This window comes from Pelomonas sp. Root1217, from assembly GCF_001425705.1.
In the GTDB taxonomy this organism is placed as follows: Bacteria; Pseudomonadota; Gammaproteobacteria; order Burkholderiales; family Burkholderiaceae_C; genus Pelomonas.
Map to the genome: position 1 here is coordinate 1,049,379 of NZ_LMDC01000001.1, position 112,967 is coordinate 1,162,345.

The following is a 112,967-nucleotide window of genomic DNA, read 5'->3' on the forward strand; positions in this document are numbered from 1 at the left end:
TGCAACTGGCCAAGAACGACCCCGCGCCCAAGCCCAGCACGCGCGGCACGGCGATCTTCAGCACGACCTTCGGCGACACCTTCGGCGTGCTGGCCGGCGTGTCCTTCGCCCGCAACAAGATCACCACGCGCGGCTTCGAGGACGGTACCGACTGGGTCACGCCCCGTCTGACCAACCCTTTGCAGACCGGCACGGGTACCTCAACCACCAACGGTGCCTGGGGCATCCCGACGACTGTGCCCGCTGCGGCCGCCGGTACCTATGGTTCGACGACATTGGCAGCCGGCCAGGCCGTCGATATGGCGCTGCTGAAACAGCTGAACCCCAATGCCACCATCCAGCAACTGGACAACGGCTACATGCCGCGCCTGCCGCGCCCGGTGAACTTCACGGGTGAGCGCAACCGTGCCAATGGTCTGCTGAGCTTCGAGTTCCGCCCGACCGCAGATTTCGACGCCTACCTTGATTTGCTGACCGGCAGCAAGACCAGCAAGCAGGAGCGTGTCGACTTCGACATCAACGTCCGCAACAGCGCCGTCATCCCTTCGGCAATGAGCTATGACCGCAGCGACTGCTCGGTCTACTGCTTCGTGACAGGCGGCACCCTCCTCAACGGCACCGGCTTCCTTGAATACCGCCGCATGGACGAGAGGAGCAGTTTCACGTCCGTGAACCCGGGCTTCGAATGGCGCATCTCCGACAAGTGGACGCTGGACGCGCAGGCCAATCAGGCCAGCAGCAAATTCAGCCGCACCGCGCCCACGCTCCTGGTCCCGACCGACGCGGCCAAGCCGTTCACGGTGAAGATCGGCGCCAACGCCAATTTCCCGGTCTACACGCCCAACGGCTTCGACCCCAACAGCCCGGCCGGCTACACCTGGGATCACCACGGCAACGCGACGGGCGCCCAGATCAGCGTCAATCGTGAAGACCGTGAGATCAAGACGAGGGGTGCACGCTGGAATCTGGCCTGGGGTGACGAGAGCCTGACCGTCAAGGGCGGCATGGCCTATGACACCTACCACCGCCTGATCACGCCGTTCAACGACGATGGCCGTCTGCAGAATGTCGTCTGCGGCGGCAACCTCAACGTCCGCATGTACGCGCCCAACACCACCAACCCGAATGGCTGCGCGATCATTCCGATCACGGCCAACCCGGCGACGCAATACCCTGGCTACGGCAAGGGTTCGACGGCGGGCGGGCCCGCGCTGGCCTATCAGGGCTCGGCCGTGCCGGACATTTCCAAGTACCTGGTGCCCGGCCCCAACGGCTTTGTCACGATTGATTGGAACCGCTTCGCTGGGGCCACCGGCTACGACAACATCGCCGCCGGCATGGTCCAGCAAGCGGGCAGCAACGCCCTCAGCGGCGCGTCGCCGCAGGACTTCGGTGAAAACGTCTTCGGCAACTACATCGAGGTGACCGGCCAGACGCGCGTCTTCGACCGCCTGCTGCGCTATGACGCGGGCCTGCGCCGCACGCGCACCTCGCAGAGCGTCGGCGCGTACACGGGCAATGTGGCCGATCCGCGCAATGCAGGCCAGACCAATGGCGGCCTGTACCCGAACCTCGTCACGGAGACGATGGGCCAGACGTCCTACAGCAACACCCTGCCCAGCGGCACGCTGGCCTACAACCTGGCTGACGACATGATCGTCCGCGCGGCGGCTTCGAAGGCCATCACCCGTGCTGACCCCAAGGCGCTGCAGCCGCTGAGGGCGACGTCCAATGACGTGGCCCTGTCGAACGCCTCCGCCACCAACCCGGGGCTGAAGCCCTTCGAGTCCAAGAACCTGGACTTCGGATGGGAGTGGTACACGGACAAGAAGGGCAGCTATGTCGCGGCGGCCTATTTCGAAAAGAAGATCAAGAACTTCCCGCGCACTGTCGTGCGCCAGATGACGCTATCGCAGATCCGCCAGGAGTTCGGTGCCGACTCGCTGCAGTACGCGGCGGGCAGCGCGATCGACCTGGCGGTGATTGCGGCCGGCGGCCCCGACAAGTTCAACATTCCGCTGTCGCAGCCGCTCAACACCGAAGACATCATGAAGCTCAAGGGCTGGGAGTTGAGCTGGGCGCAGTCGCTGGACCGCTTCCTGCCGATCAACGGCTTCGGCTTCTACGCCAACTACACCCGCACCAAGCAGGATGCAGGCACCAGTGGCCAGGTGCCGATTGGCGCGGCGCCCTATACGGCCAACCTGACCGTGTACTTCGAAAACAGCCGCGGCTCCATCCGCCTGAGCAACAGTTACCAGGCCCGGACTCCGTTTGAGTCGAAGAACACGGATTCCATCCCGGCAGGCACCATGTTCAAGTACAACAAGGCCTACTACCAGGCGGACCTCTCGACCCGTCTGGAAATCGGCGACTGGGTGGGCTGGAAGCAGGGCGTGTCGCTCAACTTTGACGTTGCCAACCTGAACAAGGCCACGCAGAAGTCCTACATCCAGGAAGAGCTCGCCGTGCGTGGCTACTGGGATCCGGGCCGTACTTATCAGCTGACCGCTCAGATGAAGTTCTGACCAGAGGCTGGCCATGTTCGGCTCCGTCCACCTGCCCCGCGCCTCGCAGCGCACCAGCTTCCAGTTGGCCAACGCGCCGTACGCGATCTACGCGCCGGGTCGCACCTGCCAGGTGGGTCTGCGCGCCAGCTTCTGATTCATCGTCTGTGTCTCCGCCAGCGGTCCGGGTGTGGCCCGCTGGTGTTTCGATGAGGGTCCTCGCCGGCCGATGGCGAGCGCCCTCATCTTTTTATTTGGGGTTGGGTTCCTCAGGGAATCATTCGTCGGCCTGGAAATGGCGCAGGGCCACCAGGGCCAGGTGAACGACGTTGCGGGTCTCGGTGACGCTGGCGCCGGCCTTGGCACTCAGGCGCAGGCCGCGCATGATGGTCAACACGAAGTCGGCGGCTGCGGTCTCATCCAACGTGGGCGGCAGCTCGTCCTGCGTCTTGGCCTGGGCCAGCGCGGCAGCGACGTCGGTCTTGGACCGCTTGGCGCCTTCACGCAGGATGGCGGCGACCTCTTCGTCGTTGGTACCGATCTCGGCGGCCGTGTTGACCGACATGCAACCTCTTGTGCGCGCCACGCCACTCGAGGACGCGATGGATGTCAGCAGCGTTTCGATGCCAGCCAGAGGTGAGGGTGCGGACGCCAGCACCTTCTGCAGCGACTGGGCGCGTTCAGCCTGATAAAGGCGCAGGGCCTCCAGGAAGAGGCCGCGCTTGCTCTCGAAGGCGTTGTAGAGGCTTTGACGACCGATGCCCATGGCCTCAACGAGGTCGGGCATGCCCGTCGCCTCGAAGCCCTGGCACCAGAACACCTCCATCGCGCGGTGGAGGACTTCGTTCCTGTCGAATTCGGAAGGTCTTGCCATGAATGAATTGGACTTGTTTTTGAACGATCGGTCAATAATAATGAACGCCATCGATTTCGCAACCCGCAGTTCCAAGCCATGAACTTCGCGAGAAAGCTCTCCATCGCCGCCGGGCTCGCCGTGTTCATGACCGCTCACGCTTGCGCCGAACCGCGGCTGGACGGTGGCGGTGAATGGATCAACTCGCCGCCGCTGACCCTTGCCGGGCTGCGTGGCAAGGTCGTGCTGGTCGACTTCTGGACCTACTCCTGCATCAACTGCCAGCGCACCTTGCCCTACCTTCGTGCCTGGGCGCAGAAGTACGGCCCCCAGGGCCTGGTCGTCGTCGGCGTGCATGCACCGGAATTCGGCTTCGAGCGCGATGTGAAGCGTGTGCGCAAGGCGGCGAAAGAAGGCCAGCTCGACTACCCCATCGTGCTCGACAACGACTTCACGATCTGGCGCGCCTTTCGCAACCAGGCCTGGCCGGCGCTGTATTTCGTCGATGCTCAGGGTCGCGTGCGCCACCAGCAGTTCGGCGAGGGCGACTACGAGCGCGCCGAGCAGGTCATCCGTGAGCTGCTGCGCGAGGCCGGCAAGGCGCCGGGGGCAGACATGGCCCAGGTGGCGGCAACCGGCATCGGCCTGGCGCCCGACACCGCCCATGTGCGCTCACCCGAGACCTATCTCGGTCATGGGCACGGCGCGCCCCGCGGCATCCTGCACGACCGGCTCAAGCGCTACGCCGGCGGCAACCCCCGGCTCAATGAGTGGTCGCTGGCCGGTGACTGGACCGTGCGTGCCGAATATGCCGAGCTGTCGGGCGACAGTGGCAGCGTGGCGCTGCGCTTTCAAGCGCGCGACCTGCACCTCGTGCTCGGCCCCGCAGCCGACGGCAGGCCGCTGCCATTCCGCATCACCCTCGACGGCCAGCCACCCGGCGCCGACGCGGGCCTGGACGTGGGTGCCGACGGCCGCGGCTTGGCCAGTGGCGAGCGCCTGTATCAGCTGGTGCGCCAGCGCGGCCCGGTGCTTGAACGCACTTTCGAGATCCGCTTCGATGCACCCGGCGCTCGCGCCTATGCCTTCACCTTCGGTTGACTTCACTGAGGACTTCGGATGAACACCTTGCCCCTGCCCACGATGCCGCAGCCGCTGCCGCGCCCCGCGGTCTCCTTCGCCCGCATGCTGGTGCTGGCTCAGCGCCGCTTTCGCGATCAGCAGCAGAGACCCGCGGCGGCGGCCTAGCGTCGCGCCCGCGCCGTGGCCAGCGCGCTGTCCAGCGCCTCCAGCAGCCGCCGCGGTTCCAGCGGCTTGGTCAGGTAGCGGAAGAAGCCCGCGGCCAGGCCGGCCACCGCAGCATCGGGCATGGCGTTGGCAGTCAGCGCGATGATGGGGATATGGGCCGTGCGCGGGTCCATGTGCAGAATGGACTGGGCCTCGCGCCCGGTCATGCGGGGCATGTTGTTGTCCATCAGGATGACGTCGGGCACGTATTGCCGGGCCATCTCGACGCCGCGCTGGCCGTCATGCGCCGTCAGCAGCCGGACGTCGCCGCGGGCGGCCAGCAGTTCCTCGACGAGCTGGCGGCTGGCGGGGTTGTCTTCCACGTAGAGCACGGTGGCCGGCGCCTCGCCCTCGCGAGGTGCTGTCGTCAGGCTGGCCAGGTCGCCCCAGTCGGTCTCGGCATGCGCGATGGCGGGGAGTTCGCTGGCCCGCAGGTCGACCCAGAACACGCTGCCTTCACCGGGCACGCTGTGCACGCCGATCTGGCCGCCCATCAGCTCGACCAGGCGTTGGGTGACGACCAGGCCGATGCCCGTGCCCTGCTCGGGGCCGCCCTCCTGGCCGAGGCGGTTGAAGGGCTGGAACAGCGCCTGGACCTGTTCGGGCTTGAGCCCGGCGCCGGTGTCCTTCACCGAGATGCGCACGCGCTGGGCATCGAGCGGGTCGCAGTCCACGCGCACCGAACCGCCGGGGCGGTTGTACTTGATGGCGTTGCTGACGAGGTTGAGCACCACCTGCTTGAGCCGCATGCGGTCGGCCAGCGCGACGCTGCCGCTGCTGCTGGTGAACTGTGTCGCGATGCCACGCTGGCTGGCCATGGGGTCGATCATCTTGCGGCACTCGGCCAGCACATCGTCCAGCGGTACCGGCTCGACCGACAGCTCCACATGGCCGCTCTCGATGCGGGCGAGGTTGAGGATCTCGTTGATCAGCGTCAGCAGATGCTTGCCGGCGCCGACGATGTGGTCGACGAACTCCTGGCGCCGCTCGGGCTTGGCATCGGCGATGCTTGTGCCGAGCAGCTGGCCGAAGCCGATGATGGCATTCAGCGGCGTGCGCAGCTCGTGGCTCATGCTCGACAGGAACTCCGATTTCGCGCGGTTGGCCTTCTCGGCCACGGCGGTCGCGAGCCGCAGGTCCTCGTTGGAGGTCTCGAGCTGTGCCGTGCGTTCGCGCACCCGGGCTTCCAGTTGTTCGTTGAGCCGCATGACCTCCTGGGCGTGCCTCTCGATCTCGCCCAGCATGCCGTTGAAGGAATCGGCCAGCACGCCGACCTCGTCGTCGGTCATCTTGGCGGCCCGGCGCGAATAGTCCTGGCGCTGCATGACGTCGCGGGCCACCTCGCTGATGGCGAGGATGGGCCGCACGACGGCGCGCTGCAGTCGCATGGACAGCAGGAAGGCGATGCCCAGGGCAGCCAGCGCGACGATGGCGGCGATGCCGAGATAGGTGAGCACGCGGTCAACCAGCGCGTACTCGGCGCGCAGATAGACGCTGCCGATGGTGCGCCCGTCCTGGACGATGGGCAGGGCGACGGCGATGTCACGGTCGGCACGGTGCGCGCCCTGCTTCTCGGCTCGCGAGGGCAGGGGGGCATCAGTGCCCGCCGCCGTGTAGGAGGCGAAGCGCTCTCCGTGGGGGCCGTAGATGGCGGCCGCACGCACGCGCGGCTGCAGGCGCAGCAGGGCGAGGTTCTCGCTGGCCACCTTGACGTCGTCGAACTCCAGGGCCGGCGCCGTCGAATGGCCCAGCAGTTCGGCCTGGGCCCTCAGTTCGGCCACCCAGCCCTCGTGATAGGACTTCAGGTCATAGGCCACCATCGCCCCCAGCGCGACGAGCAGCGCCACCAGCGCCGTCAACATCGTGACGCCGAGCAGCCTGCGTTGGAGCGAGAGTCTGAACATCTAGGACCTGCCTTCAACCCGGCGTGCAACGCCAAGCAGGCGCACGCTGATCTTGAGGCCACTTTGCGTAGCAGGTGGCAACAGGATGTCAAAACGCACCTTGTCGTCGATGACCACAAAATTGATCATGCCCGTCGCGACGCCCGGTTCGAGCTCGGTGACGGTCAGCACCGGCCGGCCATGCAGCGCCGCGAGCAGGCCGGGCGCATGTGAGGCCATGCCCCGCGACATGAAGACGACTTGCACACCCTCAGGCACCTCGCCGCGCACAAGCCGGCGCACCTCGACCGGCCGCCCGGCCACCAAGGCCGCCGTGGCGGTGCGGCGGAACTCCTCGACGACCGCTTCACTGGCCAGCACGCCAACGCGAAACGGCTCGCCCGTCGCGCCCAGTGACTGCGGCGGCCAGTCGACGTAGTTGCCGAACTTGCAGACGAAGGCGGCCTTGACCTGGTACTCGACCAGGCCATCGTCCTCGCCTGCATGCGCCGCACTCGCCGCGCCCGCGGCAGCCAATGCCGCGAGCAGCAGCGTTCGGCGAGCGAGGCGGGCGGCTGTCATCAGAGAAAGCGCTTGCGCAACTGGAGCATGAGGTTGCGCCCGAACTCGGTGCGGGTCTGGACGGCGGTGAACTCCCCATGGCTGCCGAGCAGGTTCTGGGCCACCAGCGCGACGTCGATGTCGCGACCGACGCGCCCGCCCAGGCGCAGGTCCACGGCCGTGTAGGCCGGCACATCGGGCGCACGCAGGGCGCTGACATGGCGCAGCATGAGGTCCAGCTCGGTGTCGCGCGGCAGATTGAAAGCGGCGCGCAGCCGCCACATCTGACGCGGCATCGCGCCCTCGGCCGCGGCCACGGAGCCGGCAGTGTCGATGCTGCCCGGCTTGAGCTGCAGATGTGGCCTCAGCAGCGTGACGCCGCCATGCAGGCGCAGCCGGGGCGCGGCCTGCAGGCTGCCCCAGGCCTCCAGGCCGCTGACGCGGCCCTGCATGCCGTTGCCGAAATAGACCGAGGTGCCGCTGGGCGCCAGTTCCTGGGTGTGCAGATGGTCGTAGTCGCCATGGAAGGCGGTCGCGGACAGCGTCACCGCCGGCAGCGGCTGGCCGCGGTAGCCCAGTTCCAGCACATTGGCTGTCTCGGCGCGAAAGGCCGGGCCGCCGTTGAGGATGAAGGGCGGCTGGGCAGGAATGTAGATGTCGCGGTCCAGCCGCGATGGCGCGCGCACCGTGTGCGCGGCCGAAGCCCACCACAGCTGGCCGGGCGAGGGCTTCCAGGCCAGGCGCAGATTGGGCAGGAACTCGTTGCCCGTGTAGTCGTTGCGTTCGACACGGGCGCCCAGCGTCAGGCGCAGCGCCGGGTTCAGCGCCACCTCGTCCTGGGCATACAGGCTGGTCCAGGCCTGATTGAGGCGTTCCGGCAGGAAGGCGAATTGCGGCGCGCCGTGGCCGACGCGGCCCTGCGAGCGCCGGTGGTTGAGGCCCAACACGACGGTGTGTTCCGGCGCCGGGCGCAGCGCATACTGGACTTCGAAATCGGCCATCTCCAAGGTTTCATCGAAGGTGGGCGGCGTGACGCGCACGGTGCGGTCCAGGTAGCCCTGCACGCTGAGCTCGCCCCCGCCCACCGGCCGCTCCCACCGCGCCAGCAGGTTCGCGCCGGACAGCGAGATGGTGTCCAGCGCGAACTTCACCCCCGTGATGTTGATGCTGCCCGGCAGGGGCTGGCCGTGGTTGCCGCGGTAGACATTGCCTTGCAGCGTGACGCGGTCGTCGTTGCGCCCCCAGTCGGCGCGAAAGCCGCCCCTGAGCATGTGGCCCGCGTCCTCCACGCGCGCGCCGGCCGCCGTTTCGGTGTGGTCGTTGGCGGTGTGCTTGACGTACAGCCGCATGCTGCCGCCGTCGCCCAGGGCCCAGCCATGGCGCAGCACGGCGGCACGCTGTCGGCTGCCGGCGACCGCCGACGCCAGCGTGCCGCGGGTGGCCGCGGCGCTGCGCGTGATGATGTTGATGACGCCATTGACTGCGTTGACGCCCCACAGCGTGCTGCCCGGGCCGCTGCTGACCTCGATGCGGTCGATGTCCTCCAGGGCCACGTCCTGCACATCCCAGAACACGCCCGCGAACAACGGCGTGTAGACCGAGCGTCCATCGATGAGGACGAGCAGCTTGTTGGCCGAGTTGGCGTTGAAGCCCCGTGCGCTGATCGCATAGGCACCGCTGTAGACCTCGGCGACGTGCAGATTGGGTGCCAGGCGCAGCGCCTCGGGCAGACGGGTGACGCCGGCGCGGTGGACGTCGTCGGCCGTGATGACGTAGAGGGAGGCCGCCGCATCGCCCAGGCGCTGCTCGCGCTTGGCCGTGGACGTGATGGTGACGTTGCCCAGCTCTTCCAGGCTGAGGTCCACGAGCGGGGCCTGGGAGACCGCAGGCCCCGCCCACAGCGCGGCTGCTGCAATGCAATATGCCCGGCTTGGTGACAGTCCCATGCACCCTCCCAACGGTGACGTGGCCGCACGACGATAACGCAGCGACCTGACGGCGGCAACGCGGCATCGGCTCCGAGGTGGCGCCAGACGGCAACCCGTGAGGTACGGCTCATTTCAGGGGCGCTGTCTGGCCGGCGCCGCGAATTTGGCGACGTCGGGCAGCGTCAGCCGTGAACAGGCGGCACGGGCCTGGCCATCGCCGAGCGGGCGGCGGCGCGCAACGGCGCCAGCATCCGCCTGGACGCCGGGCCCGACGGTCGCGGCCCGCTCGTCAGCGTGGATTTTTCCTGGGCACGCTCTTCTGCAGCTGCCACAGCAACACGCAGACGATCAGCGTCGTGCCGATCAGCACGTTGCCGACCCACGGAAAGTGCTCCAGCTTGCCGTCGCTGCCAATGCTCACGATATGGCCGGACACCAGCGCCGCCAGACCGCCAGCCAGCTGCTGCAACGCGGCATTGATGGCCGTGAAGGCGCCGCGCTGCTCCGGCGCGGGAATGCCGGTGACGACGACCTGCCAGGGCACCATGCGCGAGAAGATGCCGGCGAAGAGGATGACGTTGACGACGACCAGCGTCGTCAGCGATGAAGGACCCAGCCGTGTGTAGATCGCCACCATCACGATGGTGATGGCACTGCCCGTGAAGAACACCGGCAACGGGCCGAAACGGTCGACGAGGCGGCCCACCAGCGGTGCGACGAACATCGTGCTGATGCCGGTGACGAGGTAGACCATGGGCAGGTGCTGCAGATCGATGCCGACGTTGTTCACCGAGAAGGCGCTGGCGAACGGCATGATCATGAAGCCGCCGGTCGTCAGCAGCGCCGTGATCAGGAAGGCATGCAGGTGGCGGCGCACGGCGACCGTGTGCCACAGGTGGCCAAAGGCGCTGCGGTCGTTCTGCAGTTTCAAGTGGGCATCCACCGGCTTCATGCGCCAGGCGATCAGCAGGCCGCCGACCGCCCCGAAAGCCACCAGTGCCATGAAGGGCGCGTGCCAGTCCCAGTGCGTGGCGAGGTAGAGGCCGAAAGGCAGGCCCAGCACCTGGCTGGCCGCGAAGCCGCCCTGCAGCAGGCCCATGACGCGGCCGCGCAGCGCCGGCTCGAACAGGTCGGCCGCGATGGCCATGACGATGGAGCCGATGACGCCGCCGAACAGGCCGGTAACGATGCGCGCCATCAGCAGCGATTCGAAGCTGGTGGCCAGGCCACACCACAGCGTGCCGAGCAGAAACCCGCCATAGAAGAACAGCAGCAGCTTCTTGCGGTCAAAGCGGTCGGCGAAGCCTGCCGTCAGCAGGCCGGAGATGCCGGCGCTGAAGGCATAGGCCGACACGACGAGGCCGAACTGCTGGGCCGTCATCGACATCGCCGGCATGATCATGGCGCCGAGCGGCGACATGATCATGAAGTCCAGGATGACGGCGAACTGCAGCAGTGTCAGCAGGCCGGTGGCAAAGCGCTGGTAGGGCGTGAAAGCAGGTGGCGGAGCAGTGGCTGGAGCGGCGGCTTCGGGCATGGGCGGCGGTGGTGGCAGGCGCGGGGCCTGATGGCGGGATCTTGGGCGCTGGCGTACCGCACGATAGCGGCGTTGGCGTTGTCAAGCAGTGTGCGCGAGGGCGGGCCCGGACCTGGCAGCAGACTTGAATTTAACGGTACGTCAAGCAAACCGCGCTCCCAGGCGGAACTGGCGCGGCTGGCCATGCGACGGCATGCCGCGAGCGCATGCGGCAAGGCGCGCGGCGTCATGCAGGCTTTGAGCGCGGAGGGAGCGACGCCTGCGGGGCTCAAGCAGGTCTGGCGCGCCGTCCTACACGGCGTCGCGCCGCAGGCTCACGCGGGTGCAGAGATGGCCGCGCGAGAGTGAAGCATCCCGATTCGCGGAGATGCAATCATGGACACGATGATGGACAGCCCGCCCCGGCTGGAAACAGCACCTTCGCAGGCGGCGGACGTGCTGATCTGCGTTGTCGGCACGGCCGATGTGATGCAAGCCTGCGAAGCCGACTTGGCGGTGCTGGTGGCAAACAGCAGCGTGCATCGCGTGGACTGGCGCCTGGACGACGAGTTCGGCGAGCCGCCCGTCGAGGCCGATTGGGCCGACGGCCTCATCGTGCTGAACTCCGACGCGTGGGCCGCACCCACGGGCTGCGCCAAGCTGCAAGCATTGCTGAAAATGGCCTGGCGCTGCGGCCGGACCGTGGCGCTGTGCGGCGATGCGCTGAATTCGCTGGGCACGCTGGGCTTTGCGGCCGATGTGCCTGCCGAGGCCGAAGGCCTCTTCCTCTGCCCCAACGGGCCTTGTAGCGAGACCTTGCGCGAGTTCCTCGACGCCATCCAGGAGCAGCCGCATCGCGGCCGGTGAACTGAGCCCCCTCGTCCGAGGAGTACCTTGGCCGGCCTTGCAGGCCGCGCTGCAGCTACGCAAAAAACAGCCCTGAACTATCAGGGCTGTTTTGCTTGAAGGGCGCTCCCTCGCTATCTGCGCATCAGTCCCACCACCAAGCTGATGATGGCCAGGATGATGAAACCGTAGAACAGCAGTTGGGCAATGCCTGCGGCGCTGGCGGCAATGCCACCAAAGCCGAACAGGGCCGCCACGAGGGCGACGACAAAGAAGATGATCGCGTAACGCAGCATGAAGTTTCTCCTTGGGGACTGTTGGCACCGCTAATCTAGGGCTGGCGCTGGCGCTGGGGTGCCGGCCCCCGCCGCGCTGCCGGGTAGGAAGCCGCCGACGCGGCGACAGCCGGCTTGGCGCTCGTATCGGCACGTGGCGCCGCAGCCGGCCCATCACAGCTTACGGGGGGCAAGTCCTCGCCGGGGTCGATGAAGGCCAGCAGCGCGGCCGGCGGCGCCAGTGCGCCCAGGGCGATGGCAGCGATGGCCTTTCCACCGAGGGCCTTGCCCTCGAGGGCGATGCGCGGGTCGCCCAGCGTGCCCTGCACGCGCACCGGTGAGCGCAGTGTCAGCAATGAAAAGTCCTTGGGCTTGGCGACCACCCGCAGATCCAGCGTCTCGTCGGCCAGGCTGATCCGGCCGTCGATGTCGATGCGGCTGTCGCGGTTGTCCACCACGGCCGAGCGCGGCCTCAGTACGCCCGCCTTGAAGTTGCCGTCCAGGCGCGCGCAGTTCAGCGCCAGGTTCTTGTCGCCACGCAGCAGGATGCCCAGGCCCTGGGCCAGGTCCAGCCCCGTGGCTTCGGTCAGCAGATGGGAGATGCTGCCCTTGTCGAGCTGCAGGCGTACAGGCCCGTTCAGGCTGCCCAGCAATGCGGCCGTGCTGCCGCCGTGGCCCTGCACGTCGATGTCGGCGCGCATGCGGCCGGTCACGGGGTGTTCGCTCAGGCTCTTGGCCTGGAACTTGAACCATTGCTCGATGGCCATGCCGCGCACATCGGCATGCACCTGCCACAGCGGCGGCGTGGGGCGGGTATCCAGTCGCACCTGCCCAGCCAGCTCGCCGCCGGCCACGCCGGCATTGAAGTTTTCCAGCGTCAGCACGCCGCTTTCCAGCACAACGCTGGTGTTCACCGGCGCCAGCGGCGCGAGCTTGGCGCTGCCGAGGTCGAGCTGGCTCAGCGCGACGGCGACGCGCGCGTCCATCGTGCTCAGCGACGGCAGGTCCAGCGGCCGGTCGGGTAGCACGCGGCCCGGGCGGCTCGGCGGCGCGTCCGCGCCGACGGCCGGGCCCAGGTCGGCCAGGCGCAGCGGGCCGCCGCGCAGCACGCCGCTGAGCATGGGGCGCTTGCCGCGAGTGTCGAAACTGAAATCACCGGCCAGGTTGCTGCGGCCGACGCGGGCTCGTGCACCGCCCAGTTGCCAGACGCCCGAGGCATGCTGCAGCCGCCCGCTGAGTTCCAGCGGCGGCGTGCTGGGCAGTGTGATGCCGAAGGGCCTGGCGATGTCGGCCAGCGAGTTGCCGCGCACCTGCAGCTGGCCGTCCAGCGCGCGGGCGTCCAGCAGTGATGCGGCCGTGCCAGCGAAGGCGATGCGGCCGTCACGCTGGGTCAGCTCGGCGCGCAGCTGCACCGGCGCCAGGCCGGCGTCGGCGGGCGCGAGCAGGGCCAGCCCGGCGCCGGCTTCGGCCTTCAGCGCGAGTTGCTGGCCGCGCAGCTTGCCCTTCAGATCGGCCGTCCAGTGGCCATCGGCCTGGGTCGCGAAGCGCGCGTCGCCAACCAGCAGCAGTGGCGCATCGTCCAGTTGCGCGCTGCCATGGCGGATGACGAGATGGTCGATCTGCGGCAGCTCGGCCGGTTCATCGCGGGCGCCCGAAGGTTGCACAGGCCAAGCCGTGCGGCCGGCGGCGTCGCGCTGCCAGTTCAGGGAAAGGGACTCGGCCTGAACCAGGCGCAGCCGCAATGGAGCGCCGCGCCGCCAGGCCCAGATGTCCCCCCATTGCCAGTTCAGCTGCACGTCCTTGGCGTCGGCCAGTGGCTCCCCGCGGCTGCCGCTGACGCGCAGGCGGGGGGCTTCGAGCCGGGGTTTCCACAGGAGATGGAGCCGGGCGCCGGCGTCCATGTCCAGGCCGCGCTCGGCCTGGGCGGCCAGCCGGGGCGCGAGTCCAGGCCAGCCGGCCACGTCCATGCCCACGATGGCAACAACGACCAGCACGACGGCGCCGGCGACGGTGACGGCGACTTTCATGGCGCCATGCTCGCGGCCGGATACCACAGGCAATGTGGGACGAGGTGCCCCGCACCTGTAGGACATCGGCTGGCGCAGGGCCTGTCGGTCCGGTCCGACAGGCGATCGGCGCGTGGGCTGGGATGCGGCGCACAGGCTGGCGTCCAAAGTATGACGACCGGCCTGATGGCCTTGCACCGGAAAGGACACCTCATGAAACAGCCGCACACCCTTGCCCGCCTGCCCGTGCTGGGCGCCCTCGCACTTGCTGCCGCTCTAGGCGCCTGCAGCCGCCAGCAGCCCGACGATGAACTAAGCGCCGGCCAGCGCGTGGACAGCACCGCGGCCAACGCCAAGCGCGAGGGTAGCGAAGTGCTGGCCGACGCCCGCATGTCGGCTCGCGACGCCGCAGATACGACAGCCCGTGTCTCTTCGGACATGAACATCACGGCCAAGGTCAATGCCGCGCTGGCCGTGGATGACCAGTTGAAGGCCACGCAGATCAACGTCGACACCCGTGACGGGCAGGTGACCCTGTCTGGCCAGGCGCCCGACCCGCAATCGCGCGAGCGCGCGACCACGCTGGTAGCGGCCATCGACGGAGTGAAGCAGGTCAACAACCAGCTGGTGGTCACCCGCAACGGCTGACCCTGCAGCTCGCCAAAGCAAAGGCGCCCCGCGAGGGCGCCTTTGCTTTGGCCGCGTCGGCATGCCGTCCGACAATTCGCCAGCGGCCGCAACGATAGTCTTGTCTAGACAACCACATTTGTTCACTCATGGCCGCTCCTGTTTCTGCGCTGAAACGCTTTCTGACCGTGGCCAAGCCCTATTGGGTGGGCGACCGGCGCGTCTGGGCCTGGACCTTTCTCGTTGGTCTCATCGTGCTGATGCTGGCGGAGACGCAGTTCGCGGTACTACTGAACAACCAGACCGGCGAGCTGACCTCGGCGTTGGCAGCACGCGATGAGGACCGCTTCTGGGCGGCGATGCGCGCCATGCTGTGGATCATGGCCTTCGCGGTGCCTATCTTCGCCATCTACTACTACGCCCGCGACGCCTATGCCAACGACTGGCGACGCTGGCTGACCAACCGCTTCCTGGACGGCTATCTGCGCGAGCGCCGCTACTTCCATATTGCCGGCGACGAGATCGACAACCCCGACCAGCGCATTGCCGACGACATCAACACCTTCACCGGCCGGTCGCTGCACTTCCTGCTGATCCTTCTGGGTTCGCTGATGCAATTGGTGGCTTTCAGCGCTGTGCTGTGGTCGCTGTCACATTCGCTGGTAGGCTTTCTCGTCATCTACGCGGTGGCCGGCACCCTGCTGTCTCTCGGCCTGTTCGGACGGCCGCTGATCCGGCTCAACTACTGGCAGCTCAAGCGCGAGGCGGACTTCCGCTTCCGGCTGATGCGCGTGCGTGAGAACGCTGAATCCATCGCCTTCTATGGCGGCGAGGACCAGGAGCGCCACCAACTGCAGCAGCGCCTGCGCGCCACGCTGCTGAATACGCGCAAGTTGATCCGTGCGCAGTTCGGGCTCAACCTGTTCCAGCGTGCCTTCAGCCAGCTGAGCCTGCTGGTGCCCAGTGTCGTGCTGGCCGCCGACGTGCTGGGCGGCCGGTTGGAGGTGGGCCAGGCCGTGCAGGCCGGCGGCGCCTTTGCGGCCGTGCTGGGGGCGGTGTCCCTCATCATCGACAACTTCGAAAGCCTCTCGCGCTTCGTTGCCGGCATCGACCGCCTGCACGTGATGACCGAGGTGCTGGATGCCGCATTGCCCGAGGCCGGCATCGATCGCCAGGAAGGCCGCGAGCTGAACATCAAGGACCTCACCGTGCAGGCGCCGGGCAGCGACCGCGTGCTGGTCGAAAAGCTCTCCCTGCGCGTGCCTGAAGGCGGCTCACTGTTGATCACCGGCGCCAGCGGCTGTGGCAAGAGCTCGCTGCTGCGTGCCATCGCCGGCCTGTGGACCCAGGGCAGCGGCCAGGTGCTGCACCCGCCGCGCGAGGATGTCTTCTTCCTGCCGCAGCGGCCCTATCTGCAGGTCGGCACGCTGCGCAGCCAGCTGATCTACCCCAGCACGCAAAGCAAGCTCGACGATGAAGCGCTGCTGAAGGTGCTGGACGAGGTGCAGCTGCGCCACCTCGCCGAAGGCGACAGCGGCCTGGATCGCAGCGAGGATTGGGAAAAGCTGCTCAGCGGCGGCGAGCAGCAGCGCCTGGCATTCGCGCGCCTGCTGGTGCATGCGCCGCGCCTGGCCATCCTGGACGAGGCCACCAGCGCGCTGGACGACGCCAACCAGAAGCGGCTGTACCAGCGGTTGGCCGAACGCGGCATCACGATGATCAGCATCGCCCACCGCGCCGCCGTGGCCGGCTTTCACCGCCATGTGCTGAAGCTGACCGGTGGGGGGCGCTGGACCCTGGCGAAGACGCCGCGCCGGCCGGCGGACAAGCCCGGCAAGTGAGGGTTCGCGCGCAAGGGTCGGGTAGGAAATCGTCGCTACGATCCGCGCACTTCCTGCTGCTGGCGTGCGCGCTTACCGATGGACCTGACGATTGCCGCGATCCTGGGCCTGGATGGCCTGACCAACGGCGCGATCTACGCGCTGGTCGCCCTTGCCCTGGTGCTGGTGTTCTCGGTCACGCGCGTCATCTTCATTCCACAGGGCGAATTCGTCGCTTTCGGCGCGCTGACGCTGGCCGCACTGCAGATGGGCAAAGTGCCCGGCACGGTGTGGCTGCTGCTGATGATGGCGGTGGCGGGTACGGTGCTGGATGTCGCGCAGGGCCTGCGTGAGGGCTGGCCTGCCGCACGGTTCAAGTCGCAGCTGATCCACATGCTCGCGCTGCCCGTGGCGTTGGCGCTGTATGTGCCGTGGCTTGTCCCGCGTCAGCCCGCGCTGTGGATCCAGGTGCTGCTGACGCTGGCCATCGTCACCGCCATGGGCCCGCTGCTGTATCGCCTGGCCTTCCGCGCGCTGTCAGGGGCCAGCGTGCTGACCCTGCTGATCGTCTCCGTCGGCGTGCACTTCGCGCTGACCGGTGTGGGCCTGGTCTTCTTTGGCGCCGAGGGCTATCGCACGCCGGCCTTCTGGGAGGCACGCTTTGACATCGGCCCGCTGACCCTGACGGGGCAGACGCTGATCATCTTCGGCGCCTCCATCGCGCTGATCGTCGCGCTGTTCGTCTTCTTCGAGCGCACGCTGACGGGCAAGGCCTTGCGCGCCACGTCGGTCAACCGCACCGGCGCGCGGCTGATGGGCATCTCGGGCGACGCCGCCGGCAGCCAGACCTTCACGATGGCCGCCTTCATCGGCGCGCTGTCGGGCCTGTTGATCTCGCCGTCGACGACCATCTATTACGACACCGGCTTCCTGATCGGCCTCAAAGGCTTCGTCGCTGCGGTGTTCGGTGGCCTGGCCAGCTTCCCGATGGCGCTGGCCGGTGCGATCGGCGTCGGCCTCATCGAAAGCTTCGGTTCCTTCTGGGCCAGCGCGTTCAAGGAAGTCATCGTGTTCACGGTGATCCTGCCGGTGCTGCTGTGGCGGTCCTTCGTGGACCCTCACCATGAGGAGCATTGACGCGATGAACCGCACCCATCTCGCGGTCGTCGCCGCCGTCGCCGTCCTGGTCCTGCCCTTTGTGCCGGTGCCGGACTTCTGGATCACCCAGCTCAACTACATCGGCCTGTTTTCGCTGGTCGTGCTGGGCCTGGTGCTGCTGACCGGCGTCGGCGGCCTCACCTCCTTCGGCCAGGCCGCGTTTGCCGGCGTGGGTGCCTATGCCACGGGTTATCTGACCACGGTGCTGGGCCTGTCGCCGTGGCTGGGCCTCATTGCCGGCCTGGCCATCACGCTGGTGCTGGCCCTGGTGATCGGCGCGCTGACGCTGCGCATGTCGGGCCACTACCTGCCGCTGGCCACCATCTGCTGGTGCCTCGCGCTGTACTACCTGGTTGGCAACCTGGAGGCACTGGGCAAGTACGACGGCTTGCTCGGCCTGCCGGCCATCACCCTCGGCGACTTCAGCTTCCAGAGCGAGCGCCGCATCTATCTGCTGATCTGGCTGGCGGCCCTGCTTGCCGCTTTAGGCGTCACGCGACTGCTGGATTCGCGGCCGGGCCGCATCATGCGGGCGCTGAACACCAACCGCGGCGGCGGCTCGACCATGCCTGAGGCCATGGGCGCATCGACCTTCCGCTACAAGCTGATCATGTTCGTCGTCGCGGCGCTGCTGGCCTCGGTGTCGGGCTGGCTGTACGCCCACATGCAGCGCAGCGTGAACCCCTCGCCCTTCGGCATCAAGTTCGGCATCGAATACCTCTTCATGGCCGTGCTGGGCGGCATTGGCACGGTCGGTGGCGCCTTCACCGGCGCGGCGCTCGTCAAGCTGGCCGAAGACCAGCTCAAGGTATGGCTGCCGCTGGTCTTCGGCGGTTCGGGTAACTACGAAATCATCGTCTTCGGCGTCGTGCTGGTGCTCGTGCTGCGCTTCGCGCCGGATGGCCTGTGGCCGCTGATCGCGCGCTGGCTGCCGGCCGGCCGCGCGAAGGCGGTGAACGAATCGGTGCCGGCCTTGAGTGCGCGCAGCCACCCGGAGCGCGGTGCGGCCCTGCTTGACGTACGCAAGATCCGCAAGCAGTTCGGCGGCCTGGTCGCCGTCAATGACATCAGCTTTGCCATCCGCGCCGGCGACATCGTCGGCCTGATCGGGCCGAACGGTGCCGGCAAGAGCACGACCTTCAACCTTGTCTCCGGCGTGCTGCCTTTGACTGCGGGCGAGGTCGAATTGCTGGGCCAGCGCGTCGATGGCCGCGAGAGCCGCGACATTGCCCGCGCGGGCTTGAGCCGCACCTTCCAGCACGTGAAGCTGGTGCCCGACATGACGGTGCTGGAGAACGTGGCCCTGGGCACCTATCTGCGCACCAGGAGCGGCACCGTCCGCGCGATGCTGGGCCTGAACGGAGCCGAGGAAGCCCAGGCACGCGCCGAGGCCATGCGCCAGCTGCGCCGCATCGGCCTGGTCGATCAAGCCCACGAGCTGGCCGGCAACCTGGCGCTGGGCCCGCAGCGCCTCGTCGAGATCGCCCGGGCACTCGCCAGCGATCCCTCGCTGCTGCTTCTGGACGAGCCCGCCGCCGGCCTGCGCCACAAGGAAAAGCAAGCGCTGGCCGAGGTGCTGCGGCAGCTGAAGGCCGAGGGCCTGTCGCTGCTGCTCGTCGAGCACGACATGGACTTCGTCATGAAGCTCACCGACCGCATCGTCGTCATGGAGTTCGGCCGCTGGCTGATGGAGGGCACGCCGGCCGAGGTGCAGGCCAGCCCGGCCGTGCGGGCGGCTTATCTGGGAGCAGACGAATGAGCGCGCTTCTAGAAGTGGTTGACCTGCACGCCGGCTACGGCCGCGCCGAAGTGCTGCATGGCCTGAGCTTCACGGCCGCCGAGAAGAGCGTTGTCACCGTCATCGGCCCCAACGGCGCGGGCAAGTCGACGCTGCTCGGCGCGCTGATGGGCCTGATCCCGTCGCGCAGCAGCGCGCTGCGCTTCGCCGGCGAGGACATCGCCAGGCTGACGCTGGAAGAGCGCGTGCTCGCCGGCCTGGCCTTGGTGCCCGAGAAGCGCGAGCTGTTCGGCACGATGACGGTCGAGGACAACCTGCTGCTCGGCGGCTGGCGGCCCAAGAAGCTGGGCGACAAGGGTTGGCGCGACGGCATGGAAAGCGTCTATGCACGCTTCCCGCGACTGAAGGAGCGCAGCAAGCAGGCGGCCGGCACCTTGTCCGGCGGAGAACGCCAGATGCTGGCCCTGGGCCGCGCGCTGATGGGCCAACCCAAGCTATTGATGCTGGACGAGCCCAGTCTGGGCCTGGCGCCGCTGATCGTGCGCGAGATCTTCAGCATCGTGGAGGACCTGCGCACGAGCGGCGTCAGCATCCTTCTCGTCGAGCAGAACGCCCGCGCCGCGCTGCGTGTGGCTGATCACGGGCATGTGCTGGAGACGGGGGAGTTCGGGTTGAGCGGACCGGCGGATCAGTTGGCGGCGGATCCGCGGGTGATCGAGACGTATCTCGGCACGGCGGGGCTTAAGGGCTAGTGGGCTCACGCTAGGCGATGAGCTCTTCTGCTTGATACCGCTATGCGTCTTCGCGTCCTTCTGACAAATGGAAAGCGCACCGTCGATCTAATTTGGCTAGATCACAACGGCACCGATATTTATTACGGGGGCGTTGGCTGGAGCGACAAGACGTCGTATCACGCAAGCGGTATCCGCCACAGAAAAGCACGGGATGGAACGCTGTCGCCCATTCAGAGGCATCACCGCCTCGATAGCTTCTCCGGCCAACTTCAGCTTTGCGTGTTCGGATTTCACACGAAGTTTGTTGAGTCTGACGCGGCTACTCCCTACAAGGGAAAAAAGGGCGATTCAGTCATCTTTCTGGATAGCCGCAGCCTCCCCGATCAAGTAGGCGTGTCGTTAGGTTTGCTGGAGGCCGGCGCCTACGCGGCAATGCTGCCGATCCATCAGCATTTAGACCTGCGTTTGATTCATCTCGCGACGAACACGACACCTTGGATTTATGTCGCGATTAATGCGATCAACGGTCAGGATTAAGCGGCAGAACTGCGCATCGGCCTCACCAACATCGTCGGCGCAATGCCGAACATCCGCCGGCAGGTCCGGCTGAGATGGGCCGAATCCGCAAACCCACAGTCCTGCGCCGCTTCCGTCCAGGACTGCCCGCCCATCGCCGCGCCCACTGCCGCCTCGACCCGGGCCCACAGCAGGTAGGCGCGCAGCGACATGCCCGTCTGCGCCACGAACAGATGGCGGAAGCGGCTGGGTGACAGGTGGGCCGCGGCGGCGGCCTGGGCGAGCGTCACCGGCTCGGCGAGCCGGGCGCGCAGGAACTCGATGGCGCGGCTGATGCGTGGGTCCACGCTGAGCCCGGGCAGCGACTGCCCGCACAGCGCGTCGACGATGCGGTGGCTGATGGCGACGAGGGCCTCGTCCGCAGCATCGGCGGCAAAGGCATCGAGCAGGGCCGCGAGCAAGGCTTGGATCGGCTCGCGGGGCAGGTCGACGATGGACGCTGCCGCATCGCCTTGCAGCAGCAGCGCCCGGCCTTGCGTGGTCTCGGGCTCCACGAAGATCTGCGCCACCGTCTCGCCGGCACCGTCGAATTCGTGGCGCTGGTGGGGACGCACCAGCGCGACGGCGTGCTCACGCCAGATCTGCACGTCCTCAGCCCACAGGCGCAGGCGGCCCGTCAGGGCCATCGAGATCTGGATGGCGTGATGCGCATGCGCCTGCGCCCGCCCGCCGGCGCGACCGATCCACAGGCTGCCGCCGCTCCACAGCAGCACGCGGCCGATGCCGACGATGGGCTTGGATGACGCCATCAACGCCTCCCCCTGCGACAGCGCAGATCAGCCGTTTCGTTCAAGCCGCCAGGGCCTGCGATCCGCAGAATTCTTTCCACGGACAAACCGGTCCGCATCCTGTTCTTCACCTCAAGGAGCCCTCCATGCAAAACCCCTCAATCTCCTCCGACCATTCCACGCCCGCCTGCCGTTGTGCGAACTGCCCCGGCGCTTCCTGCACCTGCGGCTGCCAGCGCGCAGCGGCTTCGCAACCCGCAGCGAACCAGGCCTGCGCCTGCGGCCCGAGCTGCGCCTGCCAGCCGGCCTGCCGTTGTGTCTGAGGCCCGGCCGTGCTCGCGCTTGACCGCGGGCACGGCAGGCTAACACCCCATCCTCACCCATGAAACATCACCTCGCCTCGCCGTTGTTGCTGAGCCTGCTGCTGTTCAGCGCCTGCATGACCCCGCCGCAGAACCTGGACCTGTCGCTGTCCAGGCCGACGGCACAGAACAAATACCGCGTCAGCATCCAGCCGATGGTGCCGTCCATCGCCATCAACCAACTGCATGCCTGGCAGGTGCAGGTCACCTCGCCCAGCGGCGAGCCGGTGCTGCATGCCCACATCGACGTCGACGGCGGCATGCCTCAGCACGGCCACGGCCTGCCGACGCAGCCCGCCATCACGCAGGAGCTGGGCGGCGGCCGCTATCTGATGGAGGGCATGAAGTTCAGCATGACGGGCTGGTGGGAGATCAAGCTGAAGCTGGACTCCGCCGAGCGCGGTGCCGATGCGGTCACCTTCAACAAGGTCATCGCCCTGCCGACGGCGAACAAGACCTGAGCCGGGGATGCGCATGAGCCGTCGTTGCCTGCTGATCTGGGCCCTTGCGCTGGCGGGCCTGGCGCTGATCGCGCTCGGCGCGCTGCCCGAACTCGCCGCGGCCAGCGCAAGCCCCGCGCAGGCCTGGAGCAGTGAGGAGCTGGCGGTGTTGTCTTCGCTGCGGCTCAGCCAGCTGCCGCCCGCGCCGGCGGACCCGTCCAACCGCTTCGAGGACTCGCCCGCCGCGGTGGCGCTGGGCCAGCGGCTGTTTTCCGATGTGCGCCTGAGCCGCAACGGCGCAGTGTCCTGCGCCAGCTGCCACGACCCGGCGCGGCAGTTCCAGGACGACCGGCCCACCAGCGTCGGCGTGGGCGTGGGTTCGAAGCGCGCCATGCCCATCATGGGGGCCGGTCACAGCCCCTGGCTGTTCTGGGACGGACGCAAGGACAGCCTCTGGTCGCAGGCCCTCGGCCCGCTGGAAGACGCGGCCGAGCATGGCGGCAACCGCCTGCGCTACGCGCGGCTGCTGCAGGCCCACTACCGCGAGCCCTACGAAGCCCTGTTCGGCCCGCTGCCCGCGCTGGACGGCCTGCCCGAGGACGCCGGCCCGCTGGGCAACGAGGCCGAGCGTGCGGCTTGGCAGACGCTGGACGCGCCAACCCGCACGGCCATCACGCGCGCCTTTGCCAACCTGGGCAAGGCCCTGGCGGCCTACGAGAAGCGCCTGCAGCGCGAGCCATCGCGGCTGGACTTCTTTCTCGACGGCGTCGTTGCCGGCGGGCCGTCGTCCGGTGCGGCGCTGGACGAGCGCGAGGTCCACGGCCTGCGCCTCTTCATCGGCAAAGCCCAGTGCATCAGCTGCCACAACGGCCCACTGCTCACCGACCAGCATTTCCACAACACGGGGGTGGCGCCGCGCGGCGTGGCTGCGGCCGACCGGGGCCGCGCCGCGGCCCTGGCCACCGTGCGCCAGGACGAGTTCAACTGCCTCGGCCCCCACAGCGACGCGCGGCCCGACCAGTGCCAGGAACTGCGTTTCCTGGTGAAGCAGGACGCCGCGCTGGAAGGGGCTTTCAAGACGCCCGGCCTGCGCGGCGTGGCGGAGCGGCCGCCCTACATGCACGCCGGCCAGATCGCGACGCTGGAGGCCGTGGTGCAACACTACGTTGCAGCGCCGCATGCCGCGGTCGGCCGCTCGGAGCTGCAGCACCGGCATGGCGCCGCAAGTGGCGGCCATGCCGAGGCGCGCGCGCCCATCGAGCTGTCGGCGGCCGAGCAGCAGGACCTCGTGGCCTTCCTGCGCACGCTGTCACCAGCCGCCAGCGGCGCTTATTGCGCCGTCATACCGCCGTCGACCGCCAGCGACTGCCCCGTCAGATAGCGCGCCTTGTTGCTGGCCAGGAAGACGATGGTCTGCGCGATCTCGTCGGCCGTGGCGGCGCGCTTGGACGGGTTGGCCGCGAGCATGCCTGCCTTGGCTTCGGCGCTGCGCCCGACGAACCGCTCCATCATGTCCGTCTGCACCGGCCCTGGTGCCACCGCGTTGACGCGCACGCCGGCCGCCGCGCCTTCGAGCGCAGCGCTCTTGGTCAGGCCTTCCACCGCATGCTTGCTGGCGACATAGACCGAGGCGCCGGCAAAGCCGATCAGCCCGGCCACCGACGACAGGTTGACGATGGCGCCGCTGCCCTGGGCCAGCATGGCGCGCATCTCGTGCTTCAGCGAGAACAGCACGCCGCGCACATTGGTGTCGAAGATGGCGTCGTAGTTCTCGGCGCTCTGCTCCGCGATGGGGCCGTTCTGGCCTTCCACGCCGGCGTTGTTGACGGCCACGTCCAGGCGGCCGAAGCGGGTCACGGTCTGCTCGACGAGGGCGCGCACCTCGGCTTCCTTGCGCACGTCGGCGCGGATGAAGGCGGCGGCTTGTGCGCCCTGGGTTTGCAGCTCGGCAGCGAGCGCCTCGCCTTCGGCGTCGCGGCGGCCGCTGACGACGACGGTGGCGCCTTCGCGGGCGAAGGCCAGGGCGGTGGCGCGGCCGATACCGGTCAGGGCGCCGGTGATGAGGACGACGGAAGAGGGCATGACAAAGACTCCTGTGGTTGAGTGAACTCACTGTGATTGCTGCCGCCTCAATGCAGAAGCCGGTCCGTTTGCCTAAGATTTATTCCAGTCAAGACTGAAGCGAGCAGCCGTGGACCGATTGCAGTCAATGCAGACCCTGGTGCGGGTCGTCGAGCTGGGCAGTTTCTCGGCCGCGGCGCGTGAGCTGGGCAGCACCCAGAGTGCCGTCAGCAAGCAGGTGGCGGCGCTGGAGAAGGCGCTGGGCGCCCAGCTGCTGGCGCGCAGCACGCGGGCGCTGCGGCTGACGGAAGCCGGCGAGCGCTACGTCGAGCAGGCGCGGCGGCTGGTGGCCGAGATCGCCGAGGCCGAGAGCGAGCTGCGCGACGGCGAGCACCGGCTGCAGGGCTGGCTGCGCGTGGCCGCCTCGGGCAGCTTCGGGCGGCTCAAGCTGATGCCGCTGGTGCAGAGCTTTCTGGCCGCCCATCCGGGCGTGAAGATCGATCTGCGGCTGAACGACGGCTTCATCGACCTGGTGGAGCAGGGCATCGACCTCGCGGTGCGCATCGGCGAGCAGCCAGACTCCAGCCTGGTGGCGCGCCGCATCGGCACCGTGCGCCGGGCCGTCGTCGCGCGGCGGGGCTATTTCGAGCAACGCGGCATCGCGCCGCCGGCCGACCCCGCAGCGCTGCAGCAGCACGACTGCATCGTCTACAGCGAGCTGCGGTCGGGACCGGTCTGGACCTTCGAGGCCGGCCCGGGCGCCGACGCGCCGCCGGGCAGCCTGGCCAGCGTGCGCGTGGCCGGCAGCCTGCGCACCAACAGCGGCGAGGCCGTGCGCGAGGCGGTGCTGGCCGGCATGGGCCTGGCGTACGCGCCGCACTGGCTGGTGGAGAAGGAGCTGGCCAGCGGCGAGATCGAGCTTGCCATGCCGCACTGGCAGGGCCAGGCCTTGCCGATGCAGCTTGTCAGCCCGCCGCAGCGGCGGCTGTCGGGCAAGGTCAAGGCCTTGGGCGACCACCTGGCCGCCGGTCTGGCTTAGATCGGCCGCAGGAAGAGCCCGACCGTCAGCGCCACGCCCAACCCGACGATGGCGATGCGCAGTGCCTTCTCGTTGACATGATGCAGCGCCCAGGCACCGGCCAGGCCGCCGACGATGGCGCTGGCGCCCAGCACGGCGGCCTGCAGCCAGTGCACCTCCGGCGAGAGCACGAACAAGGCCACGGCCGACGCGTTCATGATGCCGGCCAGCACGTTCTTGGTCGCGCCGGCATTGCGCGTGGGCATGCCCGCCAACGTCAGCGCGGCCAGCATCAGGAAGCCGATGCCGCCGCCAAAGTAGCCGCCGTAGATCGCGATGCAGAACTGCATGACAGCCGTGGCGCTTGCGCTCAGGTGGTGATCTTCTGCCACCGGCTTGCGCAGAAAGCTGCCCCACGCAAACACGCTGGTGGCAAACAGCACCAGCCAGGGCACCAGGCGCGCGAACACGGAGGACGGCGTGTTGAGCAGCAGCCAGGCGCCGACTGCGCCACCGAGCAGGCTGGTGATGACGAGGGCGCGAAAGGACAGCGTCGCCGTGCCGATCACGAGCCGGCGGCCCGCCCAGCCCGAGGTCAGCTGGCCGGGGAACAGCGCCACCGTGGACGTGATGTTGGCCGCCAGCGGTGACATGCCCGCGAGCATCAGCGCCGGCAGCGTGACGAAGGAGCCGCCACCTGCCAGCGAGTTCTGCAGGCCGGCCCAGAGGCCGGCGAGCACGAGGAGCGCAAGGAGCATGTGTTGGGGCCGTGGCCTTCAGCTGGCACGCGCCCAGGCCAGCAGCATATTGTTCGCAGGCATGGCCAGGGTTTCGCGCAGGCAAAGGTCGGCGGCGGCGGCCTGCGCGGCCACATCGGCCACGCGGCGGATGCCCCAGGCCGGATTGCGCGCGCGCAGGTCGGCGTCGAAGGCGAGGTTGCTGGACGCCGTGGGCATGTCATCGACGATGTAGGGACCGTAGGTGATGAGCAGGCCGTCAGTTGCCAGATGCCGGGCGGCGCCCTGCATCAGGCCCGCCGTGCAGGCCCAGGGCGCGATGTGGATCATGTTGGCGCAGTAGATCGCGTCGACCTGGGCGGGCACGCCGGGCCAGACGTCGTCCAGCACATTCAGCGTGATCGGCGGACGCACCCGAGTCAGGCCTTCGCACCAGGCGGCGATGGAGGGCAGGGCGGTAGCGTCGAAATCGCTGGGCTGCCACTGCCAGCCGGGCAGGCCTTCGCTGCAGAAGGCGGCGTGCTGGCCGGTGCCGCTGGCAATCTCCAGCATGACGCCTTGCGCCGGCAGCAGGCGCTGCAGAGCCGCGAGGATGGGCGGGCCGTTGCGCTCGGCGGCGGGGCTGTGGCGGCGTGGGTTCATCGTCCCAATCTTGCCAGCCGCGGAAAGAATGTCTTGCGGCGCGCGCCGTTTCTCGGCGGCCTGCGGCTGGGCACAGTGGGCCCGTTGTTTCCAAGGAGCCCCGCATGACCCTCAAGCTGTACCGCCACGCCCTGTCCGGGCACGCCCACCGCGCCGAGCTGGCGCTGTCTCTGCTGGGCCTGCCGCACGAGCGCATCGACGTGGACCTGGCGGCCCGCGCGCACAAGACGTCCGAATTCATCGCCCGCCATCCCTTCGGCCAGCTGCCGCTGCTGGAGGACGATGGCCATTGCGTCTGGGACAGCACGGCCATCCTGGTCTACCTGGCCACCAAGTACGACCCCACCGGCCAGTGGCTGCCGCAGGACGCCGCCGGGCGCGCGGCCGTGCAGGCCTGGTTGTCGGTGGCCTCGGGGCTGATCGCATTCGGCCCGGCGGCGGCCCGCCTGGTCACGGTGTTCGGGGCGCGTTTCGATGCCGACGAGGTGATCGATCGCGCCCATGCCCTGTTCCGGGTCATGGAAGGCGAGCTGTCCCGCCGGGACTTCCTCGTCGGTGGCCATGCCACGCTGGCCGACATCGCCGGTTACAGCTACATCGTCAACGCGCCCGAGGGCAATGTGGACCTGGTGCCGTATCCGGCCTTGCGCGCCTGGCTGTCGCGCATCGAGGCGCTGCCGGGTTTCGTGCCTTTCAAGACCACGCCCGCCGGCCTGCGTGCCGCCTGAGATCGGCATGGACGCGACGCCCTTCCATGCCGGCGAAGTGGCCGTGCAGTCGCGCATCGGCGTGGCCGAGCGCATGGCCGAGGTCGGCCGCCGTGTCGTGCGCGACCACATGCCCGAGCAGCACCAGCGCTTTTACGAGCAGTTGCCGCTGATGCTGGCGGGCAGCGTCGACCCAGCCGGCCGGCCCTGGGCCACGGTGCTGGTCGGGCCGCCGGGTTTCGTGCAGGCGCCGGACGCCTGGCATCTGACCTTCGCGGCGACGCCCATCCCGGGCGATCCGGCCGCCGCCGGCATGACGGCGGGCTCGCCGCTGGGGCTGCTCGGGATCGAGCTGCACACGCGGCGGCGCAACCGCGTCAATGGCGAGCTGCTGGCGGCCGGCCCCGAGGGCCTGCGCCTGCGGGTGAGCCAGACGGTGGGCAACTGCCCGCAGTACATCCAGGGGCGCGAGGTCCAATGGATGCGCGATGCGGCGGACACGCGGCCGCGCGCGGTCGAGCGCCTGTCGCAGCTGGACGGCGACGCAGCATGGCTGATCGCCGCTGCCGACACCCTGTTCGTCGCCACGCATGCGGGCGCAGCAGGAGCCGATGTGTCGCACCGCGGCGGCCCCGCCGGCTTCGTGATGCAGGAGGATGAACGAACCCTGCTGGTGCCCGACTACTCGGGCAACCGCATGTTCATGACGCTGGGCAATCTGCAGCTCGACGGCCGCGCCGGCCTGCTCTTCATCGACTTCGAGCGCGGCGACCTGCTGACACTGACGGGCCGCGCGGAGATCGTCTGGGACGGGCCTGAACTGGCCGCGCTTGGCAACGCCGAGCGTGCCTGGCGCTTCCATCTCGAAGAGGGCTGGTGGCTGCGTGATGCACTGCCGTTGCGCTGGCGCTTCATCGATTGGGCGCCGCAAAACGGCTAGGCGTTAACGCAAGGCCGGATTGGCCCTCAGCGCCGCCACGGCGAGGTCGACGAAGGCACGCACCTTCTGCGTCATGTGCCGTCCCTCGTGATGCACGATGTGCACCGGCAGTGCCGGCGGCTCGAAGTTCTCCAGCACCGGCAGCAGCTCGCCGCGCGCCAGCGCGTCGGCGGCCTGGTAGCTGAGCAGGCGCACCAGCCCCAGGCCCGCCAATGCGAAGGAGCGGGCGGCGTCGTTGGTCGTCGTGCGCAGGCGCGGGCGGATGCGCTGCACCAGCGGCCGGCCCGCTTCCGCAAAGCGCCATTCGGGGTAGGGCGCCACCTGGGTGGGCTGGATCAGCGTGTGCCGGGACAGCTCCTCGGGCCGCTGCGGACGGCCGTGCGCGGCGAGATAGGCGGGCGACGCCAGCAGCATGCGCCGCACCTGCCCCACGCCGACGGCGCGCAGCGAGGAGTCCGGCAGCTCGCCGATGCGAACGGCCACGTCCAGGCCTTCATCGACGAGGTTGACGACGCGGTCGACGAAGACGCATTGCGCGTCGACGTCGGGGTAGCGCTTGAGGTAGTCCGTGACGATGGGCGTCACGTGCAGGTTGCCGAACAGCACCGGCGCGGTGACGCCGAGCAGGCCCTTCAGCTGGCTGCGGCTGCCGCTGGTGGCGGCCTCGGAGTCGCCCACGTCGGCGAGGATGCGCCGGCAGTCTTCGGCATAGCGGGCGCCGGCTTCGGTGACGCGCACGGTGCGCGTCGTGCGTGTCAGAAGGCGCACGCCCAGCCGCGCCTCCAGCTCGGCCACGGCGCGCGTCACGACGGGTGCAGATACATCCAGCTTGCGCGCAGCGCTCGCGAAGCCGCCGTTGTCGACCACGGCGATGAAGGCCTCCATGGCCTGCAGGCGATCCATGGCTGATATCAGCGCGAAGCGGCATGGCGATTCATGGCGGGCATTGTGGTCGAACAACTGAGCGCCAAGATTCAAGCCGGCATCCCACCCGAATGGGTGGGTAAAACCGTTCCCGACAGGGATTGACCCTGACAAGCACTCCCACGAGCATCGCGGCGAAGCGCCGCTCCCGCGGCTATTGACAGGGAAGCCAGTATGCAATTCATCTCCAAGCCGCTGACCGCTCTCGCACTGCTGGCACCGTTGCTGAGCGCACAGGCGGGGATCGTGCTTTACACCGACGAGTCTGCGTATCTCGCCGCCGTGGGCGCCACCCGGGCGTACACCGACTTCGCGGGCAATCCCAGTGCTTCGGTCGGCGGAACAAGCTTCATGCCGGAGACCACCTTCGGCAGCTGCACCGACGCATCGGTGCCCGCAAGTTGCGGCACGTCGGTGTTCCATGCGAACGGCAGCATCACCGATCTGGGCGGCTCTTCAGCGCCGAACGGCGTCGCAAGCCTCGCCTGGCGCCTCAACCTGGGTGATGTTTTCGCCCTTGGCTTCAACTATTTGAGCGGCGATGTGGATTCGATCACCCTGCTCGACACGGCGCTGGTCCAGCAGTCGATCGACACCTCGACGGCCAACGGCTTCATCGGTCTGGTCAGCGACACGGCGTTCTACGGCGCCATCCTCGTGAGCGAGTTTCCGAATCGCATCGGCAATGACCGCATCAACATGGATGACTTCCGGATCAACGCGACGATGCTTGCCGTGCCCGAGCCGGCCGGCCTGTTGCTCACGCCGCTGGCCCTGGGGCTCGCGGGTCTTGCACGGCGCGGCCAGACTCGCCGCAGTGGGGCCTAGGCCAGCCGCCCGGCCTGGAAGTCCCGCACCGCCTGCACCAGCTCGGCCTCGGTGTTCATGACGAAGGGGCCGTATTGGGCGATGGGCTCGCCCAGCGGCTTGCCGGCAATCAGCAGCGCGCGGGTGGCAGCTTCGTCAGCCTGCAGGCGCACGCCGTCGCTGCCGGGCGTGTTGGCGAGTATGGCCATGCGGCCGGCCGGCTGCTGGCAGCCACTCTCGAACTTCAGCTCGCCTTCGTAGACATAGACGAAGGCATTGAACTCCGGCGGCAGCAGTTGCTCGAAGCGGGCGCCGGGTGCGAAATGCAGGTCGAGATACAGCGGCTCGGTGTTGTCGCGCTGCACGGCGCCGATCACGCCGTGGCTCGCGCCGGCGATGACCCGCGCCTTGACGCCGTCGCGCTCAAACTCCGGCACCTCGTGGCTGGCCACGTCGCGGTACCAGGGCGCACGCAGCTTGTCCTTGGCGGGCAGGTTGAGCCAGAGCTGGAAGCCGGCCATGCGGCCCGCGTTCTGCTCGGGCGTCTCGCTGTGGATGACGCCGCGCCCGGCGGTCATCCATTGCACGCCGCCGTCGCTGATCAGGCCTTCGTTGCCGGCCGAATCGCGGTGCCGCATGCGGCCATTGAGCATGTAGGTGATGGTCTCGAAGCCGCGATGTGGATGGTCAGGGAAGCCGGCGATGTAGTCGTCGGGATTGTCCGTGCCGAAGGCGTCGAGCATCAGGAAGGGGTCCAGCCGGCGCTGCAGGTTCTGCGTCAGCACGCGGTTGAGCTTGACGCCGGCACCGTCGCTGGTCGGCTGGCCAGCGACGAGGCGCTCGACCTCGCGCGGTTGGTTCAACAGGGAAGTGGCGACAGTGTTCATGGCGTTCTTTCAGGCGATCAGAAGTTCGGAGATCTGGGCGCGAGCGTTGGCGATGCCCTGCTCGGCCGCAAAGGCCATGCCCTCAGCGTAGACGAACTCGACGTCCGTCATGCCCAGGAAGGCCAACACGGCGCGCAGATAGGGCGTCATCTGGTCGCTGGGCTGGCCGCGGTGGATGCCGCCGCGGCTGGTGACGATGTAGACCTTCTTGCCGGTCACCAGGCCGACCGGGCCTTTCTCACCGTACTTGAAAGTGACGCCGGCGCGGGCGATGGCGTCGATCCAGTTCTTGAGCTGGGCGGTGATGTTGAAGTTGTACATCGGCACGCCAATGACGACGGTGTCGGCGGCTTGCAGTTCGGCGATCAGCGCATCGTCCAGCGCGACGCGGGCGGCCTGCTCGGGGCTGCGCTGGTCCGCCGGCGTGAAGAGGGCGCCCAAGGCGGCTTCGTCGAGCACGGGCTGGGGCGTCAGCGTCAGGTCGCGCACGGTCACGGTGGCGGCAGGGTTGCCAGCGCGCAGGCCGGCGGTCAGTTCATTGGCCAGGCGGGTCGACACCGAGCCTTGGTCATCGGTGGCACGGCGGGCGCTGGCGTTGATTTGCAGGATGTTCATTCGGGGGCTCCGGGGTGGCGGGTTGCGATGGAATGAACTCTAGGACTGGCCAATCAACTGCGGAAGTCGCTGATTTGCATAAGATTGTTCCGCCAATGCGCCAATGAAGGCATGAACGATGGAATCCGATGCTGATGACCTGCTGCTGTTTGCCCGCGTCATGGAGGCCGGCAGCTTCAGCCGCGCTGCCGAAAGGGTGCATTGGCCCAAGAGCACGGTGTCGCGGCGCATCGCCGCCCTCGAGACGAGGCTGGGCGAGAAGCTGCTGCAGCGCACGACGCGCAAGCTGACGCTGACGGACTTCGGCGCGGGCGTGCTGGAGCATGCGCGGGCGGTCGCGTCGGAGGTGGACAGCGCACTGGCGCTGGCGCTGCACCGCCAGCAAAAGCCCAGCGGGCGCCTGCGCGTCAGCATGCCGGCGGACTTCGCGCAGCAGGTCGCGGGGGGCATGCTGGCCGAGTTCGCGCTGGCCTACCCCGAGGTGCAGCTGGAGCTGGACCTGACGCCGCGGCGCGTGGACCTGATCGGCGAGGGCTTCGACCTCGCCTTGCGCATGGGCTCCATGGACGAAGACAGCCAGCTGGCCGCGCGCAAGCTGGCGACGACGCACTGGGCGCTGTACGCGTCACCGGCCTACGTGCAGCGTGTCGGCGAGCCGCTGCTGCCGCAGGCGCTGGACAGCATGCACGGGCTGATGCTGCTGACCCGCACCGGCGAGGCCGTGCCCTGGCGGCTGCAGCGCGAGGGTGCCGAGCCCGTTCTGGCCCGGCCGGCGCAACGCACCCTGGCCAATGCGCCGAGCCTGCTGGCGCAGCTTGCCGAGAACGGCGTGGGCATTGCGGGCATCGACCGCCTCGTCGTCAGAGATGCACTGGCTCTCGGACGGCTTCAGCGCCTGCTGCCGGACTGGCACCTGCCCGGCTCGAGCTGCTGGGCCGTGTTCCCGGAGCGACGGCTGATGCCGTTGCGCACCCGGGTGTTTCTTGAAGCGGTCTCAGCGCTGCTGGACAACTGCCCGGCGCCGGGCCCTTGAACGAGCCCCTGCCACCACGACCAGGCCCGCGGCCAGCAAGGCTGCCATGTCCGGTTCCGGCACGGCCACCGCGAGCACGGCCGCGGCAAGCTGCTGGTGCGCCATCGTCGTGGGGTGGATGCCGTCCCAGAACAGCGCGGTGCTGAGATCGCAGCTGCTGGTGGTTGCAGCGCAGGCATTGGTCCAGTTGCTGAAGCCGAGCTGCGAGGCATTGCCCACGGCGCTCGTCATGAAGCCGTACATGTCGAAGACCTGTGCGCCGCTGCCAGCCAGCGCGCCGGTGAGGGCGGTGTCCATGGCAAAGCTCAGCGCCGAGGCTTGGCCGCTGGCGCTCATCGCGTTGGCCAGCGGCGTGAGGCCGAAGTTCGGCGTATTCAGCACCAGCACATGCTGGGCGCCGGCGAGCTTGAGGCTGCCAACGATGCCGGCCATGTCGGCGGCGTAGCTGGCCACTGTCGCCGCAGCCGTGGCGTCAGCGTCGGCACCCATGGCGATCGCTTCCAACGCGACACGGATGTTGTTGCCGCCGCCGGCCACCACGTAAAGAGCGTTCGGATCGGCGAGGTTGCCGGTGGCGCCCAGATACATGCCAAGCTGGGTTTGCATGCTGTAAGGGAAGCCCGGCAACTGCGGAATCTCGCCACCGTTCAGACTGGTCTGCGCGCCACCGAAGGCGAAGTTATTGCCGCCGGCCAGTGAGGGCGATAGCGCCAAGCCGAGCGATTGCGCGAAGTACTGCGTCCAGACCCAGCCATTGGAATACGTGCCCGCCGTCGACGGGATCTTGCTGTAGTAGCCGTCGCCCGGAATGTCGACGGGCGGCAGCCCTCCGGGGCCCTGCGACAGCAGCAAAGCGTTGTTGCCGCTGTCGGACAGGCTGTCGCCGAAAACGACGAGCCCGGAATACGGGCCGGTGGCCGAAGCTGCGAAGGCGGCAGCACAAAGACCAATGCCCGCGAGCATGCGGGCGAGCAAACGGATGGACATGGAGACTCCCTGATTTGTGGCCGCAGGACTTCTAACGGCTCGACAACAGCATCTCCGCCCGTGGGCTCAGCGTCAACCCGGGGACGCCCGAGACTGAAATCAGTCGGTGTCGCTCTTGAAGGCGACTTCGACAGCGGCCTCGCGGGCCTTGCGCACGGGCGCGAAGCGCCACTGCTTGACGGCCTCCACCGCGGCGGTGCCCAGTCGCGAGTGACTCGCCTTGATGACCGAAGCTTGCTGCACAGCGCCGTCGGGGCCGACCGTGAACTGAACCTGGGCAAAGCCTGAGCGGAAGTTGCCCTGCTGCAGCTGGCGTGGGATGGCCGGCTCGACCTTGGCCAGCAGCTTCAGGGGCTCTTCGGCTTCTTCCTCAGCCGGCTTGGGCGGCGGCTCTGCGGCCCGTGCCGCAGCGGCCAGTGGGGCAGCGGGGGCGGGTGTCGGCGCCGCCGAGGCGAGCAGCACGGGGGTGCGCTCAAGTTCAGGTTCAGGCTCGGGTGCCGCCTGGGATGCGATCGCAACGGTGGAAGGCGCGACAGCGGTGGCCGCGTTGAGTGCGGGCGCTGTGCTGGAGGCCGTGCTGGGGGCCGCGCTGGGCGTTGGTGCAGGGGCGGGCCGGGGCGCAGCCGCCACAGGGGACGGGGCCGGCTTGCGCGGCGCGGCGGCGGGCGCCGGTGAGGGCGCGGGGGCGGGCGCCTGACGATTGGCGCCCTTGTCGGCGTTGAGCTTGATCCAGTGGAAGACGGCGTCGGCGGCCTTCTGCGCACGCTCAAGGCTTTCGGCCTTGGGTGCTTCTTGTTGGGCGCTGGCCGCTTGGGCCAGCATCAGCAGGGCGCCCGCGATGGCGGGCAGGGCAAGCGCCAGGGCAGGGCGCGGTCCGAGTGTCATGACAGCTCCACGAAGACATGTCGGCCGGTGGCAAATGCCACCTCGGTCGAGGTGGCGGACTCTAGTCAGACTGTGGGATGGCGTCAGCGGGGTTTGTCCTGCACGCGACGCAATTTGAGGCCGCTCCCGGCAAAGCGTCACGCTTGGCCGATGGTTCAAGACCCCAGCAAGGAGCGGCAGCGCTTCTCGTGCTGCTGGATCTCGGCCAGCGTCACCTCGATGTCATGGCGCTGCTGTTCGAGCTGTTGGCGGTGCTGCGCCAGGATGGTGAGGAAGGCCCGCAACTGGGGCGCGGCGCTGGCCTGGCTGTCATACATGTCGACCAGTTGCTTGATCTCCTGTAGAGCCAGGCCCAGGCGCTTGCCGCGCAGTGTCAGCTTCAGCCGTGTGCGGTCTCGCGGCGTGTAGATGCGGTTGCGGCCCTTGCGGCCCGGTTCCAGCAGGCCCATGTCCTCGTAAAAGCGGATCGCGCGCGGCGTGATGTCGAACTCGGCGGCGAGTTCAGTGATCGTGTAGGTCGTTTCGGTCGCGGCGGGGACAGGTCGGCGGGAGGGCATGGCTACACTCAATTGACGTAAACGTCAGTCTAGAGCGGTCATGGCCAATCCACGCGAATCCGAACTCCATTACCCCCTGGGCGATACCCTGCCCCAACCCGGCGAGGCGCTAGACCTGGCACCCGGCGTGCGCTGGGTGCGCATGGGCCTGCCTTTTGCGCTGGACCACATCAACCTGTGGCTGCTGCGCGACCGCATCGACGGCCGCGAGGGCTGGACCATCGTCGACTGCGGCATCGCCAGCGACGACACACGCGCCAACTGGGAGCAGGTGTTTGCCGCGCACCTGGACGGTTTGCCCGTGCTGCGTGTCATTGCGACGCATTTCCACCCTGACCACCTCGGGCTCGGGCACTGGCTGACCGAGAAATGGCACTGCCGGTTGTGGATGAGCGCGACCGACTACAACCTCGCCCGCCTGGCCAGTGGCTCGACGGTAGGCATGGGCGGAGCTTCGGCAGCAGCCTTCTTTGGCAGCCATGGCCTGACCGACCCCGAGTCGCTGGAGAAGATCCGTGCCCGCGCCGACTACTACCCCAAGATGGTGCCGATCGTGCCGGCCAGCTACCGGCGGTTGATGGATGGCAGCGAGATCGACATCGGCGGGCGCACCTGGCGCTGCATCGCCGGCTACGGCCATGCGCCCGAGCACATCAGCCTGTTCTGCGAAGAGGCCAAGCTGCTGATCAGCGGCGACATGGTGCTGCCGCGCATCTCGACGAATGTGTCCGTCGTCGACGTCGAGCCCGAGGCCGACCCGCTGACGCTCTATCTGGACTCACTCAAACGCTACCTGGAGCTGCCGGCCGACACGCTGGTGCTGCCCTCGCACGGCAAGCCCTTCACCGGCCTGCATGCGCGCATCGACCAGTTGCAGGAGCACCATGAAGAGCGCCTCGCCGAGGTCATCGCCGCCTGCCGCGCCGAACCGACGCATGCGGCCGGCCTGCTGCCCGTGCTGTTCAAACGCAAGCTCGATCTGCACCAGACGACGTTCGCGATGGGCGAGGCGATCGCTCACCTGCACGCGTTGTGGCTCAAGGGCGATCTGAAGCGCGAATTGGGCGCCGACGGCGTCTACCGCTTCATGGAGTAAGCCCCTCGTCCAAGGACTACCTTGGCCGGTCCCCCGAGGGGGACGGCGATGCTTGCGGCATTGAACCGCAAGCACATCGCCCAACGCGGGCCGGCTAGGGAGCGGCCCGGCGCTCGCCCCGCAAATCTCATATGGCTGCAGCAGTGGAGTGCTGAAAGAGAAACGCCGCCGACGATCAAGATCGTGCGGCGGCGGTCCGGCTTAGCGCGGTACCTTCGCTCCCTCCGGGCTGGGCCGGCTCTGGGGTACCTGTGTGACAGCGTCAGACGAAGTGTTGCGCTTTGTGAAGGCGCCAGGGTGACGCTGGCTCGGTAGTATTCACATGCAAGCCATTGCGGCGGGTATTGGGTATCCGTATTTCGGGCCGAGTGCCGGGCCGCCCCAAGCCGGCCCGCCTTGGCGATGTGCTTGCAGCTCAATGCTGCAAGCATCGCCGTCCCCTCGGGGGCTGAGGCCGGACACATGGCGCCCAGTGGGCGGCATGTGCCTGCCGAAGAGCTGCGGCACTGCCGCAGCGCGGTCTGCAAGACCGGCCAGGTTGGCCGGCGTTCAGCCGGGCCAGACTGGACGAGGGGCCTACTGAACCACGATGGATTCCTCGCGCAGCGCATCGCGCGAGCGCTCGAAATCAGGCAGCACGGAGCGCACCGTGTCCCAGAACGCTGGGCTGTGGTTCATCTCGCGCAGATGGGCCAGTTCGTGGGCAACGACGTAGTCGATGATGGCCGGCGCGAAATGGATGAGGCGCCAGTTCAGGCGGATGGAGCCGTCGGCGCTGGCGCTGCCCCAACGTGTCTGCGCCGAGGACAGGCGCAGCGACTTCATGGCCACGCCGAGCTGCGCGGCGAACTGCCGGCAGCGCGGCAGGAAGTCCTCGCGCGCGCGGGCCTGCAACCAGGACTGGGCCAGGTCGCGGATCTGCTCGGCCGAGGCGCCCGGCGGCAAGGGCAGGCGCAATTGGCGTGTGGCGGCATCCCACACCACCTCGCGTTCGGCAGGTGCCAGCACCAGCGTCAAGGCTTCGCCGAGATAGGGCAGGCGACCGCCGTCCAGCCACTCGATGCGCGACGCCTGGATCCGCTGCTGGCGTTCGCGCTGCTCGACGAGCTTGCGCAGGATCCAATCGCCCTTGTGATGCAGGGCGCGTTCGATCTCGTTGATTGGCACCCAGCGCGGTGCGCTGACGCGCAGGCCCTGCGGCCCGACGACGAAGCCGATCGAGCGCCGGCGCGCCCGCTTGAGTTCATAGCCGATGCGATGCTGGCCCAGCAGCAGCTCCCGCCGCGCGCGTGGCGCGCCGGGCTCTGCCGGTGTGATCTCCGGCTCCACGTCGAACAGTGACAGCTGGCTGTCCTGCAGGAGTGGGGCCGGGCGCTTGGCGGGCATGGCGCTCAGCGTTGGTTCGCCGCCGCGTCGCCGGCGACGCCGGCGGACGGAGGGTTGGCATAGGCCTCGGGGTCGAGGCGGCGCATCTCGGATTCGATCCAGTCCTTGACCTCGTTCATCAGCTCGGCTGGCGAGCGACCCTCGGGCCGGATCTGCCGGCCGATGGAGATGTCCACCACGCCCGGACGCAGCAGGAAGCTCTTGCGGGGCCAGCAGCGCGCCGCCGTCGCCGCGATGGGCACGACGGGCAGGCCGGCCTCGATGGCCAGGCGGGTGCCGCCGGTCTTGTAGTCGCCCACCTGGCCGCGCGGGATGCGCGTGCCTTCGGGGAACATGATGACCCAGTTGCCCTGGCCACCGAGGCGTTTGCCCTGGCTGAGCACCTTGTTCCAGGCCTCCGTGCGGCGGCCACGGTCGATATGGATCATGTCCATGCGCGCCATCGCCCAGCCGAAGAAGGGCACGTAGAGCAGTTCGCGCTTGAAGACATAGGCCAGCGGATGGCTGAGCAGGGCCGGGTAGGCAAAGGTCTCCCACGTGCTCTGGTGCTTGGACAGCAGCACGACGCCGGCGCGGCGGTCCGCAGCCGACGGCAGGTTCTCCATACCGTGGATGCGCCAGCGGATACCGCAGATGAGGCGCGCGCTCCAGATGGCGACCTTGAGCCAGCCGGCACAAGCCCAGTAGACCGGGTCGCCACGGCGGAAGATGGACAGGATGACGACACCGGTCGCCCAGGGGATGACGGTGACGACGAGAACCAGGACAAAGATCAGCGAGCGGATAGCGCTCAGCAAGGTGGACATCAGTTCAGGTCTCCGGCCTGGGTGTCGGGGGTCAGCACCTGGCCGCGCTGCACGGCAACGCGGCGGCGCTCTTCCTGGATGATGGTTTCGGCAAAGCTCATCAGATCGTCGTGCACACGGGCCGTGGGCACCTGCACGAGCAGGTTGGCGAGCTCGTTGGTGCCGAGGCTGCCGAAGGGCCCGGTCAGCACGAGGTGGGGCATGCAGCCGGCGTTTTGCGCTGTCAGCAGGTCGGTCAGCGACGCGCCGACCATGTGGATGGTGGCGAGCGCGACGTCGAAGCGCTCGCCGATCTGCTGGATGAGGCCGGGCAGCGGCTTGCGGCAGTCGCAGCCCTCCTCGGGCGTGTGCGGGCAGAAGAAGGCGGCGTCCAGGCGCCCGCCCTTTTCGGCCAGCAACTGGTTCAGGCGGATGTGCACGGCATTCAGCGAGGCCATGTCCAGCAGGCCGCGGCCAATGCCGGCCTGGTTGGTCGCCAGCACCGTATGCCAGCCGGCATGATTGAGGCGCGCGACGGCCTCCAGCGCCCCCGGCAACGGGTCGAGCTCCTCCGGCGCCTTGACGTGGTCGTCGCGGTAGCGGTTGATCGTGCCGTCCCGCCCAAGGATGACGAGCTTCATGCCGTGGGCGTGGTCGGCGCGCATGGAGGCTTTAGGCAAGGCGCGACAGGTCGGCGACCCGGTTCATGGCGGTATGCAGGCGGCCGAGCAGCGCCAGCCGATTGGCGCGGAGCAGCGGGTCCTCGGCATTGACCATCACGTCGTCGAAGAAGGCGTCGACCGGTCCCTTGAGCGCAGCCAGGGCCTTCAGCGAGCCGGTGTAGTCATGCTGCTCGAACAGCAGGTCAGCGGCGGGCTGGACTTCAGCAATCGCCGCGGCCAGGGCCTGCTCGGCGGCTTCCTTCAGCAGTTCGGACTTGACCTCGGTTGGCACCTCGCCCTCGACCTTCTTCAGGATGTTGCTGACGCGCTTGTTGGCGGCAGCCAGCGACGCGGCCTCGGGAAGCAGAGCGAAGGCGCGCACTGCTTCAAGGCGGCGCGGCACGTCGCCAAGCCGAGTGGGGTTCAGTGCCAGCACCGCATCCACCTCCTGGGCGCTGTAACCCTGGTCACGCAGCGACACAGACAGGCGATCAGCGAAGAAGCTCAGCAGCGGTTCACGTGGGTTCTCGATGAGCTCGCCGAAGGCCGGCACGGCCGCGTCGATCAGCGCGGGCAGGTCCAGCGGCAGGTTCTTCTCGACCAGGATGCGGATGACGCCCAGCGCATGGCGGCGCAGCGCGAACGGGTCCTTGTCGCCGGTTGGCAGCTGGCCGATGCCGAACAGGCCCACCAGCGTCTCCAGCTTGTCGGCCAGGGCCACGACGGTGCCGGTGTGGTTGCGCGGCAGCGCGTCGCCGGCGAAGCGGGGCTTGTAGTGGTCCTCGATGGCGATGGCCACGCCGTCGCGCAGGCCTTCGTGGCGAGCGTAGTAGCCGCCCATGATGCCCTGCAGCTCCGGGAACTCGCCGACCATGTCGGTCAGCAAATCACACTTGGCGAGCTGGCTGGCCTGCTGGACCTTGCTGTCCAGCACCTTGAACTCGTCGTCGGCGTCGACCGTGTAGGGCAGGGTCGCCATGCTCAGTTGGTTGACGATGGCGTGGGCGATCTGCCTGACGCGCTCGGCGCGCTCACCCTGGCTGCCCAGCTTGCCGTGGTACACGACCTTGGCGAGGCCCGGCAGGCGGTCTTCGAGCTTTTTCTTGCGGTCCTGGTCGAAGAAGAACTTGGCGTCGGCCAGGCGCGGGCGCACGACGCGCTCGTTGCCCTGCGTGACGGCGCTGGCGTCGGCGGGCGCGATGTTGCTGACAACCAGGAAGTGGCGCGTCAGCTTGCCCTGCGAGTCCAGCAGCGGGAAGTACTTCTGGTTGGCCTTCATCGTCAGGATGAGGCACTCCTGCGGCACGGCCAGGAACTCGGCCTCGAACGCACAGGTCAGCACATTGGGGCGCTCGACCAGGGCGGTGACTTCGTCGAGCAGGGCCGCGTCATCGATGGGCGTGAGGCTCAGCGCGTCGGCAGCGCCCTTGAGTTGGCGCGAGATCTCGGCGCGGCGCTCGGCAAAGCTGGCGATGACGGCGCCCTGGTCGCGCAGTTGAGCGGCGTAGCTGTCGGCCGATTCGATGCTGACCGTGGGCTGGGTGGCTTCAAAGCGATGGCCGCTGGTCATGCGGCTGGCAGTCAGGCCCAGGGCCTGGACGGGCACGATCTCGTTGCCGTGCAGCGCCACCAGGCCATGGGCCGGCCGCACGAACTTCACGTCGGTCCAGCCGTCTCCCAACTGGTAGCTCATGACCTTGGGAATGGGCAGCTTGGCCAGCGTCTCGTCGAGCGCCTTCTGCAGCCCTTGGGCGAGCGTGGCGCCAGCCTGCATGCTGTCCCAGAACAACGCCTCGGCCTTGCCGTCGGGCAAGCGCTTGAGCTGCGGCACGACCTCTGGGCCAGCGCCGATGGAGGCCAGCTTCTTCAGCAGCGCGGGCGTGGCCTGGCCGTCGGCAGTCAGGGCCACGGCGACTGGCATCAGCTTCTGCTGCACCGCTTTGTCGGCAGCCTTCGGCAGGACGCCGGTGACATGCACGCCCAGGCGACGGGGCGATGCGAAGGACGTGACGGCGGCGTCCGCGGCCGCCAGGCCCTGGGCCTTGAGGCTGTCGGCCAGCACGCTGGCGAAGGACTCGCCGAGCTTCTTCAGCGCCTTCGGCGGCAGCTCTTCGACAAACAGTTCAACGAGCAGATTCATCAAGCGGCCGCCTTCTTGCTGTTCTTCAGTTCGATCTGCGCGATCACGTCGTCCGCCCAGGCCTTGGGTGCCATCGGGAAGCCCAGACGCGCCCGGCTGTCCAGGTAGCTCTGCGCGACTGCACGGGCCAGGTTGCGGATGCGGCCGATGTAGGCGGCGCGTTCGGTCACGCTGATGGCGCCACGCGCGTCCAGCAGGTTGAAGCTGTGGGCGGCCTTCAGCAACTGCTCGTAGGCGGGCAGGGCGAGCTTCTCGACCATCAGCTCCTGGCTCTTCCTTTCATGCGCGGCAAAGGCCGACAGCAGGAAGTCCACGTCGCTGTGCTCGAAGTTGTAGGTCGACTGCTCCACCTCGTTCTGGTGGAACACGTCGCCATAAGTCAGGCCGTCCGTGTAGACCAGGTCGTAGACCGATTCCTTGCCCTGCAGATACATGGCCAGGCGCTCCAGGCCATAGGTGATCTCGCCGGTGATGGGCTTGCAGTCGATGCCGCCAACCTGCTGGAAGTAGGTGAACTGCGTGACCTCCATGCCGTTCAACCAGACCTCCCAACCCAGGCCCCAGCAGCCGAGCGTCGGGTTCTCCCAGTCGTCCTCGACGAAGCGCACGTCGTTCTTCTTCAGGTCGAAACCGAGCGCCTCCAGCGAGCCGAGATACAGCTCCAGGATGTTGGCCGGCGCGGGCTTGAGCACGACCTGGTACTGGTAGTAATGCTGCAGCCGATTTGGGTTGTCGCCATAGCGGCCGTCCTTGGGGCGGCGGCTGGGCTGCACATACCCGGCCTTCCAGGGTTCGGGGCCAAGGGCGCGCAGGAAGGTGGCGGTGTGGCTGGTGCCGGCGCCAACTTCCATGTCGTAGGGCTGGAGCAGGGCGCAGCCTTGCTTGGACCAATAGTCCTGCAAGGTCAGGATGATTTGCTGGAAGGTCAGCATGAGGCAAGGGGGAGAGGGGGTGGCCGATTCTATGAGGCCGCCCTGCGCAGGCCCGCGAGGGCCAACAGGGACAAAAGCCAGAGCGGCCAGAGGCCTAGCGCCGCCAGCCAGCGGGCATAGGGCGTGGAGCCGCTGCGACCGTCAACTTCGACCTCCAGCACGCCGCGCTGCAAGGCGGGCAGCCGGGCGGTGATGCGGCCATGGTGGTCGACGAGGGCGGTCGCGCCTGTGTTGGTGGAGCGCGCAACCGGCCGCTGGAACTCGAGGGCGCGCATCTGCGAGAACTGCAGGTGCTGGTCCTGGATCATGACGGTGCCGAACCAGGCCAGGTTGCTGACGTTGACGAAGGCGGTCGCCGCGTCGGGCCCGACGGCGCTCTGCACGAAGTCCTCGCCGAACAGATCCTCGTAGCAGATCAGCGGCCGCAGCCTCTGGCCGGCGACGGCCCAGGGGCGCTGGTGGTCGCCGCGGGCCTGGTCGTCCAGCGGGATGTTCATGGCATGCACGAACCAGCCAAAGCCCGGCGGGATGAACTCGCCGAAAGGCAGCAGATGGCGCTTGCCGTAGTGGTAGTCGCTGCCCAGGGCGACGACGGAATTGACGAAGCCCTCGTCGGCATTGCCGAGGAAGGCGCCGAGCAGTGCGGGGCGTTCGGGGCGGGCCAGGCGCACGAGGGTGGCGCGGTCCAGCTCGGCCAGCGGCAGCGGCACGACGGACTCGGGCGTGATGACGACCTGGCCGCGCGCCGACTCGATGAGCCGGGCCAGCAACTCCAGGTTGGCGGCGAAGCGGGCCGGGTCGAACTTCTGGTCCTGCGGAATGCTGGGCTGCACCAGGGAAAGGGCCAGGCGGCCGCTCGAGGTCGTGAAGTCCTGCGGCAGCAGCAAGCCCGCCAGCGGGATCAGCAGTGCAGGAGCGGCCCAGGCAACGGCACCGCGTTTCAGCCACACGAGGCCGGCGGCCGCCAGCGCCGCCAGCGCCGAGATGCCGTAGACCCCCACCCAGGGCGCCCAGCCCGCCAGCGGGCCGACGGTGTGGGCATAGCCCGCAGCGATCCAGGGGAAGCCGCTGAGCCAGGTCGCCCGCGCCAGTTCGGCCAGCAGCCAGGCCGGCACCAGCGCAAGCAGCCGCCAGCGGCCCGGCGCGATCCAGCGAGCGGTCAGGCCCAGGGCCAGCGCATAGAAGCCGCTGAGAAAGGCCGCCAGCAGTGCCACCGCCAGCGCGGCGAGCAGCCAGGGGATGCCGCCGAACTGGTGCATGCTGATGTGCAGCCACCACAGGCCCGAGGCCAGCCAGCCGAAGCCGAACAGCGCGCCGACCAGGGCCGTCGACCTGGGCGTGGCCTGCTCGACGGTGCTGAACAGCAGCGCCAGCGCGATGAGCTGCAAATACCAGGCGCCGGTGGGCGCAAATGACGCCGTGTGCAGCAGGCCTGCGACCAGGGCGACAGCCGCAGCCCTCGCGCGGTTCACGCCTGGGTCTCGTCTTCGGGCGCGCGCGTGACCTTGAACCAGCGCACCGCGCCGCCGCGGGTCAGCATGACAGCAAAGTTCAGGCCGCCGACCTGCACGACTTCGCCGCGGCGCGGCACGCGGCCGTGCTCATGGGCGATGAGGCCGCCGATGGTGTCGAAGTCGTTGTCCGGCAGGGCCAGGTTGAAACTGCCGTTGACGGCCGCGATGGTCGCGTCGCCGGCGATGCGCTGGCTGCCGTCGGCCAACGTGTAGATGCCGGACTCGCCGTCCTTGTCATCGAACTCGTCCTCGATCTCGCCGACGATTTCCTCCAGCACATCCTCGATGGTGATGAGGCCGGCGGTGTTGCCGAACTCGTCGATGACGATGGCCAGGTGGTTGCGGTTGGAACGGAAGTCGCGCAGCAGCTCGTTCAGGCCCTTGCTTTCAGGCACGAAGACGGGGGGGCGCAGCAGCGCACGCAGGTTCAATTCGGGCGCGCGCTGCATCTTCAGCAAGTCCTTGGCAAGCAGGATGCCCATGATGTTGTCGCGGCTGCCCTCGAAGACCGGGAAGCGCGAATGGCCGGTGTCGATGACCAGACCGAGCAGCTCGTCATAGGGCGCGTCGATGTCCAGCAGGTCCATGCGCGGTGCGGCCACCATGGCGTCGCCGGCGGACAGCTCGGCCATGCGCAGCACGCCTTCCAGCATCTGGCGCGACTCGGGCTCGATCAGCTCGCGCTGCTCGGCGTCGGCCAGGGTATCGATCAGTTCGCTCTTGGAGTCGGGGCCGGGGTGCAGGAACTCCAGCATGCGCTCCAGCAGGCCACGGGCCTCGGGCGGGTGTTTGGCGGCCCCGCGAACTGGGGGCCTGCCTGAATGCGGTTCGCTCAAGGGGAGCTGTCAGGGTATTGCGGAAGGGACAGAATAGCCGATTGATTTGACAAAACCTTGTGCTGGGCCTCCCAGCCCCCATATCTGCCGCCTTCGACGAAAACGGTTCCCATCATGTCCAAGCCCCAAGGCCTCATTCCCGCCACCATCCTGACCGGTTTTAGTTGCGGCCGTGCCGCCATGGGCGGCACTTCACGTCAGCTGCGCTGACATGAGCCTCCACTGAAGCCCTCACTTCAACCCATTCCACGCCAATCGAGAGTCGTTATGTCCCAAGGCCTTATTCCCGCCACCATCCTTACGGGCTTTCTCGGTGCCGGCAAAACCACGCTGCTCAAGCGGGTGCTGACCGAGGCCCATGGCCAGAAGATCGCCGTCATCGAGAACGAGTTCGGCGAAGAGAACATCGACAACGACATCCTGGTGTCCGACACCAACGAGCAGATCATCCAGATGAACAACGGCTGCGTCTGCTGCACCATCCGCGAGGACCTGCGTACGACCCTGTCCGATCTGGCCGCCAAGCGCCGCAAGGGCGAGCTGGACTTCGAGCGCGTCGTCATCGAGACCACCGGCCTGGCCGACCCCGGCCCCGTCGCCCAGACCTTTTTCATGGACGACGAGATCGCCGAGAGCTATCTGCTGGACTCGGTGCTGACGCTGGTGGATGCCAAGCACGCCGAGGAGCAGCTCAACAGCCGCCAGGAAGCGCGCATGCAGGTGGGTTTTGCCGACCAGATCTTCATCAGCAAGGCCGATCTGGTCGAGCCGGCGGCCGTCGAGGCCTTGATGCACCGCATCAAGCACATGAACCCGCGGGCACCCATCCAGACCGCCCATTTCGGCGAGGTGGCCCTGGCCAAGGTGTTCGACCTGCGCGGTTTCAATCTGAACGCCAAGCTGGAGATCGACCCGGATTTCCTCAAAGCGGACGCTCACGACCACGGCCATCATCACCATGATCACGATCATGAACATGGCGAGCATTGCGACCATCCCCACCACCATGCCCATGATGACGACGTGAAAAGCTTCGTCTTTCGTGCCGACAAGCCTTTCAACCCGGCCAAGCTGGAGGACTTCCTGGGCGCCATCGTGCAGGTTTACGGTCCCAAGATGCTCAGATACAAGGGTGTCCTACACATGAAAGGCACGGACAAGAAGGTCATCTTCCAGGGCGTTCATCAGATGATGGGCTCCGATCTCGGCCCGAAGTGGATGCCGGGAGAGAAAAAGCAGAGCAAGATGGTGTTCATTGGTATCGACCTGCCAAAAGAGGTACTGATGCAAGGCTTGGAAGGCTGCTTGGCGTGATGTTTTTTTGCCCCGGGAGCACCGTTTCCCGGGGGGTGAAGGCTGAAGATTCCCTGTGGCTACAATCCGCCGCGCTCAAAATTGGGCAGCCGGCTGAAAAGCAGTGGGATCAAGGTCTGACACCGCGCCGATGCAAGCCCTGAGCGAGGAGAAGACAGTGAGCAAGACCCCGGCCCCCAAAACCGCCCCCAAGGGCGCCAAGAAGACTGACCCCGGCGCCGACGTCGCGATGCTCGAGGCGCCCGCGCCAGCCAACCGGTTCGCCGACCGGTTTGCTCCGCCCAAGCCGCCCGTGCGTGGCGCTGGCCATGTCGACGAGACGCCGCGCATTGCTGCCAAGGGTGATCCCAAGCTGGCCAACGCCTGGAAGACCAAATCGGGCGCCGAGCTGACGGACGCCGAGGTGCTGGCCATGCCGGACTCGGAGTACATGAACGCGAAGCAGATCGAGTTCTTCCGCGCCAAGCTGACCGAGCTGAAGGACGGCGTGCTGTCCAACGCGGGCGAGACGACCGAGCATCTGCGCGAGGACACGACCATCGTTCCCGATCCGGCGGACCGCGCCACGATCGAGGAAGAGCATGCGCTGGAGCTGCGCACCCGCGACCGCGAGCGCAAGCTGCTGAAGAAGATCGTGCAGTCCATCGCGCGCCTGGACACCGGCGAGTACGGCTACTGCGACGAGACCGGCGAGCCTATCGGCCTGGGCCGCCTCATCGCCCGCCCGACGGCCACGCTGTCGCTCGAAGCGCAGCAGCGCCGCGAGCTCAAGCAAAAAATGTTCGGGGACTGAATGGAGCCCCTCGTCCAAGGTGAACCTTGGCCGGTCCCCCGAGGGGACGGCGATGCTTGCGACGTTGAGCCGCAAGCACATCACCCGGACGGGCAGGCTTGGGAGCGGCCCGGCGCTCGGCCCGTGGGTCGCTGACACCCGTTCGTTTCCACGAGGCATAGTCCAGACATGTCCGAATCCAAGCCCGCAGACCCGAAGGAAGGCGACAGCTTCTTCCGCAAGGTGGCGCGCTTCGTGGCCAACCCCACGACGGACTGGGCCGAGATCAATTCGCGTCAGGACGACCCCGAGGGCGACCTCGCCAAGGCCGAACTGCGTGCGATGGTGGAGCGCAAGCGCCGCAACGACTTCGTGCGCAAGCGCGAGCTCGACATGCTGCGCCGCATCCGCCGCGAGGGCCTGACGCCCGAGCAGCTCGCGGCCTTGGCCTCGTCGCCGTCCCGGATGGGCGACGACGAGCGCATCAGCGAGCCCAATTCCAAGATCGACCTGGGCGTGAAGGCCAAGATCGACGAGATCGAGCAGCAGATGGTGGGCGAGAGCTTTGCGACGACGCAGGCCGTGCCCAAGCAGCAGCCCGGGTTCTTCGACACCAGCACGCGGCCGGTGGCCTTCTCGTCCAGCGTCGCGGCGCCGCCGGCCGTCGAAGCCAACGGCGGCCGCGTCAGCGAGTTCTCGACGCCCCGCGAAGTGCAGCGCCTGCAGGCGCCGACGCCGCCGGCGGCGGTGACCATGGGCGCGGCCATCCCGCCGCTGTCCGACTCGCCGCCCAGCCGCCTGCCCGACCTGCCGGCGCTGGACATGCCGCTGTCCTTCACGCTGGCCGAGTCCACGCCCGATGTCGAGGTTCAGGAGGTCGTGCACGACCCCGAGCTCGACGAGGCCGTCATCGCCTTTGCGAACGCCGACTACGAGAACAGCGAGCGGGCCCTGACTGAACTCGTGCGCCCGGGCGGCAGCCGCAATCTGCACGGCGAGACCTGGCTGGTGCTGTTCGACCACTACCGCGCCACCGGCGCCCAGGGCAAGTTCGAGGCCTTGGCTGTCGAGTACGCCCAGCAGTTCGGCCTGTCGGCACCGCAGTGGTTTTCCATGCCCAAGCTGGTGGCCGAATCGACACGCCAGTCCAACCGCTCGCCCATGGCCAAGGCCAGCCAGGTCAGCTGGACGGCGCCCTCCACCGTGAGAGCCGAGGATGTGACGCTGCTGCAAAAACGCAGCGAAACCCTGCCCATGCCCTGGGTCTTCGACTGGGGCCCGCTGGAAGAGATCGAGATCGAGGCCGCCATCCAGATGCGCCAGCTGTTTCGGGTCTGGGCCCAGCAGCAGGTCGACCAGCGATGGGTGGGCGGCGACCGCTTCCTGAACCAGCTCAAGGAGCTGGCGCCAGTGGGCGAACGCGACACCGACCCGGTGCTCTGGATGCTGCGGCTGGAAGCGTTGCGCCTGGCCAACCGGCCCGATCAGTTCGACGAGGCCGCCATCGACTACTGTGTGACCTACGAGGTCTCGCCGCCGTCCTGGGAGCGCGCCAAGTGCCGCGTGCGCATCGGCGGCGAAGGCTCGTCGACCAACAGCCCGGCCACGAGCTCGATGCAGAGCGAGGCGCAGTCGACCTTCCTCGACACGAGCGTGGCCGAGGCCAGCCTGGCCCAGCTCGAATTGATGGGCCAGATGAGCGGCGACATCTCCGACAACCTGCGCACGCTGTCCACCGAGGTCGGCGACGCCAGCATCATCAACATCTCCTGCACCAAGCTGATCCGGCTGGACTTCATGGCCGCTGGCGACCTGCTGAACTGGGTGCTGCAGCGCCGGACCGAGAACCGTACGGTCGTCTTCACCGACGCCCACCGGCTGGTCGCGCTGTTCTTCGGCGCAATGGGCATCAACGAGCATGCCAAGGTCAAGGTGCGGATCAACTGATCCGCGGCCGCGGCCGCCCTTGCGAAACCGCGGCTGAACCTCAACTGGGACGGCCTATGTCTTCAGAATCTTCTGCCGTCTATCACGGCACCACCATTGTTTCAGTGCGCCGCCAGACGCCCACCGGCTGGCAGGTCGCCATCGGCGGCGATGGCCAGGTAACCCTGGGCAACATCGTCGTCAAGGCCAGCGCGCGCAAGGTGCGCAAGCTCTACCGTGACCAGGTCCTGGCGGGTTTCGCCGGCGCCACGGCCGATGCCTTCACGTTGTTCGAACGCTTCGAAGCCAAGCTGGAAAAGCACCAGGGCCACCTGGTGCGCGCGGCGGTCGAGCTGACGCGCGACTGGCGCACCGACCGCGTGCTGCGGCGCCTTGAAGCCATGCTGGCCGTGGCTGACAAGACCGCGTCGCTGATCATCACCGGCAATGGTGACGTGCTGGAGCCCGAACAGGGCATCGTCGCCATCGGCTCTGGCGGCGCCTACGCCCAGGCCGCCGCCAAGGCCTTGCTGGCGCACACCGATTTGAGCGCGTCAGACATCGTCAAGCGTTCGCTTGAGATCGCTGGCGAGATCTGCATCTACACGAACCAGAACCATACCCTCGAGGTGCTCGAATGAGTTCGATGACCCCCCAGGAAATCGTCTCCGAGCTGGACCGCCACATCGTCGGCCAGCAGGCCGCCAAGCGCGCCGTCGCCATTGCGATGCGCAACCGCTGGCGCCGCCAGCAGGTCGACGAGAAGCTGCGCGGCGAGATCACGCCCAAGAACATCCTGATGATCGGCCCGACCGGCGTCGGCAAGACCGAGATCGCCCGCCGCCTGGCCAAACTGGCCGGCGCGCCCTTCATCAAGGTCGAGGCGACCAAGTTCACCGAGGTCGGCTATGTCGGCAAGGATGTGGACTCCATCATCCGTGACCTCATCGAGGTTGCCGTCAAGCAGGAGCGCGAGGGGGCCATGCGCCGCTGCCAGACGCGCGCCGAGGACGCCGCCGAGGAGCGCATCCTGCAGATACTGTTGCCGGGCAGCCCGAGCTCGCAGGACGGAGACAACGCGACGCGCCAGACCCTGCGCAAGCGCCTGCGCGAGGGCCAGCTCGACGACAAGGACATCGAGCTCGATCTGCTCGCCCCCAGGCCCACGATGGAAGTGCTCGGCCCGTTCGGCAACCAGCCGGGCATGGAGGACATGGCCGAACAACTGAAGGGCATGTTCAGCCAGTTCGGCGGCACTCAGAAGAAGACGCGCAAGCTCAAGGTCGCCGAAGCGATGAGGCTGCTCGTCGACGAGGAAGCGGCCAAGCTCGTCAACGAGGAGGAGATCCGCGCCGCGGCGCTGGCCAATGCCCAGGAGATGGGCATCGTCTTCATCGACGAGATCGACAAGGTGGCCTCGCGCAACGAACACGGTGGCGCCGAGGTCTCGCGCCAGGGCGTGCAGCGCGACCTGCTGCCGCTGGTCGAAGGCACGACGGTGTCGACCAAGTACGGCCTCGTCAGGACCGACCACATCCTCTTCATCGCCAGCGGCGCGTTCCACCTGGCCAAGCCTAGCGACCTCATCCCCGAGCTGCAGGGGCGCCTGCCCATCCGCGTCGAGCTGGATTCGTTGTCGGTCGCCGACTTCGAGGCCATCCTGACCAGCACCCACGCCAGCCTCGTCAAGCAGTACCAGGCCCTGCTCGCCACCGAGGGTGTCACGCTGGACCTGCAGCAAGGCGCCATCCGCCGCCTTGCGGAGATCGCCTTCGAGGTCAACGAGCGCACCGAGAACATCGGCGCGCGCCGCCTGGCGACGGTGATGGAGAGGCTGCTCGACGAAATCAGTTTCGACGCGCCGCGCAATGCGGGTCAGACCGTGACGCTCGATGCGGCAGCGGTCGACGCCAAGCTGGCGGCGCTGGCAGCGAACGAGGATTTGAGCCGCTTCATCCTGTAGCGGCGTCAGTGCGGCAGCGCCTGGCCGCTGCCCACCCAACGCAGCAGCTGCATCAGCGTGGACGCCTGCGTCTTGCCGAGCAGGTTGCGGACATGGCTGCGCAGCGTCGACAGGCACAGGCCGAGATGAGTCGCGGCGACCTCGACCGTCATGCCGTCGCCCAGCAGCATCAGCACATGTCGCTCCGTTGCGCTGAGGCGGCTGTGGCGGGCCAGCGCGTCGATGCGGGCGGCCTGTGTCAGTGCGGGCTGGTCGAGGTGGATGACCAGCAGCACCGCATCGCCCGGCCAACCGGTGCTGGCGGCCAGGTCTTCGGGCAGCGGCATGCAGTGCAGCCAGCCGGTGCTGATCTGCGGCGTGAACCACAGGCCGACATAGGACGTCGAGCCGGCCACGGCCAAGCGCAGCGGCGACTCCAGCCTCGTGGCGTCAAGCTGGCCGACATGCATCAGATGCTCAGCGCTCACATCCACGCGCCGATCACGCAATAAGCCTTCGGCGCCGCGGTTGCGGAACAGCAGGCGTCGGTCCGGCCGCACGATCAGCATCGGTTGGGGCAGGGCGGCGAGCACTTGGCAAGTTGTTCCGGGAGGAGTGAAGCCCGAATGGACGCGATGACTCGCTGTTTGGGTTTGAAGGGCGTTCAGCATGAAGATCTCCCTGAGCGTTGGCGATGACAGCGGTTGATTTGCTGTCAAGTTTGACGGCCGAATCCTGTCCGCGCATTGCCCTGAAGGCCCGGCCGGATGGCTCAACCACCGCCGCTCGGGTGGCGCACCAGATCCCAGACCGGGTCGGCCCGGTTGTGAGGGTTTGTGAGCATGGCTTGCCATTGAGGCCTATCCAAAAGCCCAATGCCGGATCGGGCCCGCGATGCGCATTGCTCGCTAATATCGGCTCGCATCTTTTGCGCCCCATGAGAGTTCTGCTAGTCGACGACCACACCTTGTTCAGAGAGGGCATTGCCCTGCTGCTGCGTCCCCTCGTGCAACCCCTGGAGACCTGGGAGGCCGGCAGCAGCGAGGAAGCCGTCGCGGTCATTGAGGGGCGCGGCGCGGCCGATCTCGTGTTGATCGACCTGGGCTTGCCAGGCGCCTCGGGCCTTGAAGGCGTGCGGCGGCTGCGCGAGGCCCACCCGGAGATGCCAGTTGTCGTCATGTCGTCGGCCGACGACAAGGACACCGTGCTCGCCGCGCTGGACGCCGGCGCGATGGGCTTCATCCCCAAGAGCTCGACCTCGGCCGTCATGATCGGCGCGCTCAAGCTCATCCTGGCCAAAGGCATCTATTTGCCGCCCAGCGTCTTTCTTGCTGCGCGCAATCCTGCACCGGCCACGCCACCGGCCGCAGCGCCCGCAGCCGCCGTCACGCCCATGCTGGCGACTGCACCAGCCGGACCTGAGTTGCTGGCGGGCATCCCTTCGCGACGGCCTGCCGATCTCGGCCTCACACCGCGTCAGGCCGAGGTGCTGCACCTGTTGCTGCAGGGCCAGCCGGCCAAGCTGATCGCACGCGAACTCGATTTGTCACTCAGCACAGTGAAGGCCCACACCTCGGCGGTGCTGAGGGCGTTGAACGTCACCACCCGCACCCAGGCGATCGTCGCAGCCGGGCGAATGGGCCTTCGCTTCGACGACGGGTCACTGTCTCAGGCGGCTTCCAGCGACTCCTTGAGCGCCAGCAGCAGGCGCTGAAGTCCGACGGGTTTGTGCAGCAGGCCGGCCCCGAGGGCAGCGGCTTCGGCCAGCAGCCGCGCGTCCGTGTTGGCGGTCACCACCAGGGCGGGAATCTCCTCGTCGTAGTGGGCGCGCAGCTGCCGGATCACGCCCAGGCCGTTGCCCGAGATGCCGAGCTGGAAGTCGGTGAGGATGAGATCGGGCGTGCGCAGGTGCGCCTGCAGCTGCGCCAGCGCTTCGTCACCGCTGGCGGCAACCACTACATGGCAGCCGGCCCCGAGCAGCGCGTCTCTGACGGCTTCGCGGTTGGTCGCCTCGTCGTCGATGACAACGATGAAATTGCCCTCCAGCGCCTGCGGCGGCGTGTCCATCGCGCTGCTCGTGGCGTGCGGGGCCGCGGTGCCGGCCGCCAGCGGCAGCAGGACCTTGAACACCGAGCCCCGGCCTTCGCGGCTCTGCACGCTGATGGCGTAGCCCAGGATGTGCGCGCAGCGCCGCACGATGGACAGGCCCAAGCCCAGGCCCTTCTCCTGCCCTGTGCCCGGCGCACCGATGCGGAAGAACTCCTCGAAGATGGCCTCGCGGTGCTCCTCGGCGATGCCCGGTCCGGTGTCCCAGATCTGCAACTCGCACTGCTCGCCGCGGCGCCTGCAGCCAACCAGCACGCCGCCGCTGCGCGTGTAGCGGATGGCATTGGCCAGCAGGTTGCCGACGATGCGCTCCAGCAGCGTCGCGTCACCGCGCACCACCCAGCGGTCGGGTCGCAGTCGCAGGCTCAAGCCTTTCTCCTGCGCCTGAGGCAGCCAGGTCTCGGCGGCACGCTCCAGCAGCCAGCCCAGATCCACGTCCTCGACGTGGGGGTGCACGGCGCCGGCGTCGAGCTTGGAGATGTCCAGCAGGTTGCCGAACAGGTTCTCCATGGTCGTGACGGAGGACTGCACCTTGTCGGCGAGGTCGATCTGTGCCGGGTCGTTCAAGCGGGTGCGCAGCACACCGATCAGCAGGCTGATGGAGTGCATCGGCTGGCGCAGGTCATGGCTGGCGGCGGCGAGGAAGCGGGTCTTGGCAGCGTTGGCGCGTTCGGCTTCGTCCTTGCGCAGCGAGAGCTCGTCCAGCTGGGTCATCAAGCGCTGGTTCAGCAGGTCGATCTCATGGGCGCGGTCTTCGAGGACGTCGCGAGCGTCGGACAGCTCTTGTGTACGTTCGGCGACCTTGGCCTCCAGGCTCGCATATAACTCACGCAGACGCTGCGTCATCTGGTTGAAGTCGTCAGCCAGGTCTTCGATCTCATCGTGCCTTTTCAAGGCGATATGAGTCGTCAGATCACCAGCCGCAATGCGGGCAGTCGCCTTGCGCAGCGCGACGATGGGTGCGGCCATTTGACGCGCAAATGCCAGGCCAGCGAACAGCGCAGCCGCCGCGCCGATGGCCATCAGCAGCAGTGTGCGGCTCAATGTCGCCCAGGCAGGCTTGAGGGCTTGCGCGCGTTGCTGCTCCATGACTACCGTCCATGCCGTGCCGGGTACGGCAGCTGCAGTGGCGATCACGGGCTGCCCCACGAGATCGACCGTGTAGTAGCCGCGCAGCAGTATGGGTGTGGTCGACGGAACCTGACGTATCGTGCGGAACAAGTCGGTTAGTGAAAGATCGCGGCGCGCCAGCACGTGCGTAAGGCGCGGGTGGGCGATCAGCAGACCTTGCGCATCAACCACATACGCCAGACCACCCTCGCCGGCCTGTATCCGCGACACGATCTCACCGAGGAAGCGCAGATCGACGCTCGCGATAATGGCGTCCTGTCCGTCATAGACCGAGAGGCTGGCCATCGGTAGTTCATCGCGAAAGAAGGTCTTGCCGTCGGGCAGGTTCTGCGGGGCTCTGAATCCGACCAGCTTGGGCGGCTCAAGGAGCACTCCTTGATTGTGGCGGTCGGTTTGCGTTCGCGACACCAGCAGGAGCTCGCGACCTTGGGTATCCACAGTCTGCAGTTCCGTGATGGCGGGCATGAACTGCATGAGCCGGTGATATTCCTGCCGGCGCTCCGCGTTGCCGAAGCCGGGCTGACCCCAGGGCATCTTGGCGACATCTCTCAGACCCGCGCGAATCAGCTTGAGATAGTTGGCGATCTCCCGTGCGGCATGGCCCGCTTCGAGCTCCTGCGTCGCCTCGATATGCTCGATCGACTCGCGGTAGCCGAAATAGCTTTCGACGGCCCCCAGCAGCATAAGCAAAGTCAAAGTCAGGCCGATCATCCACACCGCAAAGCGCCGCGATATCGGGCGGTGTTGCGATGCAACTGACGAACTGACGTCCCTGGTCATCGCACGACCAAGTCCGCTTGACGCACCACCTGTGCCGACGGTGGCGGAAAGCCTTTGGCGGGGGTGGGCCGCACGGCCAGCACGATGCGGTAGGGCCGCTGGATAGGGATGGATCCTGGGGCTTCGCCTCGCAATACGCGCGTGAGGAGTTCGACCATGGCTGGCCATCGAAAATCGATGTCGACCATATAGGAAATGGGCGCGCCATCGACCACGTACTGAGTACGTCCGACGATGACGGGCTTGCCCCATGCCCGAAGCCTCGCAAGTACGGTTTCGGCGTGAAGCGTGGCCATGCCACTCGGCGCCAGGTACCACGCGTCGAACTTGGCCGCTTGCGGATCGTCGAGCACACGCTGGACTTCTTCAGCGTCATCAGCAAGCAAGACGGTGATGTCCAGTCCCAGGCTGTTGGCAACCCGAGGAAGCCTGCTCATGGCATTGCAGTTCGATTCCCACGGGCGGTCCATGAGGACAGCGACGGTCCTGATCTGCGGATAGGCATCGCGCAGAAACTCGAGCCGTTTGCCGTCCAGATCGTCTTCCATCCAGACGCCCGTGAAGGGTTCCGTTCTTTGCCCCATCGAATCGACGACTCGACTGCGCACGGGGTCGGTGAAGCTGGAGAAAAGTACCGGAATGGGCGCACTCTTGTCACGTACCGCTTTTGCGGTGGCTGTGGACGGCGCAACGATGACTGCGGGCCTCATCTGGATTGCCTCGCTGACGGCCTCTTCCAGACGAGTCATTTCCGGCAACGCTGCCACATGCTTGAGTCGCACGCGATTTCTCAGGTCCGCAGGCAGACGTTCAAGCGAATGGGTGAATGCCTCAAACCGAGGATCGTCGGTCACTGTCTCTCGCCCAAGATAGATCACCAGGAATTGAGAGGGTGCAATGGAGGAGTCAGACTGAAGAAGTATTGCGGGTGTTGCCGCTACAGCCATCCAGACTAAAGCATTGGCCATTTGCCTAATGTCCATCTCATTCCCGTTCGCTATGCTGAGACTGCTTGGCCAAGGGGGCTGACGCAATCGAGTTTAGGAGCCGACACCATGACAGAACAAACGCTTCAGGAACAAGAAACTCCGGACAGGGTGCAGGTCACGGTTGGACTGCAACTGGGGCTCGGCGAAGCGGAAGGACTTCCAGCGTTCACAGTGCCGCTGCCCGCGACATTCATCTGCTCTGAAGATGCGCACCTTGCCTGCAGCACGGTGCAGTTCGACGGGCTGTCGACGAAAGACATTGCTGGCCTCCAAGGCCCATTCGTTGCGCTGAACGCCATGATTCTGCAGGCGGCGGAGGCCAACGATCGCCTTGACCCGGGGAACTTGCCGGTCAAGATTCATATTCACAGTCCGGCTGTCGTGGGCGGGAAATTGATCGTGATCTGCGATTCCACGCAGGAAGGGTTCAGCCTTACGAATGCCTCCTGGCCACCGTTTGACATCGATGTGGTGGAGGCACTCGTTGAACAGGACTGTCAGCCCTGGTTGAACAGCGAGGCCGAATGACGCCATGACGCTTCGGGAGGGGTATCAATCGAAGGGCGAGGTCTCGGATCGTTTTGCTTCAGGCGCTCATCCGACGCTTTTGTGCAACTTCCCCCCATGCTGAACCTTAGACCTGGAGCGCAGCGCCCGGGCGTTGCACCCAGTATTGCCGCCAACCGCCCCGCGAGGTCTACCAGCGCCCGGGCGTGAGCTCGGTGCGCGAAGTCGCCGAACGCGTCATTTCCGCGCCGAGTTGATCGCCAGCAGCCCATCGAAGATCAACCCTTCAATGAGCTCATGAGGCGCGTCCAGCGCAGGCGCCACCTTCCAGCCCGCGCCGCCCGTCATCAGCAGCAGGGGCTCGCAGCCCTCGCGCTTGGCGAGCAGCCGGAACATGCGTTCGATGGCACCGGTGATGGCGAAGGTGCCGCCCGTCGTCAGCGCGTCGCTGGTATTGGTCGGGAAGTCGCACACTTCGCCGGTGGGCACGCGCAGGCCGGCGGTGCCGCCTTCCAGCGCGCGCAGCATGATGCCGTGGCCGGGCAGGATGAGGCCACCCAGGAACTCGCCGTCGGTGGACAGCGCGTCCACCGTCACTGCCGTGCCCACCATGACCACCAGCACCGGCCCTTCGAAGCCGCGCTTCTTGGCGTGTGCATGGGCGCCGATGACGGCCACCCAGCGGTCCGCACCCAGGCGCGTCGGGTGGTCATAGCCGTTCTTCACGCCGGCCGCCTCGGCGGCGGGCACGACCCAGCGGGGCACCAGGTCCCAGTGCTCCATCTGCTCCTCGACGCGGCGGCGCACCGCATCGCCGGCCACATTGCTGCCCAGGATGCGTGCCGGCGGCGCCAGGTGCTGCCAGTCGTCGTCGGCGAGACGGTCGATGTTCTCCAGGAAAACGGCACCGTGCTGCGTCGGCGGGCTGCCGGGCTCGGCACCGTCTTCATAGACGGCCCACTTGAGCCGGGTGTTGCCGATGTCGATGGCCAGAAAGCTCATGGGAGGCTGTGCCGTGAACGATGCCGCGAGCCTACCAGCGCATTTGTATCTGCCGGTGCGGGTTTCTGCTTCAATCAGCGGCTACTTCTGATCGCCCCTTCCCACGAGGAGAACCGCCATGCTGCGACGCCTGCGTATCCAAGCCCGCCTCTGGCTGGCGTTCGCCATCATCCTGGCGATGACGGCGCTGCTGGTTGCTGTCGGTGGCTTCGGTCTGAACGTGTCGCAGAAGGCCATCCAGGGCATCACGCAGAAGCTCATCCCGACGTCCAACATCACCGTTGCGGCCCGCAGCCACCTGCTGCAGAGCAAGACGGCCACGTCGACCCTGGTGGCCTCCATCTTCAACAAGGAAGGCATGGCGCGGGCCCGCAAGGAGTGGGACGGCGCCCAGGCGGGTCTGGACAAGGCGATGGACGACTTCGGCAAGATGACGACCGAAGACAAGGGTCGCGAGGCGCTGGCGAAGTTCCGCGTGCTGATGGCCGACTACCGCAAGGCCGTCAAGCCGGTGGCCGACAAGATCGGCGCGGATGGCTTCGCCGACGCCCAGTCGGCCTTCGAGGAGATGAAGGCTGCGGACGTCGCCTATGAGCCGGCGCTGTCCATGCTCAACAACATCGAGGCCGACCTGAAGAAGCGCGGCGATGACATCTTTGCGACGGTGGACAAGCTGGTGGGCAACGTCTTCGTCGGCTTCATCGTCGCCTTCGTTGTATGCGTCATCGTGGGCGGCGCGCTGGCCGTGCTGATCTCGCGCTCCATCATCGGCCCGCTGGTGGCGGCCAAGCGCTTTGCCGAGCGCATGGCCGGCGGCGACCTGTCACGAGCCCCCGAGGCTCGTGGCACGGACGAGTCCGCCGAGATGATGCAGGCCCTGGCCGCCATGCAGAAGTCGCTGTCCGAGATCGTCGGCCAGGTGCGCGAATCGGCCGAGAGCATCCAGGTCGCCTCCAGCGAGGTGGCCAGCGGCAACATGGACCTGTCCCAGCGCACCGAGCAGACGGCGTCCAACCTGCAGCAGGCGTCCAGTTCCATGACGGAGTTGACCGGCACCGTCAGCCAGAGCGCCGACTCGGCCATGACGGCCAAGCAGCTCGCCGGCGCGGCCGCCGAGACGGCCGGCCGCGGTGGTGAGGTCGTGTCGCGCGTCGTCAGCACCATGGGTGAGATCAACAACGCCAGCCGCAAGATCGCCGACATCATCGGCACCATCGACGGCATCGCCTTCCAGACCAACATCCTGGCGCTGAATGCCGCCGTGGAAGCGGCCCGCGCCGGCGAGCAGGGCCGCGGCTTCGCGGTCGTCGCCGGCGAAGTGCGCTCGCTGGCCCAGCGTAGCGCCGAGGCGGCGCGCGAGATCAAGGCGCTGATCGGCGCCAGCGTCGAGCGCGTCGAGGCCGGCACCCATCTCGTCAACGACGCCGGTGCAACCATGACCGACATCGTCGGCTCGGTGCAGCGCGTGACCGACATCATTGGCGAGATCAGCGCCGCCGCCGTCGAGCAGAGCCAGGGGCTGCGCCAGGTCAATGGCACCGTGACGGAGCTGGACCAGATGACGCAGCAGAACGCCGCGCTGGTGGAGGAGTCCGCCGCGGCGGCTCAGTCGCTGAAGGAGCAGGCGGTGAGGCTGGCGGGGCTGGTGTCCAGCTTCAAACTGAGCTGACGCCTCGACCGGCAAGCTTGTGCCGGTCGAGGCGGATGAGCCTTATCGCGGTCAGGCGTGGACTGCGGCATGGTGCCTTGAGTGGCTGTGTCGCTTCCGCTTCGCAGCGGTCGCTGTCCTTGAACTTTTCGCGCTCACTGGCGGCTTCGTCGCGGCATGCGGCCATCCGAACTGAGAACCGAACAATATGCTGCCTTGACCAAACCTAAACTGGCAGTAACACGACCCATCCGTCGGACCGAATTCTTGTCATCGGGCTACGATTAGAGGGTGGCAAACGAGGGCAAGCAGCGGCGGTGGCGACACGCGATGACTTTTCCGCAAGGACAAAAAGCACGCTCGCCGGCCGCGCTGGCTACGCTTGCTCGAATCCAGACTGCCGGCGTCTGACCGTCGGCGCGGCGGTCGGCAATGACACCAAGGCGGTCAACGTCGGCATTGCAGCGCACATCCGGGCAGCAGCGCCAGGCGGTCCCCGCTATGACCCGACGCAGTCCGCCGAAGAGCGGCAACACGCATCGAATGGCATCTGGCTGTGCTCGGCGCATGCAAAGCAGATTGATGACGATCCTGCTCATTTCACGGTCGACAAACTCAAGAGCTGGAAGAAGCAGGCGGAGGAAACATCGGCCCTCGCAATCCTCACCTTGCAAGCGCCCGATGCGAGTGCGTGGCAGCACGAAGCCGCACCGTCGAGTTTCGAACTGGCGCAACGGCTCGGTCTCGCGCCACAGGACACCGTCGAGTCTGTAACGCCGCGACTGCGGGCCGCCGCTGCACGAGACCTCGACGCGTTTGTCGCTGCGCTGAAGTCTCCTGTTGGCGCAATCGCGCTTGGGCTGCGACTGATCGAAGCCGAGCGTGTCACGCCGTTTGAAGCTGCCGGACTCGCCGCCGCGTTTGGGACATTCAACGAGATCGCTGTCGTCGCCCCGCCTGGCATGGGAAAGACGACGACGCTTCTACAGGTCGTCCGCAGCATTGGGACCAACGAGACCCTTGTCGCGGCCTTCATACCGCTGAGCGAATGGTCTGCGCAGGGCCAAACATTGCTGCAGTCCATCGTTCGGCGGGCCGCGTTCGCAGGGGAGCGCGAGGAGCATTTGAAACTTCTCGCTGGCGCGGGCCGCTTGGTCCTATGCATGGATGGATGGAACGAGCTGGATACGTCGTCGCGCAGGCGACTGCGTTCTGAGATTCAAGGCATGCAGCGTGACTACCCGGACCTCGGGATCGTGATGAGCACGCGCGTTCAGGCACTGGATGTGCCGATCTCGGGCCCGGTGGTCGAAATTGAACCGTTGTCGGAAGCACAACAGCTGGCTATCGCGCGCGCTTACCGCGGCGAGGCCGGGGAGGGTTTGCTCGATCAGGCCTGGCGAACGCCCGGGTTGCGCGATCTTGTCGCGATCCCGCTGTACCTAACGAAACTCCTCACGGACACGCCAGACGGAAAGCTGCCCACTACAAAAGAGGAAGTGCTGCGCCTCTTCGTTGCTGAAATTGACCGCGCCGCCGCCGCGCACGAAGTCTTGGGCAGCGTCGCGGCGGGACTCCATAGAGAGATGTTGTCGGCCATAGCCATCGACGCGACCATGGCGGACAGCGTCACCGTGTCGGACCGTCGTGCCAAGAGCGTGATAAGCGATGTAGCGGGCCGCCTTGTCCGCGAAGGCCAGATGGCGGCGCCACAGCCCGATGCCGTCCTGGCGGCTCTTGTCAGCCACCACCTGCTGGTCCGCACCGCGAGCGGCGTCGAGTTTCAGCACCAACAGTTTCAAGAGTGGTTCGCCTCACATGAGGTCGAAGCACTCATGCGGGCCGCTGGAGGCGGCAATGCCGAGGCCCGCCAGCGCATGCGAATCGACGTCCTCGATGCGCACGCGTGGGAAGAGGCGGTGCTGTTTGCATGCGAGAGGGCTTCGCGTGGAGACGCTGACGGTGTCGCGGGCGCCGCCACCCTCGTTCTCGAAGCGCTCACCATTGACCCGATGCTTGCCGCCGAGGCGATCTATCGAGGCTCGGACGCGCTTTGGACTGCCGTCAAGGATCGCGTGGTCGAGTTTGCTGGCCGCTGGCACACCCCCAAGGAAATCGACCGCGCGGTCCGGTTCATGATCAAGACCGGCCGCACCGAGTTCTCGGACATTCTGTGGTCATTCATAGCGGACCCGGACGATCAGGTGTATCTGGAGGCGATGCGCGCCGGCGGCCGCTTCCGGCCTTCTGTTTTAGGAAGCGAAATAGCCGGCCGAATCTCCGAGCTGCCACCCAAGCATAGGTCGCACCTGCTATCTGAGCTGGTGATGTACGGCGGTATCGAGGGTATCGAGATCGCCACAAGCATCGCCTTGTCCGACGAGGACACCGACGTGAAGACCAGCATCGCGGAATCACTGCATTTCCGACAGGCAAATCGCCAAATGCAGCGCCTGATGACCGCGGCGCCGCGTGAAGTCTGGCAGGCGCTCGCGCGGAAGGGATATGCGGAGGATTCACTGCCGACCGGGCTTGTGGAGCGTGTGCGCCAGGAAGCCGCTCAGTTGGCACAGGAAGAGCAAAGTGCCGCGCGGAAACTGCGCGCGCTGCTGCGCCGGAAAGACGATCGGCAGGCCGTGGCGGCGGCAATTAAGCCCTTGATCGAGATGGGCGACTTCAGCGACAAGGAAGAACGCGCCTGGAGTGCAATCGACGAAGCCGGCCGGCTCTACCCCGAAGAAGTCAGGGCTGCGCTTCTTGGCCGGCTGGAACGGCGACTTCCATTCCCCTTCCGTACCGAGGAACTGCTCCGCGGTAGCGATGTCATCGTTGACGACGGGCCGATCGTCGAACTCGCGCTAGAGGCCGGCAGCGAGACGCAACTCTCAAACGCTGCGGCGGGGCTTCTCGGCCCCGCCACGACCGGCAAGCTCATTGACGCGCTGCCTGGCATGCGCGAACAGCTCAAGCTGACGCCGCCTGGGATCTCCTACGATGAATACCATCGCGTTCAGGGCCTCATCGCGTTGACGCCAGTGGAGTCCTTCATGGCGGCCATGCTGGCACGCGCAGCAACTTCAGATCCGACGAGCATCAGGCACTTGGCTGCTCTCATAGCGCGGCACGGCGGAAGTGGGGATGATGGCCGCTTGGACCTCAGTGATGCCTCTCGCGACCCATTGATCGCGATCGTCCGAAAGTGGGTCGACGTGCTGCTCGCGGATGAAAGTTCCCCGCGGAGCATCCTCGGCGAAGTTGCGCGTGCCATCGAGAGGCTGGCCGCTCCGGAGCTGGCGGAGCCGCTTGCGCGCATGCTGGCCCGCGACCTGAAGCAATGGCGCCAGCAGCGTGAAGAGCGCGCCGCGGCGTGGGCACACGGCAAGCACGATCCCGCGTCAGAAGCCTCTCACTCTTGGGCCTTGCAATATGCGCGCGCGTTTGTCGCGATCGGTGACGATCAAGCAATCGCGACATTGCAGTCCTATCTCATGGATGCCGGCCATGGCGGGTTCGGGATCGACGCCGCAGGGGCGCTGTGTGCGATTGGGCAGCGACAGCTGGGGATGACAGACGAAACGCCCTTCGGAGGACCGCCGGCGTTCTCCAATGTGCGGGCGAGGCGATTTGAGCGGCAGGGCTCGGCGACCCTGGCGACCTCGCCGATCGCAGAAGCGATCTTTGGCGCTGTGGACAGGCTGCTGCGAAATGCCGCAGACGGGGAAGCACAGGCCCACGCGCTACAGCTTGCAGCTATAGGCGTGGGCCTACCGTACGGTGACAAGCACGCCGCCATAGATCAGCTGAAACGACTGACACAGCCATACAGCAAGAAGCTCCGGTTCTTCACGGCCCTTGTCAACGCGGGCGAATCGATTGAAGCCCAGTTGATCGTCGAAAGCATCGATGCGTTGCTGGAGGACGCGAAGACCAAGCCCTGGCTCCTGGAGCAGAGCCAGGGCGAGATCGATCGTTGGCTGTTGCTGTTGCCGTTCACCAGCCGACCAGAGGCGACGCTCGAAGTGCTCGCGCGCCTGCAACCCCACGTCCGGCTGCCATGGCGTCTTCGCCCGTTGCTGTCGGCTTTGGGGTTTGCCCCGTCCGACACGGCCGAGCAGATTTTGCTGGGATTGGCGAAGGAGGACCCACGCGTCCTGTCCGAGTACGACTGGTTTGCCGCTTTGGAGAAGCGGGACACACTGTCGTCCCTCCGCATGCTGCTTGACCTGATCTGCGATGGCGAAGCGGTGGGCGAGGGGAGGCGGCCAGACACCTGGACGTTTGGCCGAAGGCTTGCTGCCGGAATGCAGTGCCATCCAGCGTTCCGTGCCGACGTGTATGCGCGGTTGGCATCCGGCGTTGCACCGCCGGCGATGGAGGTCTTGGAATACGCCGTGGCGGAAACGCCCGACGAGGCCGGCGTCATGCTCCTTGTCGAAAGCCACGTCGCGACCGGAAGAGTTTTCAGCGGCACGCTCGATTCGGCGATCGAAAATCTTGTCGTCGAGCGGCGGCCCCTATCAGATTGGGCCGGCGCATACGAACAGATCAGTACACCCGCGCCTTCACTACGAAAGCGCCTTTTCGAGCTATCGCGCACCGAGACCGGAATCGAATCCAGCCTTGCGCTGGGGTGCCTGGTCCGCATCGATGAACTTCGGGACATGTATGGCGTAGCTCCGGGGGAGACGCGCCACCCGGACATCGCAACTGGCGCGCCCTGGCCAACGCTGCCAGTCCTAAGCGTGGCCCCCGGCGACCAAACAGTGAAGCACTGCTGGAAGACACCATGAAATCCAGCTCTGAGTGAAAGCCGTCACTGGGTGACGTTGAAGCGAGTGTCCGTACCCAGCCTGAAGCGGCTGCCCGCAGCTTGGCGATCAGTCTCGGGTGAACGCCTCAGCCTACGTTGCGCTCGCTGTGCTGCATGGCATCGAGCGCGGCGTGTGCGGCTACCTCGCCGATGACCAGCAACGCCGGGCTCTTCAGCCCCTTGCGGGCGATGCAGTCCTGCAGCCCGGCCAACGTCGTCACCGCATGGCGTTGCTGGGCTGTATGCGCAGCGCTGACGATGGCCGCCGGCAGTTCAGCCTTCAAGCCGGCGGCAATCAGCTTGGCGGTGATGTCGGCCGCGCGGGCCACGCCCATGTAGATGACCAGCGTCAGACCCGTGCGGGCCAGGGCCGCCCAATCGGGCTCGGCACGGCCCTCGCCGGGGTGGCCGGTGACGAGGATGACGCCGGGCGAAGCGCGGCGGTCCGTGACCGGGATGCCGACGGCGGCGGGGCCGGCGATGCCGCTGGTCAGGCCGCTGACGACTTCCACTTCCAGGCCCGCCTCGCGCAACGCGTCGACCTCCTCGCCGCCGCGACCGAAGACAAAGGGGTCGCCGCCCTTCAGGCGCACGACGCGATGGCCGGCGCGGGCTTCGCGGATCATCAGCGCGTGGATGAAGTGCTGGTCCGTCGAGATGCAACCGCCGCGCTTGCCGACGCGCAGCAAGCGGCCCTTCACAAGCGCCAGCACGCGTGGGTCGACGAGGTCGTCGGCAAGGACGACATCGGCGGCTTCGATGCGCTTCAAGGCGCGGACGGTCAGCAGTTCCGGATCACCGGGGCCGGCGCCGACGAGCGAGACAACATGGGAGCTCATGCGGGTACCTCTTCAGGAGTCGTGGCGACCAGGCGGCGCAGCGCGGGCAGGCAGGAGCCGCACTGGGTGCCGCAGCGCTTTTCGCCCTGCAATTGCGACAGGCGTTCGGCCGGGCTGCCACTGCAGCGGGTCAGCGTCAGGCGGATGACGTCCTCACGCACGTCGAAGCAGTTGCAGACCTGCGGACTGGCGGCCACCGTATTGGTGGGCGGCGCGCCGGGAGATAGCAGCCAGCGGCCGACTGTCGACGCCGCGGTGCGCTCGCGCCATAGGTCGACCAGCCAGACGCCTTCGTCATGCTGGCCCACGCGCAGCAGGGCTTGCAGCGGTGCCGCCTGCAGGTCATCGCCGTCGAGATTGAGCAGGCGCAGTCGGCCACGCTGGGCGTCGGCGTAGCGCAGCACGGCGGGGCTGTTCAGGCCGAGCACGGCGGCGAGTTCGTCGACGAGCTCGGGCGCGGGCGCCTCGGCACAGGCGGCCTCGAAGGCCCAGCCGACCTGTTCCCCCCTGGCCGGCTCGGGCAGGCAGTGCGCATAACCGAAGCGCGGCATCAGCGCGCGCAGCTGCTCGCGCAGACGCGGGCCGTCCTCGGGTGCGACCCAGGCGCAGGCGCTGAGGCGCCAGGGCAGGTCGGCGGGCTCGATGGCGACGGCGCTGAACTTCAGCTCGGGCTGCTTGGAGTCGGGGCAGAAAGCGCCTTGCGTGACGGCGTTGACGCCGAACTGGGCGCCGATGAACTCGTCGCCCCAGTGCATGGCGATGTCGGCGCCGGCCAGCGGCACGTTCTGGTCGAGCTTGAGGGGCAGCACCAGTTCGCCGCGGCGCGAACGTACGTGCACGAGTTCACCGTCGGCCAGCTTGCGGCGCGCGGCGTCGCTCGGATGGATGCGCACCAGCGGCTTGCCTTCGTGGGCGAACAGGCGCGGCACGCTGCCGCTGCGGCTCATGCCGTGCCACTGGTCGCGCATGCGGCCGGTGGTCAGAGCAAACGGCCGCTTCGGCGTGGCGGTCTCGGCGGTGGCTTGATAAGGCTTGGTGATGAAGCGCGCGCGACCGTCGGCCGTGGCAAAGCGGCCATCGGTGTAGAGGCGTGCCGTCGGGCCGTTGACAAAGGGCCATTGCTGCGGGCCTTCGGTATCCAGCGTGGCCCAGGACAGGCCGGTGATGTCGAGATCGCGGCCGCGCGTGGCCTCGCGGTGCTCGAGCCACAGGTCTTCGGAAGTCGTTGCAGTGATGCGCGACGGGCGGCCCAGGCCGGCGTCGATCAACGTGGCGATGTCGCGCGCGATGCGCCAGTCGGCGCGGGACTCACCAGCTGCCGGCACGGCCGGGCGCACGCGGCTGATGCGGCGCTCGCTGTTGGTGACGGTGCCTTCCTTCTCGCCCCACGTCGCAGCGGGCAGCAGATAGTCGGCGTACTTGGCCGTGGCCGTGTGGGCGAATGCCTCCTGCAGGATGACGAGTTCGCAGCGCTCCAGCGCCTTGCGGACCGTCGCCTGGTCGGGCATGGACTGGGCGGGGTTGGTGCAGGCAATCCACAGCGCCTTGATCTCACCGCGGGCGGCGGCCTCGAACATCTCGACGGCCGTGTGGCCGCGCTTGCCCGGCAGGCCAGGCACGCCCCACAGTGATTCGATCTCCGCCCAATCTTCGGCCCTGCCCGGGTCGCGATGGCCAGGCAGCAGCGTCGCCATGCCGCCACTCTCGCGGCCGCCCATGGCGTTCGGTTGGCCCGTCAGCGAGAAGGGGCCGGCGCCGGGCTTGCCGATCTGACCGGTGGCCAGGTGCAGGTTGATCAACGCCGTGTTCTTGGCCGTGCCGCTGCTGCTCTGGTTCAGGCCTTGGCAATACAGGCTGAGGGACGACGGCGAGGTCGCGAACCATTCAGCCGCCTGCCAGATGTCGGCTTCCTTCACGCCGCAGACCTGGGCGGCGCGCGAGGGCGCCCAGTCGCGCACCAGTTCCTTCAGCGCGTCAAAGCCCTCGGTGGAGTTGGCGATGAAGTCGCCGGCCGTCCAGCCCTGCCAAATGACGGCATGCAGCAGGCCGTGGCATAGCGCCACGTCGGTGCCGGAGCGGATCTGCAGGTGCAGGTCGGCGAGCTCGGCCGTCTCGGTGCGGCGGGGGTCGATGACGATGAGTTTGTGGCCCGGCTTGTTCGCGCGCGCCGCTTCCAGGCGGCGGAACAGGATGGGATGGGCCCAGGCCGGGTTGGCGCCGCTGATCAGCACGCAGTCCGCCAGCTCGATGTCCTCGTAGCTGCAGGGCGGCGCGTCGGCGCCCAGGGCCTGCTTGTAGCCGACCACGGCCGAACTCATGCACAGCCGTGAGTTGGAGTCGATGTGCGGCGTGCCGATGACGGCGCGGGCCAGCTTGTTGAAGGCGTGGTAGTCCTCGGTCAGCAACTGGCCGGAGATGTAGACGCCGATGGACTCGGGGCCGTGTTCGTCGCGGATGGCCAGCAGCTTGTCGGCGATCTCGCGGTTGGCTGCGGCCCAGCTGATGGCCTCGGCCTGGCCGCCGCGCGCGGCGCGTCGCATCGGCTCACGCAGGCGCTGGTGCTGGATGACGACAGGCGTGGCCGTCAGGTGCAGGTTGGTGCCCTTGGTGCAGAGCCGGCCGAAGTTGGCCGGATGGTCGGGGTCGCCGCGCACGCCGGTGATCTGCGTGCCGTCATGCTCGATGACGACCCCGCAACCCACGCCGCAATAGGGGCAGGTGGATTTCGTTTCCTTCATCGCCGTACCCCTTCGTTGCAGAGCCCCTCGCTTGGCGAGGGGACGAGAGGGGAGTGCTTCATATGCCCGCATAGCGGATCGCGCTTCGGCGCGCATCCGCAACGGGGACAGGTGGACTTTGTCTCTTTCATGTTCTTCTAGCTCGGCTGAATCGTCAGCCTTCAGGCCACCGCAATCGAAATCTTGGGACCAGCCACGGGGGCGGGCAGATCCAGGGCCAGCGTTTCCAGTTCGGTCTGCAGCAGGAATACCTCGCCGCCGTCCAGCTTCACGCGAAAGCTCGGCGTGCAGCCTTCGTCGGGCTCGCGGGCGCAGCCGTCGGCCAGGCCGATCGTCCAGTTGTGCAGCGGGCAGGCCACGCTCTTCCCAAAGACGATGCCCTGACTCAGCGGGCCGCCCTTGTGCGGGCAGCGGTCCAGCAGCGCGAAGACCTCGTCGTCGGCGTTGCGAAACAAGGCAACGTCGATGCCCTGAGTGCGCTGCACGCGGCGTGAGCCCAGCACGGGGATATCTTGCAGGGCGCAGATGCGGGTCCAGTCGTCCATGGTCATCACCCCAGCTGGCGGGCGAACTGCCCGGTCACGGTTTCCATCACGGCGAGCAGGTTCTCGCTCGCCACGAACACGTCGTTGGCCGCTTGCGGGCCCTGGCTCTCGCCGGCCAGTGCCGACTGCAGGAAGACCCATTGGTTGCGTGCCAACTCCAGGTTGTCGCGGATGGCGGACGTCACTTCCGGGGCCGCACCCAGCACGCGCATGGCGGTCTCGAATTCGGCGCGGGCCTTGACCGTTTCCTTGCCCACGACGTCGGATCGCGCGCCCTGCTGGCCAGCCATGAAAAACAGCGCCAGTCGCTGCGACAGCATGCGTTGCCGGCCCGACATGTTGACCAGCATCGCGGTCGTCGTGGTGGAGCGCTGCTGCAGTTGGCCGGTGGCGACATGGGCCAGGCTGAGCATTTCACCGGAGGTTTGCAGCAGTTCATCGACGCGCTCGCGGCTCGGCTTGCTCTGCAGCAAGGCACGGTAGTCGCCGAAGCGGTGCTGCATGGCCTTGTAGGTGCCGGCAATCTCGGGTGTGGGCGCAAAGGCGAGCAGCTCGCTCAACTGGCGTTCGAAGCGGGCCTCGCTGGCCTGCAGCACGGTGCGGGCGCGGTCAGCCAGTTCCGGGCGCAGCTGACCCAGCCAGGCCTTGCCCATGCGCTGGCTCAGCATGCGCTGAGCGCCAGCCTTGTCGATGGCTTCGCCGAGCTGGTTGATGCGCCCCTGGGCGAGCGCCGGCAGTCCCGCGAACGCGACGCTGCCGAGAAACGCGTGACGGCGGTTCAACATCAGACGGCCACCTTGTCGAACTGACGCAGGTCCACATGCGCCTTGTCGAAGTCGAACCACGGGTCGGGCTCACCATCCAGGCTGAACTGCAGCTGTGCCCACAATGCCTTGCGGTTGTCAGCGTCCTCGAGGATCTTCTTCTTCACATGGTCCAGGCCGACGCGGGCGACGTAGTGCACTGTGCGCTCCAGGTACCAGCCTTCCAGTCGGTAGAGCTGCAGGAAGGCGCCGCTGTACTCCAGCACTTCCTCGGGCGTCTTCAGCTTGCAGAAGAACTCGGCCACTTCGGTCTTGATGCCGCCGTTGCCGGCGACATAGATCTCCCAGCCCGAATCGACGCCGATGACGCCGACGTCCTTGATGCCGGCCTCCGCGCAGTTGCGCGGGCAGCCCGACACGGCGATCTTGACCTTGTGCGGCGCGTACATGCGCCACAGCGCCCGCTCCAGATCCTTGCCCATCTGCGTCGAATCCTGCGTGCCGAAGCGGCACCACTCCGAACCCACGCAGGTCTTCACCGTGCGTAGCGCCTTGGCATAGGCATGGCCCGAGGGCATGCCGATGTCCTTCCAGACGTTGACGAGGTCTTCCTTCTTCACGCCCAGCAGGTCGATGCGCTGGCCGCCGGTGACCTTGACGGTGGGGATCTGGTACTTGTCCACCGCGTCGGCAATGCGGCGCAGCTCCGAGCTGGTCGTCTCGCCGCCCCACATGCGCGGGATGACCGAATAGCGGCCGTCCTTCTGGATGTTGGCGTGTGAGCGCTCGTTGATGTAGCGGCTCTGCGGATCGTCGACGGCCTCCTTGGGCCAGGTCGAGATCAGGTAGTAGTTGATGGCCGGGCGGCAGGTGGCACAGCCATTGGGTGTCTTCCAGTCCAGCGCGCGGAAGACGTCTTCCTTGGTCAGCAGATGCGCCTTGGCAATCGCCTCGCGCGTGTCCTGGTGGCTGGCGTCGGTGCAGGCGCAGATGGCCTTTTTCTTCGGCGCGGCCGAATAGTCGCCGCCAGCCGTGAACATGATGAGCTGCTCGACCAGGCCGGTGCAGCTGCCGCAGCTCGCGCTTGCCTTGGTGTGCTTGCGCACCTCGTCCAGCGTAAACAGGCCCTTGTCGCGGATGGCCTTGCAGATGGTGCCCTTGGCGACGCCATTGCAGCCGCAGACCTCATCGGTGTCGGCCATCGCTGCCGCGCGGCTCACGCCCTGGTGGCCCACGTCGCCAATGTTGGCGCCGGCCTCGCCGAACATCAGCTTGTCGCGAATGTCGCCGATCTTGCGGCCCTCACGCAGTAGCTTGAAGTACCAGCCGCCGTCCACCGTGTCGCCATACAGGCAGGCGCCAACGAGCTGGTCGTTCTGGATGACGAGCTTCTTGTAGACGCCGGCGAAGGGGTCGCTCATGACGATCTCTTCGGTGCCCGCGCCGCCGGTGAAGTTGCCGGCGGAAAAGAGGTCGATGCCCGTCACCTTGAGCTTGGTGCTGACCGATGAGCCCAGGTAGCGGCCGATGCCGAACTGGGCCAGGTGCGTCGCGCAGACCTTGCCCTGCTCAAACAGCGGCGCCACCAGGCCGTAGGCGATGCCGCGGTGGGCCGCACACTCGCCGACCGAGTAGACGCGTGGGTCGGTGACGGTCTGCATCGTGTCGGTCACGACGATGCCGCGGCTGCAGTGCAGGCCGGCCTTCTCGGCCAACGCCGTGTTCGGGCGGATGCCGGCGGCCATGACGACGAGGTCGGCCGGTACATCGATGACTTGACCGTCCTTGTCCTTGAGCTTGATGGCCTGGACGCGGCCCGATGGACCCGCCACCAGTTCCTGCGTCTGCGCGCCCAACATGAAGTTCAGGCCGCGGTCGACGAGGGACTTGCGCAGCAGGTCGCCGGCGACGCCATCGAGCTGGCGCTCCATCAGCGTGTCGACCAGATGCACGACAGTGACCTGCATGCCGCGCAGCATCAGCCCGTTGGCGGCTTCGAGGCCAAGCAGGCCGCCGCCGATGACGACGGCGTGCTTGTACTGTGTGGCGGCCTCGATCATCGCGTTGGTGTCGGCGATGTCGCGGTAGGCGATCACGCCGTCCAGGTCCTTGCCAGGCACCGGCAGGATGAAGGGATTCGAGCCGGTGGCGATCAGCAGGCGGTCGTACTCCGCCCAAACCTCTTCGCCATTGCCGTCGGCCGCGATGACGCGGCGGCGCACGCGGTCGATCTCGGTGACCGTCTTGCCCAGGTGCAGCGTGATGCCGTTCTCCTCATACCAGGAGAGCGGGTTCAGGATGATCTCGTCGATCGTCTGCTCACCGGCCAGCACGGGGCTGAGCAGGATGCGGTTGTAGTTCGGATGCGGCTCGGCACCGAAGACGGTGATGTCGTACAGGTCCGGCGTGATCTTCAGCAGCTCCTCCAGCGTGCGCACGCCGGCCATGCCGTTGCCCACCATCACGAGCTTCATCTTCTTCATGCCGGACTCCATACAACAAAGCTGGTCTGCCCTTTGCTTTGCAAGGCATGTGCCAGCGATGAAGCTGGCCCGTTTTCCCCGCTGCACCGTGTTCCACGGCGGACAGCGCCCCACACCGAAGCGGTTTCCGGCCCGGTGCGGGTGCACTCATCCTAAAAATCGCACCAAGAGCGGGCAGGCGCCCGTTGGTGATCCACTCTCACGCATGCGCTTCGAACTCGATACCGGCCTGTCCAGCCTGCAGGGCAAGCGTCCCCGCAACGAGGACTTCGCCGGCGTGCAGGCGCCGGCTGCGCACGAGGCCGAGCGCGGCTGGGTGGCCGCCCTGGCTGATGGCGTCAGTGGGGGTGAGCACTCGAATGGCGATGGTCTGATGGCCGCCCAGACTTCGGTCATGAGTCTGCTGCGCGACTTCCACGGCGTGCCGGCCGACTGGGACACCAGCGTGGCGCTGGACCGCCTGCTCGGCCACCAGAACGCCTGGCTCGCTTCACACAACCGCCGCCCCGGGCCGGACGGTCAGCCGCGCGAGGCGTTGACGACACTGACGGCCCTCGCGCTGCGAGGCCGTCGCTATGCCTTGGCACATGTCGGTGACAGCCGAGCCTGGCTGCTGCGCGACGGCCAATGCCTGCTGCTGACCCAGGACCATCGCATGGAGCGCCGCGACTTCGCCGGCCTGACGCGCGCCCTGGGCCTGGACGATGCGCTGCGCCTGGACCACAGCGCCGGCGAGCTGAAGGTGGGGGACCGCCTGCTGCTGACCAGCGATGGCGTGCACGGCACCCTGCGCAGCCGTCAGATCGCCGACCTGCTGCGCACCACGCCCGGCGCCCAGGCGGCGGCCGATGCACTGACCGCTGCGGCATTGGCGGCCGGCAGCCACGACAACGCGACCGCCCTCGTCCTCGACGTCAAGGATCTGGCTGACCCGGGCCTCAACGACCTCGCGGCATTGGGCCGAACCTTGCCCAGCCCCGGGCCGCTCGGCGTCGGCGCGACGCTGGACGGCTACCAGGTCACCGCCGTGGTCGCCGACAACGGCGTGCACCGCCTTTTGCAGGCGCGCGAGCTCGCCAGCGGGCGCCTCGTGGCCCTGAAGATGCTGCGCCCGGGTCGCGCCGACGATCCCGAAGAGCGCGCCATGCTGGCCCACGAGATCTGGCTCGGCCTGCGGCTTGCGGAGGCGCCACGGCACCGCCGGCGTGGCGGTGAGAGCGGCTTTGTGCGCGTGCATGCGCCGGCCGACGGCGCCACCCACTTCTATGCGGTGTTCGACTGGCATGGCGGCCACACGCTGGAGCAACTGCTGGCGAAAGGCCCGCTGGACACCGTCCAGGCGCTGGGCCTGGCCAGCGCCGTCGCGCGCTCATTGAGCCTGCTGCACGCCGCCGGCGTCGTGCACCGCGACATCAAGCCGGCCAATCTGCACCTGGGTGAAGACGGCCAGTGGCGCGTGCTGGACCTGGGTGTTGCCTTGAGCTCACGCGCTCCCGCGGCTTCGCGCGAGCTGCATGCCGGCACGCCCAGCTATATCAACCCCGAGCAATGGCAGGATCCGCCGCAGCCGGCCGATGCCGGTTCTGACCTGTTTGCACTGGGCGTGACGCTCTACCAGGCGCTGACCGGCCGCCTGCCCTATGGCGAGATCGAGCCCTACCAGCTGGCCCGTTATCGACGCGAGCCGGCCAGCGTCAGCCGGCTGCAGCCCAGTGTGCCCATGCCGCTCGATCGCCTCGTCATGCGCGCCGTGGCCCGCGAAGCCAAGGCGCGCTTCGAGACGGCCGACGAGTTGCTGCTGGCGCTCGAGCGGCTGGCCGCGCGCGACCAGCCGGCCTCCGCGCGCCCGCCCAAGGCCGCGCGCGAGGCGGCGAGCGTCTGGCAGGTCGGCCTGGGCCTGTCCGTGCTGCTCAACCTGCTGCTGATCGCCTGGCTGGCCTTCCTGCCTCGCTAGGGCCTGTTAACGCTACGGCAACGCAGGCCCTATTCAGAGCCCGAGGCGGTCGCGGTTGATGCCCTTCACCTCGACATCGAACGTGCAGGAGCCGCTGGCTTGGCCGGTTGTGAACTCGACCGTGCCCGCCGCATGGCCAACCGTGTCTTTCATCTCGAAGCGCGTGAAGTGGAATTTGCCGGCCGTCACGCGCTGGCTCTTGCCTTGCACGCGGATGACCGAGCGCCACAGCGACTCCATGGACAGCGTGTAGTCGCCTGGGCCCGTGATGTCGACGGTCTTCAGCTCGACGTTGCTGGTCGGGGCTTCGCCGCCGTCCAGCGTCATCAGCCGAAAGCGCGACAGCTTGCCCGTCGCGCCCGCCTTGCCGCTGGGCGAGTAATTGAAGTCGGCGTAGCTGTCGGAAACGCGGATGTCGGCGCCGCCTATCTTGCAGCTGGTGGCGGCCTGGGCGCCGGCGGCCAGGCCGACGAGGGTGAGGGCGATGAGGGTCTTCATGCGCCCAGTGTGCCGAGAGTTGCGCGTCGGGCTGTCCCCCGCGCGAGGGGCAGCCGCGATTCAGACGCGCTGGTAATGCACCGGGTCGGCGTCCTGGCCGGCCACGGCGGCTTGGCGTGCGCGGCCACCCTTCTCGGCCCAGGTGCGCGTCCAGCGGATCTGCATGACGCGCATGACGCCCAGCATCAACACGGCCAGCACGGCGAAGACGACGAAGCCCCAGGCGTAGGTGCCGGCATGCTGCTTGGACAGGCCCATCAGGTTGGGCACCAGGCCGCCACCCAGGGCGCCGATCTCGCCGATCATCGAGCCGGCCACGGCCGTGGCCGCGGGCCAGCGCAGCGGCACCAACTGGAAGAGGGCGCCATTGCCCGCGCCCAGGGCCGCGAAGCAGACGATGAGGAGCAGCGTCGTCAGCACCAGCGAGCCGCTGCTCATGCCGATCAGGGCCAGCGTGATGGCGACGACGACCAGCACGAAGGTCAGCATGTTGACGCCGCCCCAGCGGTCCGACAGCCAGCCGCCGACGACGCGCACCGCCGCGCCCATGAAGGCTGCCAGCATGGTCAGCTGGCCGGCCTGCACCTTGGAGACGCCGAACTGGTCGTAGTAGTAAGTGGGCAGGAAAGTCGTCAGGCCGATGAAGCCGCCGAAGGTCACGCCGTAGATCAGGCTGAAGGCCCAGCCGTCCTTCTCGAACAGGCAGGCCACATGCTCGCGCAGCGAGGCATGCGCGTCCACATCAGGCGGCTCCTTGGCGAAGATGATCATCACCAGCATCGGCACCAGGATGGCGGCCGCCGCGAAGGCATAGACCGTCTGCCAGCCATAGGCCTGGGCCAGTGGCGGCGCGACGAGCACCGACACCGCCGTGCCGACATTGCCCGCGCCCACCAGGCCCATGGCCAGGCCCTTGTACTGCGGCGGGAACCAGCCCGAGCCCAGGCTCAGCGCCACACCAAAGCTGGCGCCGGCAATGCCCAGCAGCACACCCATGGCCAGCAGGTCGTCATAGCTCTTGACCATGAAGAAGCCGTACAGCATGGCCACGGCGATCATGCCCATCTCAACCAGCGTCGCATTCTTGCGGCCGATGTACTGCGACAGCAGGCCGAGCGGAAAGCGCATCAGCGCGCCGGCCATGATGGGGATCGACAGCATCAGCCCCTTCTGGGCCGGCGTCAGGTGATAGGCCTCGCTGATAAAGGGCGCCAGCGCGCCATTGAGCACCCAGATGCAGCAGGAGAACGCAAAGTACAGGAAGGCGGCGAACAGCGTGGGGCTGTGGCCGGCGCGTTTGAAGTTTTGCAGGGCGGACATCTTGGGCTCTATCTTGCTGGCTGCAAGCGCCCACGGCCACCCACCGGTCGCGTGCCAGGGCGGCAAGGACGTGCAGCGGGAGGGCTCCTGCACCATTGCGGGAGCCACGGCCGATACTTGCAAGCCTCATGCCTACCCGCTGGCAACGTCGCTGGCCTGTTTCTTGCGCCGTTTTGGGGCGTGAAGCCTGAAGCCATGCCTGATACCGCCGCCTCTACCCCGCTGTCCTCGCTGCCCCCACTGATCTGCAGCCCTGAACCGCCGCCCCAGATGGCCGCTTTGCAGGCCCTGGGCTGGTCTGCGCGCACTGTTTCGGAGCTTGCGCCGCCCGCCGACGGTCCGGCCGTCGGGCTGCTCTGGTGCCCGGACCGCACCGCCTTGGCGCAGTTGTTGCACTCCGAGCGGGCCTTCGGCCTGCCCGTGGTGCTGCTGTCGCCACCGCCCGAAGCCGCCGAACGCCAAACCGCGCTGGCCCGCGGTGCCGTGCAATGGCTGCCGGCCGACGTGGATGCCAGCGTGCTGGGCGAGGCCTTGCTGTGGGCGCGTGATCTGACTGCCCAGCAGCAGGCCCGCGAGCTCGCCGCCCAGGCCAAGCTGGACGAGCGCAAGTGGACAGAACGAGCCAAGGGCCTGTTGATGCAGGCCCGCGGCATTGACGAGGCGGCCGCCTTCGCGTTGTTGCGCAATACCGCAATGCAGACCCAGTCCAAGTTGCCCGAGGTGGCGCGCGGCGTCGTGCACACGAGCGAGCTGGCCGAAGCCCTGGAGCGGGCCGGCGCCCAGCGCATGCTGAGCCAGCGCCTGGTCAAGCTGCAGGCCCTGCGCCAGTGGCCGAAACTCACGCCGCCCGAGCGCCGCGAGGCCCAGGCCTTGCTGGACGCGTCGGCCGAACGCGTGGCGGCCAATCTCGCCCGGCTGGCCGAGCTGCTGCGCCACGATCTGGCCGAGGAGTTGTCTGCCGTATCGGCCGCCTGGGCTCAGCTGGACGCCGCGCTGGCCAACCGCCAGCCCGACCTCAGCCGCAGCGACCGCGCCGCCCAGCGCCTGCTGGAAAGCAGCGAGACGCTGGTCGCCCGTCTGTCCGAGCGCGCTGGGCAGCGGCCGGTCGGGCTGCTGGCCCAGGTCACGCGGCTGCGGCTGCTGAGCCAGCGCCTGGCCAAGGAGGGCCTGCTCGCCCAGGTCATGCCAGGCCACGATGCCAGCGGCCTCGCCGCGGGGCTCGATGAGTTCATCAAGGCCTATGACGGCGTGCGCGCCGCGCCGCTTGCAGGCCCGACGCTGCAACCAGCCTTCAAGGACGTGGACGAGGCCTGGCTGCTGCTGCTGCGTGGCCTGCGCGTAGAGCAGGGCGACGCGGTGCAGCGCATGCACCAGGGCAGCGAGAGGCTGCTGCAGGCGCTGGAGGCGTTGATCCAGGCCTTGCAGGGGTCGTTGCAGCTGATCTTGGGGTGAGGTGCTTTGGTTGTTTTTGCATCGAGCAGACGCACTCTCCGCCAAAGCAGCCCTTCAACCTACCCAGCCACCATCTCGAAATAGCGTTCAAACGACGCGTCCACCGCCGCCCGCCCGCCGCCGATGATGTTCAGCCCCCACGTGAACCCATAGACGTCGTCGAATGGAACCCCACGCAGCCTCGCCTGCGTCTCCCTCACCAACGCCGGCCTTGCCGGCACATGGTTGGGCACGCTGTACATGAAGCTCACATGCCGCCGGTCCTGGGCCACATGCAGCGCATCACCCGCCAGCAGCAGCGAGCGTCCGTCACCCGACCAGTGCAGCACCGTGCTGCCGGGGAAATGCCCCGGGCAGCGCAGCAGCGTCGCGCCGCGCCCCAGGTCCAGCGTGTCGCCGCGCCAGAACTCCACCCAGCGCGAGCAACGCGCCACCCATTCCCGGTCGTTCTCGTGTACGAAGATGGGCACGCCGCCCAACGCGTCGCTCCAGCGCACCATGGCCGAATAGAAATGCGGGTGGGAGATGGCGATGCGCTCGACGCCGCCGCGCCGCTTCAGCTCGGCCACCGCCTCATCGGTGACCAGCGCCGTGCTTTCCCAGAGCAGACCCGCCTCGGCCAGATGCAGCGCCCGCTGTGGAATCGCAAAGCCGGGCGTGACACCGATGCCGAACAGCGCGTGATCCATCTCCAGCCGGTTGCGGTGGAGGGTGGCCAACTCGTCATGTGTCGTCCAGGCCTGCCCTTGCCAGCCGACGTACTGCCGCTCGTCGCTACAGATGCGGCACAGCCCCGGCGGCTGGGCGCTGTCGTCGTGCTCGGTGCCGCAGGTGCGGCACATGAAGTGGGCCATGGGGTGCTCCGTGATTTGCCAGGCCTACAGCCTAGGCAGGCCGGGCGGCCGGTCACAGAGCCAAGTTCAGCGATTCAGAGGGTGCCAAGCGCTTTTGCGAGGCGACGCACGGCCTCGGGAATGCGCGCCGCCGTGACGCTGCCGTAGCCCAGCACCAGGCCGGACACATCGCCCTCGCCGAGCGCATAACGGCTCAGCGGCTCGACGCCGACACCGGCGGCCCAGGCGCGGCGCGTCAGCTCGTCGGCGTCGACGCCGGGCAGCGCCACGGCCAGGTGCAGGCCTGCAATGGCCGGGAAGATGTCCACCCGATCACCCAGATGGCGCGTGAGCATCTGCTCCAGCACGCGCCGCCTCTGGGCGTACTCGGCGCGCATGCGGCGCACATGCCGCAACAGATGGCCCTCGGCGATGAAGTCGGCCACGGCGGCCTGCGTCAACGCCGGCGTGCCGAAACCGGCCGCATGCTTGGCTGCCACCAACGCCTCGCGCGCCCAGGCCGGTGCCACGACATAGCCCAGGCGCAGCCCCGGCAGCATGCTCTTGGACAAGGTGCCGACGTAGAACACGCGGCCATCGCGGTCCAGCGTCTTCAATGCATCCAAAGGCCGCGACGTGAAGCGGAACTCGCCGTCGTAGTCGTCCTCGATGACGACGGCCTGGTGCGCGGCGGCCCAATTCAGCAGGTCGCGGCGGCGCGGCAGCGACATCGCCATGCCCAGCGGCGCCTGATGCGATGGCGTCACGCAGACGATGCGCGCTTGCGCCGGCAGGGCGCTGACGACCAGCCCCTCAGCGTCCAGCGCTACCGGCGCCAGCCTTGCCCCCGCGCCCAGCAGCGCGGCGCGCAGCGGCGGGTAGCCGGGGTTCTCAACAGCCGCCAGCGTCTGGCCCGGTGTGACCAGCACGCGCGCGATCAGGTCGAAGGCCTGCTGGGCCCCAGCAGTGATGACCACGTCGTCCGCCGTGCAGGCCACGGCGCGGGACGACGACACATGGCCGGCGATGGCGGCCCGAAGCGCCGGCAGGCCTTGCGCCGGCGGATAGCTTGCCGGCTCGCGCGCGGCGGCCTGCAGCGCGCGCGTGTGCAGGCGGCGCAGCACGTCAAAAGGGAAGCTTGCCGTGTCTGGCATGCCGGTCTTGAAGTGATAGGCCGGCGCCGGGCCGCTGGTGAGCGCTGCCGGCCACCCGCCACTCTCGCCGCGCAGCCAGCGGCTGTCGGCCCAGGGCGCGACGCTGGCGCGGTCCGACACGCTCACCGCGGCCCGCGGCAGCTCGGCGACGAAGCTGCCACCCGCGCCGCGCGACTCCAGCCAGCCCTCGGACGCCAGCAGCTCATAGGCCGCCACCGCCGTGTTGCGTGACACGCCCATTTGCGCTGCCAGCTCGCGTGACGACGGCAGGCGCAGCCCCGGTGCGAGGCGCCCGCTGGCGATGGCGTCACGCAGCGCCGCATGCAGGCTGGCCAGGCGCGAACCGCGCGCGGCGAGCTGCAGATCGAGTTCCAGGCTTGGCTCCATGTCTTCTCTTCAATTTGGCTCTTTTGTGGAGCCATGCAAGCCGGCACTCTAGCGCCCTGCAACACAGGAGATTGCCATGAGCGCGATGACGACACCCTTCGACGGCCTGCAACCTCATGTTCGGGCCCACGTCGACGCAGCACTGCGCCGCGCCGGGCTGGACGCCTGGATTCCCGAAGGCCCGGGCAAGTGGTCGCTGCCGCTGCAGTTCCTTGCCGATGGCGGCTGGGTGGAGCTGATGCGGCTCACGCCGGGAACGAAGTTGACGCTGCACCGCCACCACGGCGAGGTGCATGGCCTGAACATGCAGGGCCAACGCCGCCTGGACGACGGCCGCATCATCAGTGCGGGCGACTATGTCTACGAGCCCGTCGGCAATGTCGACAGTTGGGAGGCCGTCGGCGACGAAGTGCTGGTGCTGCATGTCGTCGTGCGTGGCGACGTGGACTACGTGGCGGCCGACGGCACGGTGCAACGGCACATCACGACGGCCGACGTGATCGCCGGCTACCGTGACTTCTGCGCGTCGCGCGGCCTGACGCCGCGCCTCGCGCCAGCCGCGCCAGCCGCGTGAGCTGTCAGGCCGCCAACGCCACCGCGTCGGCACCGGCGGGCAGGCGCATCGGGCAGCTGGGGTCCGTGGCCGCGCGCCACACAGCCAGGGCCACATCGTGCCCATGCGTGACCTCGCCCGCCGGCTGCTGCGCCCAGCTGGCAAACACCCGCTCGGCCAGCTCCGCATAGGCCTCGGGGATGCTGCCCTGCATGCGCGAGCGCGCGTTCTCGGCGAAGCGGGTGGTGGGCGAGCGGCCCGGCAGCACCACGCAGGCGCGGATGCCGAAGGGCTGCAACTCCAAGGCCAGCGACTCGGTGAACGCGTTCACCGCCGCCTTGCTCGCCGTGTAGACGGTCAGCAGCGGCAGCGCCTTCAGCGTCACGCTGGACGTGACGTTGATGACCACGCCGGAGCGGCGCTCGCGCATCTGCGGCAGCAGCGCCTGGGTCATCGCCATCGTGCCGAAGGTGTTGGCCTCGAAGATCTCGCGCACGCCCGCCATGGGGATGCCTTCCAGCGCGCCCAGCAGGCCGATGCCGGCGTTGTTGACCAGCACGTCGATGGGACCGGCCGCGTCCACGCAGTAGCGGATGCTGGCGGCGTCGGTCACGTCCAGCGCCAGCACGCGCAGGCGTTCGCTGCGCGGCAGCAGGTCGTCGCGCGGCACGCGCATCGTCGCTACGACCTGCCAGCCCTGGTCGAGGAAGTGGCGCGCGGTTTCGAGGCCGAAGCCGGACGAGCAGCCGGTGATGAGCACGGTTTTCATGGGGAACTCCTGGGGGTTGGGGGATACGCCACGATAGGGCGGCGACACAGGACTTCCTACAATCAGAAGTCCAAAAAACATTCGCGAACGTCCTGTCGTGACCGATCCCCTCGCCGAAGTTGTCGGCCTCCTGCAGCCCGGCGCGCGCTTTTCCAAGGTGGTTGCCGGGGCGGGCGACTGGCGGGTTCGCCGCGCCGACGCCGGCCTGCCCTTCTATGTGGTCGTGCTGGAGGGCGCCTGCCGCCTCACGGTCGACGGGCAGCCGCCGCTGGACCTGCAAGCCGGCGACTTCGCCCTGGTGCCCGCTTCGCTGCCTTTCACGACCAGCAGCGCCGGCCCGGCCGCGGCCAACTTGCCCCTGACGCTGCCGGAGCGGCTGGCCGACGGCAGCTACCGCGTCGGCAACGCCGATGGCCCGGTCGACGTGCGGCTGCTGGTGGGGCATTGCAGCTTCGGCTCGCCGGATGCGGCCTTGCTGGTCTCGCTGCTGCCGCAGCTGATGCATGTGCGCGGCGAGCCGCGGTTGACGGCGCTGGTACGGCTGCTCATTGATGAAACCGGCGCGGAGCGGCCCGCGCGCGACGAGGTGCTGGCGCGGCTGCTGGAGGTGCTGCTCATCGAGGCTCTGCGCTGTGCGGCCGGCACCGCCGCGTCGCCCGGCCTGGTGCGCGGCCTGGCCGACGTGCGCCTGGCCGCCGCGCTGCGCCGATTGCACGAAGCACCGGCCCAAGCCTGGACCGTCGCCTCACTGGCCCGGGAGGCGGCGCTGTCGCGCTCAGCCTTCTTCGAACGCTTCAACCGCGCGGTGGGCGTCGCGCCGATGAGCTATCTGCTGGCCTGGCGCATGGCTCTGGCGCGGCGGCTGTTGCGCGACGAGAGCCTGGGCGTGGCCGACGTGGCCGAGCGCGTCGGCTACAGCTCGGCCAGCACCTTCAGCGTGGCCTTCACGCGCCACGTGGGCCAGCCACCGGCGCGGTATGCGCGGTCTGCCTAGAACACCACCTCGACCCGCAACCCGCCTTCCGCCCGGTTGGCCAGCACCAGCAGCGCGCCCTGGCGGCGCACCAGTTGCTGGGCGATGTACAGGCCCAGCCCCGTGCCGCCGGTCTGGCGGTTGCGCGAGCCTTCAACGCGGCGGAAGGGCTGGTGCACACGCGCCAGCTCGGCCTCGGGGATGCCGGGGCCGTTGTCTTCCACGACCAGGCGGGTGACGCCGGCGGACAGCTCGACGCTGACCTGGGCGCTGCCCGCGTAGCGCAGTGCATTGCCGACGAGGTTGTCGACGACGCGGCGCAGCGCGACCGGGTCGGCACTGACGACGGCAGGCGGCCCCGCGAAACTGACGGCGGCGCCGGTCTCCGCCAGATCGTCGACCGCGGACTGGGCCAGCGCAGAAAGATCGACACGCTGCGGGTGCGCAGTCTCGGCCGGGCGGAACACCTCGATGACGCTTTCCACCAGCCGGTTCATCTCGCGGATGTCCTCGACGCAGCGCTCGCGCACGCTGCGCTCGACTTCGCCGGTTTCCAGCCGCAGCCGCATGCGGGTCAGCGGCGTGCGCAGGTCGTGGGAGATGGCCGCGATCATCAGGCCGCGCTCCTCGAACTGGCCGCTCAGCTCGGCCGCCATGCGGTTGAACACGGCGGCGGCGTCGCGCACCTCGCGGGTGCCGGCGGCCTCGTCGAGCGCAGGCGCCGGGCGGCCTTGTGCCAGCGCCGGCGTCAGCCCCTGCGCTGCGGCAACGAGGCGGCGCACGGGCTGGGCCAGCCAGCGCGAGCCCCACCAGGCCGCCAGAGCGATGACGAGCAGGCGCACACCGTAATCCACGAGGCTGGAGCGCCAGGGCAGGTCGGGCGGCAGCGATGGGAAGGTGGGCACCCGGGCGACGTGTTCACTGCGCGGCGGCGGGCCGGCGTCGCCAAATCCGCCGAAGCTGTCAGGTGGCGGGGGCATCGGGTGCGCGCGGTCACCATGCACGGGGGGTGGCCCGGGGCGCGCGTCCATGCCCGGCCCTCGCAGCGTCTGCGCCACCAGGCTCCAGGCCGCCAGATGGCTGAGCGCGAGGGCCGCCCACATCAGCAGGAACAGGCGCAAGCCCAGGCGATCCCAGTCCTTCCACGGCTTCAGCACGGGCTCACCTCGGCATCGAACAGATAGCCCTCGCCGCGCACGGTGCGGATCAGGCTGGGCTCTCGGGCGGTGTCGCCCAGCTTGGCGCGCAGCCGCGACACGGCCAGATCGATGCTGCGGTCGTTGACGTCGACACCGGGTGCGCGCGTCAGCTCGATGAGCTGGTCACGGCTGAGTACACGGCCTGGGCGCTGCGTGAAGGCCGCGAGCAGGCGGAATTCGGCGCTGGACAGCGCAATGCCGACGTCGTCGGCGTTGATGAGCTGGCGCGTCATGCGGTCGAAACGCCAGCGGCCAAAGCGCAGCAGGCGCGTGTCGTCCTGGGGGCCGGAGCCTTTGTTCGAACGACGCACCAGGGCCTGCAGCCGGGCGACGAGTTCGCGCGGCTCGAAAGGCTTGGCCAGGTAGTCGTCTGCGCCCAGCTCCAGGCCGACGACGCGGCTCATCGTGTCGCCGCGCGCGGTCAACATCAGCACCGGTGGTGAATCCGCCTGCGTCGAAAGCCAGCGCAACAGGGCAAGGCCATCCTCGCCGGGCAGCATCAGGTCGAGCACGATGACGTCGACCTGGCCACCCGTCAGCTGCTGGCGCATGCCCCGTCCGTCGGCCGCCGCGCTGACCCGCCAGCCAAAGCCTTCCAGATAGGCCGTCAGGTTGGCGCGGATCTCTGCGTCGTCGTCGACGACGAGGCAGTGTCCATTCATGCAGAAATACCCACCTGTAGTCGGGCGACATAGCCGGCGCTGGCAGAGCCCGTCATCGTGGCCATCTGCGTTGAATAGCCGTCGCTGAAGATGCCGTCGCTGGACAGGCTGCTCGCGGCGTTGTTCGCGGCACTGTTGCCATAACCGCTGGTCGCGTAGACCGCCGTGTTGGACTCGGAGGGGAAGCACAGTTGCGAGGTGCGCAGCTTGTTGTTCCAGTTCGTCGCCGTCGTCGTGCTGCGGTAGACCTCGAAGTGGATATGGGGCACGCGGCCCGCGTAGCAGCCCGGGTAGATCGTCTGAAAGACCGCCGTGCCATCGCTCCCAGTGGCCTGCACGCCGCGCAGGTAGTTCTCGCCGGTCACGCCGCTGGAGTACATGGAGTAGTGGCCCAGCGCATCGCAATGCCACAGGTAGATGGCATAGCCGGACAGGTCGGCGCAGGCCGCATTGGTGTTCACAAGCTCGATGATGACCTGAAGCGGCACGCCCGTGGCGACGCCGGTCGCGCCGGCGATGCTGGCGCGGATATCGCTGCGCACGATGCCGGACAGGGCCAGCGCGTTGGCGACGCTGCCGTTGGCGGTGTTGGAGCCGTCGCCCGGGTAGGGGCCTTCGGTCTCGGACGGGATGACGGAGCAGCTGGTGGTGGTCGTGGAGCCACCCGAGCTGCCGCCACCGGAGCTGGACGATGAATCGCTCGTCATCGTCGCGCTGCTGCCTCCACCGCCACATCCGCTGAGCGCGATGCCGCTGGCGCCGGTGAGCGACATGGCGCCGGCGCCCAGCAGCCAGCGCAGCGCGGTGCGGCGCTCGAAGGCCTGCTGGTGCAGGCGGCTCAGGTCGTGGGCCAGGCCCAGGTCGTGGTCATGCTTGGCGTCGTGATCATGGTGCATTGCAGCTCCTTCTGGTGTCGGATGGAGGCATTGCATCGCTCGGATGTATCGAGCGGATCGGCAGATTGTGTCGGCGTGGACATATGGCGTTGAATGCAACGCCGGCTGCACGCCGGCCTCGTCAACGAATGCGGCGTCGCTAGGGCGACGTGTCGGGCGGGTGAGCGCGACGGATCGCGGCGCCCGAGCGCCGCTGTCTATGCATTTCTGGTGAGCACGGCGTGCAGCCGGCGTTAAGCGGGTAGTGCTGGTGAAAGGGATAGCAGCGGGTCGCGTGTTGGCGCCATGCCAGTGCGTGTTTTCGCGCGCCGCTGATAGCGGCGCCGCGATGGCGTGCGGTTCAGGGCCTCTTCTTTGGTGACGTTCTTCTGGCCCCGCAGAAGAAAACCGAAGGTTTCGCCAAAGTTACCCGGCCGCCGGAACGGACCCCCGGCAATGCGGCGAGCGGACGCGCTCTACGCAAAAGCATTCCGCAGCCATCAACCCATCAAGCCGCCTGCTCCACATGCGCATGTCGCGTATACAGAAAGTCGATGACCTCCTTGCGCGCCGCCACATAGCGAGCATCTTCCGCCAGCTCCACACGCATGCGGGGACGAGGAATGCCGACCTCCAGCACCTCGCCAATCGTCGCCGCCGGCCCATTGGTCATCATGACGATGCGGTCCGACAGCAGCACGGCTTCGTCCACGTCGTGGGTCACCATGACGACCGTGCTCTGCGTGCGCGCCACGATCTTCAGCAGCTCGTCCTGCAGCTTGGCGCGCGTCAACGCATCCAGCGCGCCGAAGGGCTCGTCCATCAGCAGCACCTTGGGCTCCATGGCCAGGGCGCGGGCGATGCCGACGCGCTGCTTCATGCCGCCAGAGATCTCATGCGGGCGCTTGTGCAGCGCGTGGCTCATGCCCACCAGCTCCAGCGCAGCGCGGGCGCGCACCTTGAGCTGGGCGGGACTCTCCTTGCCGCTGAAGACGGACTCGACCGCCAGCAGCACGTTGTCCAGGCAGGAGAGCCACGGCAACAGGGAGTGGTTCTGGAACACCACCGCGCGCTCCGGGCCCGGCGCGGCGATCTCGCGGCCGTCGCAGATCAGCGCGCCCGAGGTCGGCGCCAGCAGGCCGGCGATGAGGTTCAGCAGCGTGGACTTGCCGCAGCCCGAGTGGCCGATCAAGGTGATGAACTCGCCGCGCTGCACGTCGAGGTTGACGTCCTGCAGCGCATGGAAGCGCCCCTTGCGGGTGGCGAAGACCATTTCGGCGTTCTGCACTTGAATGAAAGGACGGGTCGTCATGGCAACTCCTGTTGAATTGATGTCAAGGCGAGGGGGTGTCGTGCCTTCCCCAGCGGATGCCGCGGAACCGGCTTTGCCGGGCTGCTGGCATCGCCCCCTTGAGGGGCCGGCGAAGCCGGTAGGGGGTGGGCTGTCCCTCAGTCCTCGAAGGTGAAGTGCTTGGCAAGGGACATCAGGAACCATTCGAGCAACAGCCCGACGGTGCCGATGACGAAGATGGCGATGATGATGTGGGCGACGTTGAGGTTGTTCCACTCGTCCCAGACCCAGAAGCCGATGCCGACGCCGCCGGTCAGCATTTCGGCCGCGACGATGACCAGCCAGGCCGTGCCCACAGACAGGCGCACGCCGGTCAGCACATAGGGCAGCACCGCGGGCAGCAGGATGCGCGTGATGACCTTCCACTCGCTCAGGCGCAACACACGGGCGACGTTGAGATAGTCGGTCGGTACGCGCTGCACCCCGACGGCAGTGTTCACGACCATGGGCCAGATCGAGCAGATGAAGATGGTCCAGATCGCGGCCGGATTCGCGCTCTTGAACACCAGCAGGCCGATGGGCAGCCAGGCCAGCGGCGACACCGGCTTGAGCAGCGCGATCAGCGGCGACACCATGCGGTTGGCAAACTCGAAGCGGCCGATGATGAAGCCCAGCGGAATGCCCACCAGCGCCGCCAGGCCGAAGCCCATGCCGACGCGCCCGAGCGAGTTCAGGATGTTCCAGCCTATGCCCTGGTCGTTCGGGCCGTTGCTGTAGAACGGGTCGGCGAACAACTTGACGGCCGCGTCGAAGGTGGCGGCCGGCGTGGGGAAGGCCCCTCCCTTCATCGTCGCGATGCCCCACAGGCCGATGAGCACGCCCATGCCCAGCACCGGTGGCAGCACGCGCATCATCAGCGCGCGCCAGTCGAAGGCATCGCGCTTGGGCTTGGTAACCTTGGGCGCTTCGGTCGCGGGCGTGGTCGGGCGGCTGACGCTGACCGGCGCGGTGGTGGGGGCGGCGCTGTCGCCAGGCGAATGGAAGACTGCGGAGACCATGATTAAGCCTTGATCTTGAAGCCGTCGGCGTACTTCGCCGGATCCTTGCCATCCCAGACAACGCCGTCGATCAGCTTGCTGGTGCGGAAGTCACTCTTGGGCACACTGATGCCCATGGCGCTGGCTACCTGCTTGTAGAGCGCTGTCTGGTTGATCTGCTTGGCCACGGCCAGGTAGTCGGGGTGAGACTTGAGCAGGCCCCAGCGCTTGTGCTGGGTCAGGAACCACATGCCGTCCGACAGGTACGGGTAGTTCACCGCGCCGTCGTTGAAGAACTTCATGTGGTTGGGGTCGTCCCACGTCTTCCCCAGGCCGTTCTGGTAGCGGCCCAGGATGCGCTGGTTGATCGCGTCGACACCGGTGTTGATGTAGGCCTTTTGCGCCACCGTCTCGGCCATCTTGAGCTTGTTGGACAGGCTGGCGTCGATCCAGCGGCTGGCCTCCAGCACGGCCATCATGACGGCGCGGGTGGTGTTGGGGTACTTCTGCACGAACTCGGCGGTCGTGCCCAGCACCTTCTCGGGGTGGTCCTTCCAGATGTCCTGGGTGGTGTTGGCCGTGATGCCGATGCCGTCCATGATGGCGCGGTGATTCCAGGGCTCGCCGACGCAGAAGCCGTCCATGTTGCCAACGCGCATGTTGGCCACCATCTGCGGCGGCGGCACGGTGATGAGCTTGGCGCCTGACAGCGGGTTGATGCCCGCCGAAGCCAGCCAGTAGTGCATCCACATCGCGTGGGTGCCGGTCGGGAAGGTGCCCGCAAAGGTGTATTCGCGCGGGTTGGCGGCCATCACCTTGGCCAGCGACGGGCCGTCCACGGCGCCCTTGTCGGCCAGCGCCTTGGACAGCGTGATGGCCTGGCCGTTGTTGTTCAGGTGCATCAGTACGGCCATGTCCTTCTTCGGTCCGGCCGTGCCCAGATGCACGCCGTAGACCAGGCCGTAAAGCACATGGGCCATGTCCAGCTCGCCGTTGACGAGCTTGTCGCGCACGCCGGCCCAGGAGGCCTCCTTGGTCGGGATGATCTTGACGCCGTACTTCTTGTCGAAGCCCAGCACCGCGGCCATCACGACGGAGGCGCAGTCGGTCAGCGGGATGAAGCCGATGCGCACCTCCTCCTTCTCGGGCTTGTCCGATCCTTGGGCCCAGGCTCCGCCGGCAAGGCCGAGGGTGGGGAGGGCTGCAGCTGCGGCCAGCAGGCTGCGGCGCTGAAGGTGGGGCGTGGCGTTCGAGTTGTCGCTGGCGGTCATCACGGGCTCCTGTTCATGCAAGGCGCAACGCCGTGCGACCACGCATCGCCCGCACTGCGGCGAGCAGTGCGAGCGACAAAGGAGAGGTCGGACGCCGTTGTCCCGAAGTGCCGGCCGATTCATCAGCCGGCCGGCCCGAGAGGCCTGCGCCATTGCAGGCCTCGCTTCAGTTAACGCAGGTTGCGTGCCAGCTCTTCAGAAGGCTCGGCAAGGCCGGTTTGCACGTGCTTGGCGCACGGCTGGGGCTGCAGCGGGCGGTTTGCGCCGCGCCGGTGCGTCTTTCGGAAACGCGTCCTGGTGCGTCGCGCCCTCAGCGTGTGCGCAGCAGCTGGTCTGCATCAATCAGGCGCATGGCCACCGAGGCCAGCGTTTGACCACCATCCATTGCCAGCTGGCGCAGACGCTGGAAGGCGGCTTCCTCGTCCAGCCCCTGTTCGCGCATCAGGATGCCGCGCGCCTTCTCGACGAGCTTGCGCTCGGCGAGCTGGGTCTGGGTCTGGCGCAGGTCGCGCTGCAGGGTCTGGTCGTGCTCGAAGCGGGCCAGGGCAAGCTGCAGCAGCGCGCCCAGGCGCTGCGGCGGCAGGCCGGCGAGCTGCAGCGTGCTGATGCCGGCCTGGAGGGCGGCGCGCATCTGCTCGGGCCCCATCTGCTCGGCGAACAGCAGCACCGGGCGAGGCTGGCGCTGCAGGGCTTCGCCCAACTGGGCCAGCAGCTCGGACGTGGGCTGCTCGCAGTCGATCAGCAGCAGCTCGGGCGCCAGCCGGTCCAGCGCCGTTGGCAGGGCGCCGGGCTGGGCGACGAGGTCGATGACGTCGACCAGTTGGCAGCGCAGCCGGATCAGCTCCAGGCGGATGACGGGGCTGCGGCGCTGGCCGGCGTCGGCCATCAGCACGCGCAGGCCGGGGAGGGAGAACGGCTGGGGCGTATTCATGCCCCAGGGCAGTGCAACTACCGTGCCGGGCTCACTTCATCAGCAGATGAGGCAGCCACAGCGACAGTGCCGGCCAATAGGTCACCACCACCAGGAAGCCCAGCATCGTCAGCAGCCACGGCATGACGGCCACGGTCAGTTCGCTGATCCCCATTTTGGTGATACCGGAGGCCACGTAGAGGTTCAGGCCGACCGGCGGGTGGCACATGCCGACCTCCATGTTGACGACGATCAGGATGCCGAAGTGGATGGGGTCGATGCCCAGCTTCATCGCCACCGGGAACAGGATGGGCGCCAGGATCAGGATGATCGAGCTCGGTTCCATCACATTGCCGGCGAGCAGCAGCAGGATGTTGACCACCAGCAGGAAGGCGATGGGGCCGAAGCCCTGGCCGATCATCCAGTCCGCCATGGCCTGCGGAACGCCCTCGCTCGTCATCAGGAAGCTGAAGAGCACCGCGTTGGTGATGATGTAGAGCAGCATCGCGCTCATGCTGGCCGAGTCCAGCAGCACCTTGGGCAGGCGCTTGAGCGGCAGGTCCTTGTAGACGAAGACCGAGATGATGAAGGCGTAGACCGCCGCCATCGCCGCCGCTTCGGTGGGTGTGAACATGCCGCTGTAGATGCCGCCCATGACGACGACGATCAGCAGCAGGCCCCAGACGCTGTCCTTGAAGGCCTGCCAGCGCTCCCGACCCGTGGCCTTGGCCAGGCGCGGGTAGTTGTTCTTGCGGGCGATGTTCCAGGTGGTGAAGCCCAGCAGGATGGCCAGGATCAGGCCCGGCACGATGCCGGCGATGAACATGGCGCCCACCGAGACGTTGGTGGACACCGAATACATCACCATCGCGATCGACGGTGGGATCAGGATGCCCAGCGAGCCGGAGGTCGTCAGGATGCCGGCACCGAACTTGTTCGGGAAACCCTGCTTGACCATGGCCGGCAGGATGACCGAACCGATGGCAACGACAGTGGCCGGCGACGATCCCGACACCGCGGCGAACAGCGCACAGGCCATCACGCCCGCCAGGCCCAGGCCGCCGTGCCAGTGGCCGACCATGCTGGAGGCGAAGCGGATCATGCGCCGCGCCACGCCGCCATGGGTCAGGAAGCTGCCGGCCAGGATGAAGAAGGGGATCGCCATGATCTCGAACTTCTCGATGCCGGTGAACAGCTTCAGCGCCACGCTCTGGATGGGCACATCCGTCATCGTGAACAGGAAGGTCAGCACCGTCAGGCCCAGCGAGATGCTGATCGGCATGCCGGTCAGCATCAGCACGATGAGCAGCACAAAGATGATCGCGGCGTTCATGCGGGCTTCCCTTCTTCTTCGATGCCTTCGACATGGCCATGGTCGTGGTGGGGCAGTTCACCGGTCTTCAGGAAACTCCACGCCACCTGCAGAAAGCGATAGCACATCAGGCTGGAGCCCAGGGGCACACACAGGTAGACCCACCACATCGGCACTTCGAGGTCGACCGAGGTCTGGTCGGTCTCGGACATATGCCAGACGAAGTTGGCGCCCAGCGTCGCCACCGTGCCCGTGAACACCGCGCCGGCCAGCAGGCCGAAGACGACAAGGGCGCGGAAGGGCTTGCCATGCAGCTTGCGCAGGATCACGTCCACACCCACGTGGATGCCGGTGCGCACGCCGTAGGCAGCGCCGAACTTGGCCATCCAGACGAACATGAAGATGCACAGCTCCTGCGCCCAGGACAGGTTGATCTGCACCGTGTAGTCCTGGATGTAGGGGATGCCCGAAACGAAGCGGTGCACGACGGCGATGAAGATCACCAGCGTGGCGGCGCCGATGAGGAAGGCGATGAGCCACTCCTCGAGGTGGTTCAGCACTCGATTGATCATTGGGGTTCCTCAGCGAAAGCGGCGCACGGGGCGCCGCTGTTCCTCCGGCAGCCGCGGGGGCGCGGCCGGTTTCTTTCTTACTTGGGTGCGACGAAGCTCGCCGCCTTGTAGGCCGCCTCGACGGTGGCCTTGCCCACGCGCGCTTCCATTTCCTTGTGCACCGGCATCAGCGCCTTCTTCCACTCGGTCGTTTCGGCCGGCGTCGGCGTGTAGATGGTGGTCTTGCCGCTGGCCTTGATGCCTTCCAGTGCGCGGCCGTTCTCGGTGCTGGCGATGGCGTTGGCGTAGGTGGTGGATTCCTTGATGGCCGCTTCCAGCTGCGTGCGGATGTCTGCCGGCAAGCCGTCCCAGAACTTCTTGTTGACGATGACCGCATAGGCCAGGTGGCCGTGGTTGGACAGCGTCATGTGCTTTTGCACTTCGAAGATCTTCTGCGTGTAGAAGTTGCTGGGCACGCCCTCGGTGCCGTCGACGACGCCCGACTGCAGCGCCTGGTACAGCTCCGAGAAGGCCATCACCTGTGGGATTGCCCCCAGGGCGCGCATCTGGGCGTCCAGCACCTTGCTGGACTGGATGCGCATCTTCATGCCCTTGAAATCCGCCACGTTGTGCAGCGGCTTGTTGGCGCTCATGATGTGAAAGCCGTTGTCCCAGTAGGCCAGGCCCTTGATGCCCTTGGGTTCCAGCTTCTTGAAGAGATCGGCGCCGAGCTGCCCGTCGGTCACGGCGCGGAAGGCGTCGGTGTCCTTGAACAGGTAGGGCAGGTCGAAGACCTCGAACTCCTTCACGCCCAGCGGGCCGAACTTGGCCAGCGACGGTGCCAGCATCTGCACCGAGCCCAGCTGCAGGGCTTCAAGCTCTTCCTTGTCCTTGTAAAGCTGGCTGTTCGGGTAGAGCTCCACCTTCACCTTGCCGCCGGTCTTTTGCTCGGCCAGCTCCTTGAAGCGCTGGGCGCCCTTGCCCTTGGGCGTGTCGGGCGCCACGACGTGGCTGAACTTGATGACGATGGGGGCCTGGGCGAAGGCCGCCGTGGGCAGGCTGAAAGGCAGGGCCAGGGCGGCGGCGAGTGCGAGACGGCGCAGGATCATGATTTGTCTCCGATATTGGAATGAGGGGTCTGGACGGCATTCTTCCGAGCCCGGGACCCTGCAGATAGTTGTGGAGTTCCACATTTCGCGCGGTCGTCTCTCTTCTTAGACTGCGGGCCATGACGCTGCGCGAGCTCTTGACCCGAAGCCTGTGGCTGGCACCCCTGGGTTTGTCCCTGGTCTTCGTGGCGGGCGTGCTGGCCTGGGTGCGCGCCAACGAGGCCGAGGAGCAGGAGCTGCAGCGCCAGACGCTGATTTCCGACGCCCTCAGCACCGAGGCTCAGTTGCGCGACCGCATCGACGAGGAGCAGGCCCATCTGCGCCAGCTCGCTGCCGGCCTGGCCGGCCAAGTGCCCAGCACCGCGGCGCTGGCGGCCCACCCCGAGGTCAATGCCGGCCTGCGCCGCCTGTGGCTGGCAGTGACCTGGCTGGACTCGCGCAGCAACCGCGTGCTGGCCGAGGTGCCCGCCGAGTCCGAGGCCAATCGCTATGAGGACGGCCTGTCCTTGCACCTGACCGCCCGCGTGGCGCCCGACGGCGTGCTCGTCGTGCGCTACGCGCCGGCCCTGCTGCTCAAGCGCGGCGTGCCCTGGTGGCTGGCGCGCAAATACGACGTGCAACTCGTCGACAGCGCCGACCAGGTCATCGCCTCCACCACCGAGTCGCCGCTGCGCGCGGCACTGGGCGAGAAGCCGAGCTACCGCGTCGCCCTGACCGGCCCGCTGCGCGCCAGCCCGCTCACGCAGGCGACGCTGACCGACGCCGCGCTGGAGCTGACGGTGCGCGACCCCGCCGTCAGCGGCACCCGGCCGCTGGCCTGGGTGCTGGTGGCGGGCTTCCTGCCGCTGATCGCCGTCGCCAGCTGGCTGCTGCGCCGCCAGATGCGCCAGGTGCAGCGGGCCGAGGTGGCCGGCCGCACCGAGGCCGCCTGGCGCCGCGCGATGGAAGACTCGGCCCTTGTCGCACTGCGCGCCCGCGACTTCGACGGCCGGCTGCTGTACGTCAACCGCACCTTCTGCGACATGGTCGGCCTGCCCGCCGAGCAGCTCGTCGGCCTGCTGCCGCCCATGCCCTATTGGCCGCCCGATGCACTGGCCGAGGTGGCGGAGCGCAACCGCCGCAACCTCGCTGGCCAGGCGCCTCGCGAGGGTTACGAGGCGCACTGGCGGCACGCCTCGGGCCGTATGGTCGACGTGATGGTGTTCGAGTCGCCGCTGGTGGACGCCGGTGGCCGTCAGATCGGCTGGATGGGCAGCATCATCGACATCACCGAGCGAAAGCGCCTTGAAGACCGTGAGCGCCGCCAGGTCGAGACGCTGGCCCACAACGCGCGGCTGACCATGCTCGGCGAGGTGGCCTCCACGCTGGCCCATGAGCTGAACCAGCCGCTCACGGCAATAGCCAGCTACGGCGCCGGCATCACCAACTCGCTGGCCAAGCTCGGCGTGCAGGACGAGCTCGTGCTCGGCGCGCTGCAGCGCCTGGGCCAGCAGGCCGCGCATGCCGGTCGCATCGTCGCGCGCATCCGCGAGTTCCTGACGCGGCGCGAACCTCGCCACGAGCCCTGCGACCTGCATGAGGTCGTCACCGCCGCCATCGAGCTGCTCAAGCGCGACTGCCAGCGCCGCGGCGTCACGCTGGACGTGAGCCTCGCGCCGGGCGTGCCGGCGGTGCTGGCCGACGCCGTCCTGATCGAGCAAGTGGTCATCAACTTGGTACGCAACGCCGCGGATGCGCTGCAGGCGCGCCCGGCCGGGAACGGCGGCCGGCGCATCGCAGTGAGCAGCCGTGTCGTGGGCGACTTCGTGCGCGTCGATGTGCAGGACAACGGCCCTGGCCTGCAGGGGCGGCGCGTCGAACAGCTGTGCGCGGCCTTCTATTCCACCAAGGCCGACGGCATGGGCATGGGCCTGGCCATCTGCCGCTCCATCATCGAGGCTCATCAGGGCGTGCTCGACGCCAGCGAGGCTGCCAATGGCGGCGCGCTGTTCTCGTTCAGCCTGCCGCTGAGCCGCGAAACCCACACGGAGACGGTCCATGGCTGAAGGCACGATCCACCTCGTCGACGACGACCCTGGCGTACGTGACGCGCTCGCCTTCCTGCTGCGCTCGCGGGGCCTGCATGTGCGCACCTTCGACGGCGGCCCGGCGTTGCTGGAGATGCTGGACCGCGAGGGCATGCCCAAGGGAGTCTTCCTGCTCGACGTGCGCATGGAACCCATGAGCGGCACGCGACTGCACGATGAACTGCTGGCACGCCGGCTGAGGAACCCGGTGCTCTTCCTGACCGGCCACGGCGACATCCCCATGGTCGTCGAGGCGCTGAAGAAGGGCGCCTTCGACTTCCTGGAGAAGCCCTACAGCGACAACGCGCTGGCCGACCGTCTCGAGCAGGCCCTGGCCGTGGACGCGGCCATGCAGGCAGAGGGTGCCCAGGTGGCCGAGCGCAGTGCGCGGCTGGCCAGCCTGACCGAGCGCGAGCGCGAGGTCATGACACGCGTGGCGGCGGGCAAGCTCAACAAGGTCATCGCCGACGAGCTGAACGTGTCGGTGCGGACCGTGGAGGTGCACCGGGCCAGGGTGTTTGCGAAGCTGGGCGTGCGGTCGGCGGCGGAGGTGGCGACCTTGCTGGCCGGGCGGTAGGCCGCGCGGGGTTCAATGCCGCGACTTCAGGAGGTCAGCGCGGAGATTCGCAGCTGAAGTCAGGCCGTAGCCGGAGTTGTGCGTGACGCCGCGACACCCAGGGCCGCGTCGATGCTCTCCGGGGAGACCAAGCCATGGTATTGCCGCTGCAATTCCTCAAACACCGAGTGATTCACGTCCCCAACGAGGAGGCGTGACGCCGTCGCGAACACCGAGCGCCTTTCGCCATCGGGGCCGAAGAACTCATCCTCGGAGCCCTTCCTGACGGCCACGGCCATTCGCGAACGCAGCTCCGCCAGGTCGCGGTTGGACCAGTTGCTGACGATCGCCTCCAGTTGCGACAGCGCGGTCGCCACGACATGCACGGGCATCTCCGAGAGGGCCGCTGCACCTTGCCGGGCCAGTTGGCGCTCCACATAGCCCAGATGCCGCATGACCCGCCGCGTCGACGGATGCTGGCCCAGCAATTCGGTAAGGGCCCGTGCCAGCGCCTGCGCTTCTGCGGCTGCCGGTTTCGACAATGGCAGCTGGACCGGCGAGGCCGGCTGGCGGGGAAGCCGGCGCGCGATCCGGCGCAGCGCGGCCCACAGCGCGGCAGCGAAATTCCGGCTGAGCGGGCTGCGACGCCGATCCGGCCGGCGGGACGAGGAGGAAGGTTTGGACATGGTTCCCTTTACTTCACGGGACGCACGACAAATTGGTCAGGCCGGATTCGATCATGTGGAATGTGGCCTGACCAGAGAACTATTTAACGCTGACGGCCGATGAAGCCGGCCGGCCACCCCGCCTGACGGCTGAAGGACAGGTAGCGCCGTGTCTCGCGAGGCACGGCGTCGCGATGCGGGGCGCGCAAGCCCGGGACTGCGGCGCTTTGCCGCTCATGAACGCGGTTTGACGGCATTCAGACCCGGAATGGGTTGCACCAGTGGCAATGCCGGAGCGACTGGGATAGGAAGTGGCGTCCAGGCGGCTTTGCGGCTGTAAATAGCAACCGCACCCTGGATCCGGGGGCTGGCGTAGCTGCAGGCCTCATCGAAACTCCTCGCGACGGAGCCACGCCAGGGAGGGAATAGATGGCTATCGATTTCGCGCTGCAGCGGCCCTGTACGGCCCGGCGGTATACGCCAGAGGTCAGACTGCGATCCATGGTCAGGCACCGCGGCGTTGCGGAATTCGCGAGCGCCCAGTTCCGCGAGAAGTTTCCGCATGCCGACAACGAGACGCTGACCAGCAAATGCACGGTCGAGATTGCCGTCAAGAGCCCGGACGGGACGGCCAAGCAGACACAGGTGACGGTCGGCCAGCTGCTGGACATGATTGCGCCGCTCAGCGAGCTGGATGGCGAATGCAGAGGCTGCCCGGCCAATCTGTCGGGCCGGGCCTTCGGCTGCATCGGCAAGGTGAACTACCCCATCCGCAAGGAGGCCGAGGACTGGCTGCTCGCGCGCCTGCCCGACGATGCCAAGGACGCCAACCTGGTCCTGCTTCTCAAATACCTCGCCGACCTCGGCATCGACGGCGCCCCGGTCGAGACGCAACGCTCGCGCTCGCGCATGTTCGAACGCAAGGAGGCCGCCGTCAGGAAATGGGGCGGTTGGCTGGGGCCCAAGATGCAGATCACGTCCAGCCAACTGCTGCATCTGCTGGCCTTCAGTGAATCCATCGGCCCCGAGCAGGCCCAGCTCTACAGCCGGCTGCTCGACCTGGCCAAGCTGGGCTCGGAGCCGGGGGAGATATCCGACGCGGTGGCGCAGTTCCGGGTCTTCCTGCGGGCGGTCAATCTGGCGGGAAGATTGAATGCGAATTTGGCGGTCGAGGCCTAGGCGAAAGCACGCTGTTCCATCAGCTCTGGTCCCTCTGGCTACGATCCTTGATCCTCTGCGACTTCACAAACAAGAATGTCCGGCTTCATTGCGCTTGTGCCGCTCCTGCTCGTCCCGTTGCTGTACGCGGTTCTCGTCAAACTTGCAGCTCGCCTCTTGCGCCGCATGCAACTGAGTTGGAAGCACGCCCTCTTGTTCGGCCTTATCGCGCTCGTTGTCGGAGCAATTGGCACTGTTGCAAATCAAAGCACGGGGCGGGTCTTGCCAGCGCTCGTGGCAGGCTTGCTCGGCGTTGCCATCCAGTTGGTGGTTGGCGGCTGGTATCTGGGGCCGCGAGCACGAACCGCCTCAGGAGAGCTGATCGGCTTCGGTCGCGGCGCGCTTCTTTCGCTTGTCGCGTTCGGCATCGTGTTTGCCATTGGTATCGCGGCGGCCTTCCTGCTGCCTGTTGGCAAACAGCCATAGGTTGCCGACAAGGGCGCCAGCGGATCAAGTCGTTGCCTCCAGATTCGATGAAGCCTCACGTGGCGTGAAGGTCAAGCGCCGCGCCATCGCGAGGCGTGGTGTCGCGATGCGGGGCGCTCAGGCCCAGACCTGGGGCGAATACCGATTGAAGACGCCGTTTGACCGTGAAGTTCTTGGCATTTCGAGCTGGCATGGGGTTTGCACTATGGCTTGTGCCGAGGCGACTGGCCTCGGGAAACCTAAGGAGTACCTCACCATGAAGACCTGGACGAATCTGCGACCCCTCACCCTGTCGGCCGCTCTGCTCGCAACCATGACGCTGATCGCGCCCGCGAGTGCCCAGGAACCCACCGTGCCCGCCATGACCGGCCGCGCCATGCTGCGCGACGCACGAGGCGAATTTCTGCTGGACGATGGCCGCACGCTGAAGGTCCATGTCGGCGTGCGCAGTCTGGGCGTCAGCCTCGACGAGAGCCCGCTGGAGACCTGGCGCGCCGAGAACACCGAGCTGCTCGTCAGCCCCGACGGCATGCGTCGCGTGCGCCTGTTCCGCAACGTCGACGGCAGCGTCGATCGCATCGCGTTCGAGACCGACCGGATGCGCTGAGACGGCAAGTTATCCCGAGGCCGGCGCGCGCGCGGCGCCCCCCGGCCTCGGCGGCATTTCACGGCCATTCAGCGACGAGGCTGACCGTCCATCCACGCGGCGCGGATCTCGCGCCCGCAGTTCACCGAAGCCACCGCCGGCTTGTCGCTGGGGTCGTCGCCCAGGGCGCCACGGCGCTGCTCGCGAGCGACGATGCCGTAGAAGCGCTGGTAGGCGCTGATCCACGGATAGAAGCCGAAGGCGCCCGGGCTGCTGAAGGCACCGTCACCGACTTGCGGGTCGTCCTCCACCCAGTGGCCGAGGCTGTAGTGCCAGCTCTCCGTCGCAGGGATGGGCGTCTTCACGGCATCGCTCGGGCAGACCTGTGGGTTGGTGCAGACGGCCTCCTTGCCCAGCAAGCGGCCGAGTTGCAGCTGGCCGCCCAGCAGGGCGCGCAGCAGGCGGCTGTAGTCGGCCGCGCTGGTCTGGCCGCCGCCGGCCGGCATGGCCTGGCTGTAGCTGAAGGACCAGTCCGTGCCGAGCGTGGGTGCGAGCGACTGCCGCACCGCGAGGGCCAGACCATCCGGACCCAGCGAGCCCAGGGCCATCAGGATGGCGTGCTGCTGCATGTGGCCGCCGTTGTAGTCGAAGCGGTTTTCGGTGGCCGGATTGAGGCGGCCGCGGCCGTTGATGAGGCTTTGCTGGCAGGCCGCCACGCTCTGGTTCTGGCGGCACACGTGGTAGTAGGTGTAGCCGGACTGGAAGTGCAGGAACCTGATGTCCTCGGCACTGAGCTGGCCCTGGCGGCGCTCGGCCACAAAGGCGGCGTAGACCCATTTGGAGGCAGACGCGATGGCCATCTCGGTGTGGCGCTCCGGGCCGTTTTCGCCGGACTTGCCGCCGGCCAGCGGCTGGGTGGCGTTGCCGATCTCCCAATAGAAGGGCTGGGCGGCCACGCAGGCCGCAGACTTCTCGGCCGTCAACCGTGCGGCGCCGGCGCGCTGCAGTGGCGTTGGTTCGGCTTGAGCAATGAGCGGGGCGGCAATCAGCAGGGTGAGCAGGGTGAAGGCGGCGTGGCGCATGGCGATCTCCGTTTGAGGTGGGGCCATGCTGCCCAGCCGTGGCCGCGCAAAGGTTGCCGCGCGGGTTGCAGTGCTTGCAGGGCCTGACGGCGGGCGCGGCTTGCAACGGTTTGTCATTGTTTTCCGGCAAGGTGGGGCGCGGGCTTCTCCCTAACATCCCCCCATGAGTCGCATCCTGATCGCCGACGACGAGGCCGAGCTGCGCGGCCTGCTGCAGCGCTATCTGACCGAGCAAGGCCACAGCGTGCGCGCCGTGCCCGATGCCGCCGCCGCCGCGCAACTGCTGGCGCGTGAGCGCTTCGACGTGCTGGTGCTGGATTTGATGATGCCGGGCGAGGACGGCTTGTCGCTGTGCCGCCGCTTGCGCGGCCAGGGCGAGACCATCCCCATCCTGATGCTGACGGCGCGCGGTGACCTCGTCGACCGTGTGCTGGGCCTGGAGATGGGCGCCGACGACTACCTGGCCAAGCCATTCGCACCACGTGAGCTGCTGGCGCGCATCCAGGCGATGGTGCGTCGCCAGCAGCAGCTCGGTGCCCACCTCGGCCCTGCGGGCGAGGAAGCGGTGCGCTTCGGCGACTTCACCCTCTATCCCACGCAACGCCGGCTGGAGCGCGCTGGCGCGGCGGTGGAGATCAGCACCGTCGAGTTCCAGCTGCTGCGTGCGCTGGCCAGCCAGCCGAACCGACCGCTGGGACGCGAGAAGCTGCTGGCGATGGCGCATGGCGACGAGCATGGCGTCAGCGACCGCAGCCTGGACGTGCAGGTCATGCGGCTGCGCCGCCTCGTCGAGGCCGACCCGAGCGCGCCGCGCCATATCCAGACGGTGTGGGGTCTCGGTTATGTGTTCATCCTGGAACCGGACGCCCGATGAAGTTCGGCCTGTCCACGCTGTTCGGCCGCAACCTGTGGCTCATCGTCTGCCTGATCGTGCTCGGTCAGCTGGTCAATGCGCTGGCCTATGCGCAGTTCGTCGCCCGGCCGCGCCTGCAGCAGTCGGCCGAGGCGACCGCGCGCAGCCTGCAGGCCGTCGCCGAAGGCATGCGCCTGCTACCCGAGGCCGAGCGAGCCGGCTTCGTGGATCGCTTCAATGCGCGCGCCGCCTCGGGCCAGCAGCAGCGCCTGCTCGAGCGACCGACCTGGGTGGAGCGCGGCTTCCTGGCCGAGCTGGCGACGCAGCTGGGCCTGGAGCGCGGCGAGCTGCCGTGGCGGCGCGAAGCCAACGGCCTCATCGCGGTGCAACTGCCTGGCGCGCCGGCCTGGCTGGTGCTGCCTGCCGTGCAGCCGGCTCACCATTTCGCGCGCACCTGGCTGATCGCCAGCGGCGTCAGCGCCGTGCTGGCCTTGGTCGGCGCCTGGTTGATCCAGCGCCGCATCAACCGGCCCCTGCAGCGCCTGGTCGATGCGGCCAAGGCAGTCGGTGCCGGCCAGCGCCGCTTGCTGCTGCCCACCGATGGCCCGGCCGAGACGGCGGCCCTGGCGCGTGGCTTCAACGACATGGCCGAGGCACTGGCGCGCGATGAGGAAGAACGCTTGCTGATGCTGGCCGGCTTGTCGCATGACCTGCGCACGCCGCTGGCAAAGATTCGCCTCGCTAGCGAATTGCTGCGTGGTTCTTTCGATCGGGCGGGCCAGGGTGACAAGGACTTGCTCGACACGCTGGACCGCAGCCTGCACGGCCTGGACGGCCTGCTGACCCAGTTCCTCGACTACGCACGCGCCGCCCACCCGGCCGAGCAGGAGCTACCCGCCGCCGACATCGAGCTGCGCCAGTTCCTGGCCGAGACGCTGGCGCTGGCACCGGGCCTGCCGCAACCGGTGCTGGCCGAGGGGCCGGCAGTGCACCGGCGCGCACGGCCGCAGGCGCTCCGCCGGCTCGTGCTCAACCTCATCGTCAATGCGCAGAACCATGGCGCGCCGCCCATCGAGCTGGCTTGCGGCGATGACGCCGGCGGAGCCTGGATCGAGGTGCGGGACCGCGGCCCGGGCATCGCGCCGGACCGTGTCGACGACCTCAAGCGCCCCTTCCACCGTGGCGACGTGGCCCGCGGCGGCAAGCCGGGCTCGGGCCTGGGCCTGGCCATCGTCGAGCGCATTGCGCGCGCCGACGGCGCCGAATTGAGGCTGACGCCGCGCGATGGTGGCGGCCTCATTGCCCGTGTCAGCTGGTCTGGATCGTGACGAAGCAGTCTTCGAGCGGCCGCCAGTGCTGAGTTCAGCTCGCGTTGATCGTCACCGTCACGGTGCCCGTGCTGGTCTGGCCGAAGTTGTCCTTCAGCGTGATGACGAGGTTGGTGCGGCCGGCTACCGGGTTGGCCCAGTTCAGGGCGAGGCCGCTACTGGTGGCTGAGAAACTCATGCCGCTGGCGGCGCCGCTGATGCTGATGCTCAACGAGCTCGCGCCCGGCGCCGAGTAGCCGATCGTGGCGGCGAGGGCTTTGCCGGCCGCGCCGCTCAGGCTGGTGGTCGTCAGCGTGGGGCCGCTGCTGGTCGTCGGCGTGGCGGTCGAGGCCGTGACGCTGGCGCCGCTGAGGCTGCTCAGCAGGGCGCTGACGTTGGGCGTGCCCCAGCCGGTGGGCGTGTCATAGCCGGTCTTTGCGGCGCAGGTCGTGCATGTGCCGTTGCTGCCGCTGGCCACGTCCTTGAAGGCGGCGGCGTATTGCGTCGGCACGGCACCGATCTGCTGGTAGAGGGCGGCATGAGGCTGGCCGAGCACGGTCTTGGCAGATGCCACGCGCATCGCATTGGCCACAGCCAGCAGGCCGGCCCATTGCGGCGTCGCCAGGCTGGTGCCGCCGGCGCTGACCCAGCGCGTCGTCGTCGTGCCCGGTGCGATCAGCGCCACGTACTGGCCGGAGTTGGGGTCGGCATTGAAGGCGACGTCGGCGACGGCGCGCCTGGCATAGCCGCCAATGGTGCCGCCCTGGTAACTGGGCAGCGCCACATAGGCGCTGGTGCCGCCGCCGGTGCCGGTCCAGGTGGTTTCGCTGCGCGCACCGCTGCTGTAGCTCAACGTGGTGCCGCCGACGGCGACGACGCGGGTCGACACCGAAGGCCAGGACACGGCGGCGCCGTTGTCGCCGGTGGCGGCAAGATAGCTCATGCCGGCCGTGGCGAAGGCGCTGTCATAGCTCGACGTCCAACTGCCCTCGGCGGCGCCGAAGCTCATGGACACGACGCCGGCGCCCATCTTGTTGGCAAGCGCGACGGCCTTGGACAGGCTGCCGACGCCGGCATCCGGCGCTTCGATGAGGACGAGGCGAGCCAGCGGTGCGGTCGCATGGGCCCATTGCACGTCCAGCGCAATCTCGGTGGCCCAGCCGCTGTCATAGGCGGGAGCGGTGGCGGTCAGGGCGCCGGCGGTCGTGCTGTAGGCGATGACCAGCTCGCAACTGGACGCGGAGGCTTTGGCTAGGGGCAGGCTGGCGTTGGCGGCCAGGGTGCGCGAGCTGCAGGTCGGCAGCGCGAACTTGGCGTTGAAGGCCGCCAGTTCGGCAGCGATGTTGGGGTCGTGCCTGGCGTTGACGATGTAGATGGTCTGGCCGGCGCCGAGCTGGGCGGCCTGGGCTGCGGTCAGGCCGGCGGTGCTGGCGGGCAGGGCCGGCTGAGCGTAGGCGGCGCGGATCTGTGCCGGCGTATAGGTCGTCACTGCAGTGGACGTCGCCATCGGAGCGGCTTCGCCCGCACCCGCCGCGAAAGCGCGCGGGCGCAGAGCGTCGTCCAGGCGGTCGCGCGTCAGGCCTTGGGTGGCGATGCCGGCCAGGGCGTGGCTGCGGTGGGGTGCGGCACCGTTGTCGGGTTCCTCGAGATCGACGGCGGCGGTGTGAAAGCTGGGCTGGGCGGCGACATGGGTCGCGGCAGTGCTACCTTCCTCAAGGTCCACGCTCAGCTTGATGACCGAGCTTGCCTCGCTGACCTGGACGGTCGGGCTGTCGCCAGCGCCGCCTCCGCATGCGGTCAACGCCGCGGCGGTCAGCAGGCTGAGGGTCCAGGTGAGTTGGCGGGGACTGCGCATGGCCGGGTTCTCGTACGAAGGAGGGCCACGCCGATCAAGACCTACCGGTCCTGGCGGCCCCGCTGCCGTGGCGCTTGCGTGCTGCAAGTGCGGTAGGCCGGTGGCTTTGCGTCCCCGCCTTTCGACGGGTTTGCCCTCTGGGTTGTGAAACAGGTTCAGTCTAGGCGCCGGGGTGCCGACATGCAGGGGCCGTCAGGGGCACTGCGTGACTTCTGACTCGGCGGACGGCGCGGGCTTTCGATGCTGCCAGTCTGCGTTTCGTGAGTTACTGCCGTGTGGTTGCTTTGTGTCACGCGGGACACAAAGCTCAGGCGGGCTGCGGTGGGTGCAGCGGGATCCAGACCGTGAAGCGCGTGCCGACGCCGGGTTCGGAATCCACTTCGATGCGGCCGCCGTGCTTTTGCACAATGGAGAATGAAAGGGACAGGCCCAGGCCCGTCCCCTGGCCGACGGGTTTGGTCGTGAAGAAGGGCTCGAAGATGCGCCGCTTGACCTCCTCGCTCATGCCGCTGCCCGTGTCTGCGATCTCGATGCGAACCCAGCCATCCTCGGCGCGCGTGGTCAGCGTGATCGTGCCGCGCTCCTTGATGGCATGGGCCGCGTTGACGATCAAGTTCATGAAGACCTGGTTGAGCTGTGCGGCGATGCAGTGCACGGGGGGTAGCACGGCATAGTCCTTGCGAACCTCGGCCTTGTACTTGACCTCGTTCATGACGACGTTGAGCGTCGAGTCCAGCCCGGCGTTGAGGTCGGCGTCCTGCCAATCGGCATGGTCGACGCGTGAAAAGTCCTTGAGGTCCTGCACGATCTTCTTGACCCGCGACAACCCCTCCTCGCTCTCATCGAGCAACTGGGGCAGGTCCTCCTCCACAAAGCTCAGGTCGACGGCGGCATCCACCCTGTCCAGCTCTTCTCGCACATCGCCCGGCAGCGCGTCGGCCGGCGTCTTCTTCAGCAGCGCGAGCAACGCGAAGACGGGTTGGACATAGCCGCGCAGCGAGCCGAGGTTGGAACTGACAAAGCCGATCGGGTTGTTGATTTCGTGGGCGACACCGGCGGCGAGCTGGCCGATGGAGGCCATCTTCTCGGACTGCAGCAGCTGGTTCTGGGCTTCTTCCAGCCGCATGTTGGTCTGCTTCATGCGCTCGTAGTTCAGCTCCAGCTCCTGCTGCACGCGGCGCACCTCGGTGCGGTCCTGGAGCAGCCACCAAGTGCCGGCCTCGGGATCCGCGGGATCGGCGGCATAGGCAATGATCTGCACCCACAGCGGGTTGCCGGCCAGCGTGCACAGCTCGGTCTCGTGCAGCATCGAGCCGCCCTGGGACAGGACCGGCCGGGCCACCCAGGTCAGGGCTTCGTAGTCGGCATCGCTCTTGAAGAGCCGGCGCGTCGGTAGGCCGTGGGGCGCCACGTCACCCAGTTCGAACATCTCGATGAACTTCTTGTTGCCGCGCTGGATCTGTTGGTTGGCGGTCGAGATGATGCCCACCGACGCGTTCTCAAGAAAGGCCTCGAGTTCGTGGTGGGTGCTCAGCAATTCGGCCGTTCGGTCGGCGATCATGTTCTCGAGTTCGTTGCGATGGCGGCGCAGCTCGTCCTCGGCCTGACGTCGTCGCGTGATGTCCTGCAGTGTCTCGATGGCGCCGACGACCTCGCCGTGGGCGTCGAACAGCGGCGCGGCCGTGAAGTAGAGCCAGCGCCCCTCCCGGCCGAAATTGGGGAAGTAGCCCTCGACCTCGTAAGCGTTGGCGATATGCAGCGACGGTTGGCAGTGCCGGCCGTACAAGCGCTCGCGCTCCTGCTCGACATTGCCGTTCAGGATCAGGTCGGCCAGCAGCGGCCTGGCTTCGGGGTAGAAGGCGCGCCAGCTGTCATCGCGGCCCAGCATCTCGGAAGCTTCGCGGCCGGTGAGCTGGGCGCAGGACGCGTTCCAGTGCGTGACGCGGTGGGACTTGTCTATGACGAACGTGGCCACCGGGTTGTTCTCGAGGATCTGGTAGAGCACGCGGCCGATGTCCAGCAGGCTGGTCTGCACGTGGCGGATGTCGCTGAGGTCCTGCCCGGTCAGCACCGCACAGGGTTGGCCGTCGAGCATGACGCGATGCGCTTTGACTTCCAGCACGCGCAGCGAGCCGCTGCCCGTCAGCGCCTCGATCTCGATCGCGGGCAGCTCGCCTTCCTCGGCCAGCGCCCGCTGGCCATAGCGCTGCAACTCATCGGCGAACTCAGGCGCTGCCCAACCGTGCGGCGGCATCTGCTGCAGCGCCTCCAGCCCATAGCCCAGCAAGCGTTCCATCGCCGCGTTGGCGAACAGGATGCGGTCCGATCCATGCACCAGGACCGACGCACTGACGGCCTGCAGCGCGAGGCTGAAGTCGACCGTCAGTGCGGTCACCACTTCACCTCTTCATCCGGGTCCTCCAGGATGAACGAGCCGTCGCTGCCCCATTTCACATGGGTGATGCCCGGTTCGAGCCGCTCCAGGCGGCGCAGCTCCGCCTCTTGGGCGGTGAGCACGCCCATCTGCTGGCGCACCTGGTCAGCCAGGCGCTGGTTCTCCATCGTCAGTTCGCGGATGCGCAACACCTGGCGCACGGCGCTGAGCAGGTCGAAGTCGGCCCAGGGCTTGGAGATGAAACGGGCGATCTCGGCCTCGTTGATGGCCGCCACCAGCGCGTTCAGGTCGGCATAGCCGGACAGGATGATGCGCCCGCAGTCGGGCTGCACCTGACGCAGCTCGCGCAGGAATTCCACGCCGGTCATGCCCGGCATGCGCTGATCGGAGATGGCCAGCGCGAAAGCGCACTCGCGCGCCCGCGCCAGAGCCACGGTCGCGTCGGTGAAGCTTTCGACGTCATAGCGCGCGCCGCCGGTGTCCTTCAGCCCGTTGCGCAGCAGGCGCTGCAGCGCGCTGAGGACGTGAGGCTCGTCATCGACGAGCAGGATGCGTTCGCTCACGTCGCACCTCCTTCAGGCAGCTTCACGAAGACATGCAGCTTCGCACCCTCGCGGCCGGCGAATTCGCGCAGCTGCCTGACGACCCGGGTGTCGAAGACGAAACCTGCCGCCAGCAGCAACGTGCCCTGGGGCGACAACAGGTCGCGAGACAGCACCATGCCCGGCATCACTTCGTGAGGCTGCAGCTCTCGGTCACGCGGCTTCTCGGAGGGCTCGTCCTTGAGCGCCAGCTCGAAGGCCTCGACGACAGCCTTCTCATAGCGCGTGCCGGCGCCACCAAGGATCAGCGAATGCGCCTCGGCCGCCGAATGGCGCTTCAGCGACAGCCGGCCGGACTGCGCGGCGTAGTAGTCGCAGGCCACGCTCACCACCTGTGCACCGAGCGGCACCTCCTCGCCGCTCAGCGCATCGGGGTAGCCCTTGCCGTCGATGCGTTCGTGGTGCGACCGCACCAGGCGTGCCACGCGCTGCAGCCGCCCCAGCGGCAGCAGCGCTGCCTCGCCATTGAGAGGGTAGCGACGGTACAAGGCGAGCTCGTCGCTGGACATGGCCGAGAGTGGCTTGCGCAGCATCGTGTCCGGAAGGCCGATCTTGCCGACCTCATGCAGCAGGCCGGTGATGTAGATGTCCTCCTCCGCCGCTGCGCCCAGGTTGAGCCGCCGCGCCGTGCGGCGAGCCAGGTCGGCCACCTCGCGTGAATAGCCCGCCATGCCACCGCCACGCAGCTCGATCAGACCCGAGAACACGTTGATCGACAGCAGGAAGTTTTCCTGCAACTGCGCGAACGAGGTCTCCAGCATGGCGTTGACCTGTTCCAGCTCGCTGGTCCGCGCCTTGACGCGCGCCGCCAAGTCGGTGTTCAAGGCCTGCAATTCGTCGTTCTGCCTTTGAGTCAGCAGTTGCAGCGCGCGGTTTTCCTTCTCCAGCCGGCGGCGCTCCAGGCCGTCCTGTACGCACATCAGCAGCTCGCGGTCATCCCAGGGCTTGGCGATGTAGCGGTGGATCTGGCCGCGGTTGATGGCTGCGACGGTCGAGCCGATGTCGGCATAACCCGTCAACAGGATGCGCCCGACGGTTGGCCAGCGCTGGTGGACCTGTTCGAGCAGCGCCGCGCCGTCCATCTCCGGCATGCGCATGTCGGACACGACGAGATCGACAGGCTCGGTCTCCAGCATGGCCAGCCCGGCCTTGGCGCTCTCGGCCAGCAACACCCGGTAACCCTGGGGCCGGAACAGTCGCCGCAGCGCACTGAGGATCGACACCTCGTCATCGACGAACAGCACGACCGGAGGGTCGGCAACTTTTGCATCCATCAAATCGCTCCCGCTGGCGGATGCGCCGCGCCATCGCCGTCCGTGGCGAGCGCGCCAGGGACGACCGCCGCTTTATTGGGAGTTTAGGCAGGTCGGCCCGGCGATGCTTGACAAGTTGTTCGCAAAATGTGGCGGCCGTCGCGGTCTCGGCAGGTCAGGCGGGTGCAATCTCCACGGCGACACCGCTGAGCACCGCATTGCCGCTCAAAGGGTCCCGTGCCGTGTCGTCCAACAGTTCGTTCATGTTGACGCCCGGCCGCTCGCGCGCCACGCCAAGCTGCACGCCGTCCAGGTCATGCCCCCAGCCATGCGGCAGGCTCACCACGCCGGGGCTCATGTCGGCGCTGCGCTCAACGCGCGCGATCAGCTCACCGACCGCGCTCTTGATCCGGGCAAACTCGGCCAGGCCCAGGCGATCCGCGTCACCCGGGTTGACCAGCAGCGTGCAGCGGTCCGGCCCCTTGGCCAGCACCGGCAGGTTGTGCATCCAGCTGTTGCCCGAGCGCGTGTCGCGCCGGCCGATGAGGCTGAACTCGGGCGCTGCCTCGGTCTTCACTTCCGCCAGGTCCGCCAGCACCGACGGCGGCGCGAGTTCGATCCTGCCGCTGGGCGTGCGCAGGATCTCGGGGATGCGGGCGGTCAGCGCACCGAGGTCGATGCCACCGCCTTCGACGGTGCTTGCCGCCTTGACCTTGGCCAGGTTGATGCCATCGGGCTTGCGGCCGAACTGATCGCCATAGGGGCCGACGCGCAGCTGCAGGTCGATGAGGCGCTCGGGGCCGCGCCACGGCTGCAGCGCGGCCAGCACGGCGGGCGTGTTGTCGCCGGCAAAGCGCTTCACGTCGGCCTCGATGGCCTCGTCGTCGAGCTGGGCCACGTCGACATCCAGACCGCGGCCCTCGAGCAGAGCGCACAGGCGCAGGATGGTCTGCCACTCCTGCGGCGTGCCGGGCGCGGCGTCGAACACCGGGCCGGAGAAGCGCGCATGGTTGCGGTGGCTCAGCTGCGGGAAGGCGACGTCGTAGTGCAGGTCCTCCAGCGGCGACAGCCCCGGCAGGATGACGTCGGCATGGCGGCTGGTCTCGTTGACATAGATGTCCATGCTGAGCATGAAGTCCAGCTTGTCCAGCGCCTTGGCGATGCGCGGGCCGCCGGGGGCCGACAGCACCGGGTTGCTGGCGATGCTGATGAGGGCCTTGATCTGGCCCGCGCCGGCGGTCTCCATCTCCTCGGCCATCACGGTGATCGGCAGTTCGCCGAACACCTCGGGCGCGCCGGACACGCGGCTGTGGCGCCGGCCGGTCGTGATGCCCTTGCCGCTGCCAGGCTTGCCCTGGGTGTTGGGCGCGAAGGCGGCGGCCTTGGCGAACATCGCGCCGCCCTCGCGGTCGAGGTTGCCGGTCAGCGCGTTGATGAGGTCGACCAGCCAGGAGTTGACCGTGCCGAAGCGCGTCGTGCAGGTGCCGATACGGCCATAGACGGCGGCGCGCGGCGCGCTGGCGATCTCGCGGGCAATGCGACGCTGGACCTCGGCCGGGATGCCGCAGCCGGCGGCCGTGACTTCGGGTCCGAAGGGCAGCACGGCGGCGCGGGCTTCTTCCAGGCCGTTGACGTGGTCGGCCAGGCGGCCGAGCTTGACGAGGTTCTCGTCGAACAGCGTGTGGGCGATGCCAGCCAGCAGCAGCGCGTCGCCGCCCGGGCGGATGGCCAGATGCTCGTCGGCTGCCGCCGCCGTCTCGCTGCGGCGCGGGTCCACCACGACGATGCGGCCACCGCGTGCGCGCATCGCCTTGGCCTTGCCGCGGTAGTCGGGCACCGTCCACAGGCTGCCGTTGCTGATCATCGGGTTGCCGCCCAGGATGAGCAGGTAGTCGCAGCGCTCGATGTCGGGCAGCGGGATGGACAGCCAGTGGCCGAACATCAGGCCGGCGCTGAGCTGCTTGGGCATCTGGTCCAGTGTCGATGCGCTGAAGGCGTTGCGGGTGCCCAGGGCGCGCACGAGGCGTGGCGTGTAGGCCAGCAGGCTCACCTTGTGCGCGGCCGGGTTGCCGATGGTCAGGGCCACCGAGTCGGGGCCATGCGCACGCCAGATGGGCAGCAGGCGCTTCTCGATCTCGGCAAAGGCCTCGTCCCAGCTGGCCGGCACGAACTTGCCGTCGCGCTTGATCAGCGGCGTGTGCAGGCGGTCGGGGTCCTCGTGCAGGTCCTTCAGGCTGACGCCCTTGGGGCAGAGGTAGCCATGGCTGAAGACGTCGTTGTCGGCGCCGCGGATGCTGATGACCTTGGCGCCCTCGGTCTTCACTTCCAGGCCGCAGCAGGCCTCGCACAGCGGGCAGATGCGGTAATGGCTTTCGGGCATGGCACGTCTCCTGATCGATCTTTCGAACGATTGTGCGGCGCTGAGCAGAGGTCGCGCGTCAACCGGGCGACATGACCCGAGAGGTCATTGACTTCGCTTCACGACACCGGCCAGACGATCTTGCACCCGTCACTGCACCGCAGTGTCCAGACGCCGGCGTCGACCCCGGCCCGCAGTTCCCGGATGTCCGGGTGCCCGCATGATCGCGGGGTGTCTATGGCGGTGACGCCGACCCAGACGTCACGGCCGCTGGCCTTGGCGACGTACAGGCATTGGTCGGCCAGTGCCACGGTGTCGTTCCAGTCCGCCGGCGCCGCGCCCTGGGCATCCGGTTGCAGGGGGTGGCAGGCGTAGCCGATGGAGCAGGTCTTGCGCAGCACCTGGCCGTCGTCCAGCACGAAGTTGTGGGCGGCGATGCTGGCGCGCAGCCGCTCGGCCAGCACGTGGATCTCGCCAGCGTTGGCCTGGCGGGCGAAGACGAGGAACTCCTCGCCACCCCAGCGCACGAGGGTGTCGGACTCGCGCAGCTGCCGTTGCAGCACGGTGGCGCATTGCCTGAGCACCGCGTCGCCGGCCGCGTGGCCGTGCACGTCGTTGACGGCCTTGAAGTGGTCGACGTCGATCATCATGAAGACGACGTCGGCGTTGGCCGGTGCGTCACCCGCGTTGGCGCGCAGGCGCCGTGCCTGCGCCAGGTCATCCTGCACGCTGCTGACGAGGTGGCGGCGGTTGCGCAGGCCGGTCAGGGGGTCCGAGAACGCCATGTCGCGCATCGCCTGGTAGGCCCGCTTGACGTGATGGCGGCTGACGGCCGCGACGACGGCCGCCGCCAGCCCGGCCACGGCGGCCAGGGCCAGCAGCCAGTGGAAGCGTTGCTGATACTGCTGCTCATGCTCCAGCGCTTGGATCTGACGCTGGCGCTTGTCGGCCTCATAGGCGGCCTGCGCCTGGGCGATGCGCTTGTGGTCGGCGGCCTTGCGCACCTCGTCGCTCAGGCGCTTGAACTGCATCGCCGCCTCGAAGGCTTGCGGGTAGTCGTGGGCGAAGGCCAGCTCCTCGGCCAGCAGGCCCTGGACGTCAGCCGCGTTGGCGGCCATGCCGGGTGTGGCGGTGAAGACGGCGATGGCCTTGCGTATCCAATCGAGGCCGCCGGGCCGCCCCAGCCGGTTCAGGGCAATGCCCTTGTTGACCCAGCAAATCCACAGCGACTCCTTATCACCGCTGCGCTCCACCAGGGGCATGGCCTCCTCGGCATAGCTCAGCGCGGCGCGGTAGTCCTTCTTCTGCAGGGCGACGTCGGCCAGGTTGGTCGCTGCGACGGCGAGGTTGTAGTTCCTCAATTCGTCCCGCGCGGTGGCCCGGGCCTTGAGCAGCGCTTCATGCTGTTCGTCGGGGCGCCCGAGCAGGCCGAGAAAATAACCCTTGCGCAGGTAGTAGCTGGACAGGGCGGAGCGATCCCCTGCGGCCTCCGAGACGTCGATGGCCCGTTGCACCGTGCGCAACGCTTCGTCGACGCGACCGGAACGCGAATGCACGAGGGCCATGTAAGTCAGCGCCTGCGCGAACTCGTAGACGGCGTCGTGGCGCTCATCGAGGATGCGCAAGGCCTGCGTCAACAGCTCCGTGGCCTCGGGCAGCCGGCCGACGCCAAACGTGGCGATGCCGGCAAGCCGCCAGATGTCCGCCGCGATCAGTCGCGCGTCGGCATTCGCTGCGTCCCTCGCCAGCGCTGGCAGCTTGGGCGCGATGCTCTGGTAGCGCTTGAGCACGTCGTCGTGGCGGTGCGCATCCACCAGCGCCATCATCTCCAACCGGTCGAAATGCAGCCGTTCCTGCTCGTCGCGAGCTTCCCGCCGGCCGATGCCGGCTTGGGCGACGGCCTCCTCCGTCCGGTCCAGGCGGTCCAGGTCGCGCACCAGGCGCGTACGCAGCCAGCGGCGATCCTCGGGCGCCAACCCGGCTGCTGCGAGCGCCTGCTGGGCCCATGCGATTGAAGCGACGGGCCGCCGGCGGTCGTCCGAGGCGATCCTGGCCTTCAGCTCGGCGATGTCCAGGGCGGGAGTCTGGGCGCCGGGCGCGGAGGCCGCACTTGCCGCCGCAGCCGCCTGAGCCCGGCCGGCGACCGGCATGCCGAAGGCTGCGCAGCCGGCCAACAGGGCGGCCGCCAGCCGCGCAGCGGGTCGCATGGCAGTCCTTCCGATGCGAGACCGGTCCGTTCGAATATATCTTTGCGCCATAGCCCGCGAATGCGCACCCTCGATGCCGGGGCGGCTCCGCTGGCCAAGTCTATGGCGGTCTCCGCTGCCGCGCACCGCTGCCGTTGCCTTTGGAAAAACGGATGCGTGCAGCTTTCCTCGCTCGGGGTGCTCCTGAGCTACCAGTTGCCGATGCTCGGGTTCACATAGCTGAACTCGTTGGGCACGCCGGCATCGAAGTTGGTGTACGAGAAGGACATGCTCATCTCCAGCGATGACACCTGGTGCCACCAGCCCAGCGGCAGGAAGAGGGTGTCGCCCGGCTCCAGCACCGTCTCCAGCACGACGGCCTCGCGCAGCCGCGGGTAGCGGGCGTAGTCGGGGGCATCCAGGTCGATGGGGCTGTAGACGCCCATGCGGTTGTAGAGCGCCGGCGTCTGCAACGGCGACACGAAGCGCCAGCGTTTGCGGCCGACCACCTGGGTGTGGAAGAGCATCAGCGTGTCGTGATGCAGCGGCGTGCGCGTGCCCGCCGGGCCGAACCAGAAGGAGGCGGCCGTGTGCAGCAGCGCCGGATCGCAGATGGGCGGCATGCGGCCGATGTCCTGCAGCAGCGGCATGAACTCGGGCCGGCGCAGCATCTCGTCGTTGGCCGTCAGGTAATGGTCGTTGGTGGCGCCGCCGCTGACGACGAGATCGACGAACTGCGACACCTTCATGCGCTGTCGCAGCTTTTCCTTGTTCTGCTCGAACAGGGTGTCGGTGTTGCGGCCCATCTGCACGTCGACCTCCAGATGGCCGAAGCGCTCGCTGAGGTCGGCCGGTGACCAACGGCGCATGGCCGGCCAGTCCTCGGCGATGTCCGTCAGCACGACGGGCCGACAGCCGTAGACATAGCGTGCCAGAAACTCCTCGCGGCCCACGCCGCGGCGCTTCTCGACAACCGCGTAATTGGGGTCCTGCTGCCAGACTTTCTGCAGATTGCCGCAGACCGACTCCAGCTTGCGCAGCATCTGTTGGTGGCGGCGAGCGGCGATGAAGACCGGGTCCTGATCGATCTGTCCGATGGCGGCGGCGCTGGTTTCCGTGTCCTGGCCGGCGGTGACCATGGTGTCCAGCATGGAGGCCGGCGCGCAGTCCCAGAGCCTGTTCTCGGCCAGCCATAGCAGCCAGTCGGGCGTCAGGTCGAGCAGGGCGGCCGGGCGAGGCCGGGGCGGTGGCTTGATCGGGGATAGCGTCATGGCGGCAATGGGAAAAGCTGGCCAGCGAGCGGCATTGTGGGGCCGTTGAAACTGCAATGGCCGGGCAGGTTAGGGGACCGCCCGCGCTGTCCTCGCGATGCGCCGCCACGCACTGTCCGCTGCCGGATTCATGGCTTCAACCAGCGCTGCAGTTGTTCCAGCACGGCGGCGTCGGTCTGCAGACCCAGATGGCCCAGACCGGTGAAGAGGGCGGTGTCGGCGAAGGCGAGCCGGCGCGCTGGCGAGCGGTGCTGGCCCAGCGCACTGGCCACCGGCACCAGGCCATCGCCGAGCCATCGAGCGGGTGAGCCACTGGCGGATTTGGACGTGGTAGCCGCCACGGCGTAGCAGGCCACGCCCTCGGGCAGCGGTAGCACGCTGGCCTTGCCGGCATCGGCCTCGAGCAGGCTGGCATGGCGCAGGTCGCGGATACCGGCGCTGCGCCGCGCGGCCAGCAGGGACAGCGGACGCGAGTAGGCGCTGATGTTGAGCAATTGCTGCACCTGCTGGCCGCCGCGTTCCAGCGGCGCGCCCTGATGCGGCGTACCGAGCGTGACGAGGGTTTGCAGCCGCTTGGGCCAGCGCCGCCGCCCGGCCTGGGCAATGGCGCTGCGCGCCACCAGGCCGCCCATGCTGTGGCCGAGCAGCGTCAGCGGGCCGGGTACGTCGTCCAGCAGCTTGGACAGCTCGGCGCCATTGCGCCAGATGGGTCGGCCGCTGTTGTAGCGCAGGCCCAGTGGCTGGTAGCCGAGTGCCGCGAGCGCGGTCGGGAAGTCGGCACCGTCGCGCCGCCACTGCGTTTCGTTCATGCACAGGCCGTGCAGCATGACGATGGCTGGTCCCGTTGCGTCGTCCACCAGCGGGCGCAGGCTCATCGTCGTGACCAGCGGGTTGGCCGTGTCTTCGAGGTAGTCGCCCAGCACGCCGTTCAACGCGGCCTGCACGGCGTTCGCGCGGTCGGCCTCGGCCTGGCCGAGCAGCGGTGTCAAGGCGCCGAGGGCCAGGTCCAAGCCGCCGCCCACCAGCTTCGTCACGCCGCGAACGCTGCGGTAGACGAGGCCGGTGATGCCGGAGGTGCGCTCGCGTTTTTTCGTCAGTGGCAGCCGGGAGATTTCGGCATGCATGGCCTCGACGAGGTTGGTGACGCCGGTGGTGGCGTCAACGGCGAGGCGGCTGGCGCCGCGGAGCTGCTGGGGGCTGGGCATGAGTGGATCATGCCGCTGTTGTTGTGTTTGGAGGCTTTTGCGTAGAGCCTGTCTGCTCGGTGCATTGCCGGGAGTCCCGCCCGGCAGCGGGGTAACTTTCTTCTGCGGGGCCAGAAGAAAGTCACCAAAGAAGAGGCCCTGAACCGCANTCGGTGCATTGCCGGGAGTCCCGCCCGGCAGCGGGGTAACTTTCTTCTGCGGGGCCAGAAGAAAGTCACCAAAGAAGAGGCCCTGAACCGCACACCAGCACCACGTGCACGAGCTGCGCCGTGCAACAGCCGCTCGGTGAGTGGGACGAAGCGAACCGCTGCGCTCTCGCGTCTGACTTGTCGCCTGCGCCATCCATCGGAGCTTCAGCCCGTTCGACGCGCGGCTGCACGCCGGGCTCACCAGGAAACCAAATACAGCGTCGCTCGGGCGACGCGATCATTGCGCAGCATTACCGAGGCGTCGCCCCAGCGACGCGGTATTCCCTGATGAGTTCGGCGTGCAGCCGACGTTAAGCGGCTTGAAGGGGCGATCAATGGTGCTCTTCACAGGGACAGCAGCGAGAGCGAAGCGGGTCGCGTCTGCCCTAAATGGAAGTGGAGGTTTTCGCGCGCCGCTCCCGGCGGCGCCGCGATCGTGTGCGGTTCAGGGCCTCTTCTTTGGTGACTTTCTTCTGGCCCCGCAGAAGAAAG

General features: G+C 67.8%; 97 protein-coding genes and 1 riboswitch (1 of these 98 only partly in view). Of the genes, 39 read left to right on the top strand and 58 right to left on the bottom strand.

The features are described from left to right. On the top strand, window positions 1-2,528 hold the 3' portion of the coding sequence (locus ASC95_RS04830; protein WP_057296597.1) for a TonB-dependent receptor. The gene continues 589 nt to the left of window position 1, outside the view; the window shows 2,528 of its 3,117 coding nt (coding positions 590-3,117); its start codon lies beyond the left edge, outside the window; its stop codon occupies window positions 2,526-2,528. A gap of 13 nt (window positions 2,529-2,541) precedes the next feature. Next, window positions 2,542-2,664, top strand: a complete 123-nt coding sequence (locus ASC95_RS32200; RefSeq protein ID WP_255355200.1) for a hypothetical protein — start codon at window positions 2,542-2,544, stop codon at window positions 2,662-2,664. Between the two features lie 120 nt (window positions 2,665-2,784). Here the strand turns inward: ASC95_RS32200 and ASC95_RS04835 are convergent, their stop codons facing one another. After that, on the bottom strand, window positions 2,785-3,381 hold the full coding sequence (locus ASC95_RS04835) for a TetR/AcrR family transcriptional regulator (RefSeq protein WP_162250717.1): 597 nt from the start codon (window positions 3,379-3,381) through the stop codon (window positions 2,785-2,787). 78 nt (window positions 3,382-3,459) lie between these two features. Here ASC95_RS04835 and ASC95_RS04840 point away from each other — a divergent pair, with 78 nt between their 5' ends. Together ASC95_RS04840 and ASC95_RS32205 are read left to right on the top strand one after the other, a co-directional pair. Then, complete coding sequence (locus tag ASC95_RS04840; RefSeq protein ID WP_057296599.1) at window positions 3,460-4,461, top strand: thioredoxin family protein; 1,002 nt, start codon at window positions 3,460-3,462, stop codon at window positions 4,459-4,461. Between the two features lie 18 nt (window positions 4,462-4,479). Continuing rightward, window positions 4,480-4,608 carry a hypothetical protein gene (locus ASC95_RS32205; protein WP_255355201.1) on the top strand — a complete coding sequence of 43 codons (129 nt, stop codon included), beginning with the start codon at window positions 4,480-4,482 and terminating at the stop codon, window positions 4,606-4,608. On the opposite strand, the gene ASC95_RS04845 is transcribed toward ASC95_RS32205, so the two are convergent. The 4 genes from ASC95_RS04845 to ASC95_RS04860 form a co-directional block, all read right to left on the bottom strand. After that, on the bottom strand, window positions 4,605-6,551 hold the full coding sequence (locus tag ASC95_RS04845; RefSeq protein ID WP_057296600.1) for an ATP-binding protein: 1,947 nt from the start codon (window positions 6,549-6,551) through the stop codon (window positions 4,605-4,607). The genes ASC95_RS32205 and ASC95_RS04845 overlap by 4 nt on opposite strands. After that, complete coding sequence (locus tag ASC95_RS04850) at window positions 6,552-7,112, bottom strand: YfiR family protein (protein WP_057296601.1); 561 nt, start codon at window positions 7,110-7,112, stop codon at window positions 6,552-6,554. Beyond that, the gene (locus tag ASC95_RS04855) at window positions 7,112-8,956 is read right to left on the bottom strand and encodes a TonB-dependent siderophore receptor (RefSeq protein WP_235537689.1); all 1,845 of its coding nucleotides are present in this window, start codon (window positions 8,954-8,956) and stop codon (window positions 7,112-7,114) included. Before ASC95_RS04855 ends, ASC95_RS04850 begins: the two co-directional genes overlap by 1 nt. 352 nt (window positions 8,957-9,308) lie before the next feature. Next, window positions 9,309-10,556 (bottom strand): MFS transporter, encoded by a 1,248-nt coding sequence (locus ASC95_RS04860; protein WP_057296602.1) that lies wholly within the window; start codon window positions 10,554-10,556, stop codon window positions 9,309-9,311. Window positions 10,557-10,931: 375 nt separating this feature from the next. On the opposite strand from ASC95_RS04860, the gene ASC95_RS04865 reads away from it, so the two are divergent. Then, complete coding sequence (locus ASC95_RS04865; RefSeq protein WP_057296603.1) at window positions 10,932-11,402, top strand: hypothetical protein; 471 nt, start codon at window positions 10,932-10,934, stop codon at window positions 11,400-11,402. A 113-nt stretch (window positions 11,403-11,515) separates the two neighbouring features. Here the strand turns inward: ASC95_RS04865 and ASC95_RS29730 are convergent, their stop codons facing one another. Together ASC95_RS29730 and ASC95_RS04870 are read right to left on the bottom strand one after the other, a co-directional pair. Then, entirely contained in the window at window positions 11,516-11,677 is a 162-nt protein-coding gene (locus tag ASC95_RS29730; RefSeq protein ID WP_082533043.1) for a DUF1328 domain-containing protein, read from the bottom strand. A gap of 35 nt (window positions 11,678-11,712) precedes the next feature. Next, complete coding sequence (locus tag ASC95_RS04870; protein WP_057296604.1) at window positions 11,713-13,683, bottom strand: AsmA family protein; 1,971 nt, start codon at window positions 13,681-13,683, stop codon at window positions 11,713-11,715. A 192-nt stretch (window positions 13,684-13,875) separates the two neighbouring features. Here ASC95_RS04870 and ASC95_RS31095 point away from each other — a divergent pair, with 192 nt between their 5' ends. From ASC95_RS31095 to ASC95_RS04900, 6 genes are all read left to right on the top strand, one after another. Continuing rightward, window positions 13,876-14,310 carry a BON domain-containing protein gene (locus tag ASC95_RS31095; protein ID WP_057296605.1) on the top strand — a complete coding sequence of 145 codons (435 nt, stop codon included), beginning with the start codon at window positions 13,876-13,878 and terminating at the stop codon, window positions 14,308-14,310. A gap of 128 nt (window positions 14,311-14,438) precedes the next feature. Further along, complete coding sequence (locus ASC95_RS04880; protein WP_057296606.1) at window positions 14,439-16,130, top strand: ABC transporter ATP-binding protein/permease; 1,692 nt, start codon at window positions 14,439-14,441, stop codon at window positions 16,128-16,130. Window positions 16,131-16,208: 78 nt separating this feature from the next. Further along, complete coding sequence (locus ASC95_RS04885) at window positions 16,209-17,246, top strand: branched-chain amino acid ABC transporter permease (protein ID WP_057296607.1); 1,038 nt, start codon at window positions 16,209-16,211, stop codon at window positions 17,244-17,246. Then, window positions 17,233-19,026 carry an ATP-binding cassette domain-containing protein gene (locus tag ASC95_RS04890; protein ID WP_235537690.1) on the top strand — a complete coding sequence of 598 codons (1,794 nt, stop codon included), beginning with the start codon at window positions 17,233-17,235 and terminating at the stop codon, window positions 19,024-19,026. The genes ASC95_RS04885 and ASC95_RS04890 overlap by 14 nt, the downstream gene beginning before the upstream one ends. Further along, window positions 19,023-19,757, top strand: a complete 735-nt coding sequence (locus ASC95_RS04895; RefSeq protein ID WP_057296609.1) for an ABC transporter ATP-binding protein — start codon at window positions 19,023-19,025, stop codon at window positions 19,755-19,757. The genes ASC95_RS04890 and ASC95_RS04895 overlap by 4 nt, the downstream gene beginning before the upstream one ends. Before the next feature lie 42 nt (window positions 19,758-19,799). Next, on the top strand, window positions 19,800-20,276 hold the full coding sequence (locus tag ASC95_RS04900) for a hypothetical protein (RefSeq protein ID WP_057296610.1): 477 nt from the start codon (window positions 19,800-19,802) through the stop codon (window positions 20,274-20,276). Here the strand turns inward: ASC95_RS04900 and ASC95_RS04905 are convergent. After that, window positions 20,273-21,064 (bottom strand): AraC family transcriptional regulator, encoded by a 792-nt coding sequence (locus ASC95_RS04905; RefSeq protein WP_057296611.1) that lies wholly within the window; start codon window positions 21,062-21,064, stop codon window positions 20,273-20,275. The two genes, ASC95_RS04900 and ASC95_RS04905, sit on opposite strands and share 4 nt — an antisense overlap. Before the next feature lie 361 nt (window positions 21,065-21,425). Here ASC95_RS04905 and ASC95_RS04910 point away from each other — a divergent pair, with 361 nt between their 5' ends. Both ASC95_RS04910 and ASC95_RS04915 read left to right on the top strand, forming a co-directional pair. After that, window positions 21,426-21,866: a FixH family protein gene (locus tag ASC95_RS04910; RefSeq protein ID WP_057296612.1), complete on the top strand. Its 441-nt coding sequence runs from the start codon at window positions 21,426-21,428 to the stop codon at window positions 21,864-21,866. Window positions 21,867-21,879: 13 nt separating this feature from the next. Then, the gene (locus ASC95_RS04915) at window positions 21,880-23,226 is read left to right on the top strand and encodes a cytochrome-c peroxidase (protein ID WP_235537691.1); all 1,347 of its coding nucleotides are present in this window, start codon (window positions 21,880-21,882) and stop codon (window positions 23,224-23,226) included. On the opposite strand, the gene ASC95_RS04920 is transcribed toward ASC95_RS04915, so the two are convergent. Then, window positions 23,175-23,927 carry a glucose 1-dehydrogenase gene (locus tag ASC95_RS04920; protein WP_057296613.1) on the bottom strand — a complete coding sequence of 251 codons (753 nt, stop codon included), beginning with the start codon at window positions 23,925-23,927 and terminating at the stop codon, window positions 23,175-23,177. The two genes, ASC95_RS04915 and ASC95_RS04920, sit on opposite strands and share 52 nt — an antisense overlap. A gap of 127 nt (window positions 23,928-24,054) precedes the next feature. On the opposite strand from ASC95_RS04920, the gene ASC95_RS04925 reads away from it, so the two are divergent. Then, on the top strand, window positions 24,055-24,945 hold the full coding sequence (locus ASC95_RS04925; RefSeq protein ID WP_235537692.1) for a LysR family transcriptional regulator: 891 nt from the start codon (window positions 24,055-24,057) through the stop codon (window positions 24,943-24,945). On the opposite strand, the gene ASC95_RS04930 is transcribed toward ASC95_RS04925, so the two are convergent. Beyond that, a complete protein-coding gene (locus ASC95_RS04930) occupies window positions 24,942-25,682 on the bottom strand; it encodes a sulfite exporter TauE/SafE family protein (RefSeq protein ID WP_057296615.1) in 741 nt (246 codons plus the stop codon). The genes ASC95_RS04925 and ASC95_RS04930 overlap by 4 nt on opposite strands. A gap of 18 nt (window positions 25,683-25,700) precedes the next feature. Further along, window positions 25,701-26,303: a DUF938 domain-containing protein gene (locus ASC95_RS04935; RefSeq protein ID WP_057296616.1), complete on the bottom strand. Its 603-nt coding sequence runs from the start codon at window positions 26,301-26,303 to the stop codon at window positions 25,701-25,703. A gap of 104 nt (window positions 26,304-26,407) precedes the next feature. On the opposite strand from ASC95_RS04935, the gene ASC95_RS04940 reads away from it, so the two are divergent. Both ASC95_RS04940 and ASC95_RS04945 read left to right on the top strand, forming a co-directional pair. Further along, window positions 26,408-27,031: a glutathione S-transferase family protein gene (locus ASC95_RS04940; protein WP_057296617.1), complete on the top strand. Its 624-nt coding sequence runs from the start codon at window positions 26,408-26,410 to the stop codon at window positions 27,029-27,031. Between the two features lie 7 nt (window positions 27,032-27,038). Beyond that, window positions 27,039-27,950: a pyridoxamine 5'-phosphate oxidase family protein gene (locus tag ASC95_RS04945; RefSeq protein WP_057297053.1), complete on the top strand. Its 912-nt coding sequence runs from the start codon at window positions 27,039-27,041 to the stop codon at window positions 27,948-27,950. A 3-nt stretch (window positions 27,951-27,953) separates the two neighbouring features. Here ASC95_RS04945 and ASC95_RS04950 read toward each other — a convergent pair whose 3' ends face one another. After that, entirely contained in the window at window positions 27,954-28,853 is a 900-nt protein-coding gene (locus tag ASC95_RS04950; RefSeq protein WP_057297054.1) for a LysR family transcriptional regulator, read from the bottom strand. 195 nt (window positions 28,854-29,048) lie between these two features. Between ASC95_RS04950 and ASC95_RS04955 the strand changes: the two genes are divergently transcribed. Beyond that, complete coding sequence (locus ASC95_RS04955) at window positions 29,049-29,702, top strand: hypothetical protein (RefSeq protein ID WP_057296618.1); 654 nt, start codon at window positions 29,049-29,051, stop codon at window positions 29,700-29,702. Here the strand turns inward: ASC95_RS04955 and ASC95_RS04960 are convergent. Then, window positions 29,699-30,568, bottom strand: coding sequence for a pirin family protein (locus ASC95_RS04960; protein ID WP_057296619.1), 870 nt, complete (start codon window positions 30,566-30,568; stop codon window positions 29,699-29,701). The two genes, ASC95_RS04955 and ASC95_RS04960, sit on opposite strands and share 4 nt — an antisense overlap. A gap of 9 nt (window positions 30,569-30,577) precedes the next feature. Further along, on the bottom strand, window positions 30,578-31,183 hold the full coding sequence (locus ASC95_RS04965) for an FMN-dependent NADH-azoreductase (protein ID WP_057296620.1): 606 nt from the start codon (window positions 31,181-31,183) through the stop codon (window positions 30,578-30,580). Between the two features lie 118 nt (window positions 31,184-31,301). Here ASC95_RS04965 and ASC95_RS04970 point away from each other — a divergent pair, with 118 nt between their 5' ends. Further along, on the top strand, window positions 31,302-32,216 hold the full coding sequence (locus tag ASC95_RS04970) for a LysR family transcriptional regulator (protein WP_057296621.1): 915 nt from the start codon (window positions 31,302-31,304) through the stop codon (window positions 32,214-32,216). On the opposite strand, the gene ASC95_RS04975 is transcribed toward ASC95_RS04970, so the two are convergent. The 3 genes from ASC95_RS04975 to ASC95_RS04985 all read right to left on the bottom strand — a co-directional run bounded on the left by ASC95_RS04975 (window position 32,178) and on the right by ASC95_RS04985 (window position 34,645). Beyond that, a complete protein-coding gene (locus ASC95_RS04975) occupies window positions 32,178-33,203 on the bottom strand; it encodes an SGNH/GDSL hydrolase family protein (protein ID WP_057296622.1) in 1,026 nt (341 codons plus the stop codon). The genes ASC95_RS04970 and ASC95_RS04975 overlap by 39 nt on opposite strands. 99 nt (window positions 33,204-33,302) lie before the next feature. Next, on the bottom strand, window positions 33,303-34,088 hold the full coding sequence (locus ASC95_RS04980) for a TonB family protein (protein WP_057296623.1): 786 nt from the start codon (window positions 34,086-34,088) through the stop codon (window positions 33,303-33,305). Between the two features lie 155 nt (window positions 34,089-34,243). Next, entirely contained in the window at window positions 34,244-34,645 is a 402-nt protein-coding gene (locus ASC95_RS04985; RefSeq protein WP_057296624.1) for a MerR family DNA-binding transcriptional regulator, read from the bottom strand. Window positions 34,646-34,685: 40 nt separating this feature from the next. Here ASC95_RS04985 and ASC95_RS04990 point away from each other — a divergent pair, with 40 nt between their 5' ends. Continuing rightward, window positions 34,686-35,741 (top strand): MBL fold metallo-hydrolase, encoded by a 1,056-nt coding sequence (locus ASC95_RS04990; RefSeq protein WP_057296625.1) that lies wholly within the window; start codon window positions 34,686-34,688, stop codon window positions 35,739-35,741. A gap of 576 nt (window positions 35,742-36,317) precedes the next feature. Here ASC95_RS04990 and ASC95_RS04995 read toward each other — a convergent pair. Genes ASC95_RS04995 through ASC95_RS05025 form a run of 7 tightly spaced genes read right to left on the bottom strand, consistent with a single transcriptional unit; the run spans window position 36,318 to window position 43,996 of the window. Continuing rightward, window positions 36,318-37,127, bottom strand: a complete 810-nt coding sequence (locus ASC95_RS04995) for a M48 family metallopeptidase (protein ID WP_057296626.1) — start codon at window positions 37,125-37,127, stop codon at window positions 36,318-36,320. A 5-nt stretch (window positions 37,128-37,132) separates the two neighbouring features. After that, window positions 37,133-37,933 carry a 1-acyl-sn-glycerol-3-phosphate acyltransferase gene (locus ASC95_RS05000; protein ID WP_057296627.1) on the bottom strand — a complete coding sequence of 267 codons (801 nt, stop codon included), beginning with the start codon at window positions 37,931-37,933 and terminating at the stop codon, window positions 37,133-37,135. After that, window positions 37,933-38,577 carry a D-glycero-beta-D-manno-heptose 1,7-bisphosphate 7-phosphatase gene (gene gmhB, locus ASC95_RS05005; protein WP_235537693.1) on the bottom strand — a complete coding sequence of 215 codons (645 nt, stop codon included), beginning with the start codon at window positions 38,575-38,577 and terminating at the stop codon, window positions 37,933-37,935. Before gmhB ends, ASC95_RS05000 begins: the two co-directional genes overlap by 1 nt. A gap of 7 nt (window positions 38,578-38,584) precedes the next feature. Beyond that, window positions 38,585-40,714 (bottom strand): glycine--tRNA ligase subunit beta, encoded by a 2,130-nt coding sequence (gene glyS / locus ASC95_RS05010; protein WP_057296628.1) that lies wholly within the window; start codon window positions 40,712-40,714, stop codon window positions 38,585-38,587. Further along, on the bottom strand, window positions 40,714-41,646 hold the full coding sequence (gene glyQ, locus ASC95_RS05015; protein WP_057296629.1) for a glycine--tRNA ligase subunit alpha: 933 nt from the start codon (window positions 41,644-41,646) through the stop codon (window positions 40,714-40,716). The genes glyS and glyQ overlap by 1 nt, the downstream gene beginning before the upstream one ends. Window positions 41,647-41,675: 29 nt before the next feature. Then, window positions 41,676-43,118 (bottom strand): apolipoprotein N-acyltransferase, encoded by a 1,443-nt coding sequence (gene lnt, locus ASC95_RS05020; protein WP_057296630.1) that lies wholly within the window; start codon window positions 43,116-43,118, stop codon window positions 41,676-41,678. Next, window positions 43,115-43,996, bottom strand: coding sequence for an HlyC/CorC family transporter (locus ASC95_RS05025; protein ID WP_057296631.1), 882 nt, complete (start codon window positions 43,994-43,996; stop codon window positions 43,115-43,117). The genes lnt and ASC95_RS05025 overlap by 4 nt, the downstream gene beginning before the upstream one ends. A gap of 267 nt (window positions 43,997-44,263) precedes the next feature. On the opposite strand from ASC95_RS05025, the gene ASC95_RS05030 reads away from it, so the two are divergent. The 5 genes from ASC95_RS05030 to hslU all read left to right on the top strand — a co-directional run bounded on the left by ASC95_RS05030 (window position 44,264) and on the right by hslU (window position 49,971). Beyond that, a complete protein-coding gene (locus tag ASC95_RS05030) occupies window positions 44,264-45,310 on the top strand; it encodes a GTP-binding protein (protein WP_057296632.1) in 1,047 nt (348 codons plus the stop codon). Between the two features lie 157 nt (window positions 45,311-45,467). Further along, window positions 45,468-46,103, top strand: coding sequence for an RNA polymerase-binding protein DksA (gene dksA / locus ASC95_RS05035; RefSeq protein ID WP_369820580.1), 636 nt, complete (start codon window positions 45,468-45,470; stop codon window positions 46,101-46,103). 168 nt (window positions 46,104-46,271) lie between these two features. After that, entirely contained in the window at window positions 46,272-48,029 is a 1,758-nt protein-coding gene (locus tag ASC95_RS05040) for a hypothetical protein (RefSeq protein ID WP_057296633.1), read from the top strand. 56 nt (window positions 48,030-48,085) lie between these two features. Continuing rightward, window positions 48,086-48,649 carry an ATP-dependent protease subunit HslV gene (hslV, locus tag ASC95_RS05045; protein WP_057296634.1) on the top strand — a complete coding sequence of 188 codons (564 nt, stop codon included), beginning with the start codon at window positions 48,086-48,088 and terminating at the stop codon, window positions 48,647-48,649. Further along, window positions 48,646-49,971, top strand: a complete 1,326-nt coding sequence (hslU, locus tag ASC95_RS05050) for an ATP-dependent protease ATPase subunit HslU (RefSeq protein WP_057296635.1) — start codon at window positions 48,646-48,648, stop codon at window positions 49,969-49,971. The genes hslV and hslU overlap by 4 nt, the downstream gene beginning before the upstream one ends. 5 nt (window positions 49,972-49,976) lie before the next feature. Here the strand turns inward: hslU and ASC95_RS05055 are convergent, their stop codons facing one another. Then, on the bottom strand, window positions 49,977-50,543 hold the full coding sequence (locus tag ASC95_RS05055; RefSeq protein WP_057296636.1) for a helix-turn-helix transcriptional regulator: 567 nt from the start codon (window positions 50,541-50,543) through the stop codon (window positions 49,977-49,979). Window positions 50,544-50,887: 344 nt separating this feature from the next. On the opposite strand from ASC95_RS05055, the gene ASC95_RS05060 reads away from it, so the two are divergent. Next, the gene (locus ASC95_RS05060) at window positions 50,888-51,664 is read left to right on the top strand and encodes a response regulator transcription factor (protein ID WP_057296637.1); all 777 of its coding nucleotides are present in this window, start codon (window positions 50,888-50,890) and stop codon (window positions 51,662-51,664) included. Here the strand turns inward: ASC95_RS05060 and ASC95_RS05065 are convergent. Next, window positions 51,619-53,967, bottom strand: coding sequence for an ATP-binding protein (locus tag ASC95_RS05065; RefSeq protein ID WP_369820590.1), 2,349 nt, complete (start codon window positions 53,965-53,967; stop codon window positions 51,619-51,621). The genes ASC95_RS05060 and ASC95_RS05065 overlap by 46 nt on opposite strands. Further along, entirely contained in the window at window positions 53,964-54,935 is a 972-nt protein-coding gene (locus tag ASC95_RS31640) for an ABC transporter substrate binding protein (protein ID WP_162250718.1), read from the bottom strand. The genes ASC95_RS05065 and ASC95_RS31640 overlap by 4 nt, the downstream gene beginning before the upstream one ends. Before the next feature lie 87 nt (window positions 54,936-55,022). On the opposite strand from ASC95_RS31640, the gene ASC95_RS05075 reads away from it, so the two are divergent. Then, on the top strand, window positions 55,023-55,484 hold the full coding sequence (locus tag ASC95_RS05075) for a hypothetical protein (protein WP_057296640.1): 462 nt from the start codon (window positions 55,023-55,025) through the stop codon (window positions 55,482-55,484). A 216-nt stretch (window positions 55,485-55,700) separates the two neighbouring features. Here the strand turns inward: ASC95_RS05075 and ASC95_RS05080 are convergent, their stop codons facing one another. Beyond that, window positions 55,701-56,465: a type III pantothenate kinase gene (locus ASC95_RS05080; RefSeq protein WP_057296641.1), complete on the bottom strand. Its 765-nt coding sequence runs from the start codon at window positions 56,463-56,465 to the stop codon at window positions 55,701-55,703. A 118-nt stretch (window positions 56,466-56,583) separates the two neighbouring features. Between ASC95_RS05080 and ASC95_RS32305 the strand changes: the two genes are divergently transcribed. Both ASC95_RS32305 and ASC95_RS05090 read left to right on the top strand, forming a co-directional pair. Further along, window positions 56,584-58,134 carry a methyl-accepting chemotaxis protein gene (locus ASC95_RS32305; RefSeq protein ID WP_057296642.1) on the top strand — a complete coding sequence of 517 codons (1,551 nt, stop codon included), beginning with the start codon at window positions 56,584-56,586 and terminating at the stop codon, window positions 58,132-58,134. A 296-nt stretch (window positions 58,135-58,430) separates the two neighbouring features. Then, entirely contained in the window at window positions 58,431-62,903 is a 4,473-nt protein-coding gene (locus ASC95_RS05090) for an NACHT domain-containing NTPase (RefSeq protein ID WP_057296643.1), read from the top strand. Window positions 62,904-63,009: 106 nt separating this feature from the next. On the opposite strand, the gene cobA is transcribed toward ASC95_RS05090, so the two are convergent. The 5 genes from cobA to nirB form a co-directional block, all read right to left on the bottom strand. Then, entirely contained in the window at window positions 63,010-63,762 is a 753-nt protein-coding gene (cobA, locus tag ASC95_RS05095) for a uroporphyrinogen-III C-methyltransferase (RefSeq protein ID WP_057296644.1), read from the bottom strand. After that, window positions 63,759-66,500 (bottom strand): nitrate reductase, encoded by a 2,742-nt coding sequence (locus tag ASC95_RS05100; RefSeq protein WP_057296645.1) that lies wholly within the window; start codon window positions 66,498-66,500, stop codon window positions 63,759-63,761. The genes cobA and ASC95_RS05100 overlap by 4 nt, the downstream gene beginning before the upstream one ends. A 161-nt stretch (window positions 66,501-66,661) precedes the next feature. Beyond that, window positions 66,662-67,045, bottom strand: coding sequence for a nitrite reductase small subunit NirD (gene nirD, locus ASC95_RS05105; protein ID WP_057297057.1), 384 nt, complete (start codon window positions 67,043-67,045; stop codon window positions 66,662-66,664). A 5-nt stretch (window positions 67,046-67,050) separates the two neighbouring features. Continuing rightward, complete coding sequence (locus ASC95_RS05110; protein ID WP_057296646.1) at window positions 67,051-67,830, bottom strand: type IV pili methyl-accepting chemotaxis transducer N-terminal domain-containing protein; 780 nt, start codon at window positions 67,828-67,830, stop codon at window positions 67,051-67,053. Next, complete coding sequence (gene nirB, locus ASC95_RS05115; RefSeq protein ID WP_057297058.1) at window positions 67,830-70,292, bottom strand: nitrite reductase large subunit NirB; 2,463 nt, start codon at window positions 70,290-70,292, stop codon at window positions 67,830-67,832. Before nirB ends, ASC95_RS05110 begins: the two co-directional genes overlap by 1 nt. Before the next feature lie 205 nt (window positions 70,293-70,497). On the opposite strand from nirB, the gene ASC95_RS05120 reads away from it, so the two are divergent. Beyond that, entirely contained in the window at window positions 70,498-72,246 is a 1,749-nt protein-coding gene (locus ASC95_RS05120) for a bifunctional protein-serine/threonine kinase/phosphatase (protein WP_057296647.1), read from the top strand. 33 nt (window positions 72,247-72,279) lie between these two features. Here ASC95_RS05120 and ASC95_RS05125 read toward each other — a convergent pair whose 3' ends face one another. Together ASC95_RS05125 and ASC95_RS05130 are read right to left on the bottom strand one after the other, a co-directional pair. Further along, window positions 72,280-72,744: a hypothetical protein gene (locus tag ASC95_RS05125; protein ID WP_057296648.1), complete on the bottom strand. Its 465-nt coding sequence runs from the start codon at window positions 72,742-72,744 to the stop codon at window positions 72,280-72,282. Window positions 72,745-72,804: 60 nt separating this feature from the next. Beyond that, window positions 72,805-74,064, bottom strand: a complete 1,260-nt coding sequence (locus ASC95_RS05130; protein ID WP_057296649.1) for a nitrate/nitrite transporter — start codon at window positions 74,062-74,064, stop codon at window positions 72,805-72,807. Between the two features lie 195 nt (window positions 74,065-74,259). Between ASC95_RS05130 and ASC95_RS05135 the strand changes: the two genes are divergently transcribed. Continuing rightward, on the top strand, window positions 74,260-75,516 hold the full coding sequence (locus ASC95_RS05135) for an ANTAR domain-containing response regulator (RefSeq protein ID WP_057296650.1): 1,257 nt from the start codon (window positions 74,260-74,262) through the stop codon (window positions 75,514-75,516). A gap of 59 nt (window positions 75,517-75,575) precedes the next feature. Here ASC95_RS05135 and ASC95_RS05140 read toward each other — a convergent pair whose 3' ends face one another. Next, a complete protein-coding gene (locus ASC95_RS05140) occupies window positions 75,576-76,370 on the bottom strand; it encodes a hypothetical protein (RefSeq protein WP_057296651.1) in 795 nt (264 codons plus the stop codon). A 74-nt stretch (window positions 76,371-76,444) separates the two neighbouring features. Continuing rightward, entirely contained in the window at window positions 76,445-77,890 is a 1,446-nt protein-coding gene (locus ASC95_RS05145) for a PLP-dependent aminotransferase family protein (RefSeq protein WP_057296652.1), read from the bottom strand. A 76-nt stretch (window positions 77,891-77,966) separates the two neighbouring features. Between ASC95_RS05145 and ASC95_RS05150 the strand changes: the two genes are divergently transcribed. Next, on the top strand, window positions 77,967-78,464 hold the full coding sequence (locus ASC95_RS05150) for a cupin domain-containing protein (RefSeq protein WP_200960068.1): 498 nt from the start codon (window positions 77,967-77,969) through the stop codon (window positions 78,462-78,464). 4 nt (window positions 78,465-78,468) lie between these two features. On the opposite strand, the gene ASC95_RS05155 is transcribed toward ASC95_RS05150, so the two are convergent. Beyond that, window positions 78,469-79,212 (bottom strand): SDR family oxidoreductase, encoded by a 744-nt coding sequence (locus ASC95_RS05155; protein ID WP_057296653.1) that lies wholly within the window; start codon window positions 79,210-79,212, stop codon window positions 78,469-78,471. Between the two features lie 97 nt (window positions 79,213-79,309). On the opposite strand from ASC95_RS05155, the gene ASC95_RS05160 reads away from it, so the two are divergent. Continuing rightward, window positions 79,310-80,206 carry an AraC family transcriptional regulator gene (locus ASC95_RS05160; RefSeq protein ID WP_057296654.1) on the top strand — a complete coding sequence of 299 codons (897 nt, stop codon included), beginning with the start codon at window positions 79,310-79,312 and terminating at the stop codon, window positions 80,204-80,206. Here ASC95_RS05160 and ASC95_RS05165 read toward each other — a convergent pair. The 10 genes from ASC95_RS05165 to ASC95_RS05210 form a co-directional block, all read right to left on the bottom strand. Beyond that, window positions 80,203-81,342: an ATP-binding protein gene (locus tag ASC95_RS05165; protein ID WP_057296655.1), complete on the bottom strand. Its 1,140-nt coding sequence runs from the start codon at window positions 81,340-81,342 to the stop codon at window positions 80,203-80,205. The two genes, ASC95_RS05160 and ASC95_RS05165, sit on opposite strands and share 4 nt — an antisense overlap. After that, window positions 81,336-82,046 (bottom strand): response regulator, encoded by a 711-nt coding sequence (locus ASC95_RS05170; protein ID WP_057296656.1) that lies wholly within the window; start codon window positions 82,044-82,046, stop codon window positions 81,336-81,338. The genes ASC95_RS05165 and ASC95_RS05170 overlap by 7 nt, the downstream gene beginning before the upstream one ends. After that, entirely contained in the window at window positions 82,043-82,942 is a 900-nt protein-coding gene (locus ASC95_RS05175; protein WP_057296657.1) for an intradiol ring-cleavage dioxygenase, read from the bottom strand. The genes ASC95_RS05170 and ASC95_RS05175 overlap by 4 nt, the downstream gene beginning before the upstream one ends. A gap of 487 nt (window positions 82,943-83,429) precedes the next feature. Further along, window positions 83,430-84,233 (bottom strand): ABC transporter ATP-binding protein, encoded by an 804-nt coding sequence (locus tag ASC95_RS05180; RefSeq protein ID WP_057296658.1) that lies wholly within the window; start codon window positions 84,231-84,233, stop codon window positions 83,430-83,432. Window positions 84,234-84,370: 137 nt separating this feature from the next. After that, a complete protein-coding gene (ntrB, locus tag ASC95_RS05185) occupies window positions 84,371-85,270 on the bottom strand; it encodes a nitrate ABC transporter permease (protein ID WP_057296659.1) in 900 nt (299 codons plus the stop codon). Window positions 85,271-85,272: 2 nt separating this feature from the next. Further along, window positions 85,273-86,520, bottom strand: coding sequence for a CmpA/NrtA family ABC transporter substrate-binding protein (locus ASC95_RS05190; protein ID WP_057296660.1), 1,248 nt, complete (start codon window positions 86,518-86,520; stop codon window positions 85,273-85,275). A gap of 310 nt (window positions 86,521-86,830) precedes the next feature. Further along, entirely contained in the window at window positions 86,831-87,451 is a 621-nt protein-coding gene (locus tag ASC95_RS32310) for an ANTAR domain-containing response regulator (RefSeq protein WP_057296661.1), read from the bottom strand. Window positions 87,452-87,482: 31 nt separating this feature from the next. Next, a complete protein-coding gene (locus ASC95_RS05200) occupies window positions 87,483-88,763 on the bottom strand; it encodes a TRAP transporter large permease (RefSeq protein ID WP_057296662.1) in 1,281 nt (426 codons plus the stop codon). Continuing rightward, window positions 88,760-89,314, bottom strand: a complete 555-nt coding sequence (locus tag ASC95_RS05205) for a TRAP transporter small permease (protein ID WP_200960069.1) — start codon at window positions 89,312-89,314, stop codon at window positions 88,760-88,762. Before ASC95_RS05205 ends, ASC95_RS05200 begins: the two co-directional genes overlap by 4 nt. Before the next feature lie 77 nt (window positions 89,315-89,391). Further along, window positions 89,392-90,402, bottom strand: coding sequence for a TRAP transporter substrate-binding protein (locus tag ASC95_RS05210; RefSeq protein WP_057296663.1), 1,011 nt, complete (start codon window positions 90,400-90,402; stop codon window positions 89,392-89,394). 119 nt (window positions 90,403-90,521) lie between these two features. Here ASC95_RS05210 and ASC95_RS05215 point away from each other — a divergent pair, with 119 nt between their 5' ends. After that, the gene (locus tag ASC95_RS05215; protein WP_057296664.1) at window positions 90,522-92,447 is read left to right on the top strand and encodes a sensor histidine kinase; all 1,926 of its coding nucleotides are present in this window, start codon (window positions 90,522-90,524) and stop codon (window positions 92,445-92,447) included. Further along, complete coding sequence (locus ASC95_RS05220; RefSeq protein ID WP_057296665.1) at window positions 92,440-93,045, top strand: response regulator transcription factor; 606 nt, start codon at window positions 92,440-92,442, stop codon at window positions 93,043-93,045. The genes ASC95_RS05215 and ASC95_RS05220 overlap by 8 nt, the downstream gene beginning before the upstream one ends. A 59-nt stretch (window positions 93,046-93,104) precedes the next feature. Here the strand turns inward: ASC95_RS05220 and ASC95_RS30380 are convergent, their stop codons facing one another. Further along, complete coding sequence (locus tag ASC95_RS30380) at window positions 93,105-93,710, bottom strand: hypothetical protein (protein ID WP_157255957.1); 606 nt, start codon at window positions 93,708-93,710, stop codon at window positions 93,105-93,107. Window positions 93,711-94,190: 480 nt separating this feature from the next. Here ASC95_RS30380 and ASC95_RS05230 point away from each other — a divergent pair, with 480 nt between their 5' ends. The 3 genes from ASC95_RS05230 to ASC95_RS05240 all read left to right on the top strand — a co-directional run bounded on the left by ASC95_RS05230 (window position 94,191) and on the right by ASC95_RS05240 (window position 95,940). Continuing rightward, a complete protein-coding gene (locus ASC95_RS05230) occupies window positions 94,191-94,868 on the top strand; it encodes a hypothetical protein (protein WP_057296667.1) in 678 nt (225 codons plus the stop codon). Between the two features lie 75 nt (window positions 94,869-94,943). Continuing rightward, on the top strand, window positions 94,944-95,333 hold the full coding sequence (locus tag ASC95_RS05235; RefSeq protein WP_057296668.1) for a hypothetical protein: 390 nt from the start codon (window positions 94,944-94,946) through the stop codon (window positions 95,331-95,333). A 256-nt stretch (window positions 95,334-95,589) separates the two neighbouring features. Beyond that, window positions 95,590-95,940: a hypothetical protein gene (locus ASC95_RS05240; RefSeq protein ID WP_056194526.1), complete on the top strand. Its 351-nt coding sequence runs from the start codon at window positions 95,590-95,592 to the stop codon at window positions 95,938-95,940. 68 nt (window positions 95,941-96,008) lie between these two features. Here the strand turns inward: ASC95_RS05240 and ASC95_RS05245 are convergent, their stop codons facing one another. Continuing rightward, complete coding sequence (locus tag ASC95_RS05245) at window positions 96,009-97,028, bottom strand: hypothetical protein (protein ID WP_235537694.1); 1,020 nt, start codon at window positions 97,026-97,028, stop codon at window positions 96,009-96,011. 136 nt (window positions 97,029-97,164) lie between these two features. On the opposite strand from ASC95_RS05245, the gene ASC95_RS05250 reads away from it, so the two are divergent. Both ASC95_RS05250 and ASC95_RS05255 read left to right on the top strand, forming a co-directional pair. After that, entirely contained in the window at window positions 97,165-97,875 is a 711-nt protein-coding gene (locus ASC95_RS05250; protein WP_057296670.1) for a response regulator, read from the top strand. After that, entirely contained in the window at window positions 97,872-99,182 is a 1,311-nt protein-coding gene (locus ASC95_RS05255; RefSeq protein ID WP_057296671.1) for an ATP-binding protein, read from the top strand. Before ASC95_RS05250 ends, ASC95_RS05255 begins: the two co-directional genes overlap by 4 nt. A gap of 34 nt (window positions 99,183-99,216) precedes the next feature. Here the strand turns inward: ASC95_RS05255 and ASC95_RS05260 are convergent, their stop codons facing one another. From ASC95_RS05260 to ASC95_RS05295, 8 genes are all read right to left on the bottom strand, one after another. Beyond that, window positions 99,217-101,016 (bottom strand): S53 family peptidase, encoded by a 1,800-nt coding sequence (locus ASC95_RS05260; RefSeq protein ID WP_057296672.1) that lies wholly within the window; start codon window positions 101,014-101,016, stop codon window positions 99,217-99,219. Between the two features lie 49 nt (window positions 101,017-101,065). Continuing rightward, window positions 101,066-101,161, bottom strand: a riboswitch (cyclic di-GMP riboswitch). 162 nt (window positions 101,162-101,323) lie between these two features. Continuing rightward, on the bottom strand, window positions 101,324-103,411 hold the full coding sequence (locus tag ASC95_RS05265) for an ATP-binding protein (protein WP_162250719.1): 2,088 nt from the start codon (window positions 103,409-103,411) through the stop codon (window positions 101,324-101,326). Next, window positions 103,408-103,974: a response regulator gene (locus ASC95_RS05270; RefSeq protein WP_057296674.1), complete on the bottom strand. Its 567-nt coding sequence runs from the start codon at window positions 103,972-103,974 to the stop codon at window positions 103,408-103,410. The genes ASC95_RS05265 and ASC95_RS05270 overlap by 4 nt, the downstream gene beginning before the upstream one ends. After that, window positions 103,971-105,287 (bottom strand): HD domain-containing phosphohydrolase, encoded by a 1,317-nt coding sequence (locus tag ASC95_RS05275; protein ID WP_057296675.1) that lies wholly within the window; start codon window positions 105,285-105,287, stop codon window positions 103,971-103,973. Before ASC95_RS05275 ends, ASC95_RS05270 begins: the two co-directional genes overlap by 4 nt. A 154-nt stretch (window positions 105,288-105,441) precedes the next feature. Then, a complete protein-coding gene (locus ASC95_RS05280; RefSeq protein ID WP_057296676.1) occupies window positions 105,442-107,646 on the bottom strand; it encodes a molybdopterin-dependent oxidoreductase in 2,205 nt (734 codons plus the stop codon). 98 nt (window positions 107,647-107,744) lie between these two features. After that, window positions 107,745-109,832, bottom strand: coding sequence for a tetratricopeptide repeat-containing diguanylate cyclase (locus tag ASC95_RS05285; RefSeq protein WP_057296677.1), 2,088 nt, complete (start codon window positions 109,830-109,832; stop codon window positions 107,745-107,747). Between the two features lie 188 nt (window positions 109,833-110,020). Next, window positions 110,021-111,082: a cupin-like domain-containing protein gene (locus tag ASC95_RS05290; RefSeq protein WP_057296678.1), complete on the bottom strand. Its 1,062-nt coding sequence runs from the start codon at window positions 111,080-111,082 to the stop codon at window positions 110,021-110,023. A gap of 128 nt (window positions 111,083-111,210) precedes the next feature. After that, entirely contained in the window at window positions 111,211-112,287 is a 1,077-nt protein-coding gene (locus ASC95_RS05295; protein WP_057296679.1) for a hypothetical protein, read from the bottom strand. Window positions 112,288-112,967: the final 680 nt, after the last annotated feature.

Excerpts from the sequence above, each read along its gene's own strand:
- ASC95_RS32200 (WP_255355200.1), top strand. The coding sequence starts at position 2,542 with ATGTTCGGCTCCGTCCACCTGCCCCGCGCCTCGCAGCGCACCAGCTTC.
- ASC95_RS04835 (WP_162250717.1), bottom strand. The coding sequence starts at position 3,381 with ATGGCAAGACCTTCCGAATTCGACAGGAACGAAGTCCTCCACCGCGCG.
- ASC95_RS04840 (WP_057296599.1), top strand. The coding sequence starts at position 3,460 with ATGAACTTCGCGAGAAAGCTCTCCATCGCCGCCGGGCTCGCCGTGTTC.
- ASC95_RS32205 (WP_255355201.1), top strand. The coding sequence starts at position 4,480 with ATGAACACCTTGCCCCTGCCCACGATGCCGCAGCCGCTGCCGCGCCCC.
- ASC95_RS04845 (WP_057296600.1), bottom strand. The coding sequence starts at position 6,551 with ATGTTCAGACTCTCGCTCCAACGCAGGCTGCTCGGCGTCACGATGTTG.
- ASC95_RS04850 (WP_057296601.1), bottom strand. The coding sequence starts at position 7,112 with ATGACAGCCGCCCGCCTCGCTCGCCGAACGCTGCTGCTCGCGGCATTG.
- ASC95_RS04860 (WP_057296602.1), bottom strand. The coding sequence starts at position 10,556 with ATGCCCGAAGCCGCCGCTCCAGCCACTGCTCCGCCACCTGCTTTCACG.
- ASC95_RS04865 (WP_057296603.1), top strand. The coding sequence starts at position 10,932 with ATGGACACGATGATGGACAGCCCGCCCCGGCTGGAAACAGCACCTTCG.
- ASC95_RS29730 (WP_082533043.1), bottom strand. The coding sequence starts at position 11,677 with ATGCTGCGTTACGCGATCATCTTCTTTGTCGTCGCCCTCGTGGCGGCC.
- ASC95_RS04870 (WP_057296604.1), bottom strand. The coding sequence starts at position 13,683 with ATGAAAGTCGCCGTCACCGTCGCCGGCGCCGTCGTGCTGGTCGTTGTT.
- ASC95_RS31095 (WP_057296605.1), top strand. The coding sequence starts at position 13,876 with ATGAAACAGCCGCACACCCTTGCCCGCCTGCCCGTGCTGGGCGCCCTC.
- ASC95_RS04880 (WP_057296606.1), top strand. The coding sequence starts at position 14,439 with ATGGCCGCTCCTGTTTCTGCGCTGAAACGCTTTCTGACCGTGGCCAAG.
- ASC95_RS04885 (WP_057296607.1), top strand. The coding sequence starts at position 16,209 with ATGGACCTGACGATTGCCGCGATCCTGGGCCTGGATGGCCTGACCAAC.
- ASC95_RS04890 (WP_235537690.1), top strand. The coding sequence starts at position 17,233 with ATGAGGAGCATTGACGCGATGAACCGCACCCATCTCGCGGTCGTCGCC.
- ASC95_RS04895 (WP_057296609.1), top strand. The coding sequence starts at position 19,023 with ATGAGCGCGCTTCTAGAAGTGGTTGACCTGCACGCCGGCTACGGCCGC.
- ASC95_RS04900 (WP_057296610.1), top strand. The coding sequence starts at position 19,800 with ATGCGTCTTCGCGTCCTTCTGACAAATGGAAAGCGCACCGTCGATCTA.
- ASC95_RS04905 (WP_057296611.1), bottom strand. The coding sequence starts at position 21,064 with ATGGCGTCATCCAAGCCCATCGTCGGCATCGGCCGCGTGCTGCTGTGG.
- ASC95_RS04910 (WP_057296612.1), top strand. The coding sequence starts at position 21,426 with ATGAAACATCACCTCGCCTCGCCGTTGTTGCTGAGCCTGCTGCTGTTC.
- ASC95_RS04915 (WP_235537691.1), top strand. The coding sequence starts at position 21,880 with ATGAGCCGTCGTTGCCTGCTGATCTGGGCCCTTGCGCTGGCGGGCCTG.
- ASC95_RS04920 (WP_057296613.1), bottom strand. The coding sequence starts at position 23,927 with ATGCCCTCTTCCGTCGTCCTCATCACCGGCGCCCTGACCGGTATCGGC.
- ASC95_RS04925 (WP_235537692.1), top strand. The coding sequence starts at position 24,055 with ATGCAGACCCTGGTGCGGGTCGTCGAGCTGGGCAGTTTCTCGGCCGCG.
- ASC95_RS04930 (WP_057296615.1), bottom strand. The coding sequence starts at position 25,682 with ATGCTCCTTGCGCTCCTCGTGCTCGCCGGCCTCTGGGCCGGCCTGCAG.
- ASC95_RS04935 (WP_057296616.1), bottom strand. The coding sequence starts at position 26,303 with ATGAACCCACGCCGCCACAGCCCCGCCGCCGAGCGCAACGGCCCGCCC.
- ASC95_RS04940 (WP_057296617.1), top strand. The coding sequence starts at position 26,408 with ATGACCCTCAAGCTGTACCGCCACGCCCTGTCCGGGCACGCCCACCGC.
- ASC95_RS04945 (WP_057297053.1), top strand. The coding sequence starts at position 27,039 with ATGGACGCGACGCCCTTCCATGCCGGCGAAGTGGCCGTGCAGTCGCGC.
- ASC95_RS04950 (WP_057297054.1), bottom strand. The coding sequence starts at position 28,853 with ATGGATCGCCTGCAGGCCATGGAGGCCTTCATCGCCGTGGTCGACAAC.
- ASC95_RS04955 (WP_057296618.1), top strand. The coding sequence starts at position 29,049 with ATGCAATTCATCTCCAAGCCGCTGACCGCTCTCGCACTGCTGGCACCG.
- ASC95_RS04960 (WP_057296619.1), bottom strand. The coding sequence starts at position 30,568 with ATGAACACTGTCGCCACTTCCCTGTTGAACCAACCGCGCGAGGTCGAG.
- ASC95_RS04965 (WP_057296620.1), bottom strand. The coding sequence starts at position 31,183 with ATGAACATCCTGCAAATCAACGCCAGCGCCCGCCGTGCCACCGATGAC.
- ASC95_RS04970 (WP_057296621.1), top strand. The coding sequence starts at position 31,302 with ATGGAATCCGATGCTGATGACCTGCTGCTGTTTGCCCGCGTCATGGAG.
- ASC95_RS04975 (WP_057296622.1), bottom strand. The coding sequence starts at position 33,203 with ATGTCCATCCGTTTGCTCGCCCGCATGCTCGCGGGCATTGGTCTTTGT.
- ASC95_RS04980 (WP_057296623.1), bottom strand. The coding sequence starts at position 34,088 with ATGACACTCGGACCGCGCCCTGCCCTGGCGCTTGCCCTGCCCGCCATC.
- ASC95_RS04985 (WP_057296624.1), bottom strand. The coding sequence starts at position 34,645 with ATGCCCTCCCGCCGACCTGTCCCCGCCGCGACCGAAACGACCTACACG.
- ASC95_RS04990 (WP_057296625.1), top strand. The coding sequence starts at position 34,686 with ATGGCCAATCCACGCGAATCCGAACTCCATTACCCCCTGGGCGATACC.
- ASC95_RS04995 (WP_057296626.1), bottom strand. The coding sequence starts at position 37,127 with ATGCCCGCCAAGCGCCCGGCCCCACTCCTGCAGGACAGCCAGCTGTCA.
- ASC95_RS05000 (WP_057296627.1), bottom strand. The coding sequence starts at position 37,933 with ATGTCCACCTTGCTGAGCGCTATCCGCTCGCTGATCTTTGTCCTGGTT.
- gmhB (WP_235537693.1), bottom strand. The coding sequence starts at position 38,577 with ATGCGCGCCGACCACGCCCACGGCATGAAGCTCGTCATCCTTGGGCGG.
- glyS (WP_057296628.1), bottom strand. The coding sequence starts at position 40,714 with ATGAATCTGCTCGTTGAACTGTTTGTCGAAGAGCTGCCGCCGAAGGCG.
- glyQ (WP_057296629.1), bottom strand. The coding sequence starts at position 41,646 with ATGCTGACCTTCCAGCAAATCATCCTGACCTTGCAGGACTATTGGTCC.
- ASC95_RS05030 (WP_057296632.1), top strand. The coding sequence starts at position 44,264 with ATGTCCCAAGGCCTTATTCCCGCCACCATCCTTACGGGCTTTCTCGGT.
- ASC95_RS05040 (WP_057296633.1), top strand. The coding sequence starts at position 46,272 with ATGTCCGAATCCAAGCCCGCAGACCCGAAGGAAGGCGACAGCTTCTTC.
- hslV (WP_057296634.1), top strand. The coding sequence starts at position 48,086 with ATGTCTTCAGAATCTTCTGCCGTCTATCACGGCACCACCATTGTTTCA.
- hslU (WP_057296635.1), top strand. The coding sequence starts at position 48,646 with ATGAGTTCGATGACCCCCCAGGAAATCGTCTCCGAGCTGGACCGCCAC.
- ASC95_RS05060 (WP_057296637.1), top strand. The coding sequence starts at position 50,888 with ATGAGAGTTCTGCTAGTCGACGACCACACCTTGTTCAGAGAGGGCATT.
- ASC95_RS05065 (WP_369820590.1), bottom strand. The coding sequence starts at position 53,967 with ATGACCAGGGACGTCAGTTCGTCAGTTGCATCGCAACACCGCCCGATA.
- ASC95_RS31640 (WP_162250718.1), bottom strand. The coding sequence starts at position 54,935 with ATGGCCAATGCTTTAGTCTGGATGGCTGTAGCGGCAACACCCGCAATA.
- ASC95_RS05075 (WP_057296640.1), top strand. The coding sequence starts at position 55,023 with ATGACAGAACAAACGCTTCAGGAACAAGAAACTCCGGACAGGGTGCAG.
- ASC95_RS05080 (WP_057296641.1), bottom strand. The coding sequence starts at position 56,465 with ATGAGCTTTCTGGCCATCGACATCGGCAACACCCGGCTCAAGTGGGCC.
- ASC95_RS32305 (WP_057296642.1), top strand. The coding sequence starts at position 56,584 with ATGCTGCGACGCCTGCGTATCCAAGCCCGCCTCTGGCTGGCGTTCGCC.
- cobA (WP_057296644.1), bottom strand. The coding sequence starts at position 63,762 with ATGAGCTCCCATGTTGTCTCGCTCGTCGGCGCCGGCCCCGGTGATCCG.
- ASC95_RS05100 (WP_057296645.1), bottom strand. The coding sequence starts at position 66,500 with ATGAAGGAAACGAAATCCACCTGCCCCTATTGCGGCGTGGGTTGCGGG.
- nirD (WP_057297057.1), bottom strand. The coding sequence starts at position 67,045 with ATGGACGACTGGACCCGCATCTGCGCCCTGCAAGATATCCCCGTGCTG.
- ASC95_RS05110 (WP_057296646.1), bottom strand. The coding sequence starts at position 67,830 with ATGTTGAACCGCCGTCACGCGTTTCTCGGCAGCGTCGCGTTCGCGGGA.
- nirB (WP_057297058.1), bottom strand. The coding sequence starts at position 70,292 with ATGAAGAAGATGAAGCTCGTGATGGTGGGCAACGGCATGGCCGGCGTG.
- ASC95_RS05120 (WP_057296647.1), top strand. The coding sequence starts at position 70,498 with ATGCGCTTCGAACTCGATACCGGCCTGTCCAGCCTGCAGGGCAAGCGT.
- ASC95_RS05125 (WP_057296648.1), bottom strand. The coding sequence starts at position 72,744 with ATGAAGACCCTCATCGCCCTCACCCTCGTCGGCCTGGCCGCCGGCGCC.
- ASC95_RS05130 (WP_057296649.1), bottom strand. The coding sequence starts at position 74,064 with ATGTCCGCCCTGCAAAACTTCAAACGCGCCGGCCACAGCCCCACGCTG.
- ASC95_RS05135 (WP_057296650.1), top strand. The coding sequence starts at position 74,260 with ATGCCTGATACCGCCGCCTCTACCCCGCTGTCCTCGCTGCCCCCACTG.
- ASC95_RS05140 (WP_057296651.1), bottom strand. The coding sequence starts at position 76,370 with ATGGCCCACTTCATGTGCCGCACCTGCGGCACCGAGCACGACGACAGC.
- ASC95_RS05145 (WP_057296652.1), bottom strand. The coding sequence starts at position 77,890 with ATGGAGCCAAGCCTGGAACTCGATCTGCAGCTCGCCGCGCGCGGTTCG.
- ASC95_RS05150 (WP_200960068.1), top strand. The coding sequence starts at position 77,967 with ATGAGCGCGATGACGACACCCTTCGACGGCCTGCAACCTCATGTTCGG.
- ASC95_RS05155 (WP_057296653.1), bottom strand. The coding sequence starts at position 79,212 with ATGAAAACCGTGCTCATCACCGGCTGCTCGTCCGGCTTCGGCCTCGAA.
- ASC95_RS05170 (WP_057296656.1), bottom strand. The coding sequence starts at position 82,046 with ATGAATGGACACTGCCTCGTCGTCGACGACGACGCAGAGATCCGCGCC.
- ASC95_RS05175 (WP_057296657.1), bottom strand. The coding sequence starts at position 82,942 with ATGCACCATGATCACGACGCCAAGCATGACCACGACCTGGGCCTGGCC.
- ASC95_RS05180 (WP_057296658.1), bottom strand. The coding sequence starts at position 84,233 with ATGACGACCCGTCCTTTCATTCAAGTGCAGAACGCCGAAATGGTCTTC.
- ntrB (WP_057296659.1), bottom strand. The coding sequence starts at position 85,270 with ATGGTCTCCGCAGTCTTCCATTCGCCTGGCGACAGCGCCGCCCCCACC.
- ASC95_RS05190 (WP_057296660.1), bottom strand. The coding sequence starts at position 86,520 with ATGACCGCCAGCGACAACTCGAACGCCACGCCCCACCTTCAGCGCCGC.
- ASC95_RS32310 (WP_057296661.1), bottom strand. The coding sequence starts at position 87,451 with ATGAATACGCCCCAGCCGTTCTCCCTCCCCGGCCTGCGCGTGCTGATG.
- ASC95_RS05200 (WP_057296662.1), bottom strand. The coding sequence starts at position 88,763 with ATGAACGCCGCGATCATCTTTGTGCTGCTCATCGTGCTGATGCTGACC.
- ASC95_RS05205 (WP_200960069.1), bottom strand. The coding sequence starts at position 89,314 with ATGATCAATCGAGTGCTGAACCACCTCGAGGAGTGGCTCATCGCCTTC.
- ASC95_RS05210 (WP_057296663.1), bottom strand. The coding sequence starts at position 90,402 with ATGATCCTGCGCCGTCTCGCACTCGCCGCCGCCCTGGCCCTGCCTTTC.
- ASC95_RS05215 (WP_057296664.1), top strand. The coding sequence starts at position 90,522 with ATGACGCTGCGCGAGCTCTTGACCCGAAGCCTGTGGCTGGCACCCCTG.
- ASC95_RS05220 (WP_057296665.1), top strand. The coding sequence starts at position 92,440 with ATGGCTGAAGGCACGATCCACCTCGTCGACGACGACCCTGGCGTACGT.
- ASC95_RS30380 (WP_157255957.1), bottom strand. The coding sequence starts at position 93,710 with ATGTCCAAACCTTCCTCCTCGTCCCGCCGGCCGGATCGGCGTCGCAGC.
- ASC95_RS05230 (WP_057296667.1), top strand. The coding sequence starts at position 94,191 with ATGGTCAGGCACCGCGGCGTTGCGGAATTCGCGAGCGCCCAGTTCCGC.
- ASC95_RS05235 (WP_057296668.1), top strand. The coding sequence starts at position 94,944 with ATGTCCGGCTTCATTGCGCTTGTGCCGCTCCTGCTCGTCCCGTTGCTG.
- ASC95_RS05240 (WP_056194526.1), top strand. The coding sequence starts at position 95,590 with ATGAAGACCTGGACGAATCTGCGACCCCTCACCCTGTCGGCCGCTCTG.
- ASC95_RS05245 (WP_235537694.1), bottom strand. The coding sequence starts at position 97,028 with ATGGCCCCACCTCAAACGGAGATCGCCATGCGCCACGCCGCCTTCACC.
- ASC95_RS05250 (WP_057296670.1), top strand. The coding sequence starts at position 97,165 with ATGAGTCGCATCCTGATCGCCGACGACGAGGCCGAGCTGCGCGGCCTG.
- ASC95_RS05255 (WP_057296671.1), top strand. The coding sequence starts at position 97,872 with ATGAAGTTCGGCCTGTCCACGCTGTTCGGCCGCAACCTGTGGCTCATC.
- ASC95_RS05260 (WP_057296672.1), bottom strand. The coding sequence starts at position 101,016 with ATGCGCAGTCCCCGCCAACTCACCTGGACCCTCAGCCTGCTGACCGCC.
- ASC95_RS05275 (WP_057296675.1), bottom strand. The coding sequence starts at position 105,287 with ATGGATGCAAAAGTTGCCGACCCTCCGGTCGTGCTGTTCGTCGATGAC.
- ASC95_RS05280 (WP_057296676.1), bottom strand. The coding sequence starts at position 107,646 with ATGCCCGAAAGCCATTACCGCATCTGCCCGCTGTGCGAGGCCTGCTGC.
- ASC95_RS05285 (WP_057296677.1), bottom strand. The coding sequence starts at position 109,832 with ATGCGACCCGCTGCGCGGCTGGCGGCCGCCCTGTTGGCCGGCTGCGCA.
- ASC95_RS05290 (WP_057296678.1), bottom strand. The coding sequence starts at position 111,082 with ATGACGCTATCCCCGATCAAGCCACCGCCCCGGCCTCGCCCGGCCGCC.
- ASC95_RS05295 (WP_057296679.1), bottom strand. The coding sequence starts at position 112,287 with ATGCCCAGCCCCCAGCAGCTCCGCGGCGCCAGCCGCCTCGCCGTTGAC.